Origin of the sequence: Lentzea californiensis, assembly GCF_024648825.1 — a bacterium.
In the GTDB taxonomy this organism is placed as follows: domain Bacteria; phylum Actinomycetota; class Actinomycetes; order Mycobacteriales; family Pseudonocardiaceae; genus Lentzea; species Lentzea californiensis.
Genome location: NZ_JANBBE010000005.1, coordinates 57,375 through 172,717, shown reverse-complemented (window position 1 = coordinate 172,717; position 115,343 = coordinate 57,375). Strand labels below are relative to the sequence as shown.

102 protein-coding genes and 1 pseudogene (2 of these 103 cut by a window edge) are annotated in these 115,343 nt (G+C 70.3%); 50 read left to right on the top strand and 53 right to left on the bottom strand.

The annotated features are described in order from the left end of the window. Together LX88_RS20300 and LX88_RS20295 are read left to right on the top strand one after the other, a co-directional pair. Positions 1–656 carry the 3' portion of a response regulator transcription factor gene (locus tag LX88_RS20300; RefSeq protein ID WP_258949356.1) on the top strand. It extends 37 nt beyond the left edge of the window, so 656 of the gene's 693 nt are visible here — the last part of the coding sequence; its start codon lies off the left edge, out of view; its stop codon occupies positions 654–656. Then, positions 653–1,759, top strand: a complete 1,107-nt coding sequence (locus LX88_RS20295; RefSeq protein ID WP_258949355.1) for a sensor histidine kinase — start codon at positions 653–655, stop codon at positions 1,757–1,759. The genes LX88_RS20300 and LX88_RS20295 overlap by 4 nt, the downstream gene beginning before the upstream one ends. Here LX88_RS20295 and LX88_RS20290 read toward each other — a convergent pair. Then, positions 1,734–2,321: a GrpB family protein gene (locus tag LX88_RS20290; RefSeq protein WP_258949354.1), complete on the bottom strand. Its 588-nt coding sequence runs from the start codon at positions 2,319–2,321 to the stop codon at positions 1,734–1,736. The genes LX88_RS20295 and LX88_RS20290 overlap by 26 nt on opposite strands. A gap of 168 nt (positions 2,322–2,489) precedes the next feature. On the opposite strand from LX88_RS20290, the gene LX88_RS20285 reads away from it, so the two are divergent. The 4 genes from LX88_RS20285 to LX88_RS20270 are packed head-to-tail and all read left to right on the top strand — an operon-like array spanning position 2,490 to position 4,320. Continuing rightward, complete coding sequence (locus LX88_RS20285; protein ID WP_258949353.1) at positions 2,490–3,536, top strand: M12 family metallopeptidase; 1,047 nt, start codon at positions 2,490–2,492, stop codon at positions 3,534–3,536. A gap of 11 nt (positions 3,537–3,547) precedes the next feature. Next, on the top strand, positions 3,548–3,733 hold the full coding sequence (locus LX88_RS20280; RefSeq protein ID WP_258949352.1) for a hypothetical protein: 186 nt from the start codon (positions 3,548–3,550) through the stop codon (positions 3,731–3,733). A 13-nt stretch (positions 3,734–3,746) separates the two neighbouring features. Beyond that, entirely contained in the window at positions 3,747–4,004 is a 258-nt protein-coding gene (locus tag LX88_RS20275; protein ID WP_258949351.1) for a hypothetical protein, read from the top strand. 4 nt (positions 4,005–4,008) lie between these two features. Beyond that, positions 4,009–4,320, top strand: a complete 312-nt coding sequence (locus LX88_RS20270; RefSeq protein ID WP_258949350.1) for a YbaY family lipoprotein — start codon at positions 4,009–4,011, stop codon at positions 4,318–4,320. 1 nt (position 4,321) lies between these two features. Here LX88_RS20270 and LX88_RS20265 read toward each other — a convergent pair whose 3' ends face one another. Next, positions 4,322–6,430: a discoidin domain-containing protein gene (locus tag LX88_RS20265; protein ID WP_258949349.1), complete on the bottom strand. Its 2,109-nt coding sequence runs from the start codon at positions 6,428–6,430 to the stop codon at positions 4,322–4,324. A 181-nt stretch (positions 6,431–6,611) separates the two neighbouring features. Here LX88_RS20265 and LX88_RS20260 point away from each other — a divergent pair, with 181 nt between their 5' ends. Both LX88_RS20260 and LX88_RS20255 read left to right on the top strand, forming a co-directional pair. Further along, positions 6,612–7,520 (top strand): DUF1996 domain-containing protein, encoded by a 909-nt coding sequence (locus tag LX88_RS20260; protein ID WP_258949348.1) that lies wholly within the window; start codon positions 6,612–6,614, stop codon positions 7,518–7,520. 32 nt (positions 7,521–7,552) lie between these two features. Next, positions 7,553–8,038, top strand: coding sequence for a DUF305 domain-containing protein (locus LX88_RS20255; protein ID WP_258949347.1), 486 nt, complete (start codon positions 7,553–7,555; stop codon positions 8,036–8,038). On the opposite strand, the gene LX88_RS20250 is transcribed toward LX88_RS20255, so the two are convergent. The 7 genes from LX88_RS20250 to LX88_RS20220 form a co-directional block, all read right to left on the bottom strand. After that, on the bottom strand, positions 8,029–10,227 hold the full coding sequence (locus LX88_RS20250) for a discoidin domain-containing protein (RefSeq protein WP_258949346.1): 2,199 nt from the start codon (positions 10,225–10,227) through the stop codon (positions 8,029–8,031). The genes LX88_RS20255 and LX88_RS20250 overlap by 10 nt on opposite strands. 95 nt (positions 10,228–10,322) lie before the next feature. Then, the gene (locus LX88_RS20245) at positions 10,323–11,336 is read right to left on the bottom strand and encodes a LacI family DNA-binding transcriptional regulator (RefSeq protein WP_258949345.1); all 1,014 of its coding nucleotides are present in this window, start codon (positions 11,334–11,336) and stop codon (positions 10,323–10,325) included. A 39-nt stretch (positions 11,337–11,375) separates the two neighbouring features. Further along, positions 11,376–14,468, bottom strand: coding sequence for a PA14 domain-containing protein (locus LX88_RS20240; protein WP_258949344.1), 3,093 nt, complete (start codon positions 14,466–14,468; stop codon positions 11,376–11,378). Between the two features lie 129 nt (positions 14,469–14,597). Further along, positions 14,598–15,251 carry an HAD-IA family hydrolase gene (locus LX88_RS20235; RefSeq protein ID WP_258949343.1) on the bottom strand — a complete coding sequence of 218 codons (654 nt, stop codon included), beginning with the start codon at positions 15,249–15,251 and terminating at the stop codon, positions 14,598–14,600. Next, positions 15,248–15,505: a DUF6510 family protein gene (locus LX88_RS20230; protein WP_258949342.1), complete on the bottom strand. Its 258-nt coding sequence runs from the start codon at positions 15,503–15,505 to the stop codon at positions 15,248–15,250. Before LX88_RS20230 ends, LX88_RS20235 begins: the two co-directional genes overlap by 4 nt. A gap of 13 nt (positions 15,506–15,518) precedes the next feature. Then, positions 15,519–16,259: a ferredoxin reductase gene (locus tag LX88_RS20225; protein ID WP_258949341.1), complete on the bottom strand. Its 741-nt coding sequence runs from the start codon at positions 16,257–16,259 to the stop codon at positions 15,519–15,521. Then, on the bottom strand, positions 16,229–16,828 hold the full coding sequence (locus LX88_RS20220; protein WP_258949340.1) for a sulfite oxidase-like oxidoreductase: 600 nt from the start codon (positions 16,826–16,828) through the stop codon (positions 16,229–16,231). Before LX88_RS20220 ends, LX88_RS20225 begins: the two co-directional genes overlap by 31 nt. A gap of 55 nt (positions 16,829–16,883) precedes the next feature. On the opposite strand from LX88_RS20220, the gene LX88_RS20215 reads away from it, so the two are divergent. After that, a complete protein-coding gene (locus tag LX88_RS20215) occupies positions 16,884–17,669 on the top strand; it encodes a crotonase/enoyl-CoA hydratase family protein (RefSeq protein WP_258949339.1) in 786 nt (261 codons plus the stop codon). Here LX88_RS20215 and LX88_RS20210 read toward each other — a convergent pair. The 3 genes from LX88_RS20210 to LX88_RS20200 are packed head-to-tail and all read right to left on the bottom strand — an operon-like array spanning position 17,647 to position 22,828. After that, positions 17,647–19,827, bottom strand: a complete 2,181-nt coding sequence (locus LX88_RS20210; RefSeq protein WP_258949338.1) for a penicillin acylase family protein — start codon at positions 19,825–19,827, stop codon at positions 17,647–17,649. The two genes, LX88_RS20215 and LX88_RS20210, sit on opposite strands and share 23 nt — an antisense overlap. Before the next feature lie 11 nt (positions 19,828–19,838). After that, positions 19,839–22,139, bottom strand: coding sequence for an FtsX-like permease family protein (locus LX88_RS20205; protein ID WP_258949337.1), 2,301 nt, complete (start codon positions 22,137–22,139; stop codon positions 19,839–19,841). Continuing rightward, complete coding sequence (locus LX88_RS20200) at positions 22,136–22,828, bottom strand: ABC transporter ATP-binding protein (RefSeq protein ID WP_258949336.1); 693 nt, start codon at positions 22,826–22,828, stop codon at positions 22,136–22,138. The genes LX88_RS20205 and LX88_RS20200 overlap by 4 nt, the downstream gene beginning before the upstream one ends. 137 nt (positions 22,829–22,965) lie before the next feature. Here LX88_RS20200 and LX88_RS20195 point away from each other — a divergent pair, with 137 nt between their 5' ends. Together LX88_RS20195 and LX88_RS20190 are read left to right on the top strand one after the other, a co-directional pair. Beyond that, complete coding sequence (locus LX88_RS20195) at positions 22,966–23,751, top strand: sensor histidine kinase (RefSeq protein ID WP_258949335.1); 786 nt, start codon at positions 22,966–22,968, stop codon at positions 23,749–23,751. Next, positions 23,748–24,404 carry a response regulator gene (locus tag LX88_RS20190; RefSeq protein WP_258949334.1) on the top strand — a complete coding sequence of 219 codons (657 nt, stop codon included), beginning with the start codon at positions 23,748–23,750 and terminating at the stop codon, positions 24,402–24,404. The genes LX88_RS20195 and LX88_RS20190 overlap by 4 nt, the downstream gene beginning before the upstream one ends. On the opposite strand, the gene LX88_RS20185 is transcribed toward LX88_RS20190, so the two are convergent. Then, complete coding sequence (locus LX88_RS20185; protein WP_258949333.1) at positions 24,388–27,087, bottom strand: ATP-binding protein; 2,700 nt, start codon at positions 27,085–27,087, stop codon at positions 24,388–24,390. The genes LX88_RS20190 and LX88_RS20185 overlap by 17 nt on opposite strands. Before the next feature lie 109 nt (positions 27,088–27,196). Between LX88_RS20185 and LX88_RS20180 the strand changes: the two genes are divergently transcribed. Continuing rightward, positions 27,197–27,517, top strand: coding sequence for a hypothetical protein (locus LX88_RS20180; protein ID WP_258949332.1), 321 nt, complete (start codon positions 27,197–27,199; stop codon positions 27,515–27,517). Beyond that, entirely contained in the window at positions 27,514–28,023 is a 510-nt protein-coding gene (locus tag LX88_RS20175) for a YceI family protein (protein ID WP_258949331.1), read from the top strand. The genes LX88_RS20180 and LX88_RS20175 overlap by 4 nt, the downstream gene beginning before the upstream one ends. On the opposite strand, the gene LX88_RS20170 is transcribed toward LX88_RS20175, so the two are convergent. The 5 genes from LX88_RS20170 to LX88_RS20150 all read right to left on the bottom strand — a co-directional run bounded on the left by LX88_RS20170 (position 28,011) and on the right by LX88_RS20150 (position 34,000). Further along, the gene (locus LX88_RS20170) at positions 28,011–28,712 is read right to left on the bottom strand and encodes a class I SAM-dependent methyltransferase (RefSeq protein WP_258949330.1); all 702 of its coding nucleotides are present in this window, start codon (positions 28,710–28,712) and stop codon (positions 28,011–28,013) included. The genes LX88_RS20175 and LX88_RS20170 overlap by 13 nt on opposite strands. A 50-nt stretch (positions 28,713–28,762) precedes the next feature. After that, positions 28,763–29,686 carry a prolipoprotein diacylglyceryl transferase gene (gene lgt, locus LX88_RS20165; protein WP_258949329.1) on the bottom strand — a complete coding sequence of 308 codons (924 nt, stop codon included), beginning with the start codon at positions 29,684–29,686 and terminating at the stop codon, positions 28,763–28,765. A gap of 61 nt (positions 29,687–29,747) precedes the next feature. Continuing rightward, entirely contained in the window at positions 29,748–31,529 is a 1,782-nt protein-coding gene (locus LX88_RS20160; RefSeq protein ID WP_258949328.1) for a CocE/NonD family hydrolase, read from the bottom strand. 120 nt (positions 31,530–31,649) lie between these two features. Then, complete coding sequence (locus tag LX88_RS20155) at positions 31,650–32,768, bottom strand: fatty acid desaturase family protein (protein ID WP_258949327.1); 1,119 nt, start codon at positions 32,766–32,768, stop codon at positions 31,650–31,652. Between the two features lie 164 nt (positions 32,769–32,932). Further along, complete coding sequence (locus tag LX88_RS20150; protein ID WP_258949326.1) at positions 32,933–34,000, bottom strand: ferredoxin reductase; 1,068 nt, start codon at positions 33,998–34,000, stop codon at positions 32,933–32,935. An 86-nt stretch (positions 34,001–34,086) separates the two neighbouring features. Between LX88_RS20150 and LX88_RS20145 the strand changes: the two genes are divergently transcribed. The 7 genes from LX88_RS20145 to LX88_RS20115 all read left to right on the top strand — a co-directional run bounded on the left by LX88_RS20145 (position 34,087) and on the right by LX88_RS20115 (position 40,308). After that, positions 34,087–35,229, top strand: coding sequence for a PucR-like N-terminal domain-containing protein (locus tag LX88_RS20145; protein WP_258949325.1), 1,143 nt, complete (start codon positions 34,087–34,089; stop codon positions 35,227–35,229). 106 nt (positions 35,230–35,335) lie between these two features. Continuing rightward, complete coding sequence (locus tag LX88_RS20140; protein WP_372511383.1) at positions 35,336–35,881, top strand: RNA polymerase sigma factor; 546 nt, start codon at positions 35,336–35,338, stop codon at positions 35,879–35,881. A 127-nt stretch (positions 35,882–36,008) separates the two neighbouring features. Then, positions 36,009–36,800 carry a cupin domain-containing protein gene (locus LX88_RS20135; RefSeq protein WP_258949324.1) on the top strand — a complete coding sequence of 264 codons (792 nt, stop codon included), beginning with the start codon at positions 36,009–36,011 and terminating at the stop codon, positions 36,798–36,800. Further along, positions 36,797–37,555 (top strand): ABC transporter ATP-binding protein, encoded by a 759-nt coding sequence (locus tag LX88_RS20130; protein ID WP_258949323.1) that lies wholly within the window; start codon positions 36,797–36,799, stop codon positions 37,553–37,555. Before LX88_RS20135 ends, LX88_RS20130 begins: the two co-directional genes overlap by 4 nt. 82 nt (positions 37,556–37,637) lie before the next feature. Further along, positions 37,638–38,399 (top strand): ABC transporter ATP-binding protein, encoded by a 762-nt coding sequence (locus tag LX88_RS20125; RefSeq protein WP_258949322.1) that lies wholly within the window; start codon positions 37,638–37,640, stop codon positions 38,397–38,399. Next, on the top strand, positions 38,396–39,748 hold the full coding sequence (locus tag LX88_RS20120; protein ID WP_258949321.1) for a hypothetical protein: 1,353 nt from the start codon (positions 38,396–38,398) through the stop codon (positions 39,746–39,748). Before LX88_RS20125 ends, LX88_RS20120 begins: the two co-directional genes overlap by 4 nt. Beyond that, positions 39,745–40,308, top strand: coding sequence for a hypothetical protein (locus tag LX88_RS20115; RefSeq protein WP_258949320.1), 564 nt, complete (start codon positions 39,745–39,747; stop codon positions 40,306–40,308). Before LX88_RS20120 ends, LX88_RS20115 begins: the two co-directional genes overlap by 4 nt. Here the strand turns inward: LX88_RS20115 and LX88_RS20110 are convergent. From LX88_RS20110 to LX88_RS20090, 5 genes are read right to left on the bottom strand one after another with little or no spacing between them, the layout of a single operon-like run. Further along, the gene (locus tag LX88_RS20110) at positions 40,305–41,519 is read right to left on the bottom strand and encodes a GDSL-type esterase/lipase family protein (RefSeq protein ID WP_258949319.1); all 1,215 of its coding nucleotides are present in this window, start codon (positions 41,517–41,519) and stop codon (positions 40,305–40,307) included. The genes LX88_RS20115 and LX88_RS20110 overlap by 4 nt on opposite strands. A 59-nt stretch (positions 41,520–41,578) precedes the next feature. Next, on the bottom strand, positions 41,579–42,235 hold the full coding sequence (locus tag LX88_RS20105) for a response regulator (protein ID WP_258949318.1): 657 nt from the start codon (positions 42,233–42,235) through the stop codon (positions 41,579–41,581). Next, a complete protein-coding gene (locus LX88_RS20100; RefSeq protein ID WP_258949317.1) occupies positions 42,232–43,356 on the bottom strand; it encodes a sensor histidine kinase in 1,125 nt (374 codons plus the stop codon). Before LX88_RS20100 ends, LX88_RS20105 begins: the two co-directional genes overlap by 4 nt. Then, entirely contained in the window at positions 43,353–44,180 is an 828-nt protein-coding gene (locus LX88_RS20095; RefSeq protein ID WP_258949316.1) for a CPBP family intramembrane glutamic endopeptidase, read from the bottom strand. Before LX88_RS20095 ends, LX88_RS20100 begins: the two co-directional genes overlap by 4 nt. Before the next feature lie 10 nt (positions 44,181–44,190). Then, entirely contained in the window at positions 44,191–45,237 is a 1,047-nt protein-coding gene (locus tag LX88_RS20090; protein WP_258949315.1) for a MerR family transcriptional regulator, read from the bottom strand. Positions 45,238–45,443: 206 nt separating this feature from the next. Here LX88_RS20090 and LX88_RS20085 point away from each other — a divergent pair, with 206 nt between their 5' ends. The 9 genes from LX88_RS20085 to LX88_RS20045 all read left to right on the top strand — a co-directional run bounded on the left by LX88_RS20085 (position 45,444) and on the right by LX88_RS20045 (position 56,353). Then, entirely contained in the window at positions 45,444–46,415 is a 972-nt protein-coding gene (locus tag LX88_RS20085; RefSeq protein WP_258949314.1) for a TerC/Alx family metal homeostasis membrane protein, read from the top strand. A 9-nt stretch (positions 46,416–46,424) separates the two neighbouring features. Next, positions 46,425–48,905, top strand: a complete 2,481-nt coding sequence (locus LX88_RS20080) for an excinuclease ABC subunit UvrA (protein ID WP_258949313.1) — start codon at positions 46,425–46,427, stop codon at positions 48,903–48,905. A 27-nt stretch (positions 48,906–48,932) separates the two neighbouring features. Continuing rightward, on the top strand, positions 48,933–49,739 hold the full coding sequence (locus LX88_RS20075; RefSeq protein WP_258949312.1) for an IclR family transcriptional regulator domain-containing protein: 807 nt from the start codon (positions 48,933–48,935) through the stop codon (positions 49,737–49,739). Between the two features lie 74 nt (positions 49,740–49,813). Beyond that, complete coding sequence (locus LX88_RS20070) at positions 49,814–51,232, top strand: amidohydrolase family protein (RefSeq protein ID WP_258949311.1); 1,419 nt, start codon at positions 49,814–49,816, stop codon at positions 51,230–51,232. Continuing rightward, a complete protein-coding gene (locus tag LX88_RS20065; protein WP_258949310.1) occupies positions 51,232–52,371 on the top strand; it encodes a CaiB/BaiF CoA transferase family protein in 1,140 nt (379 codons plus the stop codon). Before LX88_RS20070 ends, LX88_RS20065 begins: the two co-directional genes overlap by 1 nt. Further along, the gene (locus LX88_RS20060) at positions 52,358–53,125 is read left to right on the top strand and encodes a citryl-CoA lyase (protein ID WP_258949309.1); all 768 of its coding nucleotides are present in this window, start codon (positions 52,358–52,360) and stop codon (positions 53,123–53,125) included. The genes LX88_RS20065 and LX88_RS20060 overlap by 14 nt, the downstream gene beginning before the upstream one ends. A gap of 3 nt (positions 53,126–53,128) precedes the next feature. After that, positions 53,129–53,995: a dioxygenase family protein gene (locus tag LX88_RS20055; RefSeq protein ID WP_258949308.1), complete on the top strand. Its 867-nt coding sequence runs from the start codon at positions 53,129–53,131 to the stop codon at positions 53,993–53,995. Beyond that, the gene (locus LX88_RS20050) at positions 53,980–54,867 is read left to right on the top strand and encodes a zinc-binding dehydrogenase (protein WP_258949307.1); all 888 of its coding nucleotides are present in this window, start codon (positions 53,980–53,982) and stop codon (positions 54,865–54,867) included. The genes LX88_RS20055 and LX88_RS20050 overlap by 16 nt, the downstream gene beginning before the upstream one ends. Before the next feature lie 37 nt (positions 54,868–54,904). Then, a complete protein-coding gene (locus LX88_RS20045) occupies positions 54,905–56,353 on the top strand; it encodes an FAD-binding oxidoreductase (RefSeq protein WP_258949306.1) in 1,449 nt (482 codons plus the stop codon). Between the two features lie 52 nt (positions 56,354–56,405). On the opposite strand, the gene LX88_RS20040 is transcribed toward LX88_RS20045, so the two are convergent. The 3 genes from LX88_RS20040 to LX88_RS20030 form a co-directional block, all read right to left on the bottom strand. Further along, on the bottom strand, positions 56,406–57,308 hold the full coding sequence (locus LX88_RS20040) for a S1 family peptidase (RefSeq protein WP_258949305.1): 903 nt from the start codon (positions 57,306–57,308) through the stop codon (positions 56,406–56,408). Between the two features lie 595 nt (positions 57,309–57,903). Next, a complete protein-coding gene (locus LX88_RS20035; RefSeq protein WP_258949304.1) occupies positions 57,904–58,365 on the bottom strand; it encodes a GNAT family N-acetyltransferase in 462 nt (153 codons plus the stop codon). Between the two features lie 79 nt (positions 58,366–58,444). Continuing rightward, complete coding sequence (locus tag LX88_RS20030; RefSeq protein WP_258949303.1) at positions 58,445–60,724, bottom strand: proprotein convertase P-domain-containing protein; 2,280 nt, start codon at positions 60,722–60,724, stop codon at positions 58,445–58,447. Positions 60,725–60,920: 196 nt separating this feature from the next. Here LX88_RS20030 and LX88_RS20025 point away from each other — a divergent pair, with 196 nt between their 5' ends. After that, positions 60,921–61,805, top strand: a complete 885-nt coding sequence (locus LX88_RS20025) for a helix-turn-helix domain-containing protein (protein WP_258949302.1) — start codon at positions 60,921–60,923, stop codon at positions 61,803–61,805. A 33-nt stretch (positions 61,806–61,838) separates the two neighbouring features. Here LX88_RS20025 and LX88_RS20020 read toward each other — a convergent pair whose 3' ends face one another. Together LX88_RS20020 and LX88_RS20015 are read right to left on the bottom strand one after the other, a co-directional pair. Next, positions 61,839–63,887 (bottom strand): fibronectin type III domain-containing protein, encoded by a 2,049-nt coding sequence (locus LX88_RS20020; protein WP_258949301.1) that lies wholly within the window; start codon positions 63,885–63,887, stop codon positions 61,839–61,841. A gap of 83 nt (positions 63,888–63,970) precedes the next feature. After that, positions 63,971–65,257: an MFS transporter gene (locus tag LX88_RS20015; RefSeq protein ID WP_258949300.1), complete on the bottom strand. Its 1,287-nt coding sequence runs from the start codon at positions 65,255–65,257 to the stop codon at positions 63,971–63,973. A 155-nt stretch (positions 65,258–65,412) separates the two neighbouring features. Between LX88_RS20015 and LX88_RS20010 the strand changes: the two genes are divergently transcribed. Beyond that, positions 65,413–65,955 (top strand): class I SAM-dependent methyltransferase, encoded by a 543-nt coding sequence (locus tag LX88_RS20010; protein ID WP_258949671.1) that lies wholly within the window; start codon positions 65,413–65,415, stop codon positions 65,953–65,955. Here the strand turns inward: LX88_RS20010 and purU are convergent. From purU to LX88_RS19985, 5 genes are read right to left on the bottom strand one after another with little or no spacing between them, the layout of a single operon-like run. Beyond that, on the bottom strand, positions 65,952–66,794 hold the full coding sequence (gene purU, locus LX88_RS20005; RefSeq protein ID WP_258949299.1) for a formyltetrahydrofolate deformylase: 843 nt from the start codon (positions 66,792–66,794) through the stop codon (positions 65,952–65,954). The genes LX88_RS20010 and purU overlap by 4 nt on opposite strands. Then, the gene (locus LX88_RS20000) at positions 66,794–67,372 is read right to left on the bottom strand and encodes a sarcosine oxidase subunit gamma (protein ID WP_258949298.1); all 579 of its coding nucleotides are present in this window, start codon (positions 67,370–67,372) and stop codon (positions 66,794–66,796) included. Before LX88_RS20000 ends, purU begins: the two co-directional genes overlap by 1 nt. Next, on the bottom strand, positions 67,362–70,199 hold the full coding sequence (locus LX88_RS19995; protein WP_258949297.1) for a 2Fe-2S iron-sulfur cluster-binding protein: 2,838 nt from the start codon (positions 70,197–70,199) through the stop codon (positions 67,362–67,364). Before LX88_RS19995 ends, LX88_RS20000 begins: the two co-directional genes overlap by 11 nt. Beyond that, positions 70,196–70,477, bottom strand: coding sequence for a sarcosine oxidase subunit delta (locus LX88_RS19990; RefSeq protein ID WP_258949296.1), 282 nt, complete (start codon positions 70,475–70,477; stop codon positions 70,196–70,198). The genes LX88_RS19995 and LX88_RS19990 overlap by 4 nt, the downstream gene beginning before the upstream one ends. Before the next feature lie 9 nt (positions 70,478–70,486). After that, positions 70,487–71,725: a sarcosine oxidase subunit beta family protein gene (locus LX88_RS19985; RefSeq protein ID WP_258949670.1), complete on the bottom strand. Its 1,239-nt coding sequence runs from the start codon at positions 71,723–71,725 to the stop codon at positions 70,487–70,489. A 69-nt stretch (positions 71,726–71,794) separates the two neighbouring features. Between LX88_RS19985 and LX88_RS19980 the strand changes: the two genes are divergently transcribed. Beyond that, entirely contained in the window at positions 71,795–72,454 is a 660-nt protein-coding gene (locus LX88_RS19980) for a GntR family transcriptional regulator (protein WP_258949295.1), read from the top strand. On the opposite strand, the gene LX88_RS19975 is transcribed toward LX88_RS19980, so the two are convergent. The 5 genes and pseudogenes from LX88_RS19975 to LX88_RS19955 form a co-directional block, all read right to left on the bottom strand. Beyond that, positions 72,438–73,571 (bottom strand): aromatic ring-hydroxylating oxygenase subunit alpha, encoded by a 1,134-nt coding sequence (locus LX88_RS19975; protein ID WP_258949294.1) that lies wholly within the window; start codon positions 73,569–73,571, stop codon positions 72,438–72,440. The two genes, LX88_RS19980 and LX88_RS19975, sit on opposite strands and share 17 nt — an antisense overlap. 46 nt (positions 73,572–73,617) lie before the next feature. Beyond that, on the bottom strand, positions 73,618–76,065 hold the full coding sequence (locus LX88_RS19970; protein ID WP_258949293.1) for a GcvT family protein: 2,448 nt from the start codon (positions 76,063–76,065) through the stop codon (positions 73,618–73,620). Beyond that, on the bottom strand, positions 76,062–77,147 hold the full coding sequence (locus tag LX88_RS19965; protein ID WP_258949292.1) for an S-(hydroxymethyl)mycothiol dehydrogenase: 1,086 nt from the start codon (positions 77,145–77,147) through the stop codon (positions 76,062–76,064). The genes LX88_RS19970 and LX88_RS19965 overlap by 4 nt, the downstream gene beginning before the upstream one ends. 14 nt (positions 77,148–77,161) lie before the next feature. Next, a pseudogene (gene glyA, locus LX88_RS19960) lies at positions 77,162–77,806 on the bottom strand (serine hydroxymethyltransferase); the annotation flags it as partial. Between the two features lie 255 nt (positions 77,807–78,061). Beyond that, a complete protein-coding gene (locus LX88_RS19955) occupies positions 78,062–78,844 on the bottom strand; it encodes an IclR family transcriptional regulator (RefSeq protein WP_258949291.1) in 783 nt (260 codons plus the stop codon). Positions 78,845–79,023: 179 nt separating this feature from the next. Between LX88_RS19955 and LX88_RS19950 the strand changes: the two genes are divergently transcribed. Beyond that, positions 79,024–79,341, top strand: coding sequence for a bifunctional 3-phenylpropionate/cinnamic acid dioxygenase ferredoxin subunit (locus tag LX88_RS19950; RefSeq protein WP_258949290.1), 318 nt, complete (start codon positions 79,024–79,026; stop codon positions 79,339–79,341). A gap of 13 nt (positions 79,342–79,354) precedes the next feature. Here the strand turns inward: LX88_RS19950 and LX88_RS19945 are convergent, their stop codons facing one another. Next, positions 79,355–82,252: an ATP-binding protein gene (locus LX88_RS19945; protein ID WP_258949289.1), complete on the bottom strand. Its 2,898-nt coding sequence runs from the start codon at positions 82,250–82,252 to the stop codon at positions 79,355–79,357. A 133-nt stretch (positions 82,253–82,385) separates the two neighbouring features. Here LX88_RS19945 and LX88_RS19940 point away from each other — a divergent pair, with 133 nt between their 5' ends. Continuing rightward, positions 82,386–83,945, top strand: coding sequence for a S8 family peptidase (locus LX88_RS19940; RefSeq protein ID WP_258949288.1), 1,560 nt, complete (start codon positions 82,386–82,388; stop codon positions 83,943–83,945). A 21-nt stretch (positions 83,946–83,966) separates the two neighbouring features. Beyond that, positions 83,967–85,499: a S8 family serine peptidase gene (locus LX88_RS19935; RefSeq protein ID WP_258949287.1), complete on the top strand. Its 1,533-nt coding sequence runs from the start codon at positions 83,967–83,969 to the stop codon at positions 85,497–85,499. A gap of 70 nt (positions 85,500–85,569) precedes the next feature. Here the strand turns inward: LX88_RS19935 and LX88_RS19930 are convergent, their stop codons facing one another. Beyond that, positions 85,570–87,375: a trypsin-like serine protease gene (locus tag LX88_RS19930; protein ID WP_258949286.1), complete on the bottom strand. Its 1,806-nt coding sequence runs from the start codon at positions 87,373–87,375 to the stop codon at positions 85,570–85,572. A 144-nt stretch (positions 87,376–87,519) separates the two neighbouring features. Further along, a complete protein-coding gene (locus LX88_RS19925) occupies positions 87,520–89,085 on the bottom strand; it encodes a phospholipid carrier-dependent glycosyltransferase (RefSeq protein ID WP_258949285.1) in 1,566 nt (521 codons plus the stop codon). 176 nt (positions 89,086–89,261) lie between these two features. On the opposite strand from LX88_RS19925, the gene LX88_RS19920 reads away from it, so the two are divergent. Together LX88_RS19920 and dinB are read left to right on the top strand one after the other, a co-directional pair. Next, on the top strand, positions 89,262–90,227 hold the full coding sequence (locus LX88_RS19920; RefSeq protein ID WP_258949284.1) for a serine hydrolase domain-containing protein: 966 nt from the start codon (positions 89,262–89,264) through the stop codon (positions 90,225–90,227). 35 nt (positions 90,228–90,262) lie between these two features. Beyond that, positions 90,263–91,453 (top strand): DNA polymerase IV, encoded by a 1,191-nt coding sequence (dinB, locus tag LX88_RS19915; protein WP_258949283.1) that lies wholly within the window; start codon positions 90,263–90,265, stop codon positions 91,451–91,453. Positions 91,454–91,525: 72 nt separating this feature from the next. On the opposite strand, the gene LX88_RS19910 is transcribed toward dinB, so the two are convergent. Together LX88_RS19910 and LX88_RS19905 are read right to left on the bottom strand one after the other, a co-directional pair. Next, positions 91,526–91,729 (bottom strand): cold-shock protein, encoded by a 204-nt coding sequence (locus LX88_RS19910; RefSeq protein WP_258949282.1) that lies wholly within the window; start codon positions 91,727–91,729, stop codon positions 91,526–91,528. Next, positions 91,726–91,971 carry a hypothetical protein gene (locus tag LX88_RS19905; RefSeq protein ID WP_258949281.1) on the bottom strand — a complete coding sequence of 82 codons (246 nt, stop codon included), beginning with the start codon at positions 91,969–91,971 and terminating at the stop codon, positions 91,726–91,728. Before LX88_RS19905 ends, LX88_RS19910 begins: the two co-directional genes overlap by 4 nt. Positions 91,972–92,121: 150 nt before the next feature. On the opposite strand from LX88_RS19905, the gene LX88_RS19900 reads away from it, so the two are divergent. The 4 genes from LX88_RS19900 to LX88_RS19885 all read left to right on the top strand — a co-directional run bounded on the left by LX88_RS19900 (position 92,122) and on the right by LX88_RS19885 (position 95,747). Then, complete coding sequence (locus tag LX88_RS19900) at positions 92,122–92,352, top strand: hypothetical protein (protein WP_258949280.1); 231 nt, start codon at positions 92,122–92,124, stop codon at positions 92,350–92,352. 113 nt (positions 92,353–92,465) lie between these two features. Then, entirely contained in the window at positions 92,466–94,124 is a 1,659-nt protein-coding gene (locus LX88_RS19895) for a glycoside hydrolase family 99 protein (protein WP_258949279.1), read from the top strand. Between the two features lie 67 nt (positions 94,125–94,191). Next, positions 94,192–95,271 (top strand): NAD(P)H-dependent amine dehydrogenase family protein, encoded by a 1,080-nt coding sequence (locus tag LX88_RS19890; RefSeq protein ID WP_258949278.1) that lies wholly within the window; start codon positions 94,192–94,194, stop codon positions 95,269–95,271. Next, positions 95,268–95,747, top strand: coding sequence for a carboxymuconolactone decarboxylase family protein (locus LX88_RS19885; RefSeq protein WP_030479802.1), 480 nt, complete (start codon positions 95,268–95,270; stop codon positions 95,745–95,747). Before LX88_RS19890 ends, LX88_RS19885 begins: the two co-directional genes overlap by 4 nt. A 14-nt stretch (positions 95,748–95,761) precedes the next feature. Here the strand turns inward: LX88_RS19885 and LX88_RS19880 are convergent, their stop codons facing one another. After that, on the bottom strand, positions 95,762–97,276 hold the full coding sequence (locus LX88_RS19880) for a GMC oxidoreductase (protein ID WP_504928586.1): 1,515 nt from the start codon (positions 97,274–97,276) through the stop codon (positions 95,762–95,764). Positions 97,277–97,598: 322 nt separating this feature from the next. On the opposite strand from LX88_RS19880, the gene LX88_RS19875 reads away from it, so the two are divergent. The 3 genes from LX88_RS19875 (at position 97,599) to LX88_RS19865 (ending at position 103,388) form a co-directional block, all read left to right on the top strand. Beyond that, a complete protein-coding gene (locus LX88_RS19875) occupies positions 97,599–99,530 on the top strand; it encodes an FAD-dependent oxidoreductase (RefSeq protein ID WP_258949277.1) in 1,932 nt (643 codons plus the stop codon). Between the two features lie 128 nt (positions 99,531–99,658). Further along, positions 99,659–100,207, top strand: a complete 549-nt coding sequence (locus LX88_RS19870) for a DUF1062 domain-containing protein (RefSeq protein ID WP_258949276.1) — start codon at positions 99,659–99,661, stop codon at positions 100,205–100,207. Positions 100,208–100,403: 196 nt separating this feature from the next. Then, positions 100,404–103,388, top strand: a complete 2,985-nt coding sequence (locus tag LX88_RS19865) for a TIM-barrel domain-containing protein (protein ID WP_258949275.1) — start codon at positions 100,404–100,406, stop codon at positions 103,386–103,388. Here the strand turns inward: LX88_RS19865 and LX88_RS19860 are convergent. Then, complete coding sequence (locus LX88_RS19860) at positions 103,366–104,067, bottom strand: FadR/GntR family transcriptional regulator (protein WP_090073731.1); 702 nt, start codon at positions 104,065–104,067, stop codon at positions 103,366–103,368. The genes LX88_RS19865 and LX88_RS19860 overlap by 23 nt on opposite strands. A 146-nt stretch (positions 104,068–104,213) precedes the next feature. Here LX88_RS19860 and LX88_RS19855 point away from each other — a divergent pair, with 146 nt between their 5' ends. Genes LX88_RS19855 through LX88_RS19845 form a run of 3 tightly spaced genes read left to right on the top strand, consistent with a single transcriptional unit; the run spans position 104,214 to position 108,278 of the window. Continuing rightward, complete coding sequence (locus LX88_RS19855; RefSeq protein WP_258949274.1) at positions 104,214–105,536, top strand: SLC13 family permease; 1,323 nt, start codon at positions 104,214–104,216, stop codon at positions 105,534–105,536. A 5-nt stretch (positions 105,537–105,541) separates the two neighbouring features. Next, entirely contained in the window at positions 105,542–106,948 is a 1,407-nt protein-coding gene (locus tag LX88_RS19850) for an acyl-CoA synthetase (protein ID WP_258949273.1), read from the top strand. Beyond that, on the top strand, positions 106,932–108,278 hold the full coding sequence (locus tag LX88_RS19845; protein ID WP_258949272.1) for a carboxyl transferase domain-containing protein: 1,347 nt from the start codon (positions 106,932–106,934) through the stop codon (positions 108,276–108,278). Before LX88_RS19850 ends, LX88_RS19845 begins: the two co-directional genes overlap by 17 nt. Here the strand turns inward: LX88_RS19845 and LX88_RS19840 are convergent. From LX88_RS19840 to LX88_RS19815, 6 genes are read right to left on the bottom strand one after another with little or no spacing between them, the layout of a single operon-like run. Then, positions 108,260–108,424, bottom strand: a complete 165-nt coding sequence (locus tag LX88_RS19840) for a hypothetical protein (protein WP_258949271.1) — start codon at positions 108,422–108,424, stop codon at positions 108,260–108,262. The genes LX88_RS19845 and LX88_RS19840 overlap by 19 nt on opposite strands. Positions 108,425–108,433: 9 nt before the next feature. Beyond that, complete coding sequence (locus tag LX88_RS19835) at positions 108,434–108,742, bottom strand: hypothetical protein (RefSeq protein WP_258949270.1); 309 nt, start codon at positions 108,740–108,742, stop codon at positions 108,434–108,436. Next, complete coding sequence (locus tag LX88_RS19830; RefSeq protein WP_258949269.1) at positions 108,739–109,914, bottom strand: cation:proton antiporter; 1,176 nt, start codon at positions 109,912–109,914, stop codon at positions 108,739–108,741. Before LX88_RS19830 ends, LX88_RS19835 begins: the two co-directional genes overlap by 4 nt. A 4-nt stretch (positions 109,915–109,918) precedes the next feature. Next, entirely contained in the window at positions 109,919–110,392 is a 474-nt protein-coding gene (locus LX88_RS19825; RefSeq protein WP_258949268.1) for a cation:proton antiporter regulatory subunit, read from the bottom strand. 9 nt (positions 110,393–110,401) lie between these two features. Continuing rightward, positions 110,402–111,049: a response regulator gene (locus LX88_RS19820; RefSeq protein WP_258949267.1), complete on the bottom strand. Its 648-nt coding sequence runs from the start codon at positions 111,047–111,049 to the stop codon at positions 110,402–110,404. After that, positions 111,046–112,029, bottom strand: a complete 984-nt coding sequence (locus tag LX88_RS19815; RefSeq protein WP_258949266.1) for a HAMP domain-containing sensor histidine kinase — start codon at positions 112,027–112,029, stop codon at positions 111,046–111,048. Before LX88_RS19815 ends, LX88_RS19820 begins: the two co-directional genes overlap by 4 nt. A 285-nt stretch (positions 112,030–112,314) precedes the next feature. Between LX88_RS19815 and LX88_RS19810 the strand changes: the two genes are divergently transcribed. Then, positions 112,315–112,470, top strand: coding sequence for a hypothetical protein (locus tag LX88_RS19810; RefSeq protein ID WP_258949265.1), 156 nt, complete (start codon positions 112,315–112,317; stop codon positions 112,468–112,470). On the opposite strand, the gene LX88_RS19805 is transcribed toward LX88_RS19810, so the two are convergent. After that, positions 112,448–113,101 (bottom strand): winged helix-turn-helix transcriptional regulator, encoded by a 654-nt coding sequence (locus LX88_RS19805; protein ID WP_258949264.1) that lies wholly within the window; start codon positions 113,099–113,101, stop codon positions 112,448–112,450. The two genes, LX88_RS19810 and LX88_RS19805, sit on opposite strands and share 23 nt — an antisense overlap. A gap of 122 nt (positions 113,102–113,223) precedes the next feature. Between LX88_RS19805 and LX88_RS19800 the strand changes: the two genes are divergently transcribed. Beyond that, a complete protein-coding gene (locus tag LX88_RS19800) occupies positions 113,224–114,441 on the top strand; it encodes an MFS transporter (RefSeq protein ID WP_258949263.1) in 1,218 nt (405 codons plus the stop codon). Here LX88_RS19800 and LX88_RS19795 read toward each other — a convergent pair. Next, on the bottom strand, positions 114,428–115,015 hold the full coding sequence (locus tag LX88_RS19795) for a helix-turn-helix domain-containing protein (protein ID WP_258949262.1): 588 nt from the start codon (positions 115,013–115,015) through the stop codon (positions 114,428–114,430). The genes LX88_RS19800 and LX88_RS19795 overlap by 14 nt on opposite strands. Positions 115,016–115,081: 66 nt before the next feature. Between LX88_RS19795 and LX88_RS19790 the strand changes: the two genes are divergently transcribed. After that, on the top strand, positions 115,082–115,343 hold the start of the coding sequence (locus LX88_RS19790; protein WP_258949261.1) for an alpha/beta fold hydrolase. Its footprint extends 692 nt past the window's final position; only the first 262 of its 954 coding nucleotides appear in the window; the start codon lies at positions 115,082–115,084; its stop codon lies off the right edge, out of view.

The window sequence follows — 115,343 nt, the reverse complement described above, 5'->3', positions numbered from 1 at the left end:
CCGAGGCCGTCCGCGACGGGCTCCGGCTGGAGGCGATCGCCGCGGACATCGCCGGGGACGGCGACACGGCGCTGGAGCTGCTCAGCGTCAACTCCTACGACCTCGCGGTGCTCGACCGCGACGTGCCCGGACCGTCCGGGGACGAGATCGCGCGGTGGATCGTCGCGTCCGGCAGCGGCATGCCGATCCTCATGCTCACCGCCGCCGACCGGATCGACGACAAGGCGTCGGGGTTCGGGCTCGGTGCCGACGACTACCTGACCAAGCCGTTCGAGCTGCGGGAACTGGTGTTGCGCCTGCGGGCGCTCGCCCGCAGGCGGGCCTACGCACGGCCACCGGTCAGCGAGATCGGCGGTCTGCGGCTCGACCCGTTCCGGCGTGAGGTCTTCCGCGACGGGCAGTACGTCGCGCTGACCCGCAAGCAGTTCGCGGTGCTCGAGGTGCTGGTCGGCGCTCAGGGCGGCGTCGTCAGCGCCGAGGAGCTGCTGGAACGGGCCTGGGACGAGAACGCCGACCCGTTCACGAACGCCGTCCGCATCACGGTCTCGGCGCTGCGCAAGCGACTCGGCGAACCGTGGCTCATCGCGACCGTGCCGGGTGTCGGCTACCGCATCGACGCGGATGGCGAGTCCCTGTCCTGCAAGTCCGTTCGATGAGAGTCACGGACGAGACCTGCAGGACAGGGGCTCGGCCCCCGGGACTCAGCGCGCGCTGGAAGTTCACCCTGAGCTACGCGGGCATCGTCGTCGTGGCCGGCGCCGTCCTGATCGGGCTGGCCTGGTGGGACCTGCTGCGCTACGTCCCCGACAACGACCAGGGCCTGCTCTTCACCAGCCCCAACCGCTACCTGCTCTCCCGCATCTTCGGCCGCGCCGCCGCGATCGCCATGGTGTTCCTGGTGGCGTTCGGCCTGCTCGGCGGATGGATCCTGGCCGGCCGCATGCTCTCCCCGCTCGACAAGATCGCGGACGCCGCCAGGCTGGCCGCGAAGGGGTCGCTGTCGCACCGGATCCGGCTGCCCGGCAAAGCCGACGAGTTCCGCGAACTCTCCGACGTCTTCGACACCATGCTCGAGAAGCTCGAGTCGCACGTCGGCGAGCAGCGCAGGTTCGCCGCCAACGCCTCCCACGAACTGCGCACCCCGCTGGCGATCTCCCAGTCACTGCTCGACGTGGCCCGCGAGGATCCGTCTCTGGTCGACGCCGAACTCCTCGACCGCCTGCACACCGCGAGCCGCCGCGCGATCGACCTCACCGAGGCCCTGCTGCTGCTCAGCCGCGGCGAGCGGGGCGTGTTCACCCGTGCGTCCGTCGACCTGTCCCTGGTCGCCGAGGAAGCAGCCGAAACCCTGCTGCCCCTGGCGGAACGGCGCGGGATCGAGCTCGAGGTCACCGGTGAGCCCGCGACCACCACCGGTTCCGCGGAGCTGCTCCTGCGGATGGTGACGAACCTCGTCCAGAACGCCATCGTCCACAACCTCCCGACCGGCGGCAGCGTCACCGTCCACACCGAACCGCAGCACCGGGCGTGCGTCGTCCGGATCGAGAACACCGGCCGTCAGCTCCCCGCGGACCTGGTGCCGACGCTCACCGAACCGTTCCAGCGCGGCGGCGAGCGCGTCCGCGACGACGATCACGCCGGAGTCGGCCTGGGACTCGCCATCGTGCACAGCATCGTCCGCGCGCACGACGGCGCCCTCGACATCGTTCCGCGTCCCGAGGGCGGCCTGCGCGTCACGATCCGGCTGCCCAGTCCCTGACCTGGGGCTGGATGTCGTTGAAGAAAGCGGTCTTGGCGCGGGTGTAGTCGTCGTAGTCCGGCTCGCCCGCGTGTTCGTCGGCGAGCTCGCGCTTGATCTGCTCGTAGCGCCGGGCCTGGTCGGGGTGGCACCGCAGCCAGTCGCGGAGGTCCACCACCCACCGCGCGAACGGCGAGTCCGCGCGGCGGACGTGCAGGATGGCGCTCTCGGCCGGCGAGTGGAACAGGCGCTTCTCGTAGGCGGCGTCGTCGGCTCGGTCCCCAGGCCTTCTGGCATCCCGGTGCACGCCAGGGGAATCCGGCCTCGAACCGTGCGCCGGCACGAACGGCGTGGGCGCCAGGACCTCGGTCAGCCGGGCCAGCGACGGCGGGTCCGGCATGCGCACCTGCAGGTCGACGATCGGCTTCGCACCGAGCCCCGGCACCGCGGTCGACCCGATGTGCTCGTAGTCGAAGGCGTCCGCCCCGGGCAGTGCAGCGAACGCCGACCGCACCCCGCCGAGGAGGTGCTGTGCGCGAAGCGGCCAGGCGGCGTCGTACTCGACGATGACAGCGGAAGGCATACCGCCGACATTAGCCCGATCGATGAGGTCGCCTTCCGGCGCTTTCCCGTTACACCGCCACTTTGGACTCTCCATCAATTCGACGAATGCGGCGGAGCCGTTCGGCCCTAGGCGTTGCGGCCATTCGGGATCAGGCTTGTTCGTCTTCTGCCATGACGGGAGGGCACGATGACCGAGCCGAGTGGCACGGTGACCGGCAGCGGCCAGTTCCGCGTCGGCCCCGAACTCAGAACCGGTGTGATCGAAACGCGGAACCAGGGCGCGAAAGCCGTTCTGTACACCGTGGTCGACGGCGAGCCGATGGTCGAGGGCGACATCGTGCTCACCCTCGTACAGGAAGGCGAGGTCCGCGAGAAGGGCGTGGTCGTCCCAGGTCAGCAGTTCCGCTGGCCGGGTGGCCGGGTGCCGTTCGAGATCGACCCGAACCTGCCGAACCAGGCCCGCGTGCACAACGCGATCGCGCACTGGGAACGCAACACCCGCATTCGTCTGGTACCGCGAACCGCGACGGACACGAATTTCATTCGTTTCCAGCCCGGCGGTGGCTGCAGTTCTCCCGTGGGCATGCGCGGAAACCAGCAGAACATCACGCTCGCCCTCGGCTGCGAGACCGGCGCCACCATTCACGAAATCGGGCACAGCGCCGGCTTGTGGCACGAGCAGAGCCGCGAGGACCGCAACAACTTCGTGACGATCGATTTCACGAACATCCAGCAGCAGAGCGCCCACAACTTCAACCAGCACATCACCGACGGCGACGACGTCGGGCCGTACGACTACCACTCGATCATGCACTACCCGCGGCGGGCGTTCGCGATCGACACCGGCCGCGACACGATGACGCCGGTCCAGAACGCCGAGATCGGCCAGCGCGAGGGCCTCAGTCCCGGCGACTGCGCGGCGGTGCGGGCGATGTACAGCGGCCTCGAACCGGCGGCGGTGTTCCGGGGCGTGCAGTTCACCGGGTCCGTCCCGGCCGGCACGACCAAGCGGTGGTTCACCCACAGCTGGCCCGCCCACTGGTACGTCCTGTGGACGGTCGTGCCGACGGCGCCCGCGGTCGACGGCGCGGCGCAGGTCGAGTGGACCACCCAGGTCACCCGGCAGTCCGGTGGGCTGCTCAAGTACTTCCTCGCCATCACGAACCTGACCGGCGGCCAGGTCGACGTCGAGGCCCGCTACGACGTGCTCGGCTGGTCGCCGGGCGCACTGTGAGAGGAGCTGCCATGAGCGCCGACCTCGACGGCGGGGCCGCCCCCGCGTCGCTCGACGACCTGGTCCTCGCCGAGCCACTGGAAACCGCGGACAACGGTGGCGCGGCGCCGGATGCCGTGCAGGACACCGAGGACGCCGTGGCCGAAGAGGCCTCGCACGCGTCCGAGGACGCCGGTCCCGCCCCCGAAGCAGAGTGAAGGGAGAGTCCCGATGCGACTTGGTGTGCAGTTCCGGGGACAGGTGCCCGGCGGGTCGTCGCGGCGCTGGTTCACCCACAGCTGGCCGGAGGGCTGGCGGGTCGTGTGGATGGTGGTGCCGACGTGGCCGATGGTCGACGGCGCCGCGCAGGTCGAGTGGAAGGTGCAGGTCGACCGGCAGGCCGCCGGGCTGATCAAGTACTTCATCGAGATCCGCAACCTCACCGGTGGTCCCGTCGACATCGAGGCCCGTTTCGCCGTGCTCAACTGATCTGGTGCACGGCACCGTCGTGATCCCGGCGGGAACGCCCGCGTTCGGCCGGGCGGTGCTGCGGGTGCGGCTGCTCGACGTCTCCCTCGCCGACGCGCCGGCCGTCACGAAGGCCGAGCACGTCGGCGAGTTCCGCCGCGACGACACCGCCGAGCAGCGCCTGCCCTTCGACTTCGGCCTGGCTGATGGGCCGATGCTGAACGTCGCCGCTCACGTGGACGTGAGCGGCGACGGGCGGGTCCGTCACGGTGATCTGGTCAGCACCAGCGCCGTCGAACCGTCGGACGGCGTGGTCGTGCTCGTGGAGTTGTTGTAGCTCAACGCCGGTAGACGCCGAACTCGTAGAGCGGGTAGCCGAAGCCGGTTCCTCGTTGCGTGGCGTGCAGCCGGACGTACCGGGCGGTCGCCGTCACGTCGATCGAGTCCACGCCACCGTTCCCGGTCGTCGTGCCGTGCACCGGGCGCCAGCCGTTGCCGTCGTCGGACACCTGGATCTCGTACGCACGACCGAAAGCGCCCTCCCACACCAGCTGGACGTGCTGGAACGTCGTCACCGCGCCGAGGTCGACCCGGAGCCACTGCGGATCGGCCCAGTCGGTGGCCCAGCGCGAGGAACCGCCGCCGTCCACCACGTTCGACGGCGGGAACGGCGCTCCGTCACCGGCCTGCTGGTAGGACGAGGCGGTGGTCGCTCTGCCCTGGGCCACGTTCACGCCCGACGGCTGCGGCGCCACGACCCGGACCGAGCGGGTCTCGATGCCGATGTTGCCGCGCCCGTCCTCGGCCAGGACGTAGACCTTCCACACGCCGAGCCGGTCCGGGGCGGTGACGGTGAGCCGGTTCCCGCTGACCTGGACCGGTGTCGCGGCCAGAGCACCGCTGTTGTCGATGTACTTGCTGTTGAACGCGGCCGACCACGCGATGGCGTCACCGTTGGGATCAGCAGCGGCGACGTCGATGGTCAGCGGTGCGCCGGCCGCGACGGTCTGCGGAACGTTCATCGCGGAGATCACCGGCGGGGTGTTCGCGGGAGTGGCGCCGCCGAACGCGCGCTGGACCGCGTAGAAGGAGAGCCGCTTCTTGCCCGCGGGCGTGAGGTTGAACCAGACCGCGCCGAAGTCGTACTCCGTGCCGTAGTGGAAGAGCGTGCCGCCGAACGAGACTCCGGTGTGGCCGGTGATGCAGTTCCACGCCTGGGTGTAGCCGTCGCGCTTCTGCACGTCGGTCGGCTCGGCCGGAACGCCGTTGGCGTCGTCCGGCACCTCCCACTCCCCCGCCGGACCGGCCTCGGTCAGGATGTACGGCTTGGTGTAGCCGCCGGAGATCCAGTCCTGCCGCACCTGGCAGACGTTGCCGTAGGAGTTGACGGAGTACAGGTCGAGGTCGGGCGTGTAAGCCTTGAGGTACACCCACGCACCGGTCCACGCGTCGGTGTTCGTCACCGGGTGGCTGGTGTCGATGGCGTGGATCGCCCGCGCCGCCTCGTTCAGGTAACGGGCGTACGCGACGCGTTGGTTCTCCAGTTCGGTGCCGGAGTAGCAGTTCTGCAGGCCGAGGATGGACTCGTTGCCGACGTTCCACATCAGGACGCCGGAGTGGTCCTTGTAGGTGGTGACCCACTGGCGGATCTGCCCGAGCGTGTCGGCCTTGTACTGGGTGTCGGTCACGTAGTTCACGCAGCCGCCGGAACCGGGACCGCCACCGGGCTGCATCCAGAAGCCGTTGATCACGCGCAGGCCGTGGGACGCGGCCGCGTCGAGCAGCGGGCGGGTCGAGGCGTCCGTGCCCCAGGTGCGCAGGGTGTTGACGCCCATCGACTTCAGCTCGGGCATGTACCGCGCGGCGTCCGCGGCGGGCGGCCCCCAGGTCAGGCCCTTCACGACCCACGGCTGACCGTCGACCGTGAGCTGCCAGTCGCCCTGCGACCCGGTGACGTGCACGCCGCTTCCCGGTACGGCACCGCCCTGCGTGCCGAAGACCCGGAACTCCCACAGCGAGACGCCGTACCCGTTGGCGCGCTGGGTGGCGTGCACCCGGACGTACCGGCCGGTGCCGGTGACGTCGTAGCCCTGCCGGCCGCCGGTGGCACCGGTCACCGAACGGACCGGCTGCCACGCGCTGCCGTCGGCGGAGACCTGGATCTCGAACGCCGTCGCGTAGGCGCCCTCCCAGTCGAGCTCGACCCTGCTGAGCGTCGAGGGGGCACCGAGGTCGACGCGCAACCACTGCGGGGCACTCCACTCGCTGGACCAGCGGGTGCCCGCGTCGCCGTCGACCGCGGCCGAAGCCGGGGTGCCGCCGTTCTCGATCGACGAGGCGACGGCGGGTCTGCCCTGGGAGAGCAGGGTGGGAGCGGCCTGTGCCGGGACCACCGCGAAGCCGAGGAGCACGGCGACCACCGTGCAGATGGAGCGGACGCGAGCCATCGCGCCTCCTGCCACGAAGTAGGGATGCGTGAGGAGAGCGCTCTCACAGCCCTGCCGCCGAACGTTACGACCAGACGTCGGGAGTGTCAAAGAACCGGTCTTGACACCTCGTGCGGCCTGGCGGGACGCTGTTTGGGAGAGCGCTCTCCAAGCCGGTTCCCCACTCGGCAGGAGGACAAAGGTGTCCCGAAAACTCACCGCGTTGGCAATGACGGCCGCCCTGGTGGCGGCCGTGGTCGTGGTCGCGACCCAGTCGGCCCAGGCCGACGACCTGGTCACGCACCACGAGTTCCAGGCGAACTGCTCGGTCACGACCCACCTCCCGGACGACCCGATCGTCTTCCCAGGACTACCGGGCGCGTCGCACATGCACACGTTCCTCGGCAACGCCTCCACCAAGGCCGGCAGCACCAACGACTCGCTCAAGGCAGGTCAGACCAACTGCAAGACGCCGGACGACAAGTCGGCGTACTGGTTCCCGTCGATCTACAACGGCGATCAGATCGTCCCGCCGAACTTCCCGCAGGTCATCTACTACAAGTCCGGCATCCTGAGGTACCAGGACGTCGTGCCGTTCCCGCCGGGCATCCGGTTCGTGGTCGGCAGTCCCACGGCGACGCAGGAGCAGTTCCGCACCGCGCCCGGCGCGGTCGAGGGCTGGGAGTGCGGCGACAGCTCCCACAACTGGGACATCCCGGCGTACTGCCCGCCCGGCACGCAGCTCAACGTCCGCTACCAGGCCCCGAGTTGCTGGAACGGCCGCGACCTCGACTCGGCGGACCACAAGTCGCACATGACCTATCCGGACCGTGCGACGCTGGTCTGCCCGCCGGGCCACCCGGTCGCGGTGCCGATGATCGAATTCAAGATGGCGTTCCCGGTGTCCGGTGACATGTCCCGCGTGCGGCTCTCCAGCGGCCGCGGGTACACCTGGCACTACGATTTCATGAACGCCTGGGACGCGCCCACACAGGCCGCGCTGGTCCGCCACTGCGTCAACGGCGGCCTGCAGTGCGACCCGCGCGGGTTCGACCTGTACAAGCCGAATCGAGGCGCCGCACTGGGACCGGACTACCGGTTGCCGCGGTGAGGTTCCTCGCCTCATGCACCCCAGGGCGGCGCGTGCCCTGGGGTGTTTCCGCGTTGCTGCTGTTCGCGGGGTGCGCCGTGCCCGCTCCCCCGCCACCGCCGGTGTCCTCGTTCAACGCCACGGACACGGCCTGGGTCCAGCTGATGATCCCGATGAACGAACAACTGTTGCCCGCACTCGACGTCGCGCCACCCCCGCTCGCCGGTTTCGCCGCGGAGCTGAAGGTCTCGCACTCGGAAGAGCTGGTCCACTTGAGACAGTTGCGGGACCGGGCCGGGCTGCCGGACACCGACGTGCACGCCGGCCACCAGATGCCGGGCCTGATCTCCGAGGCCGACCTGCTGGCCATCAGAGCCGATCCGTCGGCGCTCACGAAGAAACTCCACGAGCACCTGGATCAGACGGCCGAACTCGCTCGCAGCGAACAGGAGAACGGAACGGACGCCGCGACCAAGGAGTTCGCGGCGTCCGTCGAGTCATCCCGCAGGGATCAGCTCAGCAGGCTCGGTCAGGGGTAGTTGACGACGTACCGGACCTGGTTCGCCAGGTCCGCCTGACCTCCCGTGCCGTTGATGAGGTTGGCGATCGTGCCCACGCCACCCAGTGACACCGCCACGAGGTGCGTGAACCGGACTCCCGGACGGTTCGGCGCCTCGAAGCCGTTGTCCGTCACGATGCTCGGATCGGCCTGGTTGAAGGCGTAGACACCGACACCGAACGCGTCGTGCGTGGTCACCGAGTCGGCCACCTTGTAGCCCGCCCAGCCCCGCTTGAACCCGTTCATCCACGCGGCCTGGTTCGGCGGGTCGTACGGCAGCTCGTTCTGGTACAGGTAGACGCGGCCGCCGTTGCCGTTCCAGATCAGGTTGTGCTGCTGGTAGTGCTCCACGAACAACCCGTACGCGATCACGTTGTCGCCGTTGACGACCACGCCGTTCTGGCCGGGGTTCGCGGTCCAGCTGACCCCCGCGCCGTGGTCGGCCCGCCACACCCAGGTGTGGTCGATGATCGTGTTGCGGCTGTTGACCCGCATGCTGACCGTCGCCTTGCCGGCCTGCGACCCGCCGACGCGCAGGTACACGTCGTGCAGCGAGGTCGGGTTGGCCGCGTGCGAGGTCGCGCTGGAGTCGCCGACCTCCAGCAGCACCGGGGAGTTCTGCACGCCGGCGTCGACCAGGAACCCCGCCAGCTTGACACCGTCCACATCGGACGTGGTCAGCGCGGCCTTGCCGGTGGTCGGCGTCAGCGTCGCGAGGCCGAGGCCCAGCACGACGGTGTTCGGGCGGGTCACCCGGATCGTGTCGTCGAGCTGGTGGATGCCCGGCGTGAGCAGCAGGTGCTTGCCCTGCGACAGCGCGGCGTTGATCGTGGCGGCCGTCGTGCCGGGCTTGACGATGAAGAAGTCCGCGAGCGACACCGACGTGCCGGGGTTGCCGTTCTCCCAGCTCGTGCCGCGCGAGTTCTGGCGCAGCGCGGGCAGGAAGACGCGGTACTCACCGGAGTTGTCGAAGTACAGGTACGGCTTCTCGCGCGTCACCGGAGAGTTGTCCACGGTCGTGTGCGACGGGTTCGGGAAGTTGTTGGGCGGTGCGCCCTGGGTACCGGCGAACACCATGTTCCACACCGAGCCCGACCAGCCACCGGCGAGGTTGCTGTTGCGGGTCAGGAACTGCTGCTGCGAACCGGAGACGGTCACGCCGTCGATCTTGCTGTCCACGATCAGGCCACCGCTGGCCCAGCCGTCGTAGCCGTTCCACAGGTGTGCCTGGCCGCGCAGGTGCATCCGCCGGTACGCGGTGGCCTGCGAGACCGCCCAGCGCTCGATCTGGTTGGGCGGCAACGTGACCGACAGGTTCTCGGCGCCGCGCCAGAAGTTCTGCGTGGCGTTGCCGAGGTTGTTCGGGTCATCGCCCTGCTGCAGCCAGTCCGCCTCGACGCGGATGTGGCCGTTGATGTTCACGTCGTCCGGCATCAGCCCGAGACCGACGATCTGAGTGTAGAACCGGAGGTTCACGTCGGCGTTGTAGCTGCCGGGCTTGAACAGCACGGCGTGCCGCTGCGGACCGAACTGGTTGGTCTTCATCTGCGTCGCGATGGAGTCGAGCCGCGACTGCATCTCCGACTGCGACGAGCCCGGGCCGTAGACGTACACGTTCGGGCCGAAGTCCGGGTTGCGCGGGTCCGTCGGCGTGACGCCGGGGGTGTCGGGCGTGGTGGTGAAGACTCCGAGCTCCCACAGGGAATAGCCGTAGCCCGTGCCGCGCTGGGTGCCCAGCACGCGCAGGTAGCGGCCGGACCCGGCGACGTCGACGGACTGGGTGCCGCCGGTGCCGGTCGTGGTCGAGTGGACGTTGCGCCACGAACCGGAGTCGGCGGCGTTGTCGGTCACCTGGACCTGGAAGGCCTTGCCGTACGCGCCTTCCCAGCTCAGAGAGACGCGGCAGACCTCCTGCGTGGAGCCGAGGTCGACCTGCAGCCACTGCGGGTCGGAGAACTGCGACGACCAGCGGGTGCCCGCGTTGCCGTCGACCGCGGCCGACGCGGGCGTGCCGCCGTTCTCGGTCGAAGATGCGGTGGCGGTGCGGTTGAGCGCGACGTTGGAGGTGCCGCACGCGGCGGCGCCTGCTTGGGAGGTGGCGCTGATCGTGGTCACGAGACACAGAGCGGCAGCGGCGAACGCGGCGGCCCTGGACAGGGTTGAGCCCATGGTCCTGCCTGACGGGGGAAAGGGCTGAAAGCCTTGGACAGGGGCGTGAGAGCGCTCTCCCAAGGGACGTTAACGCCGGGTGTCGAACAGGTCAATCAGGCAGAGGCCCGTACGACGAGTTCCGGTTCGAAGATGACGGATTTCGGCCGTTGTCCCGGTTTTTCCAGGTCCGCGAGCAGCAGGTCGGCCATCTGCGCGGCCATCCGCTCCACCGGCTGCCGGATCGTGGTGAGCTGTGGGCGGCAGGCCAGGGCCGGCGCACTGTCGTCGAACCCGACCACGGCGACGTCCTCCGGCACGCGCAGCCCGTGTTCCAGCAGCACGTCCACGGCCGCCTGCGCCATCAGGTCGTTCGCGGCGAACACGGCGTCGAGGTCGGGGCACTCGGTGAGGAGCCGGTGCATCGCGGCCGCGCCGCTTTCGGCGGTGAAGCCGCCCTCGACGGTCGGGACGTACGGGAAACCGTGGCGGGCCATGGCGTCGCGGAAGCCGGCGTGCCGGTCCTGGCTCGCCAGGACGTCCATCGGGCCGGAGATGGTGGCGATGTTGTACCGCCCCGCGGCGACCAGGTGGTCCGCGGCCAGCCGCCCGCCGGCGCGGTGGTCCATGTCGACGTACCCGATCGGCATCGGCCTGCCGGGCCGCGCGTAGAGCACCGAGGGGACCCCGGCTTCGAGCAGCCGGGAGGGCAGCGGGTCGGCGGGGTGGGTGGACACCAGCAGCGCGCCGTCGGCGCTGCCCTGTCTGAGGAACTCGACGACCTCGGTCCGGGCGTGGTCGGAGTCGGCGAGCATGAGCACCGGGTGCACGCCGTGGCCGCGCAGGAAGTCGACGACACCGGCCGTCACCCGGCCGAAGAACGGGTCGCTGAACACGTCCGATCCCCCGCCCGCGCCGGAGATCACCAGCGCGACCGTGCCAGTGCGGCGCGTGACGAGAGACCGGGCCACGCGGTTGGGCGTGTACCCGGTCTGCTCGATCGCGTTACGCACCGTCTCCTGGAGCTCAGGATCGACGTTGCGCGTCCCGTTGACGACCCGGGACACCGTCGCGCGGGACACGCCCGCGACTCTGGCGACGTCCTCCAACGTGGGTGCGACCCTGCTCATACACCGGTTGTACCACGTTCGGAGAGCGTTCTCCCAACATCAAGAGGTGACGACCACGTCCTTGATCGCACCTCGCCAGAAGTCCACGTTCTGGCCGTTGTACTTGGCGCGTCCCACCGCGAACGCGCCGGTGCTCTCGACGGCCGGTCCCGCCGGTGCCGTGGCGACCAGCGCACCGTCCACGTAGAGCCGGATCTCGCTTCCCTTGCGCTCACCCTTGATCTCGTACCAGCGGCCGATCTCCGGCGTGATCTCGTAGCGCGCCCGGTTGCCACCGGGCGTGCTGAACGCAAACGCGCCCTGGCCGTACTGCAGGTAGAAGGGGTTCTCCGCCTGACGGCCGTCCTGGCTCACCGCGGAGGCGTAGTTGCCGGGCAGTTCGTCCAGCCGCACCTTGGCGGACACGGTGTAGTCCTTGGTGGTGTCGACCACCGGGCCGTAGGTCTCCGCCGAGCCGTTGCGGAGTTCCAGCGCGCCGTCCTTCCAGGTGGCGCCGGCCGGGCTGAGCGTCAGCGGGTTGGCGCCCTTCGAGTCCTTCGCGGTCGTGCCCGCGGTCTCGTTCAGCTTCCACTCGCCGCTGCCCGCGTACGGGTACGGCTTGCCGGCGTTGGCCCCGGCCTCGATCACCCGCCGGTTGATCTCGCGGACGGGACCGGGGTCGACCTTGATGCGCTTGCGGTCGTAGGTCCACAGGCCGTTGAGCTCGCCTTCCAGGTCGGTGACCTGGGTGTAGACCGACGCGGACATCTCCTGGCGCGCCTGGCCCAGGTAGAACGTGCGGGTGTTGTCGACGTACTTCGCCGTCAGCGCCGCCTTGTTCGCCACACCGCTGTAGATCGCGATCGGCGCACCGGGCCACTGGTGTCCCGGCGTGCGCAGCGTGAACCCGCCGTGCTCGCCGTCCATCACGACGCGCTTGCCGTCCGGACGCGCCGGGTCGGTGTTGTTGTAGTCGTGGTGGTCGATGACGTCACCCTTGCCACTGTCGCCCTTGGAGGCGCAGCAGTTCACGCCGCTGTGCGCGCTGACGACCCGGCTCGGGTCGGCCGCCTTGACGTCGTCGGTGATCTGGCCGGTGACGGTGCGGTCCCACTCGCCCCAGCCCTCGTTGAACACGATCCACGCGTAGATCGACGGGTAGTTGTGCAACTGCTGCATCAACTCGCGGCTCTCGTTGAGGAAAGCCTGCTGTGCCACTGGGCTGTTGCCGTCCTCGACGGACACGAAGTCCTGCCACACCAGCAGTCCGAGCCGGTCCGCGTGGTAGTACCAGCGGGCGGGTTCGGCCTTGATGTGCTTGCGGACGGAGTTGAACCCGAGGTCCTTCTGCGCCTTCAGGTCGAACACGAGGGCCTCGTCACTCGGCGCGGTGTTCAGGCCGTCCGGGTAGAAGCCCTGGTCCAGCTGCATCAGCGAGAAGATCGGCTGGCCGTTGAGCGTCAGCTTCGGCGTGCCGCCGACGTTCGCGACCCCGGTGGAGCGCATGCCGAAGTAGCTCTTGACCTTGTCCTTGCCCAGCGTGACGTCGAGCTTGTAGAGGTACGGGTCGTCCGGCGTCCACAGGTGCGGGTTCGGCACCGGCAGCGTCAGCTTGGTGTTGGCCGGTCCGGTGACCGTGCCGACCTGCTTGCCCTTGGCGTCACGGGCGACCGCGGTGACGGTGGCGTTGCCGGCGGACTTGACGGTCACCGCCAGGGAACCGGTGGCGAGGTCCGGGGTCGTCTTGATCTCGTCGATGCCCTGGTCGGCCACCGGTTCCATCCACACGGTCTGCCAGATGCCCGACGACGGCGTGTAGAAGATGCCGCTGGGGTTGGGCGACTGCTTGCCCTTGGGCTGGTGCGGGCCGGTGGTGTCGGTGACCGCGACGACGATCTCCTGCTCACCGCGCTTGAGCGCGTCGGTGATGTCCGCGCTGAACGCCGTGTAGCCGCCGGTGTGCTCGGCGACGAGCTTGCCGTTCACCCAGACCTTCGCGTGGTAGTCGACCGCGCCGAAGTTGAGCTTCAGCCGCTGCCCGGAACCGATCCGCCAGTCGTGCGGGACGCTGACCGTGCGGCGGTAGAACATGTGGTCCTCGTGCCGCTCGAGCCCGGAGAGCTGCGACTCGATCGGGTACGGCACGACGACCTTCTCGCGCAGCTTCTTCCCGAACACCGGCTGCTCGCCGGCCTTGGCGCCCGCGAACTCCCATGGACCGTTGAGGTTGAGCCACTTGTCGCGTTCCAGCTGCGGCCTCGGGTACTCCGGCAACGGGTTGCGCGTGTCGACCTTCTCGCCCCACGGCGTCCTGAGCCGTTCGGTGGAGACGTTGCCGACCGTGCGCGCGGTCTTCGCGACCTTCTTGCCGTCGACCGCGAGCGCGCCGGCGCCGTCGTAGTAGACGCGGACCCGCTGGCCCTTCAGCACCCGCTCGGCCAGCCGGACGGTGAGTCGGTCGCGGCTCGTGGTGACGACCGAGACCGGCATCGGCGTCGCGTCGACCTCGACCACCAGGTGGTCCTTCAGGTCCGCCGTACCCGAGACGCGGCCGTCGAACTCCGCGGTGAGGGTCCGGCCGTCCTTCGAGACCCCGGCCGTGCGCGGCACGACCTGGAAGCCGGACGGCGGCGTGAACGCGGACTCCGGCACGATCTGCTTCGGCGTGGTCGCGCTCGACCAGCGCAGGAACATGTTGGCGCCGCCGACGTCCTGGAACATCTCCAGCTTGAAGTCGTACTGGCGCCCTGCGGTGAGTGTCACCGGGGCGCTGGTCTGCTCGCGGTCCCAGTCGGGCACCCAGTGGTCGATCACCGGCTTGCCGTCGATCAGCAGCCGGAAACCGTTGTCCCCGACGGCGTGGAACGTGTAGTCGCCGGTCTGCGGCACCGCGATCTGCCCGGTCCAGCGGGCCGTCGTGTGTTCGGTGCGGCCGTTGAGGAACCCGAAGACGCCGGTCAGGTCACCCTGGTTGATGTCGGCGTCCAGCACGGTGCCACCCAGGGTCGCGAAGTCCCGCGCGCCCGGTGCCGACATGCTGAAGTACTCGCCCTTCAGACCGTGCACGGGCTCGGCGGCACCCGCGGACGGCAGTCCGGGCGCTATGCCCAACGCCAGCAGCAGAGCGACGAGTACGGGGGCGGCTTTCTTCATCAGCGAAGATCCCCTTCGTTTTTACAACGTTGTAAGAGCGCTCCCACACATCAACGCACACGATTCAACAACCGGGCTACGGCCGAACGGAGGTATCGGGCATGTCAAACCGGACAGGTTTCCGGGACGTTACGAGGCGCGGAGGTCCTCGGTGACCTCGATGCCGTGCCCGGTCCACCGGACGGCCCGCAGGTCAGGCACGACGATCGGCGCGGGTGTGTGCAGAGCACCGGAGCCGACGCCGACCACGGTGGCGGCCTCGGCGGCGAGACCCGCGGCGACGCCGTTGCCGCTGTCCTCGAAGACGACGCACTCCCCGATCGGCAGCCCGAGCTTGCCCGCCGCCTTCAGGTAGCCCTCGGGGTCGGGCTTGCCGTGCGTCACGTCGTCGCCGTTGATGACCACGGACGGCAACGGGATCCCCACCGCGGCCAGCCGGACCGCGAGCAGTTCGGGCGGAGCGGACGTGACCACCGCCCAGTTCCCCGGCAGCGAGTCCACCAGCTCGCGGGCTCCGGGGATCGGCGCGGTCGAGCCGGCGTCGGCGACCTCGATCTCGTTGATCCGCCGCAACGCGCCGGCGTGCGCGGAGGCGGGCACGTGCATGCGGACGGTATCCGTGGCACGACGGCCGTGCAGGCCGCGCAGGACCTGTTCCGGGTCGACGCCGAACTCGTGCGCCCACTGCGTCCACGCGCGTTCGGCGGAGAGCGTCGAGTCGGTCAGCACGCCGTCCATGTCGAACAGCACCGCCTGGCAGGCCAGGTTCATCGCCTTCCTCACGGCAGCGGGATCTCCAGGCTCACCGTGCCGCGCAGGTCCAGCCACGCGCGGTCGCGTCCGCGGACCAGCCGCAGCACGACCTCGTCGCAGTGCGGGCACCGCGCGACGATGCCCGGCGCGTTCTGGTAGACGCGCAGGCTCGCCACCGGACCCTTGTACCCGCAGCCCGAGCACTGCCCGGTCGCGACGGTCAGGTCCACCGCGAAGATCTCGCGGAGGTCCCCCGCCAGCGCGTTCCCGTCCACATGGCTCATCGGTGCTCTCCTGTCAGCCGAAGCGTTCGGTGCGGACGCGGCGGGGGTCGTGGCCCAGCGCGACGAAGATGTCGGACACCGTCTCGACGAACCCGGTCGGTCCGCACACGAAGACGTTCGGGGTGAAGTCGGCGGGCCAGGCGTGGGTGTTGAGCGTCGCGAGACCCAGGCGTCCCGGTGGCTCGGGTGAGCCTTCCGGGGCTTGTCGGGTGTGCACGAGGTGGACGTCGAGGCCACTGTCCTCACGGGCGCGCCTCCGCAGCTCGTCGGCGTAGTAGACGTCCTCGGGCGTGCGCACCGAGTAGATCAGCCGGAACGGCACCCTGCTGCCCTCCGCGGCCCGCGTGCGGATCATCGCCATCAACGGTGCGATGCCCGACCCGCCCGCCACGAGCGTCACCGGTGCCTGGTCGGTCGCACGCCAGACGAACCAGCCGCCGACCGGGCCGCGCAGCTCGATCTGGTCGCCGGGCGAGAGCACGTCGCACAGGTACGGCGACACCTCTCCGTCCTCGACGCGCTGCACGCTCAGCTCGAACCGCTCCCCGTCCGGTGCGGAGGAGATCGAGTAGCTGCGCTGCACCGAGTAGCCGTCCTCGGCGGTCAGGCGCACGTCGACGTGCTGGCCCGGCAGGTGTCCCGGCCAGCCGGGCACGTCGAACACCAGGCCGCGCGCGCTCTTCGTGATGTCGGTGGCCCCGGCCAGTTCGGCCACCCGCCAGGTCAGTCGCCCTGGTACCGCTGCTCGCGCCATGGGTCTCCGTAGTCGTGGTAGCCCGCGCTTTCCCAGAAGCCGGGTTCGTCCTCGAGCAGCAACTGGATCCCGCGGACCCACTTCGCCGACTTCCAGAAGTACAGGTGCGGCACCAGCAAGCGCGCCGGCCCGCCGTGCTCGGGCGTGAGCTCGTCGCCGTCGTACCGGTACGCGACCCACGCCTGGCCGTCGACCAGGTCCTCCAGCGGCAGGTTCGTGGTGTAGCCGCCGTAGGACTGGACGAGCGCGTAGTCGGCGGCCGTCTCGACGTCCTCCAGCAGCACGTCCAGCGAGACGCCCTTCCAGCGGGTGCCGAGCTTGGACCACTTGGTCACGCAGTGGATGTCCGTGGTGATCTTCTCCGCGGGCAGCTCCATCAGCTGCTGCCACGACCAGTCGTAGCGCTGACCGGCCTCGGTGTTGATCGTGAACTGCCACCGGTCGGTCGTCACGCGCGGCGTCGGCCCCGCCGTGAGGACCGGGAAGTCCTCTGCCAGGTACTGGCCGGGCGGCAACTGCACGTCCGGTGACTGGCGTCGCCCGGTGAAACCGGGAGAGACGATTGGCATCGTGTCAGTAGACGCCAGCGGCGCGCCGAACGCCACTGCTGATCACGGAGGTCACATGGACGTCATGGTGGAGATCACCGGCACGACGACGTTGATCAGGATGAATCGCCCGGACCGGCGCAACGCGGTCGACGGGCCGATGGCCGCCGCGCTGCGGGACGCGTTCCTGGCGTTCGAGGCGGACCCGTCGCAACGGGTGGCGGTGCTCGCCGGCGAGGGCGGGACGTTCTGCGCCGGGGCGGACCTGACCTCTGTCGGAGATCCGGCCCGGCGCAACGAGCTCGACCCCTCGGGCGGTGGGGCCGGGCCGATGGGGCCGACCCGGTTGCGGCTGAGCAAGCCGCTGATCGCGGCCGTCAGCGGGTACGCGGTGGCGGGCGGGCTGGAGCTGGCGCTGGTGGCCGACCTGCGAGTGGTCGAGAGCGACGCCGTGTTCGGGGTGTTCTGCCGGCGGTGGGGCGTGCCGTTGATCGACGGCGGGACCGTGCGGTTGCCCCGGATCGTGGGACTGGGGCGGGCGTTGGACCTGATCCTGACCGGCCGGCCGGTGCACGCCGAGGAGGCACTGGCGATCGGGCTGGCGAACCGGGTGGTCGAGCCGGGGCAGGCGGTGGCGGCGGCGCTGGAGCTGGCCGGGCAGATCGCCGGGTTCCCGTTCGAGTGCGTGCTGGCCGACCGGGCGTCCACCTACGGCGGGCTGGACCTGCCGCTGGCGGACGCGTTGCGGGCGGAAGGTGCGGCGGGCGTGCCGATCGTGGCACGGGAAGGGGTCGCCGGCGCCGCCCGGTTCGCGGGCGGCGCCGGACGGCAAGGCGAGTTCAGCGGAGACGGCGAACGCTGAGATCCGGGTTGGCCGCGATCTCCCGTTCGGTGAACTCCCCCTTGACCCACTGCTTCTTCGCGTACAGCCGGGCCTGGTCGGTGTGGTGCGGCGAGGCCGGGTCCGCGGACTGGCCGTAGACCAGCATCGAGCTCATCCGCGGGCCGTTCCTCGTCAGCTCCACCGCCATCACGAAACTGGTGCCGTGCGGGATGCCGGGATCCATGTCCGGCCTGGGCGGGCCGGGCACCGAGATGACGTTGAAGCAGCCTTCCGGGCCGCGGCACCCGTGGATCGGGATGCCCTCGTACTGCTGCACGGCGTCGAGTGGCACGTCCACCGCGACTCCGGCGGCCGCGAACATCCGCACCGCCTCGGCGAAGGCCCGCTGGACCCCGGGGTCGTTCGCGTTGATGCCGCGCGGGGTGTGGACGGGGTCGGCCGGGTCGAACGGCACCTGCCACAGGCTGGTGCCGGGGCGACCGGTCAACGTCAGGAACGACCGCCAGAAGTACGCGCCGCGGCTCCATTCGCCGGTGTCACCGGTTCCCGGCCAGGCAGCGAGCGCCGCGCAGGCCGTGCGGACGTCCACGAGCTGACCGTCGTTCGCGGGCAGGGACGGGTTCGCCTGGCACATCGCCACGACGGCGGCCCTGCCCTGTTCGGCGGTGAGGTTGCGGTTGCCGACCATCGCGGATTCCAGAGTGGACAGCGTGAAGTCGTTGGTACCAATCATGTCCAGGCCCACGCGGGTGCGCGCGGAACGTTCGGTGCCCACGTCGCCGACGATCGACGGGTAGCCGGTCAGCGGTGCGGCCGGGTTGGCGAGCCACGCGCTGTCGTTCATGTTGCTCACGTGGTCGCGCCGGATCAGGTGCGGCAACCGGCCTGGGCCGAACCTGCCCGGTGTCACGGCGTCGGGGTCGGTGCCCCAGCCGCAGTCCGACCGGCTGCCGTCGAGGACCACCAGACCGATGGGTGTGTCGGCGTCGCACCGGGTTCGCTGCTCGTCGGTCACGTGCGGGACCACCTGGACGTCACCGAAGTAGGCGGTGCCGGTGGCGTCCGAGGCGAGCGTGTTGACCCACGGCAGGGCCTGGTGACGCACAAGAGCCTTGTGCAGGTCGGAAACGCTGCGGGCGCGGGCGATGGCGAGCCACTGGTCGACGACCTGCAGGTTGCCGTGGTTGGCGTCGCGCAGGACGAACGCGCTGGTGTCCGTCCACTGCAACGCGCGGTCGTCCTCGACCACCGGGCCGTCCGGGGTGCGGTAGAGGGTTCTCGTGGTGCCGCCGGCGGTGACCTGTTCGGCGATCATGCGGTGCGCCTTGCCGTCCACGACGTAGCTGGTCGGGTCGCCGGGGACGAGCGTGAGCTTCGAGAGCGTGATCGTCTGCGCCTCGGACGCCGTGTGGGTCCAGCCGAGCCTGTCGTTGTGGCCGATGTTGACGACCGGCACGCCGTACAGGCCGGCGCCGCTGACGTTGAGCTCACCGGGGATCGTGAGGTGGTGCTGGTAGAAGCGCCAGGTGTCGTCCCAGTCGAAGTGCGGGTTGCCGAGCACCATGCCGGTGCCCGGCACCGTCGCGTCCCTGCCGAGGGCGATGCCGTTGCTGCCGGGGCGTTCCGTCGCGACGCGGGCGGGCGCGGTGACCGCCGATCCCGGAGGCTGCGCCGACACGAGTTGCTCCTGGAACCCTTCGCTGCCGGTGAGCCCGGCCACCTGGTGGACGCGCCGCCAGACGTCGATCTCGGTGATCGGCCGCGCGTAGGCCGCGCAGGCGGTGGGCAGGCCGTTCTCGGTGAGGTAGCGGTTGAAGCCGGCCACGTACCCGCGCACCAGGTCCTTCGCCTGCTTCGACGGGCCGCGGGCGAGTTGCCGTTCGACCACCGAGGACTGGTTGAGCCGCTGGTAGTAGAGATCACTGGCCTCGTTCTCCTGCCCGAACCAGCGGGACCGCTCGGCCGCCAGCGTCACGACGATCTCGGCCATCACACAGGCGTTGTCCTGCGCGAACGCGTACCCGAGGCCTTGGCCCGCACCGCGGTAGTCGTCGGCGAGCACGTGCGGGATGCCGTAGGAGGTCCGTCTGATCAGCGTGCCCCCACCGGCGACCGCGGGTGGACTGGTGGCTAGAACTCCTGCCACCACAAGTGATAACGCGATGAACCTGCGCATTGGTGATCCCCCTATTCGTTGTGCAGGACGGTGGCGATCGAGAGGCGCGCCGCTCCCCTGGCCGGCACGACGGCTCCCAGCACGGCGATGACGACGCCGGTGAGGGCCAGCAGTGCGAGCAGCGGCGCGTGGTAGACGTTCATCAGGATGTCGACGGCGTCGGCCTGGCCCGCGTGCGCCATCAAAGGCACGACGACCTGGTGCACGGCGACGCCGACGGGCACCCCGACCAGTCCGCCGAGCACTCCCAGGGCGCCCATGGACGTCACGAGCAGCACGGTGACCTGGCGCGGGGTCATGCCGATCGACTTGAGCATGCCCAGGTCGCGGCGCCGTTCGCGGGCGTTGAGGACGACGGTGTTGAACACCCCGAGAGCGGCGACCGCGCCCAGCACCAGCGTCAGCACGACGGCCGCGCTGATGATGATCACGGCGGTCGACGACGTGCCGTCGCGCGGCGGCAGGACGCGCAGTCCCGGATCCGTGGCCTTCACGGCGGCGGTGTAGGCGTCGCGGTCGGTGCCGGTGGCCATCTGCACCAGGTACGAGGCGGCACGGGCGCCCGGTGCGAGGACGTCCACAGTGGACCAGCCGGCGAAGATCTCGTCGGCGTTGTTCGTCAGCACGACGCCGACGATCTTCACCTGCGTCCGGTTTCCCCGTGCCTGCACGGTGATCGTGTCGCCGACGGCGAGCCCGCGCTGGTTCAGGAACCTCGACGGCACCGCGACCTGTCCCGGTCCGTCCGGCCAGTGCCCGGTCAGCACCCGCGGACCGAGTGCGGAGACGTCACCGCGGTAGAACAGGATCGTGGCCCTCTGGGTGCCGCCCGCGACCTCCGCGTCGAGTTGTGTCTCGGCGAGAACCGCCGTCGTGCCGGGCAAAGAGCGCAGCATCGACTCGTCCTCGGCGTCGCCCAGTGTCGCGGCCGGCTCCTCCACGCCCTCCGGACGGAAGGCGGGTGCCCCCGGCGGTGGTCCGGCCATCAACTCGACGCGATCGGTGAAGTGCGGCCGGACGGCGTCGTTGTAGGCCGTCATCGACATCGTCACGCCGGCCGCGAGAGTCACCGTCATGACGCCGAGCACGACCGAGGCCAGCGTCAGCGCACTGCGGGCGGTGCGGGCGAACGGCATCCCGAGGCCGAGGCTGACCGACCGCGGCAACCCCGTACCGCCCAGCCAGCGCTGGACGCGCAGCGCCCGCCCGGTGTGCGCGGTCGTGCCCGCGCTGATCGCCCGCGCCGCCGGGAGCCCGCGTGCCCGCAGTGCCGGGACGAGCGCGGCCGACGCCACCAGCAACGGCATGCCCAGCGCGGCGCCGAGGTTCACCCACGGCGCGAAGCTCAGCTCGTCGACGCCGAAGCCCTCCACCGCGTCCTGCACGACCGGTTTGGTGAGGAAGTTGCCCGCGACCGTGCCGAGCACACAGCCCACGACCGCCGGTGCCGAGACCATCACCAGGTACACGGCCATGACCTGGTTCGGGGTGAAGCCGATCGCCTTGAGCATGCCGATGTGCCGCAGTCCCGCGACGACGGCGCCGCTCACGACGTTCGCGACGATCAGCACCGCGACGGCCAGCCCGAGGATCCCGAAGATCATCAGGAACGGGATGAACACGCCGAGCTCGGAAGTCGCCTTGTCCTTCACGGTGAGGTGCGAGAGCGTGCCGAGCAGCCCGTCGCGCGGCACGCCCGCCGTCGCCGCGGCCATCTCGGCGGCCGTGCCGGCGTGGGCGAACCGGTAAAGCACCTGAAAAGAGTCCGGCCGCAGCGCCTCGACCTGCTCGGGCGTGACCCAGGCGTCGGCGGATCCCGTGACCGAGTGGGCGAACCCGACGACGGTCAGCGCCGGGCGTCCTGGCAGCTCTACCCGGAACCCGAGGCCGATCCGGCCGTCGGCACCCGGTGTGCGGTTGAGGACGATCTCCCCGGAGCCGGTGGCCCACCTGCCCTGCGACACCGCCAGCCGGTCGACCTGTCCCCCGGGGTCGGCCCGTCCGACGACGGTGAGCGCGCCCAGGAAGACCTCGCCCTCCGAAGTGTCCACAGTGGCCTGCCGGAACGGTCCGGCGGTGGCCTGTGCGGCCGGGTTCGTGAAGCCGGTCGCCTCGTCCGCGTCGTACTGGGCGGCCAGGTGCGCGCCCTGCTGGGTGCCGAAGGCCCGGTCGAAGGGCGCGGCCGCCGCGTCCAGCAGGCCGAGTGCCATCACGAGCGTCGCACTGGCGGCGCAGACCACGACGGCGATCACGATCGTCTGCAGCTTCCTGCGCAGGACTGCCGCCCAGGCCGCCGACCACACCGCGGTCATGCCCGCTCCAGGCTGTTCTCGCGGGCGATGCGGCCGTCGGCGACCTCGATCAGCCTCGTCGCGCAACGGGTGGCGAGGCGTTCGTCGTGGGTGACGAGCAGCAGCGTCTGGCCGATCTGGTTGAGGTCGAGCAGCAGGTCCATGACCTGCTCGCCGGACCTGCTGTCGAGCGCGCCGGTCGGTTCGTCGGCGAGCAGCAGGGCCGGGCGGTTCATCAACGCCCGCGCCACCGCGACGCGCTGCCGTTCGCCGCCGCTGAGCTGTGCGGGGTAGATGTTCCTGCGGCTGGAGATACCGAGCTCACCGAACAGTTCCAGCGCGCGTTTGCGGGCCTGACCGGCCTTGGTGCCGGTGAGCTGGGCGGCGAGGGCGACGTTGTCGAGCGCCGAGAGGTCGTCCAGCAGGTTGAAGAACTGGAAGATCATGCCGACGCCCCTGCGGCGGAACAGAGCCAGGCCGGTCTCGTTCAGCTTCCCGAGGTCGGTGCCGTGCACCACCACCTGTCCCGCCGTCGGCCGGTCGAGGCCCGCGATCATGTTGAGCAGCGTGGACTTGCCGCTGCCGGACGGTCCCATCACCGCGACGGCCTCCCCGGCGCGGACGGTGAGCGACACCCCGTCCAGCGCTGTCGAGTCGCTGTACTCCTTGCGCACGTTCGTCAGCTCGACGACGGCGTCTGCGTTCTGCATGGCGGCCATCCTGCTCAGCCACGCGTTCGGGGGCGTCAGTCTGCGGAGGTAACTCGGCGGGACCGTCATCCTGTGGGTGTAGGGCCTGCATCCGGGGTTTGACGCGCGGGTGATCGCCGCTCTGGGACAGTGGAACGGTGTGGGAGCTGGTGGTGGCCGTCGTCGCCTGCCTGGCCGCCGCGTACTTCGCGGTGCGGCTGGCGGGGGCGCGGCGCGCGTACACCCGTGCGGTGGAGGAACGAGGCTGGTTGCTGGAGCGGGAACGGGAGTCCGCCGCCCGTGGCGCCGTCGACGCCGAACGTGCCCGGATCGCGCGGGAGCTGCACGACATCGTGAGCCACAACGTGAGCGTGATGGTCGTGCAGGCAGGAGCGGCGCGGCGGGTGCTCTCGACCGGTGCCGGCCAGGCGGCCGACGCGTTGCTGGCGGTGGAGAGCGCGGGCCGCGACACGATGACCGAGCTGCGGCACATGCTCGGCCTGCTCGCGCCGTCGGCCGACAGCGATGATCTGTTGGAGCCGCAACCAGGTCTGAGCCGGCTGAGCTCGCTCGTGGACCGGATGTGCTTCGCGGGCCTGCCGGTGGAGGTGCGCGTCTCCGGTGAGCCGCGGCCGTTGCCGTCCGGTGTCGACCTGACGGCGTACCGCATCGTGCAGGAGGCGCTGACGAACGCGTTGAAGCACGGCGACGGGCGGCAGGCGGAGGTGACGGTCCGGTACGCGGAGCACCACTTGCGCGTCGAGGTGCTGAACTCGGGGCCCAGCGCGTTGTCCGGCGACCGGGTGTCCTTCGAGGACGGACAGGGGCGCGGGTTGCTCGGGCTGCGCGAGCGGGTGGCGGCCCTGGGTGGCGACCTGGACGCGCGCAGGCGGCTCGGCGGCGGGTTCCGCGTCCGGGCCAAGATCCCGGTCGAGCGGCCGTGAGCGGGCCGCGGGTGGTGATCGCGGATGACCAGGCGTTCGTGCGCATCGGGTTCCGGATGATCCTGGGCTCCGGCGGCGTCGAGGTCGTCGGCGAGGCGGCGGACGGGGCCGAGGCGGTGACGGCGGTGCGCGACCTGCGGCCGGACGTCGTGCTGATGGACATCCGCATGCCGGGGATGGACGGGCTGGAGGCGTGCCGGCGGATCGTGCGGGAGCCGGGTGACTGCCGGGTGCTGATGCTGACGACGTTCGACCTCGACCGGTACGTGTACGAGGCGCTCGCGGCCGGTGCGAGCGGGTTCCTGCTCAAGGACGTCACGCCCGAGCACCTCGTCGCGGCCGTGCGGCTGATCGAGACCGGGGACGCCCTGCTCGCGCCGTCGATCACGCGCCGGCTGGTGGAACGGTTCGCCTCCGGTGTCTCCGTTCCGGCCGTGCACCGGGATCTGGCCGCGTTGACGCCACGGGAACGTGAGGTGCTCACGCTCGTCGGCAGCGGGCGGTCGAACTCGGAGATCGCCGGTCATCTCACCCTGAGCGAGGCGACGGTCAAGACGCACGTAGCCCGCATCTTCGCGAAGCTGGAGTTGCGCGACCGCGCGCAGGCCGTCGTCCTCGCCTACGAGACGGGCCTGGTCACGCCCGGCGCGTGAGCTCCCACGCGGCGATCTCGGTCCTGGTGCGCAACCCCAGCTTGGCCAGCACGCTGCGCACGTGGGTCTCGACGGTGCGTTCGCTCAGGTGCAGGCGGGTAGCGATCTGGCGGTTGGTCAGGGCCTGCGCGACCAGGTCCACGACCTCGGACTCGCGCGGTGACAACGGGTCCCGCGCTTGTTCCGCGGCACCGATCTGCCTGAGGAGCCGGTCGGCCTCGGCCAGGCGGATCGGCATGTCCAGCGCGCGGAACTCGGCCGCCGCCTCGGCCGCGAGCGTGCGGGCCGCGCTCAGGTCGGTCAGGGCCCTGGCGAGGCCGAGCCTGCTCAGCGCGGCGAACGGCCGGGCGCCGATGCGGGCGTTCATCTCCAGGGCCAGCCGGTAGTGCCCGGCCGCGACCTCCGTCCGGCCGCAGGTCATGGCGAGGTCGCCGAGCAACCGCGGTGTGGCGGCGGTGGAGAACACCGCGCCCGATCCGTCCGCGGCGAAGCACGGGTCCAATGTGGACAGGACCGAGTAGACGCTCGCCGCCGTCTCGGCGTCGTTCAGCATGCAGGCGACCACGCCGATCTGCCCGACCAGCGGAGCCCACGTCGGCCCGGCCTCCAGCGTCGCCGGCATCGACCGGAACTCCTCGAACGTCGCCCGGGCCTCGTCGGTCTGCCCGAGGATCGCGTGCAGGAACGGCACGTAGACGCGGGCCAGCGGGATGTCACCGACCAGCGCGATCACGTCGAACACCTCCCGCGCCGTCTCCTCGTCGATGCCGCCGACCAGCTGCGCCAGCTCGTTGCGGAACGCGTGGTACATGCCCGTAGCGGCAGAAACCCCCATCCGCTCGGCCACGGCACGAGCCGTCTCGTTGCACTCCCGCGCCTTCTGCAACTGCCCGACCAGCGCCGCCCGCGTGGCCCGCAACCGGTGCAGGTGCCACCAGGCCACTCCGTGCTGCCGCGATGTCGCGAACTGCTCGATCAGGTCCAGCTGCCGGTCCACCTCGGCCAGGTCGCCCGCCTGGATCGCCGCGTCGACCAGCCAGACGTGGCCCCACAGCTCGGCGTGCGGCTGCCGTGCGGTCCCGGCCAGCTCGACGGCCCGGTTCGCGAGCTCGACCCGTTCGTCCCTGAACTGCGGGGCGCACAGGGTGAGGTGCCGCGCGTGGATGCCGTCCAGTTCCGCGTCCGGATCACCGCTGCGCACGGCGAGTTCCAGCGCCGCCGCGGACAACTCGCGCGCCCGTTCCGCCGCACCGGTCGTGGTGGCCGCCATCGCCCGGCGGGCCAGCAGCCGGGCCCTGGTCGCGGTGGCCTCCTCCGCGACGTGCCGCAGCGCGGTCACGCAGAGCTGGTCCACCGCGGCCAGCAGCGAGCGGTCGCCCAGGCCGGTGATCACGAGGGCGGCCTCCGCCATCAGCTCGGGCGCGCCGGCCTCCTGGGCCAGGCGAGCGGCCGTGCGGCAGTGGGCGAGGCTGCTCTGGGTGTCTCCCGCGAGGAACTCGGCTCGGGCGAGGCCGAGGGTGAGTTCCGCCGTCTTCTCCTCGGCTGTTGCCAGTGCGAGCGCCGCGAACCCGGCTGCTTCATCGTAGGCGAGTTCCGCGGTGGCCGCTCTCGCCGCCTCCGTCGCCCACCTCGTGCACTCCGCGGCGGCGTCCGCTCCACCGGCCCGGTGCCAGTGAGTCGCGATCCGTCCCGGCGCACCACCGCTGGCGGCGAGCGCCAGCGCGCAACGCCGATGCAGCTCCGCCCGCACGGACGGCGCCAGGTCCTCGTACACGGCGTCCCGCACGAGAGCGTGCGTGAAGGCCAGCGACCCGTCGTCGGCCTGCAGGACCTTGGCGGCGACGGCGTCGTCGAGCGGTGCGGCGGGATCCTCCCCGGTGACGGCCGCGAGCAGCGCGGGGTCGATCCGCTCCCCCAGGACGCTGGCCACGCCGAGCACGTCACGGGCGCGCGGACACAGCCGGTCCAGCTTCGACAACACCAGCCGGTGCAGCTCCTGGTGTCCCGCGACCTCGCCGCTGTCGAGCAGCATGCGCACGTACAGCGGGTTGCCGCCGGTGCCGTCCACGAGCCGTGCCGCCACCGACTCCGGATCCGATTCGTCCGTGGCGGAGCGCACCCACCCGGCCACGTCGCCACGGGTCAGACCTCGGAGTTGCACCGCGCGGGTGAACGGGGCGCGCATCAGCTCGGACAACTCGGCTTCGCGGTAGGTCGCGACGACCAGGATCCGGGAGGCGGGCAGTTCGGTGGCCAGGTGGGCCAGCAGGCGCAACGACGTGCGGTCGGCCCAGTGCAGGTCCTCCAGCACGAGCAGCAGCCCGCCCGGCTCGGCCTCGGTGACCAGGGCGTCCGCCGCGTCGGCGAGCAGGGCGAAGCGGGCCGAGTCGTCCGTGCCGGAGTGCGCGTCGCAGAGCACGCGGTGCAGCGCGGGCAGCGAACGTGCCAGGCGGCGCCACGGCCACAACGGCGGCATGCCGGGGTCGTCGACGGCGTGGCCGCGTGCGACCGGGATGCCGTACGAGCCGGCCATAGCGGCGACGGCCGTGGCGAGCCGGGTCTTGCCGATGCCCGCCTCGCCGCCGACCAGCACGAGGCGGCCGGCGCCACCCGCCGCCGCGACGAGGCCCGCCCGCAGCGAGGCCAGTTCGCGGTCGCGGCCGAAGATCGGGGCGTCCTCCACGCCGGGAGTATCGCCGACCGGTGGTGGTTCGGTACCGGACTCCGTACTGGCACGGATCCGTGTCGCGCCGCACGAGCCGAGACTCGGTGCACCACCAAAGGAGGCGACCATGTACGCGCAGCTCACCTACTTCGACGGCCCCCGCGGTCCCGAACAGCTCGCCGCCGCGGACTTCGCGGCGAAGCAGCGGATCGCGCCGGCGGCCATGAAGGTGCCGGGCAACATCAGGACCTACGTGCTGCGCCGGGCCGACGGGTCGGAGGTCGTGCTGTCGATCGCCGAGTCCGAGCAGGCGCTGATCGACACCCAGAAGGCGATCATGGGCACGCGCCTGCTGCCCGGCGAGGACGCGGCGCTGCTGCCGGGCGCGGACCGCGTCGAGATCTACCCGGTGCTCGAGGTCTTCGAGTACGACGGCGCGCAGTCATGACCGCCACGCGAGCACTAGCCGCCGGCGTGTGGCAGGCGGACCTGAGCCGCAGCACCGCGTCGTTCCAGGTGGGCAACCTCGGCCGCAAGGCACACGGGACCGTGCCCGTCACCGCGGGCACCGTCGAGATCGGCACCGACGGCACGTTGCTCGCCGTGCACGGCACCCTGGACCTCGGCGCCATCGACACCGGTAAAGCCAAACGCGACAAGGACCTGCGCAAACCCGGCCTGCTGGACCTGGACCGGCACCCCGTGATGACGTTCATCGCGACGTCCGCGCGGACCGAGGGCACCGGCTGGCACGTCACCGGCACGCTGGCCGCCAGGGGCACCGAGACGGAGCTCGCCGGCACGGTCGAGCTGTCCTCCCTGGACGGACGTGAAGCGGTGCTGACCGCGACGGCCCGGCTGGATCGCAGGACGCTGGGCATACGCGCGCCCAGCTTCATGATCGGTAAGTGGGTGGACGTCACCGTCACCGCGGTGATCGCTCAGTCCGCCTGAAGGGCGAAGAACAGGAAGTTCGGGGCGTCCGCGTAGTGCGCGAACTCCCCGGGGAACAGGTCGCGGGCCTCCGGCAACGGCGGCGGCTCGCTGATCGAGGAGATCCGGAACCCGGCCGCGGCGAACGCGTCCGTCATCGCGTGCAGCGGCCGGTTCCAGAACGTCACCTCGACCGTCTGATCACCCACCGGCCACGTCCCCGCCTGCGAGTAGACCGCGAAGTAGTCGGGCCTGCGCCCCTGCATCCGTTCGATGACGTACTCGGCGGTGGGGTGGTTGACCGACGCGGTGAGCCGGCCGCCGGTTCGCAGCACCCGCCGGAACCCGGTGAGGGCCGGCCCCCAGTCCCGCAGGTAGTGCAACACCAGGGACGCGACGACGTCGTCGAACTCCCGTGCGCGAACGGCAGCGGGCCGCCGGCGTCCGCGACCCGCACGTCGGCGTCCGCACCGAGGCGCAACCCGCGCCCGCTCCACCATGCCCGCGCTCACGTCGATGCCGCTCACGACCGCACCCCGCTCGCGCAGCGCCGCGAACAGCGGGCCGGCACCGCAGCCCGCGTCGAGGATCCGCCGCCCCGTCACGTCCCCGGCCAGCGCCAGCGTCGCGGGCCGCTCGTAGTAGGCGTTCTGCAGACTCGTCTCGTTGTCCAGGTCGTACGCCTCGGCCACGGTGTCGTAGTCGCTCATGCGATCGATCTTGCCCGAGCTTCGTGGTCACCAACGCCGACCAGGTGAGGTCAGGACGATGACGATCGGTCCTCAACGGGCCGTCCGGGCGCCGCGTCTGCGGGCAGAGGCGCAGAACTCGGCGCCGGAGCTGACCTGAGGTCCTCCCGGCCCGGATGCCGCCGTGCCGACCACACCGTCAGCGCGGCGGCGCCCAGACCGAGGACCAACGAGGTCCAGATGTTCAGCCGCAGGCCGAGGATCGTGTTCGCCGCGTCGATGCGCAGCGCCTCGATCCACAGCCTGCCCAGCGTGTAGAGCACGACGTACAGCCCGAACGCGCGGCCGTGCCCGAGCTGGAACCGGCGGTCCGCCCAGATCACCACGGCCGCCGCGGCGAAGGTCCACAGCAGTTCGTACAGGAACGCCGGGTGGAACGTCCCGAGCACCACAGGCGCTCCGTCCGAACCGATCACCGCGCGGCCCGCGTCCTGGTCCCACTCGTGGATCGTGAGCGCCCACGGCAGGTCGGTCGGGCCGCCGTACACCTCGTTGTTGAACCAGTTGCCGAGACGGCCGATCCCCTGTGCCAGCAGGATTCCCGGTGCTGCCGCGTCCGCGAGCGGAGGCAACGCGACGCCGGCGCGTTTCGCGCCGATCCAGGCTCCGAGCGCGCCGAGTGCGATCGCGCCCCAGACGCCCATGCCGCCCTCCCAGATGTAGAGGGCGCGAACGGGACTGCCACCGGGGCCGAAGTACGGCTGCCAGGACGTGGCCACGTGGTAGAGCCGGGCGCCGACGATGCCGAACGGCACGCCCCAGGTGGCGATCTGGTTGATGACACCGGGCCTGCCGCCGCGCTGCACGTAGCGGCGTTCGGTCAGCCAGGCGGCGACGAGGATGCCGGCGATGATGCAGAACGCGTAAGCGCGGATCGGCATCGGACCGAGGTGCCAGACGCCCTGGATCGGACTGGGGATGGCGGCCAGGAGCATCGCGCCACCCTAACGACGCCGGGGCCTGCGCACTGTGAAGTCCGCAGGCCCCGGCTCGTCATCACTTGTTCAGCGCACCGCCGACGATCGGCAGCACCACCTTGCTGACACCCAGCGACACCTTCAGCGACACACCGCTCGCCGCCGAGTCCGAGGCGAGGTAGGCGTTGTGGTTCGTGACGAGCACGATCCCGATCCGGTGCCCGGCCGGGATCAACGCGTCACGAGCGTGCAGCTTCCAGGTGACGTCCGCGGTGGACCCGTTGGTGGGCAACGGGGTCGCGGTCTCGAGCGACAACCGGTTCTTGGCGTCGACGGCGCCCTTGGTCAGCATCGTCGCCGAGACCGCCTGGATCGACACGTCCGGCGGACGCGCGCAGCCGGTCTTGTCGCGCAGGTCGTTCTTGCCGCACACCTCCTGGGACAGCTGCAGCGGGCTGCGTTCGGACAGCACGGCCTGCGTGCTCGGGCCGTAGTCCACCAGCAACGCCGTGAGCGGCGTCGACGCCCGGTTCGACGCGATGCGGACGGTCAGGCTGACCTCACCGGACAAGCGTGCGTCCCTCGTGAGCGGTGCCGTCACGTAGGCCAGCCGTCGTGTGTTCGCAGTCTCCGGGCCGGCCATCATGGTCGCCTCGCTGATGTTCGCGTTCGCGACCAGCGTCTGCGTGCCACCCGAAACCGGTGCGGTGGTCAGCGAACCGGACATGCCGCCGGACGCCGGGCCGAAGTACAGCGTGGTGTCCTTCGTGTCCGGCCGCGGCCATGAGGCGGCCTGTTCCCAGCTGCCGTCGGGCTTCTGCACGTCGGCCATGGGCTCGTTCATGATCCCGTTGTCCGCGCCCTTGAGCCAGTGGTCCATCCACAGACCCATGACGCGCTGCCACTCGGTCTGGCGGAACGAGATCGGGTCGAGGTGCCCGCCCCGGTGCAGCCAGATCTTGCGCGGCACGTTCCGGTCCGCCAGTTCCTCCCACCAGCGGCCGAACTGCGACGGCTTGACGTTCCAGTCCGCTTGGCCGTGCACCGCGAACACCGACGCGGACACGTTCTGCGCGCCCACCCGGTAGTCGCGGGCCTTCCAGAACGACGTGTAGTCGTAGGACTCGTCGCCGTCCTCACGGGACAGCTTGTCGAACACCGGCTTGCACTTCGCCTTCTGCGCCGCGCTCACGACGTAGTCGGCGAGGAAGGCCGGGTAGTTGGACTCCCAGCCCTTGTAGCCGATCCCCTGGTCACGGGCGTACTCGTACCAGCTGGAGATCGCGGCGATCGGCACGATCGTCTTCACACCGGGGATGTTCGCCGCGGCCGCCGCGTTGGGCAGCGTGCCGTTGTAGGAGACGCCGAGCATGCCGACGTTGCCGGTGCTCCAGCTCGCGACCGCCTGGCGGCCGTCCGCGTAGAACGCCTTGGCGCGGCCGTTGAGCCAGTCGACGACCGCGCGGACGCTCGCGGTGTCCTCGGGACCGCCCGTGGTCGGGCAGCCGGTCGAGCGAGAGGTGCCTTGCATCTCCATCTCGACGACGGCGTACCCGCGCGGCACGAAGTACTCGTCGTACCAGCGGCCGAAGCCGCGCGGCACGTTCGTCGCCGTCGCGGCGGCCGCGCCCAGCCCGTAGTAGGGGCTGGCCTCCATCACGATCGGCACGCGTTCGGCCGTGTCCGGCCGCATGACGTCGGCGGCGATCCGGTCGAGCTTGCCGTCCGCGTCACTGTCGGTCGTGGACTCGACGTAGACGGTCTCGGTGATCGCCGCGGCGGCAGGAGCCGCGTTCGAGGCAGGCGTGTAGATCGTCGCGGCCATGAGCAGGGTGGCCGTGACGAGGTAGACCCTTCGCATGAGTTCCTCCGTCGGAGGGCCCGATGAAGCAGCAGGGGTGGAACTCGGGCCCTACGAAGGAATCTCACCGAATCCGGCGGTGTCGCCGGTACGGCCGAAAGATCTGAACCATTGCCCGTCTCAGGCGGCGACCAGTTCCTTGTCCTTGGCCGGCGTCTTGACCTTGGGCTTGCGGTTCGGCAGCGACAGGCGGAACACCTTGTGCCACGCCGAGAAGACCTGCTTGGGCAGCGGACCCGTCACGTAGTCCAGTTCGTACTTCTCGAACAGCGCCTTCACCTTGACCGCGACCTCGGCGTACCGGTTGCTCGGCAGGTCCGGGAACAGGTGGTGCTCGATCTGGTGCGACAGGTTGCCGGTCATGAAGTGCATGGCCTTGCTGCCGCTGATGTTCGCGGAGCCCATCATCTGGCGCAGGTACCACTGGCCGCGCGTCTCGCCCTTGATCGAGCGGCGCTCGAAGGTCTGCACGCCCTCGGGGAAGTGCCCGCACATGATCACCGAGTGCGACCAGATGTTGCGGACCAGGTTCGCGGTGAACGTCGCGGCGAGCGTGGTCAGGAACGACGGGCCCGACAGCAGCGGGTGGATCACGTAGTCCTTGAGCACCTGCTTGCGGATCTTGCGGCCCACGGCCGCGGCACGCGCGCGGAACTCGGGGCGGTTGCGGCGGCGCTTGTGCAGGTTCTTGCCGAGCTCCAGGTCGTACGCGGCGATGCCGTACTCGAAGAAGCACGCGTTGATGAAGTTCCACAGCGGCTGGCCCAGGTGCATCGGGTGCCACTTCTGGTCCTCGTCCACGCGCATGATGCCGTAGCCGAGGTCGTTGTCCTTGCCGATCACGTTGGTGTACGTGTGGTGCAGCTCGTTGTGCGAGTGCTTCCACTGCTCGGCCGGCGAGACGTGGTCCCACTCCCAGGTGGTGGAGTGGATCTTCGGGTCGCGCATCCAGTCCCACTGGCCGTGCAGGATGTTGTGCCCGATCTCCATGTTGTCCATGATCTTCGCCACGGACAGGCCGGCGGTGCCGATGATCCACGCCGGCGGGAAGAGCGAGAACAGCAGGATGCCGCGGCTGGTCAGCTCCAGCTTGCGCTGGATCGAGATGACCTTGCGGATGTAGGCCGCGTCCTTCTCACCGCGGCTCGCGATGACTTCTTCGCGAATCGCGTCGAGCTCGCGGCCGAGCTCCTCGATCTGTTCGTCGGTCAGGTGGGCGGTGGGATCGATGGCGGTCATGAGTCTCGCTTTCCGGGGAACCAGTGGCTGGGGGTGGGCCACTTCACGGGGGAGGAATGTCAGTGGTGGGCGCGGGCTGGTGGTGTGGCCCGGAAGGTCGCCGGGCGAATTCGCGGTCAGACGGCTGTCTGTGGATTACCCGGCCGACGTCCTGAGTCACACCACTAGCGTTCGAGTTCGCAGGGGCCCGCGGCGGCGGACACGCAGGTTTGGATGAGCACGTGGGCGGTGGGGCTGTCCTCGGCCTCGGTGATGTCGCCGGTGCGCAGGTCCCGCACGGCGCCGGACTTCAGCGGCGTCACGCAGCCGTAGCAGATGCCCATGCGGCAACCGGACGGCATCAGCACGCCCGCTTCCTCGCCGACGTTCAGCAACGGGGTGGCGCCGTCGGCCTCGACGGTCTTGCCGGTCTTGCCGAAAGTGACCTCGCCACCCTCGCCGGCGACGACGACCGTGGGCCGGAAGCGCTCGGTGTGGAGCTTTTCGGCGACGCCGTGCTCGGCCCAGTGCGCCTCGGCGGCGTCGAGCAGGCCGGCCGGCCCGCAGGCCCAGGTCTCGCGCTCGGCCCAGTCGGGCACGAGCTTCTCCAGCTCGGCGACGTCGAGCATGCCGTCGGTGTCCGTGTGCAGCTCGACCAGCTTGAGCGCCTCGTCGGCGACCAGGTCGTGCAGGTCGTTGCGGAAGATCACGTCTTCCTTGCGCGGCGCGGAGTGCACCATCACGACGTCGGCGAGCCGCGCGTCGCGCAGCATGCCCATCGCGGGCGTGATGCCGCTGCCGGCCGTCAGGTAGAGCACCTTGGCGGGCTTGGTGGCGGGCAGGACGAACTCGCCGGTGGCCTGGTCGAGCTGGATGACCGTGCCCGGCTTCGTCTTGCGGACCAGGTGGTTGCTCACCTTGCCGTCGGGGATGGCCTTCACGGTGATCGTGATGCGGCCGTCCGCGCGGTTCGTCGGCGACGTCACCGAGTACGCGCGCCACATGCGCACGCCGTCGACGTCGACGCCGATCCGGATGTACTGACCGGCGACGTGACCGCGCCAGCCCTTGCCGGGCTTGATCACGATCGTCGCGGCATCGTCTGTCTCGCGGTGCACGGCCTCGATGCGGCCGCGCAGGTCGGCACCGGCGCGGAGAGGGCTCACCAGGTCGAGGTAGTCGGACGGCAGCAGCGGCGTCGTGACCAGCTCAAGCAGTTTCCACGCCCTGCTGCGGAGGGCGACACTCGTCATGACTCCAGCTTGATGCGCCCCAGGGCGTAAAGTCCTGTCCGCAGGACGTGAATTTGCCCGGCTGGATTGTTCGCAGGGAACAAATCGTGACTCACGCAATGAGGAAAGCCACCGAACTGGCCCTCGATGAGAAGACCGTGACCGCGTTGCGCGCGGTCTTGAGGCCGACGGCCGACGAAGTGGTCCGCGCCATCATCACCGAGGTGCCGAGCTACGCCAACGCACTTTCCGGGCGCATGGGCGGCACCATCCGCCGTGCCGTTCGCACGGCGCTCGGACTGTACTTGGACCTGGCAAGCGGCACAGGCGGGGGCGGCGACGCCAGCGACGCGGCCTACGAACTCGGCCGAGGCGAGGTGCGCGACGGCCGTTCGATGGACGCGCTGCTCAGCGCGTACCGAGTCGGCGCCCGCGTGGCCTGGCGAGGCCTGGCCGCAGGCGCCGTACCAGCGGGTCTGCCCGCCGCGGAGGTGGCGAAGTTCGCCGAACTGACCTTCGCCTACATCGACGAGCTGTCCGCCGCCAGCGCCGCGGGCCACGCCGACGAACTGGCCGCACGAGGCCTCGCCCACGAACGCCACCTCGAACAACTGGCCCGGGACCTGCTGGCCGGCGCGAGCGCCGAGGTCCTGCTGACCTCCGCCGGACGCGCCGCCTGGCAACCGCCGACCACGCTGACCGTGGTCCTGCTCCCCGCGTTCCAGACCCGCCCCGCCTACCGCTCGCTCGACCCCGGCACCCTCGTCCTGGACGACCTGCCGGACACGACCGGCGTGCTGTTCGTACCCGACGCAGACCGCGCCCACCTGCTACGACAGCTCAACCACCGCAGCGCCGTCGTAGGACCAGCGCGCCCATGGATGCGTGCCTCCGCCTCGTACGAACGAGCCGTACGCGCGCGCTCCCTCTCCCCCGGCATCCGCGACACCGAGGAACACCTCGCCTCCCTCGTGCTGAGCGCGGACCCCGACGCCTACGCCGACCTGCGCGCCCGCGCCCTGGCGCCCTTGCTGGCGTTGCCGGCCACCACGGCCCGGCGCCTCGAGGAGACGCTGCGCGCCTGGTTGCTGCACCACGGCCGGCGCGAGGAGGTGGCCGCCGCCCTGTTCGTGCACCCGCAGACCGTCCGGTACCGGATGGGGCAGCTCCGGGACCTCTTTCCGGACCTCGGGTCTCCGCAGCGGGTTTTGGAGCTGACGCTGGCGGTGGGCCTGCCTTCGGTGGATTAGTTTTGGTCAACACTGAAGCTATCGAGCAAGCCGATAGAAGTGGCGCACGCCACAGCGAGACGAGAACCTGAGCCACGATCTCGACGTCTTGCGGAGTGTGAGAGCCATCCGGGGTGAGGCAGGCCTCGACGAGGAGCAGCTCGTGCGCCGGGTCGCACGAGGTGACCGCCGCGCGTTCGAGGAGCTGTACCGCCGCACCTCGCCGTGGCTGACCGTGCGGCTGCGCAGGCGTTGTTCGGACGAGCAGATCGTCGCCGAGGTGCTGCAGGAGACCTACCTGGCCGTGTGGCGGGCCGCGGACGCGTTCGCGGGCGCGGCCGCAGGCGGTACCGCTGTGGGCTGGCTGTGGACCATTGCCGCTCGCAGGCTGATCGACGCGTTCCGCCGCCGCGCCCACCACGCCACACCACCCGCCGCGGCTGCTCCTGTCCCCGCCGCCGCTGCCGACGAGGAGGTGCTCGACGGGGTGGTCGGGGACGAGGTGGGGGACGCGCTGCGCCGCCTGGCGCCCGAGTTGCGGCAGGTGTTGCAGGCGATGGTGCTCGACGGGCTGTCGGTGCGGGAGACGTCGGTGCTGCTCGGGGTGCCGGAGGGCACCGTCAAGACCCGTGCCCGACGGGCCCGGATCGCGATGAGGGAGGCCCTGACATGACGACGCACCGCGCCACACCGGCCAACGGCACCACCACTCGCCAACCCCGTACGCGCAACGGCAGCGCGGCCATCCACCGACCCAGCCCGCCCGAGCACCCGCACCACGCGACGCAGGAGGCGCGACCATGACCGCTCACCACCCCAGCGACCACCTCCTGCGCCGCTACTCCAGCGGCGACGACGACATCCCGGCCGACGAGCTGTGGGCCGTCGAGTCGCACCTCGAGACCTGCGCCCCGTGCCGCGCACGGCTGGCACCCGAGCCGATCGCCGAGGCGGTCTGGGCCGGTCTCTCGCCGCTCCTCGACCGCACCCCGCAAATGCCGCGTGCGCGGGCCTGGCGGCGGCTGCACGGGTGGGTCTCGCCCGCGGCGGGGCCGTGGCTCGCGATGATCCTGCTGGTCATCGCCGCCGCCGTGGCGCTCGACCGGACCGGGTTCGCGGTGGGTGACCGGGTGTCGCTGGTCCTGCTGGTCGCGCCTGTCCTGCCGGTCCTCGGTGTCGCCGCGTCCTGGGGGCGGTCGCTGGACCCCGCGTGGGAGTTGACGGCCGCCACGCCTCGTGCGGGACTGCCCCTGGTCTTTCGCCGGACCGCGGCGGTGCTGGCCGTGGTGGTGCCGGGGCTGGTGGTGGCGAGCCTGCTGACCGGCACCGGGTTCGCGCGGTGGTTGTTGCCGTGTCTGGCGTTCACGGTGGGCACGCTCGCGTTGGGGACGTTGATCGGGGTCACGCGTGCTGCGGTCGTGTTGCTCGTGGCGTGGGCGGTGGCGATCGTGGCGCCGACGATCGCGTTCAGCCGTACGGCCGTCGCGCTTGGTCCGGACGCGGCGCCCGGCTGGATCGCACTGCTGGGCGCCAGCCTGGTGGTGCTCGTCGCGCGGAGGATGGCGTTCACGCGTCTGGAGGCGAACCGATGACCGCGCCCACCACTTACGCCTGGGAGATCGAGACCCGCGACCTGCGGGCCAGGGCCGGGCGGCGGATGGCCGTCGACGGCGTCACGCTCACCATGGGGCGTGGCGTGCACGGGTTGCTCGGGCCCAACGGAGCCGGCAAGACGACGCTGATCCGCACGCTCGCGACCGTGCTGAAACCTCACTCGGGCGAGCTGTCGCTCCTGGGCGGCGAGGACTTGCGCCACCTCCGGCGCCAGATCGGATACCTGCCGCAGGAGTTCGGGCACTACCGGCGGTTCACCGTGCGGGAGTTCGTGGCGTACGTGGCGTGGCTCAAGGAGATGCGTGACGTCCCGGCTGCCGTGCAGCGCGCCATCGAGCGAGTCGGGCTGGCCGATCGGGCCGACGACAGGATGAAGACGTTGTCCGGCGGCATGATCCGTCGGGTGGGCATCGCGCAGGCGATCGTGAACGACCCCGAGATCCTCCTGCTCGACGAACCGACCGCAGGCCTCGACCCCGCCCAGCGCCTCCGGTTCCGCGAGCTGCTCACCGAACTCGGCACCGACGCGTGCGTGGTCGTCTCGACACACCTGGTGGAGGACGTCGCTGCCGCGTGCACGGACGTAGTGCTGCTCTCCCAGGGAAAACTCGTCTTCCAGGGCACCCCGGACCAACTCGCGGCCCGGGGCACGGAGCGGCACGCGGGCGACAGTCCGCTCGAACGCGGTTACAGCGCCCTGCTCGGCATCCCCGACCGGCCCGGCTCCTGGTGACCGGCGTCACAGCATTCCGAGAACCTCGCGAGTCCCGGCGCCGTCTAGCCCGTCAAGAGCGCGAACACTTGAGGGAGAACGGATGCAGGCGATCCAAGCCGACAACCTGGTGGTGCGCGTGGGCGGGCGCAAAGGCCGCGACGCGGTGAACGGGCTCAGCCTCGGGCTCGGCCGCGGCGTGCACGGGCTGCTCGGCCCGAACGGGGCGGGCAAGACCACGCTGATCCGCACGCTGGCGACGGTGCAGTCCCCCACCTCGGGGACGTTGTCGTTGCTCGGCACACCGGCCGGCGGCAGGCTGAAGCCCGTCCGGCGCAGGCTCGGCTACCTGCCGCAGCACTTCGGCTACTACAAGCGCTTCAAGGTGCGGGAGTTCGTCGAGTACCTGGCGTGGCTGAAGGAGATGCCACCGGCGCTCATCCCGAAGGCCGTGCGGGAGGCACTCGAACGGGTCGGACTGTCCGACCGGGCCGAGGACCGCATGAAGTCGTTGTCCGGCGGCATGGTCCGGCGCGTCGGCATCGCGCAGGCGATCGTCAACGAACCCGAGCTCCTGCTGCTGGACGAACCCACGGTCGGCCTGGACCCAGCGCAACGGCTGCGGTTTCGCGAACTCGTCGTCGAACTGGGCCGGGAGGCCTGCGTGCTGATCTCGACCCACCTGGTCGAGGACGTCGCCGCGGCGTGCACGGACGTGGTGCTCGTCAACGAGGGATCCCTCGTCTTCCAAGGGAGTCCGGCCGATCTCGCCACCGCCGGCACGGCGTCGCACGTCGGTGACAGCCCGATCGAACGCGGCTACTCGGCACTGATCAGCGCGAAGTCCGCAGGGGGTGCCTGGTGACCGGACTGCGCATCGAACTGCGGCGCTCGACCGCGCTCTGGGCCGGGCTGCTCGTGCTGGTGTCCGGCACGGGAATGCTGCTGCTGATCACGTCCGCGGGCGCGAGGTGGACGGCCAACTCGACGTCGGCGGTGCTCGAACTCCGTCTGCCCCTGGCCTACGTGTGGGCGCTCGTGGTCGGATTGGCCGTCCTGCAAGGCATGCGGGACAGCCGCGCGAAGGTGACCGAGCTGTTCACCGCCACCTCCCGGCCCGGCTGGGTCAGGCTCGGCACGCTCGCCTCGGCGGTGGCGGGCGTCGTCGCGGTGGCGGGCGCGTTGCTGTGCGCGGGACTGGTGGCCACGGTCGCGTTCGGCGGAGGGTTCGTCTCCATCGGGTTCGTCCCGCTCATGGTGACCGTGGTGCTCGCCCTCGCGTCGAGTGTCCTCTTGGGACTCGCGGTGGGCAGGCTCCTGCCGCACCCGCTGACCGTGCCGGTGGCACTGGTGGCCACGTTCATGGTCGCGACCAGCGCGGGCCGGGCGCTCGAAGTCCAGTCGCCCGGCGACGAGATCTCCCGGCTGGCACTGCTCACGCCCGTCCTCGACCCGCCGGACTCGGACCTCGTCACGACGTCGACGTCAGTGGATCTGGGTCAGCTCGTGTGGTTCACCGGCCTGGGCGTGACGGCCTTCCTCCTCCTCGTCGCACGAACCCACCTCGGCCGCCTGGCCTCACTCGTGCCGGCCGGTCTGGCGGTCGTACTCGCCCTGTCGATCATGCCGGTCAAGTACTCAGAGGTGCTGGTGGCGGACTCGATCGCGGGGAAGCTGGTCTGCGACGGCAAGGTGTGCCTGAGCCAGGTGCACGCCGCCAGTCTGCCCGTCGTCGCCCCGGTCGGCCGTGACGTCCTGGCCCAGCTCTCGGTGCTGCCCGACGCGCCTTCCGAGGTCCGGGAGGACACGTCGGCGATGGCTCACCTGACCGCGCCCCAACGCGATCACCGCATCGTCTACGTGCAGTCGCAGGGCTTTCCCAGGCCGCTGAGCATGACCGGTGACCAGCTGCGGCTGGAACTGCTGGCCGGTGCGGGCGTCGCCGGTTGTGCCGGCCCGAACACCTTCGACACCAGCGGGGGCGTCGTCCGCTACGTGACCGCCGGGTACTTCAACGGGGAACTGGCCGAGCTGGCCTCCGAACCCCTCATGTGGAACAACACCCGGCTGCGGACCGAGATCGACGAGACATGGCGGCAGTTCCGCGGCCAGTCCGCGCAGGAGCAGCTCAACCGGGTCGTGCGGGCGCGGCAGATGTTGCTGGCGTGCGAGGACTCCGAACGTGTGCTGGACGTGCTGAAGGCAAGCCGATGAGGCCGCTCGTGTTGTACGCGCAGTCGCGTGGAGTCCCTGCGGCACTGGTGGTCCTGCCCGTCGTGGTGCTGGTCGCGTGGTCGGCACTGCACTCACCGTGGACGCCGCTCAGCGCGTCGCTGACGACGCTGGCCGCCGTGCTGGTGACGACGGCCGGCCTCGCGGGCCAGGACCCGGAACTGGACAGGTCGACCGCCGTGCCGTGGCCGTTGTGGCGCCTCGGGCACCTCCTGCTCGCCGCCGTGGTGGCCGCGATCTCGGTGCTGGTGGTGCAGGAACTCGGCTACGAACCGTTCGCCGCCGCCTTCGTCGTCCGCGACACCGCGGGCATGGTCGGCCTGGCCGGTCTCGCGGCGACGGTGGCCGGAGCCCGGCTCGCCGCCACCGCCCCGGTGCTGTGGTGGGCGGTGGCGGCGATCATGCCGCCCGCCGAGTCGACGCTCGGCCGCGTCGTCACGTGGCCGCTCGGCGCCCCGGACGACGTGGTGACCCGGTGGACGGCGGGAGTGCTGTTCGCAGGCGGGATCGCCGCGTACAGCGCACGCGGCGGCCACCGTTAGCCGATGGTCTCCAGCGCGATGTAGTCGGCGATCGCCCGCTGTGCCTTGATGTTCACGTGCACGCCGTCACCGACGTCGTACTGGGCGTTGACGCTGTTCGGCTTGATCGGGTCCTCCAACACCTGGTCGAAGTCCTGCACCGAGGCGCAGGTGTCCGAGCAGTCGCCGCCGCGCTTGACGAAGTCGTTGACGGCGTGGCGGTCCACGTTGTTCTGGTCGCTGTAGCCGGGCCGGGGCGTGATCGGCGTGACGTGCACGGCGATCCCGGCCTCGCGCAGCCGCTGGAACACCGCGCGGTAGCTGGTGACGATGTCGGTGGCGGTGCACCCGTTCGCGAGGTCGTTCGTGCCGTAGTAGTAGATGACATCGGTGACGCCATGCAGCGCCAGCACGTCCCTTTCCAGCCGTGCCAACGCATCCAGGCCGGCGAACGGCGCCGGGGTGTTCGGGCAGACGGAACTGGTGGTGCCGCTGATGCCGGCGTTGGCGACGGCGAGCTGAGGTCCGGACGAGGCGGCGATGCGGCGGGCCAGCACGTCGGCCCACCGCTTGTTGGTACCGAGTTCGGTGCAGCCGGGACCGCACACAGTGCTGCCCACGCCGTCGACGACCGAGCTGCCGAACGGCACGACGGTCCCCTTCAGCCGCGGGTTGAACACATCGACCGCGCTGACCAGGTAGGTCGACTGGACCGTCTGCGTGTACGCGGCGCCCAGGCCGGTGGTGTGGTCGCCCGAACCGGGTGGGGTCAGGTAGTTGTCGCGGAACGCGGAGTCGTGCCGGCCGGGCACGACCTCGCCCGCGACGTGCATGCTGACCGCGAGATCGGTGTCCGGCCTGGTGTTCAGGGACGTGCGGTCGCTCCACACCTCACCGCCCGCGGGGATCGTCACCGTGCGGCGGCCTCCGAACGTCACGTCGCGCGTGCCCTCCACGGCCGCGCCTCCCGCGCTCAGCGCGACAGTGGTCCGGTCGACCGTCAGCGGCTGCCTGCCGAACGTGTTCTGCACCCGGATCCGGACCGCGCTGCCGCCCTGGCTGAGGTGCGTGATCATCCGCATCGACTGGTCGTGCAGCGTGACGGGGGCGAGGTTCTGCTGCGACTGCGCCCACGAGGTGAACCAGACGGGCCGGTCCGCCACCGCCGACGGTGTCAGCAGCGCGCCCACGGCCAGGACGGTCGACACGATCGCGAGGTTCCGAGTTCTCATCCCCCGGTCCTATCGCTTCGTGACGACCAAGTCACGTCTTGTAATCACCTGGTAAGACGCTACGTCACCAAGCCTCGGCGATAGGCGTAGACGACGGCCTGCACCCGGTCGCGCAGGTCGAGTTTGGTGAGGATGCGCGACACGTACGTCTTCACCGTCTCCTGGCTGATGACCAGGGCCGCGGCGATCTCGCTGTTGGACAGGCCCTCGGCGATCAGCCGGAGGACTTCGAGCTCCCGCGGCGCCAGCTGGGTCTGCGGGACCTCCCCGGCCGGCCGGATGCGTGCCGCGTACCTGCCGACGAGCTGCCGGGTCACCTCCGGCGCGAGCAGGGCGGCACCGCTCGCCACGGTCCGGATGCCCTGCAGCAGCTGGGCCGGTGGCGCGTCCTTGAGCAAGAATCCGCTCGCACCGGCTCGCAGCGCCTCGTAGACGTACTCGTCGAGGTTGAACGTCGTGACCACGAGGACCTTGACCGGGTCGGGGACGCCGGCGCCCGCCAGCAGCCGGGTCGCGCCGATGCCGTCGAGTACGGGCATCCGCACGTCCATCACGACGACGTCCGGGTGCAGCCTGCCGGCCAGGTCGACCGCCGCGCGCCCGTCCCCGCACTCCCCCACGACCTCGAGGTCCGGCTGGGCGTCGATGATCGTGGCGAACCCGGTGCGGATGAGCGCCTGGTCGTCGCACACCAGCACGCGAACCGGCGCGGTCACGCCGGATTTCCCGCCGGGATGCGCGCCCTGACCACGAAACCGCCGTCGCGTTGGCCCGCCGAGAACTCGCCGCCCAGCACGTCCACGCGTTCGCGCAGCCCGGCCAAGCCGCGGCCGCTGCCTCCGACCGCCGTGGACGACCTCGCGCCCTCGGTACCCACCTCCACGGTGATTTCCCTTTCGCCGTAATGCACGTGCACGTTCGTCGGGTTGCCGTGCGCGTACTTCAACGCGTTCGTCAGCGCCTCCTGCACGACCCGGTACGCGACGGCCTCGGCGCTGCCCGCGTCCCGCGTCGCCTCGCCTTCCTCCGCGAACTCCACGGGCTGCCCCGCCAGCCGGGTCTGCTCGACGAGCGTGCGCAGGTCGCCGAGCGTTTCCGTGCTGTGGTCGGGGTTCAGCAGGTCGAGCAGGTGCCGCAGGTCGGTCAGCGACCGCCGGCCGGTGTCGGTGATCGCCTGCAACGTCTGGTCCAGCCGGTCGGGGGCCGCGGTGAGGTACCGCGCGGCCTCCGCCTGCACCACCATCGCCGTCACGTGGTGGGTCACCACGTCGTGGAGCTCGCGGGCGATCAACGTCCGTTCCGCGACACGGGTCGCCGCGGCGACGTGCCGGCGGCGTTCCTCCTCGGCACTGCGCGAGAGCCGCAGCCACGCGCCGATCGCCCACAGGGCGGCCACCGCCAGGTAGAACGTGACGAACCCGGCCACACCTTCCGTGGCCCCGTTCAGGTCCAGCGCGACGGCCAGCCCGGCGTACCCGGCGGAGAGCGCGATCACGGTGCCGCGCCGGTGGTGCGACAGGTGCAGCCCGGCGCTGATCAACGCGATCGACAGGGCCGTGCCGGCGACGGTGTGGTAGCCGCGCAGCTGGTCGACGGCGAACGCGACCGACACCACCGCGAGGCAGACGAGAGGCCACTTCCGGCGGACGACCAGCGGCAGGCACTCCAGCGTGATCACCGCGATCGCGAGGGCGTCGAAAGGCCGGTTCGGCAGTCCACCGAGCTGCGTTCCCTTGTCGTGCAACGCGGGCACCAGCGATGCCAGCGCGAGCAGCAACGCCAGTGGCGCGTCCTGGACGCGAACGTCCCAGGCGCGCCACCGCTGAAGGCTGATCACGCGGCGAGAGTAGCGGCCGGCGCGGTACGGCCACGGCGCGGCATGATGTTGCCGCGGCGCTTGGCCAGCCACAGGAACGCCGCCGTGACGACCAGGCCGGCCAGCACCGAGTACACGCTCGCCTCCGGCCCGAACGCCCCGCCGGTGACGAGCGCGGAACCGGACGTGACGCCGTCCAGCAGCCCCTGCGGCGCGTCCTGACCGGACACGCTGGTGCTGAAGATGCCGCCCTGCGCGAAGTTCCACGCGAAGTGCACGCCGATCGGCACCCACAGGTTGCGCGTGGCCACGTACGCGGCGCCGAGCATGAGGCCCGCCTCGATCGCGATGGCGAGCGAGCTCCACACCGTGGCGTTCGGGTTGAAGATGTGGGCGAAGCCGAACACCAGTCCACTCAGGACCAGGGCGAGCCAGGTGCCGAGGTGTTCCTCGACGATGCGGAACACGATGCCGCGGTACATCAGCTCCTCGGTCACCGCGACGGCGACCATGAAACCGAAGATCGCGATCATGCCGGGCACCGAGCCCCAGCCGCGCACCTCGTAGGCGCCGAGGAAGGTGATGTTCAGGATCACCGCCCCGAACATGGCGAGTCCGACGAGGACACCGCGGCCGAGAGCGCCGGCGGCGATCTTCAGCGAGACCTCGGCGGGCTCGCGGCGTTCGGTCTTGCGCACCACCCAGGCGTACGTGGCCAGCGCCAGCGCCGCCGCGACGACACCGGCGACGAGCGTGAGCGGGGCGTTCCATCCCAACGCCTGCACGCCGGTGGCACCCACGAACGACACGACCGCCACCAGGAGGAACTGCTTCAGAAATCGCATGGCCGGAACGTTAGGGATTTCGTGCGTCCGGAACGTCCCCGTGCGGTGGACATTCGTGTGTAGCTCCTGTGGGGGACACGGAGGCTTTGAGTGCCGCGGACAGCCAGGCGAACGGCATGAACTCCGCGGCCTGCTGCGCGGTCCCGTCGATGATCGCCACCAGCGACTGGTACCTGGTGTACGGATCGGTGGACGTGGCGGCCTCCTCGATCGACTCCAGGTGCATCCGCTCGATGTCCAGCACGTCGGCGGACAGCTTCTCGCGGTACTCAGGACTGTCCGGGGTCTCGCTGAGCTCGCCCAGGTAGGCCGCGTAGAGATCCGCGATCTCGCGTCCCAGCGGCGAGTCCGCCGGCTCACCGGCCCGCTGCGCCTCCTGCGCCCGCACGAAGATCGAGCCTCCCCGTTCGAACGCGCCCACCATCTCCGCCGACGTCATCATCGCGGCCGCGGGCCCGGAGAAGGTCTCCCGCAACGCCTTCTTCACCTCACGGCGGAAGTTCGCGTCCTGCAGGAGGTTCGCCAGCTCGATCCACGCCTCCAGCTGCTCGGTGGACGGCTCGTCCGGCAGGACCAGACGGCCGTTGCGCATGAGGTCGAGGAACTCCGGGCTGACCTCGAGGCCCTCGCTGATCTCGTTCCAGAAGTCGTCGAACAGCCGGTCCCGCTCGTCGTCGGACATCCCGGCGAGCTTGTGCATGAGGACCACCTGGTCGGCCTCGGTGTGCTGCCGGGCGATCGTCCGCAGCACGGCCTTCCTCGACCGGATGCGGCGGGCCTGGTCGTCCAGCCGGGACAGGTGCGCGGTCGCCAGGTCGGACAGCGTCACCCGTCCCTCCAGCAGGCGCCGGATGTCGTCCAGGCCCGCGTCCAGGTCGCGCAACGTGCTGACGAACTCCAGCCGGGCGATCGCGTGGACGTCGTAGAGCCGGTGCCCCGCCGCGGTGACCTGGGCGGGGGCCACGATCCCCTCGTCGGAGTAGAACCGGATCGCGCTGACGCTCAGCCCCGTCCGGCGGGCCACCTCTCCGATCGCGTACAGCCTGATGTCGTTCATGAGGCCACTATCGGCCCTCAAGCGGCTTGAGATGCAACCCACATGAGTGACTTACTTGAGCATTACCAACCCTTTACCTATGCTGACCCGCGAGGGGAGTACTTCCCAAGCGCCTGCCCGGTCAGTACGGACACCCCGAGGTGTCCCCGGGAGGCCACCCGCACCGGGTGAAGGAGACCTCGAACGATCGTGTTCGAGGAGGCTTTGTGCCTGTGCACTCCGTGGCGTCGCCCGGTCTGTGGTTCGTGAGCATCGCGGCGTTGCTGGTCCTGCTGGTGGTCGACTTCCTGGTGACCCGCCGCCCGCACGAGGTGTCCGTCAAGGAGGCCGCGGGCTGGTCCGTCTTCTACCTGGCGCTGCCGCTGGTGTTCGGGCTCTGGCTGTGGTTCGAGTTCGGCAGCGGTCAGTCGCTGGAGTTCGTCACCGGGTTCGTGGTGGAGAAGTCCCTCTCGGTGGACAACCTGTTCGTCTTCATGCTGCTGCTCGCCGCGTTCAGCGTGCCGGCGGAGATCCAGCAACGCGTGCTGCTCTACGGCATCGTCGGCGCGTTGGTGCTGCGCGGCATCTTCATCGCGGCCGGCGCGGCCATGCTCTCGGCAGGCACCTGGGCGTTCCTCGTGTTCGGGCTCGTGCTGCTCGTCTCGGCGGTCAAGATCCTGCAGACGGCGCTCGCCGGTCACCCCGAGGCCAAGGACACCTCGAAGATGCGGTCGGTCCGGCTGCTGCGCAGGCTGATGCCGGTCACCGACGACTACCGCGGCACGAGGATGATCGTCCGCGAGAACGGCCGCAGGGCGCTCACCCCGCTCGCGATCGTGGTGGTGGCGATCTTCGCGACCGACGTCGTGTTCGCGATCGACTCGGTGCCGGCGGTGTACGGCATCACCGAGGACCCGTACCTGGTGTTCACCACCAACGCGTTCGCGCTGCTCGGCCTGCGCGCGCTGTACTTCGTGCTGCAGTCGTTGCTCGCCAAGCTCGTGCACCTCAACCACGGTCTCGCGGTCATCCTGGCGTTCATCGGTGTGAAGCTGGTGCTGCACTGGGCGCACGGCGTGTGGCCGGCCGTGCCGACGATCCCGACCCCGGTCTCACTGGCCGTCATCGTGGTGACGCTGGGCGTCGTCACCGTGACGAGCCTGCGTTCCCGTCGTGAGGAAACGGTCGCCGGCCCGTAAGTTCGGTGGATGCAGGAACAGCCTTGGGCCATCGAGGTGCGCGGCGCGCGGGTGCACAACCTCCAGGACGTCGACGTCACGGTGCCGCTGCGCCAACTCGTCGCCATCGCGGGCGTGTCCGGATCGGGCAAGTCGTCGCTCGCGATGGGCGTGCTCTACGCGGAAGGCTCACGGCGCTACGTCGAGGCGCTGTCGACGTACACCCGCCGCCGGATGTCCCAGGCACCGCGCGCGGCCGTCGACAGCGTCCGGCACGTTCCGGCCGCGCTCGCCCTGCGGCAACGGCCGGGCGTGCCGGGGGTGCGCAGCACGTTCGGCACCTCCACCGAGCTGCTCAACGTGCTGCGCCTGCTGTTCTCCCGGCTCGCCTCGCACCGCTGCCCGAACGGCCACCGGCAGGAACCCACGATCGCCGTGGCGCAGGAGCTCGACCTGACCTGCCCGGTCTGCGGCGTCAGGTTCACCCCGCCGGGTGCGGAGTCGCTGGCGTTCAACTCCGACGGCGCTTGCCCGCACTGCACCGGGACCGGCGTGGTGCGGGAGATCGACGAGGACCGGCTGGTCCCGGACCCCTCGCTCACGATCGCCGGCGGGGCGGTCGCGCCGTGGTCGCTGTTCGGGCTCGCCGTCATGCCCGAGGTCGTCGGGGAGTTCGGCGTGCGCACCGACGTGCCGTACGCCGACCTCACCGACGAGGAACGCGAGATCGTCCTGCACGGTCCCGCGGAGAAACGGCAGATCCGCGTGCCGTCCAAGGCCGGCCGGGTGTTCGACCTGAACTTCACCTACCGCAACGCGCGGCTGGCCGTCCAGGAGGCGATGGACAACGCCACCACCGAACGCGGACTGAACCGCGTCAACAGGTTCATCACCACCCAGACCTGCCCCACCTGCCACGGCACCCGGCTCAGCCCGCAGGCGCTCGCCCCGCAGGTGGGCGGGATCGACCTCGCCGATGCCACCGCGAAGACGCTGGACGACCTGGTCGCCTGGGTTCCGCTCGTCCTGGAGTCCCTGCCGCCGGACATGCTCGCGATGGCCCAGAGCATCACCGGCCAGCTGCTGGGGACCGCGCGGCGGCTGGTCGAGCTCGGCCTCGGGTACCTGAGCCTCGACCGGGCGTCCTCGACGTTGTCCACCGGCGAGCGGCAGCGCGTGCAGCTCGCGCGGGCGGTGCGCAACGAGACGACCGGCGTGCTCTACGTGCTCGACGAGCCGTCCATCGGCCTGCACCCGTCCAACGTGGACGGACTGCTCGGCGTGGTGCGGGACCTGTTGCGGGACGGCAACTCCGTGGTGCTCGTCGACCACGACGTCCAGGTGCTGCGCGAGGCCGACTGGCTGATCGAGATCGGTCCCGGTTCCGGAGCGGAGGGCGGTCGCGTTCTCGCCACCGGTGACGTCACCGCGCTCGCGGAGGACCCGGACTCGTTGCTGGGCGGCTTCCTCGTCGGCCGCGAACCGGTCGTCGTGCGGTCGCGGGCCGGTGACGACGAGATGTTCGAGCACGGCCGCATCCACCTCGCGACCCGTCCGTTGCACACGGTCCACGCGTTGAACCTGGACCTTCCGCAGGGGCGCCTCACCGCGGTCACCGGCGTGTCCGGTTCGGGGAAGACCACGCTGGTCCTGGAAAGCCTCGTGCCCGCGCTGGAGGCCAAGAACGCCGGCACCAGGCTGCCGGCCTGGGTCGAGGAGGTCGACGCCGGGGCGATCACGCGGGTGAACGTGGTCGACGCGACCCCGATCGGTGTCAACGTCCGCTCCACCGTGGCCACCTACAGCGGTGTCCTGGACGACCTCCGGCGCGCCTACGCGGCCGGTGCGGAAGGCCTGACCGCGAGCGACTTCTCCTACAACACCGGGTCGCTGCGGTGCCCGCGCTGCGAGGGCACCGGGGAGATCTCGCTCGACGTGCAGTTCCTGCCGGACGTCGACATCGCCTGCCCGGACTGCGGCGGCACCCGCTACTCCCCCGCCGCGAGCGAGTTCCGCCGCACCGAGGGCGGGATCACCCTGCCCGGTCTGCTCGCGCTGACCGTGCGGCAGGCCGTCGAGCACGTGCGGGACATGCGCCGGGTCCGCGCCCGCCTGCAGGCGTTGATCGACCTGGGCCTGGGTTACCTCACCCTGGGCGAGGCCACCACCGCGTTGTCCGGCGGAGAGGCACAGCGCCTGAAGCTCGCCTCCGAACTGGACCGCGACCAGGCGAACGCGCTGTTCGTGCTGGACGAGCCCAGCGTCGGCCTGCACCCGCTCGACGTTCGCACGCTGTTGTCGGTGATCGGGCGCCTCACGGACAGAGGCGCGACCGTCGTCGTCATCGAGCACGACCTCGACCTGATCGCGAACGCCGACCACGTGGTGGACATGGGCCCCGGTGGCGGAGCGGCGGGCGGCACGATCGTCGCCGCGGGAAGTCCGCGGCGAGTCATGTCGGAACCGGGCAGCCTCACGGGCCGGTACCTCGGCAAACACCTCACCGCCTAACGGACAAGTGTCCGATATTGTGAGCATATGCCTGCTCGCCCTGACACCGGCCCCGACTTCATCGAGGCGCTCGCCCGCGGCCTGGACGTGATCCGCGCGTTCCGGCCGTTGCGCCCGGTGATGACGCTCAGCGAGGTCGCCTCGGCCACCGGGCTCGCGCGGCCGACCACGCGCCGCATCCTGCTGACGCTCGCCGAGCTCGGGTACGTGCGGCAGAGCGAGGCCGGCTTCGCGCTCACGCCGCGGGTGCTCGACCTGGGCGTCGCGTACGTGCGGTCGATGGGCCTGTGGGACGTGGCCCGCCCGCACATGGAACGGCTCTGCGCCCGCACCAACGAGTCCGTGTCGATCGCGCAGCTCGACGGGCCGGACATCATCTACGTCGCGCGGGTCGCCGTGCCGAAGATCGTCACGCTGTCCGTGCAGATCGGCACGCGGTTCCCGGCATTGCCGACCTCACTGGGAAAGGTGCAGCTCGCCGCGCTGGCGCCGGACGAGCTGGAGGCCGTGCTGGCGCAGCCGACCCGGTCCGGGCTGACGTCGCGCTGGCAGCCGGGCACGGCCGAGCGCGACGCCGAGCTGCGGGACGTCCGGGCGCGCGGCTGGGCGCTGACCGACGAGCAGCTCGCGCTGGGCATCCGGTCGGTCGCGGCGCCGTTGCGCGACGGGAGCGGCAGGGTCGTGGCCGGGATCAACGTCAACTGCCACGCGTCCGAGACGTCGGTCGAGCACATGGTCGAGCACCACCTGCCGCTCCTGCTGCAGGTCGCGGGCGAGATCAGCGCCGACTTCGCCCGCCTCGGCACGGTGCCGCACGAGGTCGTCGCGTCCTGAGGGGTTGACCAGCGGCCGTCAAAGGTTGACGATTCAACGGACACCTGTCCGCCAGACGGTCAAGGGAGTTCCCGATGAGTTCCGTCGTCCTGAGAAACGGCACTGTCCTGACCATGGACGGCCGCCAGCCGCTCGTCGACCACGACGTCCTCGTCGCCGGCGACCGCATCGCCGCGATCGGGCCGAGGCTGGAGGTGCCGGAGGGGACCGTCGAGGTCGACGCCACGAACGGCATCGTCATGCCGGGCATGATCGACACGCACCGGCACATGTGGCAGACCGCGATGCGCGGCTACGGCGCGGACTGGACGCTCACGCAGTACTTCGTCTGGTACTACCTGGAGTGGGGCAAGGTCTTCCGGCCGCAGGACGTTCACGCGGGCAACCTCCTGGGCGCGGCCGAGGCGCTCGACGCCGGGGTCACCACGACCGTCGACTGGTCGCACGGCCTGCAGACCACCGAGCACGCGGACGCCGCCGTCGACGCGCTGCGGGCGGTGCCCGGCCGGTTCGTGCTGGCCTACGGCAACATCCAGGACAGCCCCGCCGCCTGGACCGCCACCCCGGAGTTCCGGGACTTCGTCTCCCGCCGCATCACCGGCGACGACATGCTGGGCTTCCAGCTCGCGTTCGACGTCACGGGCGACCCGTCGTTCCCCGAGAAGGCGGCCTTCGAGGTCGCCCGGGAGCTCGGCGTCCCCGTCACCACGCACGCCGGTGTGTGGGGCGCGACCAACGACGACGGCATCAGGCTGATGTACGACAACGGGTTCATGACGCCGCAGTCGATCTACGTGCACGCGGCGACGTTGTCCGCCGACTCCTACCACCGCATCGCGGCGACCGGCGGCTCGATCTCCGTGTCGACCGAGAGCGAGCAGAGCGCGGGCCAGGGTTACCCGCCCACCTGGGCGATCCGCGAGCACGGCATCCCGGTGTCGCTGTCGATGGACACGTCGGTGTGGTGGAGCGGCGACCTGTTCTCCGCGATGCGCGCGACGCTCGGTGCCGACAGGGCCCGCGAACACATGGCCGCGCACGGCACCAACGACACCGTCACGCACTCGTCGCTGCGAGCCGAGCAGGTCGTGCAGTGGGCGACGACGGGTGGCGCACGGGCGTTGGGACGCGACGCGGACCTCGGCAGCCTCGAAGTCGGCAAAAAGGCCGACATCGTGTTGCTGCGCAACGAGAACTCCCCCGCCATGTTCCCGATCCTCAACCCGTACGGGCACGTGGCGTTCCAGGCGCAACGGTCCGATGTGGACACCGTGCTCGTCGACGGGCGGATCGTGAAGCGCGACCACAAGCTCGTCGGCGTCGACCTCGACTCCATCCGCACCCAAGTGTCGGACACCGTCGACCACCTGCGGGCGCAACTCGGCGAGGAGGCGTGGGCGAAGGGCATGAACCCGGACATCCCTGAGTCCAAGGTGCTGGACAACCCCTACACCTACACCGAGTACCGCGGCGACACGAGGACGTCCGTCTGATGGGCGGTCCACTCGAAGGCCTGCTCATCGCCGACTTCTCGCGCGTCCTGGCGGGTCCGTACGCGACCATGCTGCTGGCCGACATGGGCGCCTCGGTCGTCAAGGTCGAGGGTCCCACCGGCGACGAGACCCGCACGTGGACGCCGCCCGTCCGCGACGACGTCTCCACCTACTACCTGGGCGTCAACCGGGGCAAGCGGTCGATCGCCCTCGACCTGCGCTCGGAGGACGACGCCGCGCTGGGACGGGAACTCGCCCGGCGCGCGGACGTGGTGATCGAGAACTTCAAGCCCGGCGGCCTGGCCAAGTACGGGCTCGACCACGCCTCGGTCAGCGCCTCGAACCCGAGGGTCGTCTACGCGTCGATCACGGGTTTCGGTTCCGGGGAGGGCAGGCACGTCCCCGGCTACGACCTGATGGTGCAGGCGATCTCCGGGCTGATGAGCCTGACCGGCGATCCCAACGGGCCGCCGTACCGCGCGGGCATCTCGGTGTTCGACGTGATGGCGGGCAACCACGCGGTCATCGGCATCCTCGCCGCGCTGCGCCACCGCGACTCGACGGGGCAGGGCCAGCTCGTCGAGGTGAACCTGCTGTCGTCGGCGCTGACGGGGCTGGTGAACCACAGCTCGGCGTTCGTGGCGGGGGACGTCGTGCCGTTCCGCATGGGCAACGCGCACCCCAGCGTGTTCCCCTACGAGCCGCTGCCGACCGCGGACAACGACCTGATCGTCGCGGCGGCCAACGACGGCCAGTTCCGGCGGCTGTGCGAGGTCCTGGAGTTGCCCGAGGTGCCGGACGACCCGCGGTTCGCCCGCAACGCCGACCGCACGCGCAACCGCGAGGACCTGCGGCCGGTCCTGGTGGAACGGCTGCGGGCCCGTGGCGCCGTCGAGTGGTTCGACCTGCTCGTGGCCGCCGGGGTGCCGTGCGGGCCGATCAACACGATCGACGGCGGGTTCGCGATGGCCGAACGGTTCGGGCTCGACCCCGTCGTGGTCGTCGGAGACGTGCCGACGACCCGGCACCCGATCCGCTTCTCGGAGACACCGGCGGTCTACCGGCTGCCGCCGCCCGAACTGGACGAGCACGGCGAGGAGCTGCGCACGTGGTTGAAGGAGGACCGTGACGGTCTATGAAACGGCGCTCGGCTCGTCCACGCCCGACACGATCACGTTGCTGGGGCAGGACCTCGCCCGTGACGTGATGGGCACCGTCGGGTTCGGTGAGCTGGCGTTCTGGCTCGCCACCCAGCGCAGGCCGAGCCCCGGCGAGACGCGGCTGTTCGAGGCGGTGCTGGCCGCCCTCGCCGACCACGGGTTCACGCCGACCGCCATCGTCAGCCGCCTGACCTTCCTGTCCGCCCCCGACTCCGTGCAGGGCGCGCTGGCGGCGGGCCTGCTCGGTGGTGGTTCGCGGTTCCTCGGCGTCACCGAGGACGCCGGCCGGTTCCTCAACTCCGTGGTCAGCGCTCACGCGCCCCGGGAGGACTGGGACGCCCTCGCGCTGGAAACCGTCCGGGCGCAGGGGAAGGCCCGCATTCCCGGGCTCGGGCACCACGTGCACAAGAACGGCGACCCCCGCACGCCACGCCTGTTCGAGATCGCCGAGGAGGAAGGCCTGATCGGGCCGCACCTCTCGCTGTTCGCCGCGATCGGGCGCGTTCACCCGCAGGTGCTCGGCAAGACGTTGCCGCTCAACGGTGCCGGCACGTGCGGCGCGGTGCTCGCCGACCTCGGGCTGCCGCTGGAGCTGTTGCGGGGCTTCGCGTTGCTCGCCCGCACCGCCGGTCTGATCGGGCAGCTCGCCGAGGAGCTGCGCAACCCGGTCGCCAACCAGATCTTCCTGTCCGTCGACACGAATACCAGGTCCGTCGCGCCTGTCGAGGAGTGAGCAATGCAGCTCGTCACCGAGGACAACATCACCGCGCTCGCGGAGCAGCGCTGGGCCACCGCGAAGGACCCGAGAACCGCGCAGCTCATGACCGCGCTCATCCGGCACCTGCACGGGTTCGCCCGCGAGGTGCGGCTCACCGAGGCCGAGTGGATGACCGCGGTCCAGTGGCTCACCGCGACCGGGCAGATCAGCGACTCCAAGCGCGAGGAGTTCATCCTCGCGTCGGACGTGCTCGGCCTGAGCATGCTGGTCGTGCAGATGAACCACCGGTTCGACGCGGGCGCGACACCGGCGACCGTGCTCGGGCCGTTCCACATCGACGGCTCCCCCGAGCTCGGGTTCGGCGGTGACATGTCCGACGACGTCGACGGAACTCCGCTCTACCTCACCGGAACCGTGCGTTCGCTGGACGGTTCGCCGGTGTCCGGGGCCGTGCTGGACGTCTGGCAGGCCGACGCCGAGGGCGCGTACGAGGCGCAGCTCGAAGTGGACGAGGCACGGCTGCGCGCGAAGTACCGGGCCGAGGCGGACGGCACCTACTGCGTCCGCACGATCACGCCGAAGGGGTACGCGATCCCGATGGACGGGCCGGTCGGCGCGTTGATCGGGCAGACCGAGATCAGCCACTTCCGGCCGGCGCACGTGCACTTCCTGCTCACCGCCGAGGGGTACGAGCCGCTGATCACGCACCTGTTCGAGGAGGGCGCCGAGTACCTCGACAGCGACGTCGTGTTCGGCACCAAGCAGGAGCTCGTGGTCAGGTTCGAGCCGCGCGAGCCCGGTCCGACACCGGACGGCGGCACGTCCGCGGTGCCGTGGGTGCTCGCCGAGTTCGACTTCGTGTTGCAACCGTGCGCGCCGCGGTAGTCGTTCGTCCCGGTCAGCCTCCGTCGCTCGCCGACCGGGACGAGCCCTTCGGCGAGGTCGTCGTGGACGTCCTCGCCGCACCCATCACGCCGTTGGACCGCTTGTGCGCCAGCGGCACGTCCTACTTCGGCGTGCCCGCGACGCCCTACGTGCCCGGCGTGCAGGGGATCGGGACCGTCGGCGGGCGGACGGTGTGGTTTCCCACCAGTGCCGGGATGGCACCCGGCGACGGGAGCATGGCCGCGAAGGCGGTGGCGCGGGAGGAAGACCTGGTGTTCCTGCCGGACGTCGACCCGGTCGTGATGGCCGCACTCGGGTTGTCCGCCGTCGCCGCGCACATGGCGTTGAGCGGTCTGGCACCGGGCGAGACCGTGGTCGTGCTCGGCTGCGGTGCGGTCGGTCAGGCCGCGATCCAGCTCGCCCGGCTCGCCGGTGCCGGACGCGTGGTGGCCGCGGCGCGTTCGGCGGAAGCCCGTGCACGCGCGGTGCGGGCGGGAGCGGACGTCGTGGTGGCGCTGGAGGACGTGGCCGGCGCCGCCCAAGGCGCCGACCTGCTGATCGACCCGCTGTTCGGAGCACCCGCCGCAGCGGCCGCCGGGGCGTTGCGACCGGGCGGCCGGTGGGTGAACCTCGGCGGGTCAGCCGGCGAGACGAGCCCGATCACGTCGTCCACGTTGCGCAGCAGGTCGTTGCGCCTGACCGGCTACACCAACAACGAACTGACCGGGCGGCAACGGGCCGACGCCATCGCCGTGATCGCCCGGCACGCGGCCGACGGTGCGCTCACCGTCGACCACGAGGTGGTGCCGCTGGCCGATGTCACCGGCGCGTGGGACCGCACCGCTCACGGCCGGGTCGTGCTGGCCGTGTGAAGTCGCCGGGCTGATCATGGCGTGCCACCATGATCAGGTGGATCGACGCAGGTTTCTGAAGGCCGCGGGCCTCGCCGGTGCCGGTGCCGCACTCGCGGCCTGCACCTCCTCCCCCACCGCGCCCACTTCCCCCACTTCGCCCGTTCCGCCACCGTCCAGTTCGTCCGTTCCGAGTGGACCGCCCGACTGGACCGCCCTGCGCTCCCGGCTGTCCGGCAGAGTCGTGCTGGCGGGCGACGACGGGTTCGCCTACCAGGGCTTCAACCCCGTGTGGGACGCCCGGAAACCCGCCGCCGTCGCCAAGGTCACCTCGGCGGCGGACGTGCAGGCCTGCGTCGAGGCTGTTCGCGGGCGTGCGCCCATCGCCGCCCGCAGCGGAGGTCACAGCTACGCCGGCTACTCGTCGCCGCTCGGCGGCCTGCAGGTCGACCTGCGCGGCATGGCCGGCATCGAGGTGCTGCCCGGTGACCAGGTGCGGATCGGGTCCGGCGCCGCTCTCGGTGAGGTGTCGAGGACGCTGGCGGCGTCCGGCCGGTGCCTGCCGACCGGTACGTGCCCGTCCGTCGGGATCGCGGGCCTGACACTCGGTGGCGGCATCGGTGTTCTCTCCCGCAAGTACGGGCTGACGTGCGATCACCTGGTGTCCGCGACGGTGGTCACGGCCTCCGGAGACCTGGTCACGACGTCGGCGCAGCAGGAGCCCGACCTGTTCTGGGCGCTGCGCGGCGGAGGCGGCGGCAACTTCGGGATCGTCACCGAGTTCGTGTTCTCCACGGTGCCCGCGCCGGACGTCACCGTGTTCTCGCTGTCGTACCCGGCCGGTGCCGCGGCGGACGCGCTCGGCGGGTGGCAGACGTGGACCGCGAAGGCACCGAACGAACTCTGGTCCAACGTCGTGGTGCGCGGCGGGACCCAGCCGACCTGCCGGATCGGCGGGTGCTTCGTCGGCTCCGCCGGTCAGCTCGCCTCGCTGGTGAACCAGCTCCCGGCGCCGGCGCAGCGGTTCGTCCAGGCCCAGACCTACGCGCAGGCCACGCAGTACTTCGCGGGTGGCCCCATCACCCGCGAGTCGGCCGTGGCGTCGTCCCGCATCGTGCGGGAGCCGATCAGCGACCCCGCGAAGGCCGTGGACCTGCTGGCGGGCCAGTCGGAGGAGACGTACCTGATGTTCGACGGGCTCCGCGGGGCGGTGGCCGACGTCGCGCCGGACGCGACCGCGTTCCCGCACCGCACGGCTCTCGCGAACGTGCAGATCTACCTCAAGACGCCGCCCGAGGCCGCCGAACAGGCGCGCGGCACCCTCGCGACGATCCGCGACGGGCTCGGCGCGCTGGTCGGCGACGCCGGGTACGTCAACTACATCGACCCGCAGATGCCGCGGTGGGCGCAGGCGTACTACGGCGGCAACCTCGCCCGGCTGCAGGACGTCGCCGCCAAGTACGACCCTGATCACGTGTTCGCCTTCGCGCAGGCGGTGTCCCGGTGACACCGGTCCAGTGACGTCGTGACCGCTGGCGCACAACGAGAGTGACGCCGGATCAGGGGATGCGCGCGCCCACCGCGGCGAGCGCACGGGTGACGGGCTGGAAGAACGTCACTCCGCCGCTGCGGCAGTCGCCGCTTCCGCCCGAGGTCAGGCCGATCGCGGTGCCGTTGACGGTGAAGAGCGGTCCGCCGCTGTCGCCGCCCTCCGCGCACACGGTCGTCTGGATGAGACCGGTGACACGGCCCTCCGGGTAGTTCACGGTGGCGTTGAGGCCGGTGACACGGCCGGCGCGCAGTCCTGTCGTGCTGCCCATCCGCTGGACCTGCGTGCCGACCCGCGCCTCGGCGGCGCGCTGGATCCGCACCTTGCGGCCGTTGCCGGTGTCGACCTCGCTGGGCGCGTCGGTGTTGCGGTTGTTGTAGGTGAGCAGGGCGAAGTCGCCGTTGCCGGGGAACGTCGAGCGCGCGACGGTGGCTGCGGCGCGGCCACCCGGTGTGAGAGAGAACTGCCTGCCCGCGGCCGTGCAGTGGCCTGCGGTGAGGATGCCGGGGCGGCCGTCGTCCGTGACGACGTTGAAGCCGAGCGAACAGCGGCTGCCGCCGGCGAAGATCCCGTCGCCGCCCTCGGCGAACAGCTTGAACGTGCCCGCGGTGCGTTGCAGCCTCACCCCGGCGCCCATGCTCTTCACCGTGGACACCAGGTTGTCCCACTTGGCGCCGGTCACGGTGCTGTCGGCGGTGACGAGAACCTCGTTCGTCGACGTGTTCACAGCCCACGCGGTGCCCGGCGCGGAAGCCTTCTCCCGCAACGTCTCGGTGGCCTGCGCGGGAGCCGTGCGCAGCTCCGGTGCCGCCTGGCTCGCGGTGAACGTCGAGGCGGTGATCGCCACGGCGACGAGTCCGATGGCGCCCGCGATCACCTTGACCCGGCGGTTGTCGTCGTGGTGCTTGCCCATGTGGCGCCCTCTCGTTACCGGATTGAGATCCGCTCCTGTCCGGGTGTACGTACGGCGAGGCGCTCCGGTTTAGGTGAATCGCCGGAATCGGAATGATCGACGACGTGCCCGCGGATGTCCTCTTAGGACACTTAGGCGAAGATGCGTGCATGGACTCGCTGTTGCTCGCCACCGCGTTCACCCCTGCGAATGTCTGGTTTCGGCCCCTTTGAGGTGACCCAGGCCGATGTACGGTCTGCTTCGTGAAGGTTGTTGTGCAGGTGAAGCTGCTGTTGGACGCCGTGCAGGTGTCCGCGTTGGCGGCGACTCTGCGCAGCTGTAACGAGTCTGCGGACTGGGTGTCGCGGGTCGCGTTCGGGCACAGGGTGTTCCGTGAGTACGCGTTGCGCAAGCACGCCTATGCGGAGTTGAAGGCTCGTGGTCTGGGTGCGCAGTCAGCCCAGCACGTGATCAAGAAAGTCGCGGACGCCTACGCCGCGCTGCACGCGGCCATCCGGGCCGGGAACCTGGGCAGGCCTGGTTCGAAGCGCCGGGTGAAGAGTGGCGCACGGAGAACGCGACTCGGCTTGAAGGGCCGACCGTCACGCCCGAACCTTCAGGACCAAGGAGTTGACAGGCTCTTGGCGAAGTGGAACGCGGGGATGACGAAGCCCGACGCCAGGTAGAGGCGGTGCGCGTCGTGCCTCGGCGTCCCGGAGTCGAGGTGCACGCCCGCGCAGCCCAGGCGGCGGGCCTCCTCGTCGACCCATCGCAGCAGGGCGCCCGCGTGGCCCTGTCCGCGGGCGGACGGGAGCGTGCTCAGGTCGTCGATGTAGAGGTGCGGTCCCGCGTAGAGGTTGGTCATGTGCCGGAATCCGGCCAACGAGACGAGACGGTCCGTCTCGTCATAGGCGACGACGAGCCGGTAGCCCTCTCGCCGCTGGGCGCGGACGAGCTCGGCGAACTCGCCGGCGTCGGTGAGGTGCGGGCGGAGTTCGCGCATCACGTCGAACGCCAGGGCGGTGTCCCCGCCGTCCAGTTCGGCGATGGTGCGGGTGATGGTGTCGCGTGTAGTCACGGTGATGATGTTCGCCGAACAAGTGGCCTCTCAGAATACCCAGTGCAGGCATAAACCAAGAGGCCACTTGCCGCAGACCCTACGGGGTCAGGTTGACGCCCCACGTGTCGATCCGGCCGACGTCGGACGGCCCGAGGTCCTGGACGCGGAGCTTCCACGTGCCGTTGGCGGTCTCGCCCGACACGTTGGCCGTGAAGGTGCGGTCGATGTTGTCCGCGGAACCGCCGGAGCGGTTGTGCAGCGTGTACGACGTGCCGTCCGGTGCGATCAGGGCCACCGTCAGGTCACCCACGTACGGGTGGACGATCCGCACCGTCACCACGGAACTGGCGGACGGCGTGGAGGAACACCCGGAGATCACGACGTCGCTGTCGACCGCGGCGCCCGCGTCCGGGATGGCGACGTCGTTGGGGTTGGTGCCGGTGCAACTGCCGCCACCGCCGCCCGTGACGGTCAGCGAGTAGGTGGCCGTGCGGCTGGCCGAACCGGCCGCCGTGATCGTCACCGGGTAGGTGCCCGCCGCGACGGACGCCGTGGTGCTGACGGTGAGCGTCGCGTTCGATCCGGTTTGGACGGACGCGGGGCTGAACGAAGCCGTTGCACCGGAGGGAAGTCCGGACGCGGACAGCTGCACGGTCTGCGGGTCGCCGCTGACGGTCGCGGTGCCGACCGTGGCCGAGACCGACGAGCCCGCCGCCACCGAACCGGACGCCGGTGACACCGACACGGAGAAGTCCGCGCCCGGCGTTCCGGTACCGACAGCCGACTTCCACACGGTGTAGGCGATGCCGTCGACCGCGCGGTTGAGGTGCGTGTCGCTGATGTTCGCGGTGGTGTCGCAGGACGCGTGGTAGCAGGGGTCGAACGCACCGCCCGAGGTGCCGCCCCACTTCGTCGCCTGCGCCGCGGTCTTGCGGGCGCTCGCGCCCATGGCGTAACCGGACGCCGGGATGCCCGCGTTGGTGAAGGACGCGTCGTCGGAACGGTTGCGGCCCTCGGTGTTCTCCTCCGGCTGCAGGCCCAGGGAGTCCCAGTACGCCTTCATGTGCGTGGACTGCGCCGAGGTGATGTTGTTGATGAAGTAGCCGCCGTTGACCGACGCCACCATGTCGAAGTTGTGGTAGGTCTTGATCTTCGTGCGTTCGGTGGACGGGAGCTGCGAGACGTAGAAGCGCGAGCCGTTGAGGCCCTGCTCCTCGTCGGTCCACCAGCCGAAGCGGACCTTGTTCAGCATCGACGGGTTGCGCTGGGCGAGCACGAGCGCGGTCTCCAGCAGCGCGGACGAGCCCGAGGCGTTGTCGTTGATGCCGGCGCCCGCGGACACGCCGTCGAGGTGGGCGCCGAACATGTAGACGTTGTTCGCGTTGCCACCGGGCCACTCCGCGATCACGTTCGGACCGGCGCCGGTGGTGCAGCCCGAGGTGCAGGGCTGCTCGGTGACGGTGTAGCCCGCCGCGGTGAGCTTGTCCTTCACGTACGTCACCGACGCGCGGTAGCCGGCCGAGGTCGAACGCCGGTTGCCGCCGTTCTGCGAGGCGATCGTGCCGAACGCGGTCAGGTGCGCCTTGACCGCGTTGATGTCGATGTCCGGGATCTGCGGGCCGGTGCCGCCGGTGACCGTCAGCGTGTAGGTCGCGGTCTTGGTCGTACCGCCCGCGGCCCGCACGGTGATCGGGTAGGTGCCCGAGGAGATCGACGCCGTGGTGCTGATCGACAGCGTGGAGTTCGTGCCCGTCGTGACGGACGAGGGGCTGAACGACGCGGTGGCGCCGGAGGGCAGGCCGGTCGCCGTCAGCGCGACGGTCTGCGCCTGGCCCGCGGTGGTCTGGGTCTGGACGGTCGTCGAGGCCGCGGAGCCCGCCGCCACCGAACCGGAGGTGGGCGAGACGGCGACGGAGAAGTCGTTCGCCGGGGTCGAGCCGCCGAGGTTGAGCGACCAGGTGTCGATCCGGCCGACGTCGTTGTTCGCGTTGTCGTTGACCCGGAGCTTCCACGAGCCGTTCGAGGTCTCGCCCGACAGGTCGACGGTGTAGGTCTGGTCGATGTTGTCCGCGGAACCGCCGGAGCGGTTGTGCAGGACGTAGGCGGAGCCGTCCGGGGCGACCAGGCTGACCTGGAGGTCACCGACGTAGGTGTGCACGATCTTCACCGGCACCGTGGCGGTGGCCGACGGGGCCGAGGCGCACTCGCTGATGGCGATCGGCGACTCGACGGTCGTGTTGTCGCTGATCGTCACGTCGCTGTCGTTGGTGCCGGAGCACCCGGCCAGCGCGGCGGGTGCGGCCGATGCAGGGACGGCCAGCGCTGCCACGGTCATCGACACCAGTGCTGTGGCGAGCAGAGATCTTCTTCTTCGCACAGTCGGGCTCCTTCGCAGGGATGCAGGGTCACGCGACCGTAGCCGCCGCGGTCGCGACCGACATCCGGCCTTTCGGATGGTTGTCGTCACGATTGAGCTGCGGCGATCCACCGATGTCCGATTTCACTTTTAAGTCACGGCTTCCGTTGCGCCATCAGAGGGATAGCGTCGAGAACCCGGCAGGAAGGAGACATCGATGTCGCTCTCCCCAGACACGCCTCCCGGCTTCGCGGACACCCTGCGCGAGGCCGTCGCGGCGCGCGGCCTGTCACTGGAACGGATCCGCGACCACCTCGCCCGCCGCGGGGTGTCGGTCAGCCTCGCGACGCTGAGCTATTGGCAGACGGGTCGCAGCCGTCCAGAACGCCGTGCGTCGCTCACGGCCGTCGGTCATCTCGAAGAAGTGCTGGCGCTCGAACCCGGTGCGTTGTCGGAACTCCTCGGGCCCGCCCAGCGCGGAGGCCGGCGTCAGAGCACCATCAGCGCGTTCTGGCCGGTGCCGGCGGTGATAGACGACGTTGTCGGCGGGGTCGACACGCGCTGGGACTCGCGGCTGACCCGGATCAGCCAGCACGACCGCGTGACGGTCGGGCCGGAGCGCGGCGAACGGTCCTACGTGTCGCGGCAGGTGCTGCGGGCGGAGGAGGACGGGCCGGACCGGTGGGTCGTGATCCTGCACCTCGACGAGCACGACCGGCCGTTGCCGTCGATCACGCCTTTGCACAACTGCCGGCTCGGACGCGTAGTGACCCGGCCTTCCGAGGGACTTCTCGTGGCGGAGCTGATGTTCCGGGCGCCGTTGCGCCGGGGGCAGACCGTGATCACCGAGCACGAGCTGGTCAACCAGGCGCCGTACCCGCCGGCCACCAACTACTCCCGCAAGTTCCGCCGGCCCGTGCACGAGTACGTCCTCGAGGTCACCTTCGACGCCCTGGCCCTGCCCCGCACCTGCCGCCGGGTGGTCCGGGACGCGGACGGCGGGCGGCAGTCGTTCGGGGTGCGGCTGGACGAGGGCGGCTCGGTGCTGGGTGTCGCCCTGAAGTTCGGGCCCGGTTGTTACGGGTTCGAGTGGACCTGGTGAGCGGGGAACCGCCCACCAGGTCCACTCTCCTCCTCAGACCGTGAGCGACCAACTGCTCAGGACACCCGTGTCACCGGGACCGTTGTCCCCGATGCGCAGCGTCCAGGTGCCGCTCGCGGTCTCCCCTGCACCAGGGACCACGGTGAACGTCTTACCTGCCGGGAACGGGTGGCAGTTGTAGCCGCCACCGGGCGTGCGCATCAGCGCGTACGCGCGGCCGCTCGGGGCGACGAGCGTGACGTTCAGGTCTTCCAGGCACGTGTGGGTGGCGTCCACCTTGACTGTGATGGGGTTCTGGGCGGAGCCGGTGGCGGTGGATCGCACCGCGCTGATCGCCACCTGGAAGTCACGGATCGGGTAGTCCGTGTCGTTGGTGAAGGTGCGGGTGTTGCCCGAAGACGTGCGCGCGTTGACCGCCGCGGACAGCTTCGACTGGTTTCCTGCCGCGTCCACCGCACGGACGGAGAACGTGTACGCGGTGTCGGCGTTCAGTCCGGTCACGGTCGCGGTGGTGCCCGTGACCGTCGTGGCGACCGTGCTGCCGTTGAGCACCTCGTAGCCCGTCACGCCGACGTTGTCGGTCGAGGCGTTCCACGCCAGTGAGACGCTCGACGCCGTGACGCCGGTCGACCTGAGGTTGTCCGGCGCGGCCGGCGGTTCCTCGTCCGCGGTACCCGGCTTCGTGCGGGCGGTGACGGCCGCGCTGGCCGCCGATGCGTTGCCGGCGGCGTCCTTGGCCTTGATGGTGAACGTGTAGTCGTTGTCCGCCTTGAGACCGCTCACGGTCGCCGTGGTGCCGGTGACGGTGGTGGTGAGCGTGCTGCCGTTGTAGACGTCGTAGCCCGTCACACCGACGTTGTCCGTCGAGGCGTCCCACGCCAGCGAGACGCTCGACGCGGTGGTGCCGGTCGAGCGCGCGTTGCCGGGGACGCTGGGCGCGGCGGTGTCGTTCGAGCCCCCGGTGACGAGGGTCAGGTTCCACTTGCGCAGGGCCTCGTTGACCGGCTGGAAGATCGACAGGTCGGCGTCGTTGGCCGGGTTCTGCACGCACTGCGACGGGCCGCCGTCGTGCAGGCCGACCGCCTTGTCGCCGAGGAGCCACGCGCCGCCGGAGTCGCCGCCCTTGGAGCACGCGGTAGTCCAGGTGAGCCCTTCGATCACCAGGCCGCCGCCGTAGTCCACGGCCTTGTTGGTGTACTTGACCTCGCCGCACTGCCACTTCGAGGTGTTGCCGGAGTGGCAGACGCGGTCGCCGACCATCGCCTCGGCCGAGCCGGTCACCGTGATCGCGGGCTGGCCCCACGTGTTGACCGCCGCGGACAGGTTCCAGCCGGCCTCGGTCACCGCGACCACACCCATGTCGCCCTCGCGGGCGTTCACGCTGCGGGAGCCACCGACGTTCGAGGTGCCGAGCCGGTTCTGCTGACCCGACTGCCCGTACGCGGCCTGGTCGGCGTCGTTGGTGCAGTGCCCGGCGGTGAGGAAGTGCTTGCCTCCGTTGGCGTCCGTGGCGGCGAACCCGACCGAGCAGTAGGTCTCCGACCCCGGCCACCACGGGCTGCCGGCCTGCACGGTGCCGGCCTGCTGCCGTTGCTGGGACTTGGTCTCCGAGACGTGGACACCATCGCCGAGTGCGCGCACCTTCTCCAGGAAGCGTTCCGTGGCTTCGGTTTTGCGCGTGGTGTTGACCGTGACGTCGATCTGGTTGTCGCGCACGTCGACACCCCAGCTGTAGACGCCGGGCACGCCGTCGCCGATCAGCTCCTTGACCTCGCCGAGCAACTTCTCCAGATCGGCGGCACTGTGGCGCACCACCACGGCGTTGATGCCCTCGGCACGCGCTTGCCGTGCGGCTTGCTCGTCCGGGACGGCGACGGTGAGCTTGCCCGCCGCCGAGTCGAACCAATGGCCCGCGAGACGGCCGCGCAGGTCCTGCGACAGGCCCTTGAACCGTTGGTGCGCCTCGTCCTGCTGCTGGGCGCCGACGTCGGGCTGAACGGCGGCCACCGCACCCGGAACGACCGTGAACGCACCGAGCGCCAGGACCGATCCGCACGCGGCAGCGATGATTTTGCTGCGCATTCGCATGAGTGGAACTCCTTCAAAGGCAGGGTGTGGAAACGGTATTCCGGCCCGCCTCGAAGGCGCATTGTTTAACTGTTCAGTCAGCGCGGCCAGCGCGCGTGTTCGTCGTTGATGCGGAACTCATGAGCGTGTTTCCACACAACGCCTTCGGCATCACGATGTTCGTGTTCGACGACTTCCGGATCGTGCGTGGGCCAGAACTTCACGGCGATCATCGCGGCCACCGCGGTCACCGCGCCGAGAACCAGGAAGGCGGTCGCCGTGCTCGCGGACGTCGCCACCCAGCCCGCGAGCGGATAGCAGAGCAGCCAGCACGCGTGGGACAGCGCGAAGTCCGCGGCGAACAACGCCGGGCGGTCCGCGGGATCGGCGGAACGGCGCAGGAGACGTGCTCCTGGCGTGAGTGCCAGCGAGCACCCGGCGCCGATCAACGCCCACAACACCAGCAACGTCTGCCAGTGCCCGGCGAACAGCGTCCCCGCGAACAGCACCACGACCAGCACGACCGCCGCGCGCAACACCACGACGCGATCGGCGAACCGGTCGAGCAGCCTGGGCAGCGTGAGTGCCGCGACGAGCGACCCAAGGCCGTTCGCGGCCAGTGCGACGGCGACGTCGGACGCATCGCGCCCGAGGCCGTCCCTCACGTGCGCCACGGTGTTCACGAACACCATCGAGCCCGCGGCCGCCGCCGCCAGGTGCACGGCGAGAAGCCCGCGCAACCGCGGGGTGGCGAGGTAGATGCGGATGCCACGGGTGGTGGCGTCGTACCAGTCACCCTTGCGCGGCAACGGTTTCGGGCGCGGCAGCACCACGGACAGCACGAGCAGGGCCGACGCCGCGAACCCGAGGGCGGTGCCGAGGAACAGCTCGTGGAAGCTCACCAGCGTCAGAGCCGCGGCGGCGAGCGCCGGGCTGAGGAGGCTCTCCAGGTCGTAGGCCGTGCGCGACAACGTGATCGCGCGGGTGTAGTCCCGTTCGTCGGGCAGGACGTCCGGGATGGTCGCCTGGAACAACGGCGTGAACGCGGCGGATCCGGCCTGCAGCAGGAAGATCAGCACGTAGACCTGCCACACGTCGCCGACCCACGGCAACACCGCCGCGACCCCGGCGCGGACGAGGTCCAGCGCTACCAGCACGGCCCGGCGGGGCAGCGCGCCGAGCAACGCCGTGGCGACCGGCGCCACCGTCACGTAGGCGATCATCTTGATCGCCAGCGCGGTGCCGAGCACGGCGCCGGCATCGGATCCGGCCAGGTCGTAGGCCAGCAGACCGAGCGCGACGGTCGCCAGTCCCGTTCCGGTCAGCGCCACCACCTGGGCGCCGAACAGATTCCGGTAGACCGGATCGCGCAGAACGGAAATCACGGCCGAACTATAAGCACGAGAACAGGTTTGCGTCGACGGTGCAACAGCCGAACACTGGCAACAGCAATAGACTCACATTAATTCGTTGTAGGGTTTTCACCGTGCCCACCCCGTACGACGCCGTCGCCTCCCTGTACGCCGAACTGTTCAGCGACATGCTCGACACCAGGCCTCTCGAACGCGCGATGCTGGCCGCGTTCGCCGAACTCACCGAAGGCCCGGTGGCGGACCTCGGCTGCGGCCCCGGCCACCTGACCGCGCACCTGCACTCGCTGGGGCTGGACGTCTTCGGCCTCGACCTCTCCCCCGCCATGATCGCCCTCGCCCGCGAAGCGCATCCGGAACTGAGGTTCGAGCAGGGGTCGATGACCGCGCTGGACCTGGAAGACGGCGCCCTCGCCGGCATTCTGGCGTTCTACTCGCTCATCCACATGGCGCCGGAAGAGCTGCCGGCCGTGTTCGCCGAGTTCTTCCGCGTGCTGGCACCGGGAGGCCATCTGCTGCTGGGGTTCTACGCGGGTGACGATCCCGAGCCGCAAAAGTTCGACCACAAGGTGACGCTCGCCTACCGCTGGTCGCCCTCCAGCCTCGCGGATCTGCTGGGGAAGGCCGGTTTCGCCGAGGTGGGGCAGCTGGTGCGGGAACCGGTCGAGGGCGAAAGGTTCCTGCAGGCCCAGCTGCTGGTGCGCAAGCCCTAACGGAAGACGACGGTGCCGTTGCCGTTGAGCAGGACGCGGTGTTCGCAGTGCCAGCGGACCGCCCGAGACAGGGCGAGGGCCTCGGCGTCGCGGCCCGCGGCGGTCAGCGCGCGCGGGTCGTAGGAGTGGTCGACGCGCAGAACCTCCTGCTCGATGATCGGGCCCTCGTCGAGGGTCGGGGTGACGTAGTGGGCCGTCGCGCCCACGTACTTCACGCCGCGGTCGTAGGCCTGGTGGTAGGGCTTGGCGCCCTTGAAGCCCGGCAGGAACGAGTGGTGAATGTTGATCACGCGGCCCGCGAGCTTCGAGCACAGGTCGTTCGACAGCACCTGCATGTACCGGGCCAGCACCACCAGGTCGGCCTGGTACTCCTCGACGAGCTCGACCAGCCGCTGTTCGGCGGCGTGCTTGGTGTCGGCGGTGTTCGGCACGTGCACGAAGTCGAGGCCCGCCGCCTCTGTCATCGGCCGCAGGTCCTCGTGGTTGGACACGACGGCGGCGATCTCCCCGCCGAGGCTGCCCGCGCGCCAGCGGAAGAGCAGGTCGTTCAGGCAGTGGCCGGCCTTCGAGACCATCACGAGTACGCGCGGCGGCCGGTCGTCCCACAGGTCGAACTCCATCGCGAACTGGCTCGCCACCTTCGCGAACTCCGTCGCGAGGTCGTCGGCGCCGGAGGAGTCGCAGGAGAACGCGGTGCGCAGGAACAGCTTTCCGTGCACGTCGTCGTCGAACTGCTGGTGCTGGACGATGTCGCAGCCGTGGTCGACCAGGAACGACGTCACGGCGTGCACGATGCCCGCCCGCTCCGGGCAGTGCAGCGTCAGGGTGAACTGGGGCATCACGCCACCGCCAGGTACTCGGCGCACGCGTCGCTGAGCCACGCCGCGAAGTACTCGGCGAACGACGAGCGCACCAGGATCGTGTACCGGTCCTCGCCGGTCACCTGCAGGACGATTCCGGTCCTGGCGAGGAGTGTTTGCACGCAAGTGCCGACGGGAGCCGAAGCCGGGTGCAGGTCCACGGAACATCCGTGAGCCAGCACTTGCCGGGCGAGCGGCCCTTGAAGAACCAGGGTCGTGCGTTGAGCCGAAGTGTCCACAACGGACCCTCCGACAGTCCCGAGCGCGCCACGCGACACCTCCTCGATCGTGACCTGCAGGCCGGGCGAGGCCGTGACGAGGAACTCGCCCGGTCCGAGCCAGAGCACCTCGACGTCCCCGAATCGTCCGGTGCCCGAGGCGAAAGTGCAAGCGGCGGAAGGAAACGGGACTCCGAGCGCCGAGCCCATGGCCGCGATGGCGTCCGGGTCGGACACGCGGACGGTGAGCTGCGAGCGGAACGGCACCTCGGCGACGTCCAGCACCGTGGCGAGCGCCGCCAGCCGGTCGTGCCAGGCGGCGAGCGGACTAACCGTCACGACGGGCTCCTTCCTTGTCGTACAGCACGGATTCGGTGACGGTGACCGGCACCAGCGAGTCCTCGACGGGCACGTACAGCGTCTCGCCGATGCGTTCGTGGCCGGAGCGCAGCAGCGCCAGCGCGAACGTGCGGCCGAGTGCCGCGCTGGGGTAGCTGGACGTGACGTGGCCGAGCATCCGGACCGGCGGTTCGGGCAGCCGGTCGGTCTCCACGATCTGCGACCCCTCCGGCAGCAACACGGCCGGATCGACGGGCAGGAGTCCCACGAGCTGCTTGCGGTCCGAGCGGTTGTTCTCGGCGCGGGCGAACGAGCGCTTGCCGATGAAGTCGGGCTTCTTCTTCGACACGGCCCACGACATGCCCAGGTCCTGCGGCGTGACCGTCGCGTCGGTCTCCTGCCCGATGATCGGGTAGCCCTTCTCGGCGCGGAGCACGTGCATGGTCTCGGTGCCGTACGGCGTGATCCCGTACTGCTCCCCCGCCGCCATCAACGCCTCCCACACGGCGATGCCGTGCCACGCGGTCACGTTGATCTCGTAGGCCAGCTCGCCGGAGAAGCTGATCCGGCACACCCGCGCCGGCACGCCGGCGACCTCCGTGTCGCGCCAGGTCATGAACTCGAACGCCTCGTTGGAGACGTCCAGCGAAGGGGCCACCGCGGCCAGCACGTCCCGGGATCGCGGGCCCACCAGCGGGATCGTGGCCCAGTGCTCGGTGACCGAGGTGCAGTGCACATCGAGGTGCGGCCACTCCGTCTGCAGCCACTCCTCCATCCAGTCGAGGATCTTGGCGGCGTTGCCGGTGGTCGTGGTGACGAGGTACCGCTCCTCGCCGATGCGGATCACGGTGCCGTCGTCGATCACCATTCCGTCGACGCCGCACATCACGCCGTAGCGGATCCTGCCGACCTTCAGCGTGCCCATCATGTTCGTGTAGAGCATGTCCAGGAACTTGCCGGCGTCCCGGCCCTGCACATCGATCTTGCCGAGCGTCGAGCCGTCCATCATGCCGACGCTCTCGCGCGTGGCCTTGCATTCGCGCAGCACGGCCGTGTGCAGGTCTTCGCCTTCCTGCGGGTAGTACCAGGGCCGCTTCCACTGACCGACGTCCTCGAACAACGCCCCGTGCGCCACGTGCCACGGGTGGATCGACGTGACGCGCACCGGGTCGTGCAGCTCGCCGCGGTCCCGTCCGGCCAGCGCGGCGAACGACACCGAGGTGAACGGCGGGCGGAACGTCGTGGGCCGCTGCTCGGCCAGCTCGACGCCCAGTTCCTCGGCGACGATGCCCGCGGCGATCATGCCGGACGTCTTGCCCTGGTCGTGCGCGGTGCCGATGGTCGTGTAGCGCTTGACGTGCTCCAGCGAGCGCAGGCCCGCGCCGGTCGCCCGCAGCACGTCCGCCACGGTCGAGTCCCGTTGCAGGTCGACGAAGCTCGCGTCGTCGTCGCCCGGCACCCGCCACAGCACCAGGCCGGAACGGGCCGTGCAGCGCGAGTCCGACACCGGCAGCGGCACCTGGCCGCCCGGCGTGAACCCGGCGGCGGCCGCGGCCTGCGCACCGGCGTCCCGGCCCTGCCGCGCACACGCGCCGAGGTCCAGTTCGCCGGTCGCGGAGCCGGCGACCCGCACGGTGGGAAGTTCCTCGCCTGGCACGAACGCACCGAGTTCGGCGTCGTAGCGCAGCTTGCCGCGCGCCTGGCTGAACAGGCTCACCACCGGGTTCCAGCCGCCCGACACCAGGACGGTGTCGCACGCGACGGTGACGTCCGGTGAGGTGCCGGCCAGCGGAGCGATTCGCACCCCGCTCACCCGGCCATCACCCTGGGTCCCGACGACCACGTGTCCGGCTCGGACCTCGATGCCCCGGGCCGCGCACTCCGTCGCCAGCCGCGCAGGGGTCTCCGGACGGGCGTCCGCGATCAGCGCGATGTCCACACCGGACTCGGCCAGGTCGATCGCCGCGCAGTACGCGCTGTCGTTGGTGGTGAACACGACCGCCCGCGAACCGGGCAGCACGCCGTAGCGGTGCAGGAACGTGCGGGCCGACGAGGCGAGCATGATCCCCGGCCTGTCGTTGTCGGTGAAGGCCACGGGACGTTCGTGGGCGCCGGTGGCGAGCACGGTCTGCTTGGTCCTGATCCGCCAGACCCGTTGCCGGGCAACAGAGGCAGGTGCCGCGAACCCCAGGTGGTCGGTGCGCTTCTGCAGCGCCAGCACGAACCCGTCCTGGTACATGCCGAACGCCGTGGTGCGCTCCAGCACCAGCACACCCGGCGTGCTCCTCAGCTCCGCGACGACGTCCGCGACCCACTCCGCGGACGGCCGGTCGTCCAGGTACTCGTCCACGCCCAGCAGCGCGCCACCGGCCTGGTTCTGCTCGTCGACCAGCACGACGCGGGCACCGCTGCGGGCCGCGGTCAGTGCCGCCATCAGGCCGGCGGGCCCGGCGCCGACCACCAGCACGTCGCAGTGCTCGTGTTTCGCGTCGTACCGGGCCGGGTCCGGTTCGGCCGACAGCCGTCCCTGCCCCGCCAGCCCCCGCGCCACCAGACCGTCGTAGAGCTCGACCGTCGTGGCCGGCAGCATCGGCTCGGAGAACGGCGCCTCGACCTGCACCAGCGACGTCGGGTCCTCCGACCCCGCCGCGACGATGCCGCGCGGCCGGCCGAGCTTCACGCTGCTGCCGATCTCGTGCACACCATGAGCGAGCAACGCCGACGCGAGCGTGTCGCCGGGGTGCCCGGTGTACGGGCGGCCGTTGAAGGTGAAGTGCAGCAGGGTGTTCCGGTCGATCGAGCCACCGGTCGGGGTGCGGAGCGTCATGCGGTCACCTCGGGCATGGGCTCGCCCACGCGGTAGACGGCCAGCAGGTCGTGGGTGCGGGTGTCGCGGACGGCGTTGAACCACCGGCGGCACCCGGCGTTGTGGCTCCAGCGCTCGGCGAACGGGCCGCTCGGGTTCTCCCGGAAGAACACGTACCGCGCCCATTCCTCGTCGGTCAGCGCCGACGGGTCCCCGGGGTACGCGACGTGGGCCTGGCCGCCGTAGTGGAACTCCGCTTCCTCGCGCGGCCCGCACCACGGACACGGGATGAGTTGCATGTCGGCTCCTCAGTGCGCCACGGCGGCGGCGCCGTGCTCGTCGACGAGAGCGCCCGTGGTGAAGCGCTCGAGGGTGAACGGCTCGTTGAACGGGTGCGGCTTGTCGTGGGCGATGGTGTGCGCGAAGCAGTCACCGACACCCGGTGTGGCCTTGAAGCCGCCGGTCCCCCAGCCGCAGTTCAGGTACAGGCCGCCGACGGGCGTGAGGCCGACGATCGGCGAGGCGTCCGGGCTGACGTCGACGATGCCCGCCCAGGTCCGCAGCAGGTGGGCCCGCGCGAAGACCGGGAACAGCTCCAGCGCCGCCGACATCTGCTGCTCGATGATGTGGAACGAACCCCGTTGCCCGTAACCGTTGTAGCTGTCGATGCCCGCCCCCATCACCAGTTCTCCCTTGTGCGCCTGGGAGACGTAGACGTGCACGGCGTTCGACATCACGACGGTCGGGTGGACGGGTTCCAGCAGCTCGGAGACCAAGGCCTGCAACGGGTGTGAGGCGAGCGGGAGGCTCAGTCCGACCATCTTCGCGAGCACCGAGCTGTGGCCGGCCGCGCACAGCGCGACCTTGCCGGCGGCGATGCGGCCGCGTGACGTCTCGACCGCGGTGATCCTGCCTTGGGACGTCTCGAGGCCGGTGACCTCGCAGCTCTGGATCAGGTCGACGCCCATCGCGTGCGCGGCGCGTGCGTAACCCCAGGCCACGTAGTCGTGCTTCGCGATGCCCGCGCGCGGCTGGTAGGTCGCCCCCAGCACCGGGTAGCGGACGTCCGGCGAGGTGTTGACGATCGGGCAGATCTCCTTGACCCCGTCGGGATCCACCCACTCCGCGTCGATGCCGTTGAGCCGGTTGGCGTTGACCCGCCGGACGCTGTCGCGCACGTCCTGCAGGCTGTGCGCCAGGTTCAGCACACCGCGCTGGTCGAACAGGATCGGGTAACCGAGGTCCTCCTCCAGGCCCTCCCACAGCTTCAGCGAGTGCTCGTAGATGCCGGAGCTCTCGTCCCACAGGTAGTTCGACCGGATGATCGTGGTGTTGCGGGCCATGTTGCCGCCCGCGAGCCAGCCCTTCTCCAGCACCGCGACGTTCGTGATGTCGTGCACCTTCGCGAGGTAGTACGCGGTCGCCAGGCCGTGGCCTCCACCGCCGACGACCACGACGTCGTAGGAGGACTTCGGTTCCGGGTCGTCCCAGAGGAAGTCCGGGTGCTCCGGCAGGTGCGCTCCGGGCGGCTGAGCCGAGCTGGTCATGCGCGACGCCTCCAGCTGAGTCATCTGGTCGACTACTGGTATATCAGTCCGTGCGTTACGGTAGGTCACATGAACGCACGGGTCAACGACGAGCCCGCCTCCGTCTCACTCACCGAGCAGGCCTACTCGGTCCTGCGGGATCGCCTGGTGATGCTGGAGATCAAGCCGGGTGAGCCCATCAACGAGGACAGGCTCCGCACCGAGCTCGGCGTCGGCCGCACCCCGATCCGCGAGGCCCTCAAACGGCTGGAGCAGGAACGGCTCGTCGTCGCCTTCCCGCGCCGCGGCACGTTCGCCACCGACGTCAACATCTCCGACCTCTCACACATCTCCGAGGTGCGCAGGACCCTGGAACCCCTGGCCGCGGCAGCCGCGGCCGACCGCGCCACGGCACAGGACAGGGCCGCGCTCACCGACCTGCGCTCGCGCCTCGACACGGCGGCGCCGACGGGCGACAACACGGAGCTCCTGCGCACCGACGTCGGCGTGCACCGCGCGATCTACGGGTGCGTGCACAACCCGTTCCTCGAGGACACCCTGATCTCCTACGACAACCTGGCCACCCGGATCTGGTGCGTCTTCCTGCCGCGGCTGTCCGGGATGGCCGGTCACGTCGATGAGCACGTGCCCCTCCTCACCGCGATCGTCGAGGGCGACGCGAAGAAGGCGAGCGAACTCGCCTCCCAGCACGTCATCGGTTTCGAACAGGCGATCAGGGCGTTGATCTGACGGCCAGCTTCTCCTGCACCCAGCGGTGGAACTCCCCGATGTGGTGCTCGGAGGGGACCAGCACACCCCCGTTCGCGTAGGCCCGCGACGACATCGCGGGCTGACACCGTTCGCAGGCCTCGAAGTCCTGCTCGTTGACCCGGTGGAAGAGCTCGACGGACCGCGACACGTCCTTGCCGGTCGCGACGACGTCCTTGGCGTAGAGCCAGTCGCACTCGACGACCGTGCGGTCGGCGGCCATCGGGAACATCCGGTGGATGATCACGTGGTCCGGCACGAGGTTGATGAACACCTGCGGCCGCACGGTGATCGCGTAGTACCGGCGTTCCTGGTCGGAGGCCACGCCGGAGAGGTTCTCGAAGCCCTCGCTCCCGTCGATCGTGAAGCCCTTGATCTCCTCGCCGAACACCGCCCCGTGCCCGACGTAGTACTGCGCGGCGTACCCGTCCGCGAACTCCGGCAGGACCTCGGTGAGCTCGGGGTGGATGGTCGCGCAGTGGTAGCACTCCATGAAGTTCTCGATGATGAGCTTCCAGTTGGCCTTCACGTCGTAGGTGATCCGGCGGCCCAGCTCCAGTTCGCTGACCTGGTAGTTGCCGATCGCGTCGAGGTTGCCCAGGCGTTCCCGCACGTCCTGCTGCACGGTCTCCTCGAACGACGCGGGCTCGTCGGCCAGCGAGATCCACGCGTAGCCGAGCCACTCCCGCAGGTGCACGGTCTTGAGCCCGTACTCGACGCGGTCGACGTCCGGCATCGACGTGAGGTTCGGCGCGGCGACCAGCTTGCCGTCCAGGCCGTAGGTCCAGGCGTGGTACGGGCACTGGAAGTTGCGCTTGACCGTGCCGTTCTCCTCGGTGCACAACTTGGCGCCGCGGTGTCGGCAGATGTTGAGGAACGCGCGCAGCGAGCCGTCGCGGGAGCGGGTCACGAGCACGCTCTCGCGTCCGATCTGGACGGTGCGGAAGTTGCCGGGGTCCGGGAGATCGGCGCTGCGGACCGCGCAGACCCACATCCGCTCGAAGATGTTCTGCTGCTCCAGCGCGAAGATCGCCGGGTCGGTGTAGGTGTTGCCGGGCAACGTGGGGATCAGGCTGGACGGGAGTTCGGTCGCGGTCATGGTGGCTCCATGAAGGGAAGTCGGTACAGGAGAGATCGCGTCAGCGTCAGGACCGGATCCGCGTCATCTTGGGGTCGAAGAGCGGTTCGGACGACACGACGGCCTGGACGCGGTCACCGAAGTACTCGATCTCCACCGCAGTGCCTTCGACCGCCACTTCGGTGGGAAGCCAGGCGTAGGCGATGTTCTTGCCGATCGAGTACCCGCGAGCCGCACTGGTGACGTACCCGACCGCCACCCCACCCGCGAACACCGGTTCCGAGCCCATCACGACCTGGTAGTCGTCGTCGATGACCAGGCACGTGAGCTTGCGGGCCGCGGTCTCCTCCGACCTGCCCTCCAACGCCTTGCGGCCGTGGAAGTAGCCCTTGTTCATCCGGACCGCGAAGCCCAGCCCCGCCTCGAACGGGTCGTGCTCGGTGGTGACGTCGGTGCCCCACGAGCGGTAGCCCTTCTCCAGCCGCATGCTGGTGAACGCGCTGCGGCCGGCGGCGATGACGCCGTGCCGCTGCCCGGCCTCCCAGAGCGTGTCCCACAGCCTGCGCCCCATGTCGGCAGTCGTGTAGAGCTCCCAGCCGAGTTCGCCGACGTACGACAGGCGCATCGCGGTGACCGGCACCTCGCCGACGAACGCTTCCTGGGCCTTGAAGTAGCCCATCGCCTCGTGGGAGAAGTCGGTGCGGGTCAACGGCTGCAACAGGTCGCGGGCCAGAGGTCCCCACAGGCCGATGCAGCACGTACCGGGCGTGATGTCGGTGATGTGCACACCGCCGTTGGGTGGCATGCGCCGGCGCAGCCAGTCGAGGTCGAGCGGGCCGTTGGCACCGACCTGAAACCGGTTCTCGCCGAGCCGGGCGACGGTCAGGTCGCTGCGCACTCCCCCGTCCTCGTTGAGCAGCAACGTGTAGACCACCGCGCCCGGCTTGCGGTCGAGCTGGTTGGTGGTCATGGTCTGCAGGAACGTCAGCGCCTCCGGACCGCTGACCTCCAGCCGCTTCAGCGCGGTCATGTCGAACATCGCGACCCGCTTGCGCGCGACGAGGGCCTCGGCGCCGGCGATCGGGGACCAGAACCGGGACGCCCACTCGTTGCGTTCGGGGATCTCCGCGACCTCGGGCAGCGAGGCGTTGGCCTCGTACCAGTGCGGCCGCTCCCAGCCCGACGCTTCGAGGAACACCGCGCCGAGTTCCCGCTGCCGTTCGTAGAACGAGCTGGTGCGCAAGGGCCGGGGCTTCTCGGCTGGCTGCAGCGGGTGCAGGACGTCGTAGACCTCGACGAACGCCCGGCAGCTGCGTTCGTGCACGTAGCCGGGCGAGCGCTGGACGTCCTCGAACCGGTTGAGGTCGCAGCCGTGCAGGTCGATGCCCGGCTGCCCGTCCACCAGCCACTCGGCCATCGCCTTCGCGACGCCGGCCGAGTGCGTGATCCACACGGCTTCGGTCACCCAGAACCCGTTCAGGCCGGGGTGTTCGCCGAGCAGCGGGTTGCCGTCGGGGGTGAAGGAGAACAGGCCGTTGACGCCTTCCTCGACCTTCGAGTCGGCCAGCACCGGCAGCAGGTCGACGGCGGCGTCCCAGGAGGTCTCGAAGTCCTCCGGGGTGAACGCGATCTCGGACGGCATGGTCGGTGCCACGTCGAAGTCGAGGATGTCGTCCGCCGAGATCGGCATCGGGCGGTGCCCGTACGCGCCGATGCCCACGCGGTCGACGTGCTCGCGGAAGTACAGGTCCGCGTCCTGGTGGCGCAGCAACGGCTTCGACATCTCGGACAGCTCGGTGTTGACGCCCTTCAACGCCGGCAACGGGGCCGTCTTCGCGTACTGGTGGGCCATCGGGACGAGCGGGATGTCGAGGTCGACCATCCTGCCGATGCGCGGGCCCCACATGCCGACGCAGGACACGACGACGTCGGCCGGGAAGGTGTCGTGCTCGGTGACGACGGCTTTCACCCGGCGGCCGGTGCGTTCGATGCCGGTGACCTTGTGATGTGCCAGGAACTTCGCGCCGCGCTCCATCGCCCTGCGTGCCTGCGCCTCGGCCGCGCGCAACGGCTTCGCGATGCCGTCGCCGGGGATGTGGAACCCGCCGAGGATCTTGGCCGGGTCGAGCAACGGGTGCAGCCGCGCGCACTCCTCCGGGTCGCGCAGGAAGCTTTCGACACCCCACGACGTCGCCCAGCCGTGGCGGCGTTTGATGTCCGTCCAGCGTTCCGGGGTGGTGGCGACCTCCAGTCCGCCGAGCTGCTGGAAGCACCACTGGTCGTCCAGCGTCAGCGCCGTGTACTTCTCGACGGTGTACTTGGCGAACGACGTCATGGTCCTGCAACCGGTCGTCTGGAAGACCAGGCCCGGCGCATGGGAGCTCGAACCGCCGGTCGCGAACAGCGGTCCCTGTTCGAGCACGGTGACGTCGGTCCACCCCCGCGCGGTCAGTTCGTCGGCCAGCGCGCATCCGACGATGCCCGCGCCGATCAGCACGACTCTCGGCCGGCTCACAGGACCACCACCGAACGAAGCACGCGGCCGTGGTGCATGTCCTCGAACGCCTTCTCGACGTCGCCGAGCCCGATGGTCTCCGAGACGAACGCGCCCAGGTCGAGCCGGCCCTGCAGGTACAGGTCGATCAGCATCGGGAAGTCACGTGAAGGCAGGCAGTCGCCGTACCAGGACGACTTCACCGCGCCGCCGCGCGAGAACACGTCGATCAACGGCAGTTCGAGCTCCATGTCCGGGGTCGGCACGCCCACGAGCACGGCGAGTCCGGCGTGGTCACGGGCGTAGAACGCCTGCCGGAACGTCTCGGGGCGGCCGACCGCGTCGATCACGACGTCGGCGCCGTTGCCCTCGGTGAGTGCGCGGATCGCCTCCACGACGTCCTGCTCGCGGGCGTTGATCGTGTGCGTGGCACCGAACCTCTCCGCCCACCGCAGTTTCGTGTCCTCGAGGTCGACGGCGATGATCGTGCGCGCCCCCGCCAGCCGGGCGCCCGCGATGGCCGCGTCACCGACACCGCCGCAGCCGAGCACGGCCACGCTGTCGCCGCGGGTGACGCCGCCGGTGTTGATCGCGGCCCCGATGCCCGCCATCACGCCGCAGCCGAGCAGGCCCGCGACCTCCGCCGGTGCCTTCGGGTTCACCTTCGTGCACTGTCCTGAGTGGACGAGCGTCTTCTCCGCGAACGCGCCGATGCCCAGCGCGGGCGACAGCGGCGTGCCGTCCTGCAGCGTCATGGGCTGCGCCGCGTTGTGGGTGTTGAAGCAGTACTGAGGCCGGCCGCGCAGGCAGGAGCGGCACGAACCGCACACCGCGCGCCAGTTCAGGATCACGAAGTCACCGGGTTCGAGGTCGGTCACGCCGTCGCCGACGGCCTCGACGACGCCCGCGGCCTCGTGCCCGAGCAGGAACGGGAACTCGTCGTTGATCCCGCCCTCCCGGTAGTGCAGGTCGGTGTGGCAGACCCCGCAGGCCTGCACCTTCACCAGCGCCTCGCCCGGACCGGGGTCCGGCACGAGGATCGTCTCCACCGTGACCTTGGCCCCGCGCCCCGCCGCGACGACACCGTTCACCGCTTGTGCCACTTCGTTCGCTCCTGTCAGAGGTGGGGGTAGAGGGGGTGCTTCGCGGCCAGGTGTGCGACGCGAGCGGACAGGTCGTCCTCGTCGGAGGACGGCTGCAGAGCGGCCGCGATGATGTCCGCGACCTCGGTGAAGTCGTCGGCGCCGAAGCCCTGGGCGCCGAGCGCGGGAGTGCCGATCCGCAGGCCGGAGGTGATCATCGGCGGGCGCGGGTCGAACGGGACGGCGTTGCGGTTGACGGTGATCCCGATGCGGTGCAACCGGTCCTCGGCCTGCTTGCCGTCCAGTGCGGACTCGACGAGGTCCACGAGCACGAGGTGCACGTCGGTGCCGCCGGAGAGCACCTTCACGCCGGCTTGGGCGCAGTCGGGCCGCGTGAGGCGTTCGGCCAGGATGCTCGCGCCTTCGAGGACGCGCTGCTGCCGTTCGCGGAACTCGCTGCCCGCCGCGAGCTTGAACGCGACGGCCTTGGCCGCGATGACGTGTTGCAGCGGCCCTCCCTGCTGGCCGGGGAACACCGCGGAGTCGATCTTCTTGGCCAGCTCCTGCCGGCAGAGGACCACACCACCGCGCGGACCACCGAGCGTCTTGTGCGTCGTGGTGGTGACGATGTCGGCGAACGGCACGGGGTTCGGCCGCTGGCGGTGCAGCTCGGCGCGGATCCCGGTGGCGACCTCCGGGTCGGGCTCGTCGAGGTCCTGGTCCAGAACCGTGGTGGTGGGAACGGAGAGCGACAACGGGCCAACCCTTCCGAGGACGTTCCGCAATACGCAACGAGGTTCGCATTATGCAACTACAGCCGCATCACGGTGCGACCCGCACGAGCCGTTGTCAAGCCCTTGTCGCACGGACGGAGGCACCCGAAAAGACGAAGAGCCCCCAGGCGCGGCCGGGGGCTCTTCGTTCCTGAACGTCTTTCACAGCACGGGATGCCCCATGCGGACGGAGAGGTCACGGGACGCGACCCGCAGCTCCTCGACGATCTCGGGCATGCGCTTCTGCGAGAGCCGGTAGGCGGGCCCGGCGGCACTGATCGCCGCCACGACGTCGCCACGTGAGCCGAACACGGGCACGGCGACCGCGTGCAGCCCGGCCTCCAGCTCCTCCATGCAGGTGGCGAACCCGTCCTCGGCGGTGCGGCGCAGCACGCAGCGCAGCTTCACGGGATCGGTGATCGTGCCAGGGGCACAGGACTCCAGGTCGCCGGAGAGCAGGCGTTCCTGCTCGGCCGGCGGCGCGGCGGCGAGCAGGACCTTGCCGCTCGACGTGGCGTGCAACGGCGTGCGCTGGCCGATCCAGTTCTGCGCCGCCACCGCCGAACTCCCCCGCGCCTGGCTCACGTTGAGGGCCACGTCGCTGTCGAGGATCGCGATGTTGACGGTCTCCCCGAGCCGGTCGGCCAGCGCGGAGCAGACCGGGCCTCCCACCCGGACGTAGTCGAGCTGGCCGCTCACCGCGCCGGCGAAGCGGAGCATGCCGATGCCGATCCGGAACGGGCCGCGTTCGCCTTCCTGCTCCACGAGCTCACGGGCCTGGAGCGTGTAGACGAGTCTGGACGCGGAGGACTTGTGCACGCCGAGCTCGGCGGCGATCTCGGTGATCCCCGCTTCTCCGTTGCGGGCCAGCAACTCCAGCACCGCCACCGCCCGGTCGACCGATTGCACCAGCGCCGGGTCGCGCCCCTCCCCGTTGTTGCTCATCACGCAACAGTATCCGATTGACGCAACGCTGTGTGGCGAATGAACAGCAGGGCGTTGCCCCGAGAGAGCGACCTGGATGCCTGCGTGACTTTGGACCCTTGACGCGTCACGAACGCCTCCGTCATCCTCCTGTTGCGTATCGCACACCCAGTTCCGCAATACGCAACGGAGGGTTTCTGATGATCACCGCATGCGCCGTCGACGACCTGCCACCGGGCGAGTCCGTGCGGATCGACGGCAAGCCGGCGATCGCGGTCTTCAACGCGGACGGCGAGTTCTACGCGATCGACGACACCTGCAGCCACCAGGACGCGTCGCTGTCCGAAGGCTGGCTGGAGGGATGTTTCGTGGAATGCCCGCTGCACGCCGCCCTCTTCGACCTCCGCACCGGCATGCCGACGTGCCTGCCCGCCAAGAAGGCCGTGCGCACGTATCCGGTCGTGGTGCGGGACGGCGTGGTCTACGTGGACACGGGTGGCCGCGAAGCCGTGGCGTGACAACCGCCGCCACTCAGGCCAGGTCCTCCGCCTGCAGCTCGGCCCGCGACGACACCCCGAGCTTGCGCAGCACCCGTGCCGCGTGCTGCTCGACGGTGCGCGGCGACAGGAACAGCACGTCGGCGATCTTGCGGTTGGTGTGGCCGGCGACCAGCAACCGGGCGACCTCCTGCTCGCGCGGCGACAGCTCGTCGCCGTAGCCGCGCCGGCCGCGCCGCGACGGTTTGCCGCCGCCGATGCTGCGCAGCTGGTGCCGGCAACGGGCCGCGTCGCGGGTGGCGCCCAGTCCGTCGAACGTGTCCACCAGGGCCGAGAGGATCTCGGCCGCCTTCTCGTGGTCGGACGACAGCAGGCAGGCGGCTTCGCGTTCGGCCACCAGCGCGGCCGGGTAGGGCGCGGGCAGTGCCGAGTACCGGTCCACCGCCTCGCGGAAGAGCGAGATCGCGGTGTCGAACCGGCCGCGTGCTTCGGCGAGCAGGCCGCGGCACCAGGCGAGGGCGGCGAACGCCATCGGGGCGTCCCTGCCCTCGATTCCCCCCGCGATCTGCTCGATGAGCGTCTCCGCGTCGGTCTCCCGCCCGGCCGCGAGGAACGTGGCCACGGCGACCGGGCCGAGTTCGGTCGCCCACACCCACACGCCCTTCGTGCGCACGATCGCGAGGCCGCGGTCGACGTCCACGCAGGCGCGGGTGATCTCGTCCTGGGCCAGCATCGTCCGTGCGAGCGCCGCGCAGCCCGCGACGGCGACCGGTGTGATCGACTCCTCCGGGGCGAACGCGCCGGTCTCGGTGAGGTAGCTGGTCGCCTCCGCCCACTCGCCCCGTGCCATCGCCAGCGAGCCGAGGACCAGGCACAGCTCGCTGGCCAGCGGGAACAGGTCGCGGTACTCGTCGAGCAGGCTCGACGCCCGGTCGGCGAGGCCGTCCCAGTTGCCGGTCATCCAGTCGAGGCGGGTCCTCGTCGCGTGCGCGGTGCTCGCGGTGAACGGGGCACCGCACTCGGCGGCGAACCGCAGGCCGTCGCGCAGCAGGTCGGCGCACCGGCTGAAATGACCGGTCGTGGTCATGGCGTCCGCGAGGTTGCAGTGGGCGCGGGCGAGCTGGCGCAGTTCGCCGGAGGTGGACGCGGGCCGGAAGTCCCATTCGGCCAGTACCGAGGGGTCGCCCGTGTGCATCTTGGAACCGACCTCGTTGGCGTACAACGCCATCTTCTGCTCGAGGTCGGTCTCGGCGGCGCGGGCGCGGCTGACGCTGTCGAGCCAGGGCTGGACCTCGCTCATCGGGGTCATGCCCAGGTAGGACAGCCCCAGCACGGCTTCTCCCCGTGCGGCCAGTTCCGGGAGCTCGGTCAGGTCGGCGACGGCCCGTTCGAGCTCGGAACGGGCCTCCTCGATGCCGCCGGCCTGGCGGATCAGCAGCACGCCCCGGTAGTGCCGGACCTGCCCGCGCGCGGCGGTCGACAGCCGCCGGTCCGACAGCAGGCGTTCGAGCGCCTCGGTCGGGTCCAGCTGGTCGAGGCCCTGGTGGGCGACCTGACCCAGCTTGATCGCGAGCCGGTCGACGTCGGCCACGGGCACGGCCGGGTCGAGCAGCAGCCGTTGCAGCAGGGCCGTGGCGGTACCCGCGTCGCCGTTCTCCACCGCCCTGTCCGCGGCGGCCTCGCCGTAGCGCAGCCACTCGGACGTGCGCCCGGCGCGTTCGCTGTGCTCGGCGAGCTGCACGAGCGGACGCGGTTCGACCCGGTCGAGCACCTCGACCGCACGGCGGTGCAGCTCCTGGCGGTCCGGTCCGCTCAACGTGTCGTAGACGGCCTGCTGGGCCAGCGCGTGCCGGAAGCCGTACCGCCGTGCGTCGACCTCGTGCAGGACGTGGCCCGTCAGCGCGTGCGTCAAGGCAGCACGGCTCTCGCTGATCTCGGCCACGTCGCCGAGCAGTTCGGCGGACGCGGGCGCGCCCAGCACCGCCGCGGCCTCGACCAGCCGGGTCGCGGCGGCGGGCAGCGCGGCCAGGCGTTCGGCGATGGCGTCGCGCAGCAGGACCGGAACGTCCACGTTGTCGAGCAGCCTGCGGGCCGTGGCGCCGTCCGCGTGCACGGCACCGGCGGGATTTCGCAACGCCCGCAACGTCTCCTCGACCACGAACGGGATGCCCGCCGTGCGTTCGTGCAGCTTGGCCGCGAACTCCGCCGACACCGTCTCGCCGTCGAGGATCGCGGACGTCAGCGCCCGCACCTCGGCCACGTCGAGCGGTTCGAGCTCGAGCAACGCGCTGGTGATGCCGGTCGGTGGCCGGTACGCCGAACCCAGGGGCACGCCACCCGGCACGTCCTCGCGCCGGTAGGTGACCACGATGGACAGGTTGGCCGGCGGATCGCCCATCAGGAACCGCAGCAGCTGCCGGGAACCGTCGTCGGCCCAGTGCAGGTCCTCGACGATCAGGAGCACCGGCCCGAGCACGCCGAGCAGTTCGCGGAGAGCGCGGAACAGCCGATGGCGGTCGGCGCGCGGATCACCGGTCGAGGGCAGCGGCGCGGGCAGGTACCCGGCGAGTTCCGGCAACAGTGAACCGAGCACACCCGACACCGGGCTCAGCCGCGAGTGGTTGCGCGCCAGGCGATCCGTGCAGTCGCGCAGCGCCTCCAGCACCGCGCCGTACGGGAACGGCTCCCCCACCGGCTGGCAGTGGCCCATGAGGACGGAGAGCGGCCCGAGATCGGTGTCCAGCAACTCCCGCACCAGGCGCGACTTCCCGACGCCCGCCTCGCCCTCGATCATGACCACCGCGGGCTGGTTCGGCACGGCCGCCCGTAGCGCGCCGAGCTGGTCACCCCGGCCCACCAGCACCGGCGAGCTGGTGCGCATCAGTCCGCCGGGGTCGCAGCGCCGCGCCCTGGACTTCGGTGTCCGGCTCATCCGCACCGATGTTAGGCGAAAGACGGGTATCCCTACGTAGAGATATCCGGATTGTTCGCCGTTCGGCCTCGATCGATGGTGATCGGCACGTGCCGCCCATCCCTGCAGTGGCGGCCAGAACGGAGAACCCGAGATGCGACTCGATCGCACGACACGCGTGCTCGCGGCCGCCGGCATCGGCCTGGCCGTCGCGGCGGCGGTGAGCAGCCCTGTTTCCGCTCAGACGGGCTCGATCCAGAAGACCGACAAGCCGGTCGCGGGCAGCTACATCGTCGTGTTCAAGGACGGTGCCAGCGACGTCCCGACCACCAACGCCAAGGCGCTCGACCTCGCCCGCAAGCACGGCGGCAAGGCCAGCTTCACCTACGTCGCGTCGGTGCGCGGCTTCGCCGTCAAGCTGGACGAGGCGGCGGCGCGGCGGCTCGCGACCGACCCGTCGGTGGCCTACGTGCAGCAGGACGGCTGGGCGAGCATCTCCGACACCCAGACCAACCCGACGTGGGGGCTGGACCGGATCGACCAGGCCAACCTGCCCGTCGACGCGAAGTACACCTACCCGAACACCGCGCCGAACGTGACCGCGTACGTCCTGGACACCGGGATCTACAAGGCGCACACCGAGTTCGAGGGCCGGGCCAAGGACGGCTACGACTTCATCGACAACGACCCGGACGCCTCGGACTGCCAGGGCCACGGCACGCACGTCGCCGGCACGGTCGGGTCGAAGACGTACGGCGTGGCGAAGAAGGTCAGCCTGGTCGCGGTCCGCGTGCTCGACTGCTCCGGCAACGGCCAGTACTCGCAGATCATCAAGGGCATCGACTGGGTCGCGCAGAACGCGAAGAAGCCCGCCGTGGCGAACATGAGCCTCGGCGGCGGCGCGGACTCCACTGTGGACAGCGCGGTGAAGCGCGCGATCGCGGCGGGCGTGACGTTCGGCCTGGCCGCGGGCAACAACAACGGCAACGCCTGCAACACCTCTCCCGCCCGTGTGCCGGAGGGCATCACGGTGGCCGCCAGCGACTCGGCCGACAAGCGGTCGATCTACACCGGCGGGCAGGCCTCGAACTGGGGCTCCTGCGTCGACCTCTTCGGGCCCGGCTCGAACATCACGTCGACCAAGAACGGCGGCGGCACGACGTCCATGGGCGGCACCTCGATGGCCACCCCGCACGTCGTCGGTGCCGCCGCGCTGTACGTGTCCGCGAACCCGTCCGCAACCCCTGCCCAGGTTCGCGACGCACTGGTGAACAACGCCACGACCGGCAAGATCACCGACCTCCAGGGCTCGCCGAACAAGCTGCTCAACATCAGCTTCATCAACGGCGACCCCGACCCGGAGCCGTGTGCCGCGGCCACCAACGGTGACGACGTGTCCATTCCGGACACCGGCACCGCTGTCACGTCGTCGGTGAACGTCACCGGCTGCACCGGCAAGGCCTCGGCCACCACCCAGGTCAAGGTCGACATCAACCACCCCTACACCGCTGACCTGGCCATCGACCTGGTCGGTCCGTCCGGCGCCACCTACAGCCTCAAGAAGGCCAAGGGCGCCACCTCGTCCGCCGGTGTGCACGAGACCTTCACGGTCGACGCCTCCGCGGAGAACCGCGACGGCACGTGGAAGTTGCAGGTGACCGACGTCTGGACCTACGACGCCGGGAACATCGACACCTGGACCCTGACGTTCTGACGACGCCCGGAAGGACTTCCCATGCACCGCACCACCTGCGGGCTCGCTGTTCTGTTCGTCGCCTCCGCCCTGCTGGCAACTCCGGCGCAGGCGGCTGAGGCCGACTTCGTCAAGGCCCGCAACCCCGTGGCCGGCGGCAGCTTCATCGTGTCGCTCAAGCCCGGTGCCGCCGTTCAGGCGTCGTCGAGCGCTCTCACCCAGAGGTACGGCGGCACCCTCGACGCCGTGTTCTCCCACGCCATGCGCGGATTCCAGGTCAAGAACCTGACCGAGGCCGCGGCGCGGAAGCTGGCGGCCGACCCCGCCGTCAAGGCCGTCTACCAGGACGGCACCGCGAAGGCGCTGGACGTGCAGACCAACCCGACGTGGGGCCTGGACCGCGTGGACCAGGCGAACCTGCCGCTGGACAAGAAGTTCACCTACCCCAGCGGTGGCGCGTCCAACGTGACGGTCTACATCACCGACACGGGCGTGAAGACGTCGATCGCCGACTTCGAGGGGCGCGCGTCCGTGGGCGCGGACTTCATCGAGGACGGCCAGAACGGTCAGGACTGCTCCGGCCACGGCACCCACGTGGCCGGGACGGTCGGTTCCAAGACCTACGGCGTGGCGAAGAAGGCCAAGCTGGTCTCCGTCCGCATGCTCGGCACGAGTTGCGGGAGCAGCGGCCCCGACTCGGCCGGTGTCAAGGCCATCGAGTGGATCACGGCGAACGCGCAGAAACCCGCCGTGGTCAACGCCTCCTGGACCTTCGACACCGCCGACATCGGCAACGACGCCATCGCCGGCATGGTCGCCTCGGGCGTGCAGATGGCCGTCGCGTCGGGCAACAGCTCGGCGAACGCCTGCTCCACCGGTCCCGCCAAGATCGCGTCACTGATCACCGTGAACGCGACCTCGTCCAACGACGCACGCGCCTCGTTCTCGAACTACGGCTCGTGCACGGACATCTTCGCCCCCGGTGACGGCATCACCTCGCTGGGGCTGAACGGCGGCGCCACCAACATGTCCGGCACGTCCATGGCCACCCCGCACGTCGCGGGTGTCGCGGCCCTGTACCTGTCGGCCAACCCGTCCGCGAGCCCACAGGCCCTGCGCGACGCGCTGGTGAACGGTGCCACTGATGGCAAGGTCACCAACCCCGGTACCGGTTCGCCGAACAAGCTGCTGTACAGCGGGTTCATCGGTGGCGGTCCCGACCCGGTGTGCGGCCCCGGCACGAACGGCGACGACGTGTCCATTCCGGACACCGGTACCGCCGTCTCGTCGTCGGTGACGATCTCGGGCTGCACCGGCAACTCCACGGCCTCGGCAACCGTCAAGGTCGACGTGAACCACACCTACACCGGCGATCTGGCCATCGACCTGGTCAGCCCGTCCGGCAAGTCCTACGTGCTCAAGAAGGCGGGCGGTTCTTCGTCGTCGGCGGGGGTCCACGAGACCTACACCGTCGACCTGTCCTCCGAGGCGCGCAACGGCACCTGGAAGCTGCAGGTGAAGGACGTCTACACCTACGACGTCGGCAACATCGACACCTGGACCCTGACGGTCTGATCGTCGCGCAACAACAAGAAGAGCCCCGGAGCAGTGCTCCGGGGCTCTTCCCTGTTCCCCTGGCGGGGTTCTAGCGGGTGACGGTCAGCGTGAACGTCGTCGTGCCGGTCTTCCCGTCGGCCGAGGTGGCCTTGATGGTGATCGGGTAGGTGCCGGCCGGGGTGGAGAAGTTGGTGAAGATCCAGACGTTGCTGCTGCCGTTCTGGCCGATCGTGGCCGGGTTGAACGACAACTGCGCGCCGGTGGGCACACCGGACGCGGTCAGCGTCAGGTTTCCGGTGCCACCGCCGGCCTTCACCACGGTCTGGCCGAGCAGCCCCTGCTTGACGGTGGCGGACGACGGCGACGCGGTCACCGTGACCTCACCGGTCGGCGGTTCGCTGCCCTCGACCGTGAGCGACACCGTCGTGGTGGCGGTCTTCCCGCCGGCGTCCGTGCCCGTCACCGTGATGCTGGACGTGCCGGCGACAGCGGTGCTGGAGACGTCCAGCGTCAGCTTGGACGAGCTGCCCGCACCCACCGAAGCCGGCTGGAACGTGGCCTTCACGCCGCTCGGGACACCCGACGCCGACAGGTTGATCGTCTGGCCGTCGCCGTTCGACGAGATGGTGGTGGAGACGTACTTGCCCTTGGCCGCCTTCACACTGCTCGGCGAGGCTCCCAGCGTGAAGTCGCCCGGCTGCGGGTCGCCGCCACCGGTGACGGTCAGCGAGTACTTGCCGGACGCCGTCTTGCCGCTCGGCGTCGTGCCGCCGACGGTGACCTCGTAGGTGCCGTTCGGGGCCGTGGTGCTCGCCTCGAACGTGACCTTCGCCGAGTTGCCGGTGGTCACCGACGTCGGTTGGAAGACCGCCTTCACGCCGCTGGGCAGACCGGAGGCGGACAGCGTGGCGTTCTCCGCGCCACCCGAACCGGCCGTGGTGGTGATGCCCGCGGACACCGTCTTGCCTGCCGCCACCGAACCGCTGCCCGGCGCGACCGTCAGCCCGAAGTCACCGACCGGGGGCTGCTCGCCGACCTCCGTCTTGACCCAGTCGCCCATCTCGTTGTCGAGGCGGCCGTAGATCGAGTACCACTTGAAGTCCGACCGGCTCCACGACGCGACGCCGTAGATCTTGCCGTCGAAGATCAGCGGGCCGCCGCTGTCACCGGGCAGGATCGTGATCCGGCCGTCGGAGTACCCGGCGCAGATCATGGTCGCCGACTTGAAGCCCGCGCCGACGCCCTGGCAGGCGCTGTCGCCGTTGACGACCGGCAGGCTCGCCTTGTCGAGCGTGACGTCCGCCGAGGTGTCGTTGAAGTCCTTCTTGCCGTAGCCGAAACCGAGACCGGGCTTGCCCGGCGCGGCGCCACCGGCGTCCGCCGAGGTGGCGAACTTCGGGTAGGCGGCACCGCCCTTCAACGCGATGTCGCGGTCCACGGTCACGACGGCGACGTCGTACCCCTGGTCGAAGTTGACGTACTTCGGGTGCTTCTTGTAACTGACGACGTTCACGGCGAAACCGGCGCCGGAGCCGCCGTTGAAGTCCTTGAGGTCGTCGAGCCCGTAGACGAACCTCTTCTCCCCCTGGGCGTCCGCGCAGTGCGCCGCGATCAGGATCTTGCGCGGCGCCACGACCGTGCCGGAGCAGGTCTGGCCCTCCGGCCGGGTGCCACCGGCGCGGATGCCCGCGATGATGCCGGGGAACTCGCTCACGGTGGCGTTCTGCCCGCCGACGAACATGGGCGAGGCGTCACCGAGGTTGGCGGGGACGGTGTCCCCCAGGTAGTTCGCCGCAGGGGCGTTCGGCGGTGCGGCGTTCGCGATGCTGACCGGCGTCAGCACCGTGGCCGCGACCAGGGCCAGCAGGCCCCAGGACCGTGGTGTTCTCGTCACGTTGGTTCCTCTCCGGATCTCGGAACGGACCACCTCAGGGCAGGGACGGCGGCCGTTCGCTGCGATCACTGTCGGAGCCGCGCACGTGCGGAACAATCAGGGTTCGCATCCGTAGGGGTACGGAACTTTCTCCCAGGGCCTGCCCTATGGGCGGCGGAAGATCGTGATGGAGTGGCCCACGACGTCGATCGGCGTGCTCGTGTCGATCAGTGCCCGCAGCACGTCGTCGGCCTTGGCGATGGCCGTGTTGGACACGACGAGGAGCCCCTGCACCTGGTCCGGCGGCACCTCACGCGGGTCGGCGGCACTGATGCCGTAGTGCTCGGGCACACCGGAGCCCTTGTAGACGAGCCACTTCCGCTCGCCGGAGTACCGCTTCAGCCGGTCGGCCAGCCTGCCCAGGTCCTGGCCCCAGTCGACGTTCGAGTCGTGCAGGTGCAGGTGGGTCTTGGACGGGCCGCCGAAGATCTCGTTGGAGTACGGCAGGTAGCAGGGGAACGTCCACAGTGAACTGGCGGCGACCGCCACGACCGCGAGTGCGGCGTAACGGCGGTGCGCGACCATCGCGGCGGCGACCGCGAGGAACATGGGCACGAAGATCGCGTACCGGACGCCGAGGTCGCGGTTGCCGGTCATCGCGAAGAGCAGCAGTACGGCGGCGGGGGCGAGGACGTACGCGGCCGCCGGGCGTTTGACCATCGCGACGGCTCCGGCCGCCCAGAGGAGCAGGGCTCCCAGCGGTGTCTTCACCAGCAGCGCGACCGGCAGGTAGTACCAGTGCGAGCCCTCGTAGTGCGTGCCGAACAGGTAGCCGCCCCAGACGCGGTTCTCGAACCCCAGCTGGACGCGCATGCCGTCGAGGTAGGGCTCGGGGAACGGCAGCAGGCCGACCGGCGCACCGGGCAGGCTGGGCGGGGTCTCCCAGCACAGCAACGGGTCCACGGCCAGGTACGACGCCCACACCACCGCGACGGCGACCAGCACCATGACGAGCACGGCTTTGGCGCGTGCGTGCCAGAAGGCCAGGAACAGCAGTACCGGGACCGCGGCCAGGGTGTTCATCTTGGTCGCCAGGGCCGCGCCGAGGGCCAGCCCGGCGAGCGGCAGGTAGAGCCCGGGGTCGGTGCGCGCACGCCACAGCAGCCAGGCCGAGGTGAGCAGGAACCCGGCCGCCGGAACGTCCAGCGTGGCCAGCGATCCGTGGGCGACGAGGTCGGGCGAGAACGTGTACAGCGCGAGCGCGACGAGGCCGCCGGACGCGTTGGTGACGTCGCGGGCGAACAGGAGGACGACCACCCCGAACAGCAGCGTCAGCACGATCATCGGCAGCCGGGCCGCCAGCAGCAGTGCGCCGGGGTCGTTGCCCGACTCGTAGAGCACGTGCCTGCCCAGTTCGGTCTGGTCGCCCTGGAAGCCGGGGTCGAGGCGGACGTCGGCGAACGCGAGTCCGGTAGCCATGATCAGCTTGCCCAGCGGCGGGTGCTCGGGGTTGTACCGGAGGCTCTGCTGTTGTGACTGGAAGACCGTCGCGCCGATGTAGACGGGTTCGTCGACGGTCGGCGTCTGCGCGACCGCGGTGGTGACCATCGCGATCGCCATCTGGGCCAGCAGCACGGCCGCGGCCAGCACGAACAGCCAGCGTCGTGGTGCTCTCACCGGCACCGGTGGCGGCAGCGCCTCGACGGGGCGCTGGATCGTGGCGAGCGACAAGACCGTTTGGTCCTCTCACGGGGTTGGACGAACCCGACACTTCCCGAAACGGGATGCCCGCCGGATCGGTTGCTCCACACATCCGCTGCAGAGGGTTGCGCAGTCCCACTGCTGCCACTGGTGCTGCAGCGGAAATTCGTTTCAGAGAGACGGTTACACAGGGCTAGCCTGCGCGAATGCCGTTGGGAGACTTGGACAAGATCGCTGAGGACACCGGTTTCTCCGGCGTGGTCCAGGTCGACCGCGCCGGGGAGATCGAGTTCGCGAAGGCCTACGGGCTCGCCAACCGGGCGTACGGCGTGCCCAACACCGTGGACACCAGGTTCGGCATCGCCAGCGGCGGCAAGGGCTTCACCGCGCTGACCGTGCTCTCGCTGGTCCACGAGGGCAAGCTGGCGCTCGGCACCACCGCCCGCTCACTGCTCGGCGACGACCTGCCGTTGATCGCCGGCGACGTGACGGTCGAGCACCTGCTCACGCACACGTCCGGCATCGGCGACTACCTCGACGAGGAGACCGACTGGGAGGCCGACGACTACGTGATCGGCGCCGTGCACGAGCTGACCACGACCGAGGCCTTCCTGCCGTTGCTCGACGGGATTCCGACCAAGTTCAAGGCGGGCGAGCGGTTCGGCTACTGCAACGGCGGCTACGTCGTGCTGGCACTGCTGGCCGAGCGGGCCGGCGGCGAGGGCTACCACGACCTCGTCCGCTCCAGGGTGCTCCGCCCGGCGGACATGACCAGGACCGACTTCCTGCGCTCCGACGAACTGCCCGCCGACGCGGCTGTCGGTTACCTGGACGGCCGCGACCGCTCGAACGTCTTCCACCTGCCGGTGCTGGCGACCGGTGACGGCGGCATCCACACGACCGCGGGCGACATGTCGAAGTTCTGGCGAGCGTTGTTCGCGAGCGGGGACGCCGAGCTGGTCACGAGGCCGCGCCACGACGTGCCCGAGGAGTCGCTGCGCTACGGCCTCGGCTTCTGGCTGCACCAGACCAGCGACACCGTGATCCTCGCCGGGTACGACGCCGGTGAGTCGTTCAAGTCCACCCACGACCCGCACACCGGCACCACCATCACCGTCCTGTCGAACACCTCGCCCGGCGCCTGGCCGATCGCGCGGGCGCTCATGTCCTGACGGGACTGTTCTGAACGGGTGACGGATGCGAACATGTGTTCGTGAGCACCCCGATCCTGCACGCCGACCTCGACGCGTTCTACGCGTCGGTCGAGCAACGGGACGATCCGAGTCTGCGCGGCCGTCCGGTGATCGTGGGCGGCGGAGTGGTACTGGCCGCGAGTTACGAGGCCAAGGCGTTCGGCGTGCGCACGGCGATGGGCGGCGAGAGGGCACGACGGCTGTGCCCGCACGCGATCGTCGTGCCGCCGCGGATGTCGGCCTACTCCGCCGCGAGCAAGGCGGTGTTCGAGGTGTTCCGCGGCACGACGCCGCTGGTCGAGGGCCTGTCGATCGACGAGGCGTTCCTCGACGTCGGCGGCCTGCACCGGATCGCCGGTCCGCCGGAGGTGATCGCCGCACGACTGCGGGCGGACGTGCTCGCGCAGGTCGGTCTGCCGATCACGGTCGGGGTGGCGCGGACGAAGTTCCTGGCCAAGGTCGCGAGCGGGGTCGCGAAGCCGGACGGGCTGCTGGTGGTACCGGCCGACCGCGAACTGGAGTTCCTGCACCCGTTGCCCGTCGAACGGCTGTGGGGCGTCGGCGAGGTGACGGCGGCCAAGCTGCACGCCCTGGGCCTGCGCACGGTCGGCGAGGTCGCCGGGCTCGGTGAGGCGGCGCTGGTCTCGATGATCGGCCGGGCGGCGGGGCGGCACCTGCACGCGCTCGCGCACAACCACGACCCACGCCCGGTCCAAACCGGACGGCGGCGCCGCTCGATCGGCTCACAACGCGCGCTGGGCCGCCGGGAACGCACCTGTGAAGACCTCGACGCCGTCCTCGCCTCGCTGCTCGACGGCATCTCACGGCGGCTGCGGACGACCGAACGCGCCTGCCGGACAGTGGTGCTGCGCCTGCGGTTCGCGGACTTCACCCGCGCGACGCGGTCGCACACGTTGAGGCACCCGACGACGGAGACGGAGGTGCTGCTGGCGGCGGCGCGGGAACTGCTCGGCACCGCGACGCCGATGATCGAGAGCCGGGGCATCACGTTGCTGGGCGTCTCGCTGACCAACCTCCAGAACGAGGCGCCGATGCAGCTGGCGCTGCCGTTCGAGGAGCGCAAGCCGGCGGCACTGGACGCCGCGCTGGACCACGTGCGCGACCGCTTCGGGTCGAGGTCGGTCACGCGGGCGACGCTACTCGGCCGCGATCCCGGCATCTCCGTGCCGCTGTTGCCGGACTGACCACGTGGTCCGCACACAAAACTGTGGAGCGAGCGGCCAGGAACCGATCACTCCACAGTGGACCTACCAGGTCTAGACGAGGCGCACGGCGCGAGCCTGCGGCCCCTTCTGCCCCTCACCGATCTCGAACTCCACGGCCTGGTCGTCGGCGATGCCGTGGTGGCCGTAGTCCTGCACCTCGGACTGGTGCACGAACAGGTCAGGCCCGCCGCCCTCGGGAGCGATGAAGCCGAAGCCCTTGCTGCCGTTGAACCACTTGACAGTTCCTCGAGTCACCCGCGTGCCCCTTGTGCGTGAAGTGCGGTGGAGGCCGGCAGGTTCGCCAGGCCGAGCATGGACAGCAGTTCACGGCAGTCGACGGCGTCGTGCGAACGTCCCGCCACGATCTTGGCGGCCAGACGCTGGTGGTTGATCCCGGTGATCTCGGCGTCCAGTCGCGCTTGCGCGAAGTCCTGAGCCGCGTGACGCGGCTTGCCGAATCCAAGAGAAGAAGGCGAAGTCTGGCGTTCCGGCTGCAAGCCGGTGCTCCTGTCTCCGGCCGCAGAACGCCGGACCGGACGGGGGTCGGGAACCGCATCGGCTGGGTGCCGCTCGCTGGTACCCCGACTCACCCACAGTAGCCCACTGAGCAGGGGCGAGCACCAGACCGCGCCGCGTATCGTCGTTCCATGCCCGAAGACGAAGGTGGACCGGCGCTCGCGCCCACGCTGTCCGAATGGCTCAAAGCACGCGAGGAGACCGCCCGCCACCTGGCTGCGGGTGCCGCGCGAACGGTCGACGAGGCGTGGGTGCAGCGGCTCGCCGACCTGCTCGCGACCGAGCGGTCGTGGCAGGAGCAGTACACCGAACTGGTGGCTCTGGGCAGCACGGACGGCCGCTTCCCCCACTCGAACCGCTGAATCGCGTCCGAACCCGCCCTGTCTCACGGCCGAAGTTCCGGTTCGTCAAATTCTTGCGTGATCCTGTTGACACCTTGCACTCTGGAGTCGAATCGCCGACAAAGGAGTTCGCGATGTCCCTGTCACGCCGAACACTGCTCAGCACCGCGCTCGCCGCTCCCGCCCTGGGGCTCCTGCCCGCCCCGGCGCACGCGGCAAGCCCACCCGGCGACGTCGTCGGCAAGATCACCGTCGGGTACCAGGGCTGGTTCGCCTGCCGCGGGGACAACTCCCCCATCGACGGCTGGTGGCACTGGAACGACGACTGGAGCCGGCCGCCCGCACCGCCCACCAGTTCCATCGTCGCGTGGCCGGACGTCCGCGACTACGCGCGCACGTACCCGACCGCGTTCGCCGGCCTCGGCGACGGCCGGCCCGCCACGCTCTTCTCCCACTACGACCGGCAGACCGTCGACGTGCACTTCCAGTGGATGCGCGACAACAACATCGACACGGCCGCCCTGCAACGGTTCGACCCGACCGGCGGCGAGGGCCCGATCCGCGACGCCGTGACCGCGCACGTCCGGCCGGCCGCTGAGGCCACCGGGCGGAAGTTCTACATCATGTACGACGTCACGAACTGGACGAACATGCAGTCGGAGATCAAGGCCGACTGGCTGGGCAAGATGTCCGCCTGCACGGCCTCCGCCGCCTACGCCCGGCAGAACGGCAAACCCGTCGTGTGCATCTGGGGCTTCGGGTTCAACGACCCCGGCCGGCCTTTCGGGCCGGAGGCCTGCCAGGACGTCGTCGACTGGTTCAAGGCGCGCGGCTGCTACGTGATCGGCGGCGTCCCGACCCACTGGCGGCTGGAGGTCGAGGACTCGCGGAAGGGCTTCGGCGGCGTCTACCGGTCGTTCGACATGATCTCGCCGTGGATGGTCGGCCGGATCGGCACCCCGGCGGACACCGATCGCTTCCACGTCAACGTGAACGTGCCGGACCAGGCCGAGTGCGACGCGCGCGGGATCGACTACCAGCCCTGCGTGCTGCCGGGTGACGTAGGTTCGCGGCAACGGTTGCACGGCGACTTCATGTGGCGGCAGTTCTACAACATGGTCCGCCTTGGCGCACAAGCCATCTACATCTCGATGTTCGACGAGTTCAACGAGGGCAACCAGATCTGCAAGACCGCCGAGACACTGGCCGACGTGCCGGTCGGGTCCGGCTACCTCGCACTGGACGAGGACGGCACCCGGTGCTCCGCCGACTACTACATGAGGCTGACCGGCGACGGCGGCAGGATGCTCAAGGGTGAGATCGCCCTCACCGCCGTCAGGCCCACCCAGCCGTGGATCGGCGGTCCGCCCACCCCGGACACCGACCTGGCCGCCGGGCGCCCGACCACCCAGAGCTCGCAGACCCAGCACTACGGCAGCGGGTTCGCCGTCGACAGCGATCCGCACTCCTACTGGGAGAGCGCGAACAACGCCTTCCCGCAGTGGATCCAGGTCGACCTCGGTGCGGCGCACGCCGTGCGCGGGGCCGTGCTCGCGCTCCCACCGAACCCCGCCTGGGGCCGGCGCACCCAGACCGTGACGATCGAGGGCAGGGCGAACGGCCAGACCTTCAGCCCGCTCGCCGGGCCGGCCGGGTACGTCTTCGACCCCGACACAGGCAACTCGGTCACGGCCACGCTGCCCGGCACCCAGGTCCGGTACGTCCGGCTCACGTTCACCGGGAACACGGCCTGGCCTGCGGGGCAGCTGTCGAGTGTGAAGCTCCACACCTGATCGAGCCGCCGCTTCTCGCCGGATGGGCGCTGTACAACTAGAACGTGTTCTAGGTAATCTGCACCACATGATCGCCACAGTGGTGTGGGGCACCGGCAACGTCGGCCGTGCCGCCATTCGCGCCGTCGATGCCCATCCGGCGCTGAAGCTGACGGCCGTGGTCGTCCACAACCCCGAGAAGGCCGGCCGCGACGCCGGCGATCTCGCCGGGATCGAGCAGGAGCTCGGAGTCACGGCCACGAACGACATCGACGCCGTGCTCGCCACGAGTCCGCGTGCCGTGGTGTACGCCGCGTCCGGTGACGTCCGGCCGGACGACGCGCTGGCCGACATCACCAAGGCGATCCGCGCGGGCGCGGTGGTCGTCACCCCGTCGCTGTACGCGCTGTACGACCCGCGCAGCGCGCCGCCCGAACTTCGAGAACCGGTTCTAGCCGCGATCAAGGAGGGCGGCGGGTCGCTGTTCGTCTCCGGCGTCGATCCCGGCTGGGGCAACGACATCCTGCCGCTGCTGGTCAGCGGGCTCGGCCACACCATCGACGCCGTGCGCTGCCAGGAGATCTTCGACTACTCCACCTACGACCAGCCCGACGCGGTGCGGTGGCTGATCGGATTCGGGCAGCCGCTCGACTACCAGGCGCCGATGCTGATGCCGACGGTGCCGACCATGGTGTGGGGCGGGCAGATCCGGTTGATGGCCAGGGCGTTCGGGGTCGAGCTCGACGAGATCCGCGAGACCGTCGACCGGCGCGCGCTGGACGAGACGGTGACGACGCGGACCATGGGCGAGTTCGAGAAGGGCACGCAGGGCGCGATCCGGTTCGAGGTGCAGGGCATCGTGGAGGGCGAACCGCTCATCGTCATCGAGCACGTGACGCGCATCCACAACTCGTGCGCGACGGACTGGCCGATGCCCCCGTCCGGCGACGGCACGCACAAGGTGATCATCGAGGGCCGGCCGCGCATCGAGGTCTCGGTCGAGTCCGCCGACGAGGGCGAGAACCGTTCCGCGGGGGGCAACGCGACCGCCGTCGGCCGCATCGTGAACGCCATCGACTGGCTCGCCGAGGCCGAACCGGGACTCTACGACGCGCTCGACGTCCCGCTGCGGCCCGCGGCCGGCAAGCTCGGAAGGAGCAGGTCGTGAACATCGACATCCCCGAGGGCAAGGACCCCATCGGATACGTGTGGGGCGAGCTCGTGCCGGGCATCGGCATGGCCGCCGCGAACCTCTCGCTGGCCGTGTACCAGCACACCACGCTGGGGCTGCGCGAGTTCGAGGCGGCGCGGCTGCGGATCGCGCAGATCAACGGCTGCATGTTCTGCCTCGAATGGCGGACCGAACGCGACGGCGAGAAGGTCGAGGACGACTTCATCGACGCGGTGACCCAGTGGCGCACCACCGACGCCTTCGACGACCGGGCGAGGCTGGCCGCGGAGTACGCCGAGCGGTACGCACTGGATCACCACGGTCTCGACGACGAGTTCTGGTCTCGCATGACCGCGCACTACAGCCAGGTGGAGATCGTCGAACTCACGATGAGCGTCGGGGCCTGGCTCGTCTTCGGCAGGTTGAACCGGGTGTTCGGCCTCGACGCCATCTGCGTGCTACCGAAGTTCTGAGGTCCATCCCGGACTCAGAGGTCGGTGGCGATGATCTTCTCGATGTTCCTCTCGGCGAGCGCCGTGATCGTGACGAACGGGTTCACCACGGTGGTGCCGGGAATCAGCGACCCGTCCATCACGTAAAGGCCCGGATAGCCGTGCAGGCGCCCGTAGTTGTCGGTCGCCTTGTTCAGGACCGCGCCGCCCAGCGGGTGGTACGTCAGGTGGTCGCCCCAGATCTTGTAGACGCCGAAGAGGTCGGTCCGGTAGATCGTCCCCTCCTTTGAGTTGATCTTGTCGAAGATGGTCTTCGCCGCGGTGATCGAGACGCTCTTCCACGCCGTCTGCCAGTTCAGGTCGACCTTGCCCGCGGCGGCGTTCCAGGTGAACTGGGCGCGGTTCGGGGTCTTCGTGATCGACAGGTAGAACGACGCGTAGGTCTCGATGCCGGTCGGCAGCGGTGCCACCTCGGCGAAGGCACCGCCCGCGGCCCAGTTGTCGATGCCCAGGGTCGGGATGGACGACTGCAGCTTGCCGGTCGGGTCCCACATGTGGTTCGCGCGGCCGCACATGACGTTGCCGTTGTCGCCCCAGCCCTTGCCGACCTCGCCGTTCAGGTTCGGCAGCGCGCCCGTGGCCTTGAGCTTGACCAGGAGCTTGCTCGTGCCGACGCTGCCCGCCGCGAAGAACACCTTCGCCGCGGTCACCTCCTTGACCGCGATGGGGTCGCCGTTGGTGTTGAGCTGCTCGATGGTGACCTTGTAGCCGCCCGTCGCGGGCACGACGTTCACGACCCGGTGCAGCGGCGAGATGGTGACGCGCCCGGTCGCCCTGACCTTGCTGAGGTAGGTCTTCTGCAAGGACTTCTTGCCGTAGTTGTTGCCGTAGAGGATCTCTCCGACCAGCGCCGACTTCGGCGCCGTTCCCGCCGCCTCCTGCTCCATGTAGTTCCAGTCGTACACGGTGGGCACGAAGACGTACGGGAAGTTCGACCGTTGGGCGTGCTTCCGGCCGACCCGCGCGTACTGGTAGGCCTCGGTCGTGTCGAACCAGGCCGGCCGGATCATGTTGACCCCGAGCTCAGCGTTGGCGCGGGGGTAGTAGGTGCCGTACATCTCGTCGGGGTTCACCGTCGGCAACACGTCGCCGAAGTGCTCGCGTTTCGGCGTCACGGCCATGCCGCCGTTGACGAGCGAGCCGCCGCCGACGCCGCGTCCCTGGTAGACGGTGATGCCGGCGAAGTCCTCGGCGTCGAGGATGCCGGTGTAGCGCGGGATCGCCTTGTCGATCGGGAAGCCCAGGAAGTTGCTGAGCGGCTGCTTCGTCTTGGTGCGCAGCCAGAACGACCGCTGGTCCGGCGTGGTGGTGTTGGCGAAGATCTTCCCGTCCGCGCCGGGGGTGTCCCACGCCATGCCCATCTCGACCATGTGGACGTCGACGCCGGCCTGGGCGAGACGCAGTGCCGCCACGCTGCCGCCGTACCCGGTGCCGATTACCAGGGCGGGGACCACCGCCGCGTCCGCGATCGAAGCCGCCGCCTGTGCCACCGGCGTGACGCCACCGAGCGCGACAGCTCCCAGAATAGAACCTGTTCCAGTAATGAACGAACGTCGCGAAGGACCCTTGAAACCGTTGTCACACGTCATTGTGTGGGTCATGTGATCTTCCTCACTGTGGGCGCATGAGAACAAGTTATACCGGCGGTTGTAGATCAAGTCACTACCTGGTAGTCCCGGTTCGCCCGGCTGCGCGGCGCAGGTGAGGGTCTTGGTGGCGAGAACCGGGGACGGCGCGGACAACCCGTACGGCCCAGTACGACCACACGATCCGGGAATGTCGCGACACGCATGGCCGCCCGACAATCGAGCGATGCCCTCGGTATCTGGTGGTGGTGAGGACGCGAGACCGAGCGTCCTGGTGGTGGGTGCGGGGATCGCCGGCCTGGCGGCGGCACGCGCGCTGCGCGAGCTGGGCCATCCCGTGACGGTGCTGGAGGCCCGCGACCGGGTCGGCGGCCGGATCTGGACCGACGAGCACGGGGTCGACCTGGGCGCGCACTGGATCCACGGCACGGACGGCAACCCGATCACCGAACTGGTGGAGGACCTGGGAATCCCGTACAGCTACGTGGGCGGGGACAGCGCCTACACCGGCGGGTTCGACAGCCTCGACCTGTTCGGCGCGGACCGGCGGGCGGTGAACCACCGCTACAAGAGCCGCACCCTCGAACTGGCCGACGAGGTCCTGCACGAGCTGGAACGCCGCGCCGCCGTGGCGCGCAAGGAAGACCATCCGGACGTTCCGCTCGGCGAGGCCATGCGCCAGGTCCTGGCCGAACGCGGTCTGTCCCCGGAGGACGAACAGGCCGTGCGGTACCACCTGAACGTGATCCTGCGCGAGGACGCGGCGGAAGACCCGGACAAGCTCTCGTTGAAGCACTGGGAAGACGGCTACCTCGTCTACGGCTATGGCGACAGCACGTTGCACCAGGGCTATCAGTCCGTTGTGGACGCTCTGGCCGACGGACTGGACATCCGGCTGGGCCACGTGGTCACGCGCGTCGAGGACGGCCGCGTCAGCACGGACCAGGGCCCGTTCGAGGCCGACAAGGTGCTCGTCACGGTGCCGCTGGGGGTGTTGAAGGCCGCCGCGGTCGAGTTCGTGCCGCCGCTGCCCGAGGCCAAGCGGTCGGCGATCGCCCGGCTCGGGTTCGGCACGCTCAACAAGATCGCGCTGCACTACGACGAACCGTTCTGGCCGCGCGACCAGTACGTGTTCGGCTACCTCTGCCGCGACACGGACCGCTATCCCACCGTCGTCATCAGCATGTGGAAGTCGCACGGCAAACCGGTTCTGGTGATGCTGCTCGGCGCGTCACTCGGCCGTGCGATGGAGACGTGGTCCTCAGAAGAGGTCTCGGCGTACGCGACGGAGGTCGTCCAGGACCTCTTCGGTGCGGACGCGCCCGCTCCCTCCGGCATCTCGCGCACGACGTGGTCCTCCGACCCGTACGCGCTGGGGTCGTACACCTGCATCGGCGTCGACTCGTCCTCGAAGGACATCGCGACACTCGCGGAACCGGTCGGCGACAGGCTGTTCTTCGCCGGCGAGGGCACGAACCCGTACCACTGGGGCTGCGTGCACAGCGCCTACGAGTCAGGCCGCCGCGAGGCCGCGCGCATCAGCGGCAACTCTCACCTCTACACCTCGCCCAGCGCGGGCAAGTCCCGCGCCCAGTCACGCAACACCGACCGGATGCTGCGGTTCGTGCGGATGCGGATGAACCACATCACCGAGCGCGAACTGACCGAGCGGGTGGCGTGCCTGCGGTGCAGCGTCGACCCCCACGGGGTGCGGTTGTTCGGCGCGCTCGCCGACTCCGAACTGGAGACGCTCGCCTCCATGTTCGACGAGATCCCCTACACGGCGGGCGACACGCTGTTCCACGAGGACGACGCGGCGCACGGCGTGTTCCTGGTCGCGTCCGGTCAGGTCGAGATCGACTTCGGCGGGATCTACGAACGGTCGGTGCTCGGCCGGGGCGCGCTGCTCGGCCACTACGACATGTTCTTCAACGCCCGCACCACCTCGGCGACGGCGCTGACCGACGACGTCGTGGCGTTCTACCTCGACCACTACCGCTATCAGAGTTTCCTCTGCGCGTTCCCAGAAGTGATGATGCTGATGCTCTCGGACCTCGTGACGCGGTGGGAGCAGTTGGAAAGCGCCCTCGGTTCCGCGACCCTGCCGAAATTGAGTGGAACGGTGCGACCTCAGGCCGCTACGTTCCTGCCGGACTGATCCCCAGGGGCAAGGACGTGCCGTTGTACACCGTGTGAATTCTCCCAAGCACTTGGTTCTCGTTGCGCGACGCTCTTTGAGCGCCGTGCTCCCTTTGCTGCGGATTTTTCACCGAACGGTGTACTCCTGTGCTCATCACCTGGGCCGTCGTGCCCACCTGCCTTCCTCAAGTCCGCCGTCGTTGCCACGTGTGCGCCGCCGACCGCTTCCGGGCGAGCGGCAAGTTCCGCGTCAACGCCAACCACAAGGTCCTCGACGCCTGGCTCCTCGTGCTCTGCACGGGCTGCGGGGACACGGCCAAGCTCACGATCTTCGAGCGGACCCACGTCCGCGCGGTCCGGCCCGCACTGCTGGACCGGCTGCACGCCAACGACCCGTCACTGGTCGCGGAACTGCTGCAGGACACCGTTCTGCAGCGCCGCAACCACGTCTCCCTCGACTGGGAGGGCGCGTGGCGGCTCGACACCGGCGGGTCCGATCACCTCGACCAGGAGGTGGCCGACGTGTCGGTGCGGTTCACAGCACGGATCCCGGTCCGGCCGGTGCGGCTGATCGCGGACGCGTGCGGTCTGACGCGCGGTGAGGTCGAACGGCTGATCACCGATGGGAAGGCCGTGTCGGCGATCCGGCTGACCGGCAAGGTCTCCGGCGACTTCACCTTCACGCTCAAGCGCTGAACGAGCGTTTCAACGCGGCCAGTACGGCGGCCATGCCCGGTGGATCGGGCGGGTCGCCGTACGTCGCGGCACGCATGTGACGTATCGCGTCGTGCGCTGAATGGGCTCTTGATCGCTCCACATCGTCAGGCCAAGGTGAGGAAGGTTCAGGTCCCTGAACACCTCGGAAGCCGACGGCGTCAGACGAGGAGCACGAATGCGGAAACGCACGACGATCGTCCCTCTGCTAGCCCTCCTGAGCCTGGTCCTCCCCGCACCCGCGACCGCCCAGCCCAACGGCACGGTGGTCTCCGGGCAGGCCAGGTTCCAGATCCTCTCCCCCACCCTGGTCCGTTCCGAATTCGCCGGGGACCGCCGCTTCGAAGACCAGGGCACTTACAACGTTGTAAACCGCACTTTCCCCCGCACGGCCTACACCTCGCGCGTGCAGGACGGCTGGCTGACCATCACCACGTCGGCCATGACGCTGCGGTACCGCGTGGGGTCCGGACCGTTCCGCGCGGACAACTTCGAGCTGAAGACGGCCGGCACGACCGCGTCCCCGTGGCGGCGGGTGGTCTGTGCGACCGGGCAGCTCTGCGAGGCCGAGGACCAGCAACGGGAAGGCCTGCTGGTCGCGGCCGACCACGCCGGGCACTCCGGTGCCGGGTTCGTGGCCGGGTTCTCCTACCTCAACAACGGGATCACGGCGACGGTGCGTGCTGCCAGCGCGGGCAGGCACCGGCTGGTCGTGAAGTACGCGAACGGGCGCGGTGGTGACGGCAAGCACGAGAGCCGCACGCTCGGGCTGTCCGTCGACGGGCAGGCTCCTCGTCAGGTCACGCTGCCCGCGACCGCCGACTGGGGTGCCTGGCAGCAGGTGTCCACGGACGTCGACCTGTCCGCGGGCGAACACCGTGTCTCCCTGACGCGCGGTGCCGCCGACTCGGGCAACGTCAACGTTGACAGCCTCGCCCTGCTCAGCGGTGACCAGGCCTATCCCGGCGTGCGAGCGGTGGACGACTGCCGGTTCGGCACCAGCTGCGAGGCCGAGAACGGCGTGCTGAGCGGTTCGGCCAAGGTCGCGGTCGAGCACGCCGGGTTCGCGGGCACCGGGTTCGTCGCCGAACTCGTCGGGGGCACGCGGCTGAGCCAGCGCGTGACCAGCGTTCCGGCGGCGGGCACGTACCCCGTGGTGCTGCGCTACGCCAACGGTGTCGGTGGCGACGGCAAGCACGAGCCTCGGACCGTGCTGCTCAACGGTCAGGCGGTCACGCTGCCCGTCACGGCGAACTGGGGCACGTGGTCCACCGCGACGGCGCAGGTGTCGTTGCCCGCGGGCACTTCCGACCTCACCGTCACGTGCCCGGACACGGGGTGCCACGTCAACCTCGACACCGTCGGGATCAACAGCTCCGTCCAGCACCTGCCGCTCGGCGGCTACCGGCGTTCGCTCGACGGCTACACCGGCAACAGCGGTGATCCTCAGCTGACGCCCGGTCTGATGTACCGCGACGGCTGGTACCTGCTGGACGACACGACTTCCGCTCTGCGCAACGGAACTCCGCGCGCGGACCGGGGCGCGCAGCCGTACCAGGACGGCTACGTGTTCGGCTACGGCCAGAACCACAAGACGGCGCTCGGTGATCTCACCGCGCTGACCGGCGGGCCGAAGTTGTTGCCGCGCTGGGCTTACGGCGTCTGGTACTCGGAGTACATCGACCGGACGGCCGCCGACTACCGCGACCGGATCCTGCCGGCGTTCCGGCAGCACGGCGTACCGCTGGACGTGCTCGTGGTCGACACCGACTTCAAGGGGCACAACCTGTGGAACGGCTGGCGCATGGACCAGGCGAAGTTCCCGGACCCGCAGGGCTTCCTCGACTGGGCGCACGGTGAAGGCCTGCACAGCACGCTCAACATCCACCCCAGCATCCAGGGCGACGACCCGGACTTCGCCCAGGCGCAGGCCACCGCGAAGGGCAAGCTGGCCAAGGGTTCCTGCACGAACTGCTACGTGTTCGACTGGGGCGACCCCGACCAGCTGCGCGCGTACCTGGAGCTGCACCGGAAGATGCCGACCGACTTCTGGTGGCTCGACTGGTGTTGCGACGGCTCGGGTTCGTCGCTGCGCGGCGTCACGCCCGACTCGTGGATCAACGAGCAGTACGCGAAGATCGGCTCGTTCGCGTTCTCGCGCGGCTTCGGATCGTTGCAGGCCGGTGGGTACAGCGGCTCCGGGCCGTTGCCGACCGGTCCGTGGGCGGAGAAGCGCTCGACCCTGCACTTCACCGGCGACACGTCGTCGACGTGGGGCACGCTGAAGGCGACCATCGGCTACACCTCGGCCGAGGGCGTGTCGACGGGGATGTCCAACATCAGCCACGACATCGGCGGCCACAACGACACCACCGGGCTGCGCGGCTCGGAGACCTACCTCGACAACGGCCAGGTCCGCTACACCACCAAGATGCCGGACGACATGTACGCCCGGTGGGTGCAGCTGGGCGCGTTCCAGCCCATCACGCGGCTGCACAGCAACCACGGCGACCGCCTGCCGTGGCAGTACGGGGCGGTCGCTCAGGCGTCGGCGACGAAGTTCCTGAACCTGCGCGAAAGGCTCGTGCCGTACATCTACTCGCTGGCGGAGCAGGCGAACCGGACCGGCGTGCCGATCCAGCGGCCGGCGTGGCTCGAGTACCCGGGCAGTCCGGAGGCCTACTCCACCGTGGACAGCCAGTTCCTGCTCGGGCCGGACGTGCTGGTCGCGCCGATCACGACGCCCGGCGACTCCGGTTCGACGCGCGTCTGGTTCCCGCCGGGGCAGTGGACCGACTACTTCACCGGACAGGTCTACCAGGGCAACACCTGGGCGACCGTCAGCGCGGGCCTGGACACCATGCCGGTGTTCATGCGCGCGGGCGGCATGCTGGTGGAACGGTCGGAGAACGTGTCCAACGACGTGCAGAACCCGGCCGGCCCGCTGACCGTGCACGTGACGGCCGGCGCCAAGGGCGAGTTCACGCTGTACGAGGACGGCGGGCGCACCCGGATCGTCCAGCACGGCGACACGGTCGTCCTGCTGTCCGGCAAGGTGTCCAAGCGGGACTGGAAGTTCGTCGTGCACAAGGCGGACGGGTCCAGCCACGTCGTGCAGGCGCGCAACTCGCCGGCGGTGGTCAGTCTTCGGGCACCCAGGTGAGCAGCCTGACCTTCGCGACGGTGCGGACGTGCTTGCGCATCGCCGCGGCGGCCTTCTTCGCGTCCCCCGCGGCGATGGCCTCGTAGATCGCCGTGTGCTGCGCCAGTGACCGGGACGGGCGCCCCGGCTGGCGCAGCGACTCGGTGCGGCTCTCGGTGATCTGCTCGGCGATGGTCTTCATGAACTCGGCGAGCAGCGAGCTGTGGGCGGCGGCGGTGACGGCGGCGTGGAAGCGGCGATCCCCTTCCACCCCGTTGTCACCGCCGTCGATCTCGTCGCGCATGAAGTCCAGCGCCTCGCGGATCGTCTCCAGCTCGGCGTCGGTGCGGCGTTCGGCGGCCAGTTCGGCGAGCTTGGTCTCCAGCGCTTCGCGGGCCTCCAGCACCTCGGGGAGGCGTTTGCGGCGTTCGACGAGCTGCTCGACCGGTTCGACGTCGAGGGTGTCGCGCACCAGGTACGTGCCTCCGCCGTGCCTTGCCTCGACCAGGCCCTGGACCTCGAGCACCACGATCGCCTGCTTGACCGACGCGCGGCTGACCCCGAGGCTCGCGGCGAGGTCGCGTTCGGCGGGCAACCTGTCCCCCGCGCTCAGCCCGGCCTCGGTCACGTGCGCGCGCAGGCGTTCGAGCACCTGCTCGTACAGGCGGGACTTCACCATCGGCCTCAGTGCCTCGGACATCGTCCCAGGATAACCGGTCAAGTGGCTCAGCCACTAGGCCACCTCTTGACAGCGGCTGGACCGTGGGCGGAAAGTGGCTGAACCACTTGGCCACTGAGCCGGCTCAGGCCAACCCACCCGGACAGTCCCAACGACGGGAGCCCTGCATGTCCGCCGAACTGATCTCGATACTCGTGCTGGTCGTGGTGTTCGTCCTAGCCACGACCAGGTCGATCAACATGGGTGCGCTCGCCTTCGCCGCGGCCTTCGGGGTCGGCACGCTGGTGGCGGACATGAAGACCGACGACATCTTCAAGGGCTTCCCCGGCTCCTTGTTCGTCGTGCTCGTCGGGGTGACGTTCCTGTTCGCCATCGCCCGCGCCAACGGCACCACGGACTGGCTGGTGCACATGGCGATCCGGCTGGTCGGCGGACGGATCGCGCTGATGCCGTGGGTGATGTTCGCGATCACCGGCGTGCTGACGGCGATCGGCGCGGTGAGCCCCGCCGCGGTCGCCATCGTGGCGCCGATCGCGATGGGCTTCGCGGCCAAGTACCGGATCAGCCCGCTGCTGATGGGCGTCATGGTCGTGCACGGCGCGCAGGCCGGCGGGTTCTCCCCCATCAGCATCTACGGCACGATCGTCAACGGCATCGTGGCCAAGGAAGGCCTGCCGGGCAACGAGGTCGTGCTGTTCCTGGCCAGCCTCGTGGTGAACCTGCTGATCGCCGCCGTGGTGTTCGTGGTGCTGGGCGGCATGAAGCTCGCCAGGCAACCGCTGGAAGCACCCGCGCTGGCCCGCACCGGTGGTGGTGGCGACGACGCTCTCGGCGGTGGAGTCGGTGACGACGACACCCGCGACGTGACCGACGTGGCGGAAGAGCGCGTCGCCCTGACCGCGCCCCGCATCGCGACCCTCCTCGGCCTGGCGGCCCTCGTGATCGCCGCGCTGGTGTTCGACCTCGACGTCGGCCTCGCCGCGATCACGGTGGCCGTGCTGCTCAGCGTGGTGTGGCCGGACACCTCCAAGGAGGCGATCACCCAGATCACCTGGCCGACGGTGCTGCTGATCTGCGGCATCCTCACCTACGTCGCCGTGCTGCAGACGATGGGCACGATCAAGTGGGCGGGCGACTCGGTCGCCGGTGTCGGCGCTCCCCTGCTCGCCGCCCTGCTGATCTGCTACATCGGCGCGATCGTGTCGGCGTTCGCCTCGTCCGTCGGCATCATGGGCGCGCTGATCCCACTGGCCGTGCCGTTCCTGCTGCAGGGCGAGGTCAGCGCGATCGGCCTGATCGCGGCCCTGGCGGTGTCGGCGACCGTGGTCGACGTGAGCCCGTTCTCCACCAACGGCGCCCTGGTGCTGGCCGGCGCGCAGGACGTCGACCGTGACAAGTTCTTCAAGCAACTGATGGTCTACGGCGGGATCATGGTCGCGGCGGCGCCGCCGCTGGTCTGGCTCGCCCTCGTCGTCCCGGGAATCTGGTGACCCTGATGTTCGCCTTGCAGTCCGACCGCGTCGCCCTCCGCTTCGGCGACCGCACCCTCACCCACACCGAGCTCGCCGCGTGCGCCGGAACACTGGCGCGGCAGCTGTCCGGCCTGCCTCGGGTGGCGATCTGGGCGACCCCGACGATCGAGACGTGTGTCGCGGTGGTCGCGGCCCTGCTCGCCGGGGTGCCCGCCGTGCCGCTCAACCCGAAGGTCGGCGAACGCGAGCTCGCGCACATCGTGGCGGACAGCGCGCCCGTGCAGGTGCTCGCGGCTCCCGGCACACCGCTTCCCGCCGGACTGGATTCGGTGCCGCGCCGCGACGTCACGCTCGACGGCGGTGCCTTCGAGCCGTTCGCCGATCCCGGTGGCGAGGCCCCGGCGTTGATCGTCTACACCTCGGGCACCACCGGTGCACCCAAGGGCGTCGTGCTGCCGCGCCGCGCGATCGTGTCCACTTTGGACGCGGTCGCGGATGCGTGGGAGTGGACCCCGGAGGACGTGCTGGTGCACGCGTTGCCGTTGTTCCACGTGCACGGCCTGATCCTCGGCGTGCTGGGCCCGTTGCGGCGGGGCGGCACGGTGCACCACCTCGGCAAGTTCTCCACCGACGCGGTCGTCCGGGCCCTGGACGACGACGGCACGATGATGTTCGGCGTTCCCACGATGTACCACCGCATCGCGGAGGAGGTGGGAGGCGACGTGAAGCTCGCCAACGCGTTGAGCGGGGCGCGGCTGCTGGTGTCGGGCTCGGCGGCGTTGCCGGTGCGCGACCACGAGCGGATCACCGCCGCGACCGGCCAGCGCGTGGTCGAGCGGTACGGGATGACCGAGACGCTGATGAACACCAGCGTCCGCGCGGACGGCGACCGCAGGCCGGGCGTGGTCGGCGTGCCGCTGCCCGGTGTCGAGGTGCGGCTGGTCGACGAAGCCGGGCTGGCGCTGGACGACGTCGGCGCGATCGGCGAGATCCAGGTGCGGGGACCGAACCTGTTCACCGAGTACCTCAACCGGCCCGACGCCACCACCGAGGCGTTCGCGGACGGATGGTTCCGCACCGGCGACGTGGGCACGCGCGACGAGGACGGCTACTTCCGCATCGTCGGGCGCAAGGCGACGGACATCATCAAGAGCGGCGGCTACAAGATCGGCGCGGGCGAGATCGAGAACGCCCTGCTGGAGCACCCCGGCGTGAAGGAGGTGGCGGTGACCGGCGAGCCCGACGACGACCTGGGCGAGCGGATCGTCGCCTGGGTCGTGCCCGCCGGGGCCGAGCCGTCCCCGGACGAGCTCGCCGGGCACGTGGCGCGGCTGCTCACCCCGCACAAGCGGCCTCGGGTGGTGCGGTTCGTGGAGTCGTTGCCGCGCAACGACATGGGCAAGGTGATGAAGCGTGCCCTGCGGGCGTGAGTCCGCCCGTGAGCTGATCGGCCGGCTGGCGTCGGCGTTCGAGGAGCTGCCGGACGAGCTGGGTCCCCTCGCCGGTGACGGACCGCTCGGCTGGCCGGGGTACGGCGACCAGCTCGCGCGGGCGGCCGCCTCGACCGGCGAACGCGAGTCCGTCGTCTGCGGGGTCGCGGAGATCGGCGGCGTCACGACCGCGGTGGTGGCGTTCGAGTTCGGGTTCCTCGGCGGCTCGCTGGGAACCCACACCGGCGCCCGCGTCGAGCAGGCCTTCACGCACGCCCGCGAACGCCGCCTGCCGGTGGTGTCGCTGGTCGCGACCGGCGGTAGCCGCATGCAGGAGGGCACGCTCGCGTTGATGCAGCTGCCCCGGATCGCCCGGCAGCTCACGCTGACCCGCGAGGCCGGGCTGCCGCACGTCGCCGTGCTGCGCGATCCCACGACCGGGGGCGGCTGGGCCACGCTCGGCGCGGGTGCGGACGTCGTGCTGGGACTGCGCGGCGCGCAGGTCGGGTTCGCCGGCTCACGGGTGCGGCCGCCGGGGTACTCGGTGACGCAGCAGTTCGCGGCCGGTCTGGTCGACCAGCTCGTGCCTCCCGAGGAGCTGCGCGAGCGGCTGGAGCGCTGGCTGCGGCTGCTCACCACGGCCACCGGCGGCCCCGCCCCCGTGCCGGCGGCGCTGGGCCAGGCGACGTTGCCGAAGACCGGCTGGGACGCGGTGGTGCGCGCCCGCACGCTGGGCCGGCCGCGCGCCAAGGAGTACCTCGCGGCCTACTTCGACTGGCACGAGCCGGTCAACGGCGACCGCTGCGGCGGCGTCGACCCCGGTGTGCTGTGCGGGTTCGGGCACCGCGACGGGCGGACCGTCGCCTACGCGGCGCAGTGCGGCACGGCGACCCGGCCCGCCGGGTTCCGCACGGCGGCCCGTCTCGTCCGGCTGGCGGACCGGCTGGGGATCCCGGTGCTGACGCTCGTGGACACACCGGGCGCGGCCAACGACGCGGCCGCAGAGAAGGCGGGAGTGGGCGCCGCGATCGCCGACATGTTCACCGCGGTCGCGGCCGCGCACGTGCCGGTGACGACGCTGGTGATCGGCGAGGGCGGCTCCGGTGGCGCGCTGGCGTTCGCCGCACCGGACCGGATGTGGGTGACGCCGGACGGCTACTTCGCGGTCATCTCACCGGAGCTGGCGAACGCGATCCTCAAACGGGACCCCGCGCGGGCGCGGCAGACGGCGGAGGAGTTGCGGTTGCGGCCGCAGGACCTGGTCGAGCTGGGCGTGGCGCGGGGAATCGCCCAGCTCGGCCAGTCCGCTGATCAGGCCACGGCCATGTAGAGGAACGCCAGAAGCGAACTCGGGACGCAGATGGTCACGAGACCGACCACGCCGTAGAACGGCTCCTTCTTCTTCAGCATCGCGCCCAGCGCGCCGACACCGACGAGCACGGACGCGACGAACAACACCAGAACGACGTACGACATGTGAAGTCCTCAGGTCAGGGGGTGGGTGGAGCCGGGAGCGGCCGCGTGCGGCGGTGCCCGGCTCGACCGGTGACCTGCAGTCGTTGCTTCTACGTTCTGAGCGGCGGCCACCACGACGGCTGCACGGGCCCGTGGCGGGCACGGGCCCGTCGTGGAGCCGGGCAGCGCCCAACAGGCGTCCGGGGACGCCGTCGTCTGCACGTGGACGGCCGAGACCGGCGCGTTGAGCCCCGATCCCGGCCGGTCCGCGGCCGTGTCGCGGGTGCTCGTGCCGACGAACGCCAGCAGCAGGACCAGCAGGAGTGCCGGCCACCTCACTGAGCGGCTGCCCGCCTGCGGAGGAAGAACTCGCCGACCGGCTCCACGAAACGCGCCGCGATCGGGCCGATGATCGCCATCAGCAACACGTACGCGGTGGCGAGCGCGGCCAGTTGCTCGTTCACGTGACCGGAGGCGACCGCGAGCCCGGCGATGACGATGGAGAACTCCCCTCTCGCCACCAGCGCGGCACCCGTGCGGGCGCGGCCCATCAGCCCGATGCCCTGGCGGCGCGCGGCCCACCAGCCCGTCGCCACCTTCGTCACGGTGGTGATCACGGCCAGCAGCACCGCCATGCCGAGCACGGGCGGGATCGAGCGCGGGTCGGTGTTCAGGCCGAACACCACGAAGAACATCGCGGCGAACAGGTCCCGCAGCGGCTCCAGCAGGCGCGTGGCGTTCTCGGCGGTGGAGCCGGAGATCGCGATGCCCAGCAGGAACGCGCCGACCGCGGCGGACACCTGCAGTTCCGAGGCGATGCCGGCGACCAGCAGCGCCGAGCCGAGCAGCTTGAGCAGGAACACCTCGTGGTCGGGACTGTCCACGACGGCCGAGATGACGCGGCCGTACTTCAGCGCCACCACCAGGACGATGGTGATCGCGAGCAGCGAGATGCCGACCGACGTGAGCCCTCCGACGAAGCTGACGCCCGCGAGCACGGCCGTGAGCACCGGCAGGTAGACGGCCATCGCCAGGTCCTCGAACACCAGCACCGAGAGGATCACCGGCGTCTCGCGGTTGCCCAGGCGGCCGAGGTCGCCGAGGACCTTCGCGATGATGCCGGACGACGAGATGTAGGTGACGCCCGCCATCGCCAGCGCGCCGACCGTGCCCCAGCCGAGCATCAGCGCGACGATCGCGCCGGGGGCCGCGTTGAGCACGATGTCGAGGACGCCGGCCATCCACGACTTCTTCAAGCCGGTGGTCAGTTCGGAAGCCGAGTACTCGAGGCCCAGCAGCAGGAGCAGCAGTACTACGCCTATCTCGCTGGCGAGGTGGGTGAAGTTCTCGATGCCGTGCAACGGGATCAGTCCGCCGGACCCGAACGCGAGACCGCCGACGAGGTAGAGCGGGATCGGCGAGATGCCGAATCTCCAGGCGAGGCGGCCGAGCAGACCCAGTCCGAAGAAGACCGCACCCAGCTGGATCAGCGCGATCGTGGTGTCGTGCACAGTCTCAGCCGCCCGTCAGGATGTCCGCGGCGGCGTCGAGACCGTCCGCGGTGCCGACGACGACCGCGAGATCGCCGTTCTCGAACAGGAAGCCGGGGCCGGGCGACGGGTGCGCGTTGCCCGCACGCACGACCGCGACGATGGAGGCGCCGGTGCGGGTGCGCAACGCCGTGTCGCCGAGGGTGCGGCTGGAGAACGCCGTGACCGGCAGCTGGCGGGTCGTGATCCCGGTGATGTCGGCGTGCTGCCTGGCGAGCTTCGAGACGAGCTGCGGCGCCCCGAGCAGCCCGGCGAGCGTGCCCGCCTCCTCCGGCGCGAGCGGGATCGACGCGGCGGTCGTGTCGGGATCATCCTGTTTGGACATGATGAGTTCGAACTTGCCGTCGCGGTAAGAGATCACGCCGATCCGGCGGCCGGAACGGAGGGAGAAGTCCTGCCTGACCCCTATGCCGGGCAGGGGCGTCACTTCGACGTTCACTCGAGTGTCCTAGGGTTCGACGAGCCCGGCGCGGATCGCGTACCGGGTGAGTTCGAGGCGGTCCTTGAGCCCGAGTTTCTGCAGCAGGTTGGCCCGGTGCCGCTCGACGGTCTTGACGCTGATCACGAGCATGTCGGCGATCTCCTTGGAGGAGTGGCCCTCCGCGACCAGCTTGAGGATCTCCTCCTCGCGATCGGTGATCGCCTTGGCCGGGAAGCCGCCGCCCTCCTTGGCTCGATCCAGGTAGTTGCGGATCAGCGAGTTCACCGCGCCGGGGTAGAGGAACGGCTCGCCGCGCATGGCCGAGCGGCAGGCCTCCACCAGGTCGCGGTCGGCGACGGACTTCAGCACGTACCCGGAGGCGCCCGCCTTGAGCGCCTCGAAGAAGTACTGCTCGTTGTCGTACATCGTGAGGATGAGGATCCGCAGGTCAGGCAGGAGGCGCGAGAGCTCCCGCGCCGCCTGCAGCCCGGTCAGCCGCGGCATGGCGATGTCGAGGATCGCCAGGTCCGGCTTGTCCTTCCGCGCCAAGCTGATCGCCTCCGCGCCGTCGCCGGCCTCGCCGACGACCTCCAGGTCGGGTTCGTTGTCCAGGATCATCCGGACGCCGCGGCGGACGAGCGCGTGGTCGTCCGCGAGCAAGATGCGCACTGTCATCCGCCCTCCCCCTTCGCTTTGACGGTCAGCCTGACCTCGGTGCCGCTCAGCGTCGGCCCGACGGTCAGGTCGGCGCCGACCAGCAGCGCGCGTTCCCGCATGCCGCGGATGCCCGCACCCTCCTGGCTGTCGCCGATCCCCCGGCCGTTGTCGCGCAGTCGTAGCTCCACTTCGGACGGACGAGCCGTCAGCGTCAGTTCGATCTCGTCGGCCTTCGCGTGCCGGACGGCGTTGGTGAGACCCTCCTGCGCGACGCGGTAGACGACCAGTTCGGTCTCGGCGTCGAGCGCGGGCAGGTTCTTGTCGAACGACCGCTTGATCGTGAGACCGGCCGGGTCGCCGATCTCACGCGCGAGCGCCTTGAGCGCGCTGACCAGCCCCAGCTCTTCCAGCACACCGGGCCGCAGCCTCCGCGCGATGCGGCGGATCTCGTCGAGCGTGCTGCGCGTCGTCTCCTGCACCTGGAGGAGCTCCTCGCGCGTCTCCGGCGGCGACTGGTCCGCCACCCGCTTCAGGCTCAGCAACACCGCCGTCAGCGACTGCCCCACCTCGTCGTGCAGCTCCTGCGCGACCCGCCGGCGTTCGGACTCCTGCGCGGAGAGGGCGATCGCCGAGCTGTACCCGCGCTCGGTCTCCAGGCGGTCGATCATGCTGTTGAACGTGGTGATCAGCTCCGCGATCTCCCCGTGCCCCGTCGCCTGCAACCGGGGTCCTGGCTTGAGCAGGTCGATCGTGGTCATCGCTCGCGTGAGCCGCCCGAGCGGCGCCAGCCCCACCCGGATCAGCACGGCGTTCGCGATCAGCATCACCACCAGCCCGGCCGCCAGCACCACCACCTCGCGCAACGGCGCCGGCGTCGACACCGTCGCGGGCCCGAACACGAGCACCATGGCCGCGATCACCAGAACCAGGGCGTTGAGCAGGAAGATCCGCCCGAACAACGACACGCGCGCCGCCTCTCCGCGATCACTTCCCACCACGCCTGCGAGGCTGACTGGCGGGAGCGCCACCTGTCCATCCGTGGCAACACCCATGTTCGCCGGGGGCGGGCAGGTGTGCCGGTCGGCGGGCTGCGGGTGAGGGCCGGGTGGGGACGGTCACGCCCGGCGGAGTGATGCCGATCGCTCTTCCCGGTGCCGGCACCCACGCCCGGAGCTGATCCCTCGTCCGGGCCGCCGCGGGTTGAGTGCCAGGACGGATCGCGAACACCGGTGGGCATGACGGATCGTGGAGTCAGACGCCCTCAACCGCTCTGGAGGCGCCCGATGATCCCCACCACCCGCCGCACGCGGACCTGGCCCTTCCACCTCGCGGCTCTCGCCCTGGTAGCGGCAGGCCTGCTCGTGCCGCACGCACTGCTCGTCGCCGCCGGACTGCTCCTGGCGGGCTCGGTGGCGCTCAGGCCCCGCGCGGAACGGTGAACACGCGCAGGAACGTGTCGAGCAGCTTGCGGCGGCCCTTCAGCTCGACCAGGCCGTCCCGCATCGCGCTGATGATCGCCCGGTAGGACGCCAGTTCGCCGTCGGCGAGCGCGACCGTGATGGTCAGGTCGGGCTCGACCGGGGCGGGACCGAGACCGGTGGTGAGCGCGCCGTCCGCCACCACCGCGTGCACCACCACGTCGCGGACGTGGATCTCCCAGGCCGCGGTCGTGCCGGCCGCCTGCGAGGACTGGAACTGCGCGCGGAGGTTCAGCACCGCGCCTTCGGGCGTGACCACGTCGCCCGGCTGCGGGTCGCCGAGCTGGGTCGCGCCCCAGCGGGCCAGCGACAGCAGCGCCGGCTCCAGCGACTGGCCCACCGGGGTCAGCGCGTAGACGACACCTCGCGCGGGCGCCGGAGCCACCTGGCGCTCCACGATGCCCGCCTGCTCCAGTTCCTTGAGCCGGGTGGCCAGCACGTTCGTCGGGATCCCCGCCAGGCCGGTCTGCAGCTCGGTGTACCGACGCGGCCGCACGAGGAGGTTGCGGACGATCAGCAACGCCCACCGCTCGCCCACCAGCTCCAGGGCTCGGGCGAGGCCGCAGTACTGACCGAAGTCGCGTCGCTTCACGGAGCCCACGTTAGCAAGCTTGCAACAATCTATCTAACTTCGTGACTCAAAGTTCACTTGCAAAAACGAAGCGCGTTCCTCTACCGTCGTCGCACCACCCCCTCGAACTCGAAGGAAGTGCGATGACCGCACTGCTCGATCGCACCGGCACGGGTGCGCGGCGGCCGTTCCTGTCACGCGGCGCCGGCTTCGCGGGCATCTCGGCCGCGATGGTCGCGATCCTCGTGGCAGCCGGCGCGCCGACCCCGTTGCTGCCGATCTACCAGCACCAGTGGGGGTTCGCGCCGTGGGTGCTGACCCTCGCGTTCGGCATCTACGCCTTCTCGCTGCTGGTCTCGATCCTGGTGATCGGGTCGCTGTCGGACTACGTGGGACGGCGGCCGTTGATGATCGCGGCGCTGGCCATCGACCTCGTCGCGATGGTGATGTTCCTGTTCGCGCCGAGCATCGGCTGGGTCATCGCCGCACGGGTCGTGCAGGGTGTTGCGACCGGTGCCGCGTCCAGCGCGCTGAGTGCCGCCGTCGTCGAGTTGGCGCCCGAGCGGTTCAAGAAGCTCGGCGCCCAGATGACGAGCATGGCGCCGCTCGGCGGACTGGCGATCGGCGCGCTCTTCGCGGGTCTGCTGGCGGAGTTCGCCTCCGACGCGACGTTCGAGGTGTGGCTGGTGCTCGCGGTGGTCATGGCGGCCGGGACGGTCTTCGCGGTCTTCACGCCGGAGACCGCGACGCGCAAGCCGGGCGCCGTGGCCTCGCTCAACCCCCGCATCTCGCTGCCCGTCCAGGTGCGCAGGCTCTACTGGACGTCGGTTCCCGGCATCGTCGGCGGCTTCATGACGATGACGGCGTTCATGGGACTCGTGCCCGCGCTGCTGGTCGCGGTGTTCGCCGTGCAGAGCCCGATCGTCGGTTCGCTGCTGGCCTTCGTCGCGCTCGGAGCGTCCACTGTGGCCTCCGCGTTCTCGAGCGGGGTCAAGGCACCGAGCTTGCGGCTCGGCGGCACGATCGCGATGGTCGCCGGAGCCGTGCTGTTCGTCGGCAGCATCGGCGCCACCTCGCTGCCCCTGCTCTGGGCCGCCGCGATCGTGGGCGGCGGCGGCATCGGCGCCTCGTTCGCCGGCACCACCCGCGGGCTCGTGCCCGAGGTCGCACCGCACGAACGCGCCGGGCTGTTCACCGCGATCTTCTTCGTCGGCTACCTCGCGATGGGCAGCTCGGCGATCATCGCGGGGCTGTTCGTCGGTGTCGTCGGCGCGGCGACCATGGCCATCGGCTACGGGATCGTCGTCGCGATCGTGACGCTGGTCAGCGTGGTCGCGATGGTGCGGGTCAACCGGGGCTGACCCGGTCGGCGTGGACGTGCGTGCGCACCCCCTGGGGGTCGAACAGGATCAGCAGTTCGACCGCACCGCCGTCCGCGCTGCCCAGCCAGTGCGGCTTCGAGGTGTCGAACTCGGCGGCCTCACCGGGCGGCAACGTCAGGTCGAGATCGTCGAGCACGAGCCGCAACCGTCCATTCAGGACGTAGAGCCACTCGAACCCGTCGTGCGTCTGCAGAGTGGGTCCCAGGGGCTCGGGCACGGCCGGGATGAGCATCTTGAACGACTGCACGCCGCCCGGCCGCCGCGACAACGGCACGAACGTCATGCCGTACTTGTGGATCGGCTTGAGGTGGATGCGCGGGTCGCCGGTGCGCGGGGCACCGACGAGGTCGTCCAGCGGCACGTCGTAGACGCGCGACAGCGGCAGCAGTAGTTCCAGGGTCGCCCGGCGCTGCCCGCTCTCCAGCCGGGACAGGGTGCTCTCGGAGATCCCCGTGGTCGTCGCGAGGTCGGCGAGCGTGATGCCGCGGTGCCGCCGCAACGTCCGCAGCCGCGCGCCCACCCCGTCGAGAACGTCTTCGGTTTCGCGATTCACCGGCCGAGCTTGCCACAGTGGCAAGTTTTCGTGCCAGCTACAGCAACCTCGCTCCAAGCTGACCGCATGAAACGCCTAGTACTCGCCCTGCTGCTCCTGATCACGGCCTGTGCCACACCCCAGGAGACCCCGGCGCACGCCGCCGTCACCCAGAACGACCCGGCCTTCCAAAAGACCTTCCGGCACGAGTTCGCCGACGTGGACGGCGTGCGGATGCACTACGTGACGGGCGGCAGCGGCACCCCGGTCGTGCTGATCCACGGCTGGCCGCAGACCTGGTACGGCTGGTGGCCGATCATGCCCGCGCTCGCCGAACACCACACCGTCT

Coding starts and splice junctions, on each gene's coding strand:
- LX88_RS20220 (WP_258949340.1), bottom strand. CDS start 16,828: ATGCCAATCGTCTCTCCCGGTTTCACCGGGCGACGCCAGTCACCGGAC.
- LX88_RS20040 (WP_258949305.1), bottom strand. CDS start 57,308: ATGGGCAAGCACCACGACGACAACCGCCGGGTCAAGGTGATCGCGGGC.
- LX88_RS20025 (WP_258949302.1), top strand. CDS start 60,921: ATGTCGCTCTCCCCAGACACGCCTCCCGGCTTCGCGGACACCCTGCGC.
- LX88_RS19895 (WP_258949279.1), top strand. CDS start 92,466: ATGTCCCTGTCACGCCGAACACTGCTCAGCACCGCGCTCGCCGCTCCC.
- LX88_RS19990 (WP_258949296.1), bottom strand. CDS start 70,477: ATGCAACTCATCCCGTGTCCGTGGTGCGGGCCGCGCGAGGAAGCGGAG.
- LX88_RS19865 (WP_258949275.1), top strand. CDS start 100,404: ATGCGGAAACGCACGACGATCGTCCCTCTGCTAGCCCTCCTGAGCCTG.
- LX88_RS20065 (WP_258949310.1), top strand. CDS start 51,232: ATGGGCGGTCCACTCGAAGGCCTGCTCATCGCCGACTTCTCGCGCGTC.
- LX88_RS19950 (WP_258949290.1), top strand. CDS start 79,024: ATGATCACCGCATGCGCCGTCGACGACCTGCCACCGGGCGAGTCCGTG.
- LX88_RS19810 (WP_258949265.1), top strand. CDS start 112,315: ATGATCCCCACCACCCGCCGCACGCGGACCTGGCCCTTCCACCTCGCG.
- LX88_RS19995 (WP_258949297.1), bottom strand. CDS start 70,199: ATGACGCTCCGCACCCCGACCGGTGGCTCGATCGACCGGAACACCCTG.
- LX88_RS20125 (WP_258949322.1), top strand. CDS start 37,638: ATGCAGGCGATCCAAGCCGACAACCTGGTGGTGCGCGTGGGCGGGCGC.
- LX88_RS20230 (WP_258949342.1), bottom strand. CDS start 15,505: ATGAGCCATGTGGACGGGAACGCGCTGGCGGGGGACCTCCGCGAGATC.
- LX88_RS20265 (WP_258949349.1), bottom strand. CDS start 6,430: ATGGCTCGCGTCCGCTCCATCTGCACGGTGGTCGCCGTGCTCCTCGGC.
- LX88_RS20090 (WP_258949315.1), bottom strand. CDS start 45,237: ATGAACGACATCAGGCTGTACGCGATCGGAGAGGTGGCCCGCCGGACG.
- LX88_RS20215 (WP_258949339.1), top strand. CDS start 16,884: ATGGACGTCATGGTGGAGATCACCGGCACGACGACGTTGATCAGGATG.
- LX88_RS20175 (WP_258949331.1), top strand. CDS start 27,514: ATGACCGCCACGCGAGCACTAGCCGCCGGCGTGTGGCAGGCGGACCTG.
- LX88_RS19975 (WP_258949294.1), bottom strand. CDS start 73,571: ATGACCGCGACCGAACTCCCGTCCAGCCTGATCCCCACGTTGCCCGGC.
- LX88_RS20070 (WP_258949311.1), top strand. CDS start 49,814: ATGAGTTCCGTCGTCCTGAGAAACGGCACTGTCCTGACCATGGACGGC.
- LX88_RS20110 (WP_258949319.1), bottom strand. CDS start 41,519: ATGAGAACTCGGAACCTCGCGATCGTGTCGACCGTCCTGGCCGTGGGC.
- LX88_RS20295 (WP_258949355.1), top strand. CDS start 653: ATGAGAGTCACGGACGAGACCTGCAGGACAGGGGCTCGGCCCCCGGGA.
- LX88_RS19935 (WP_258949287.1), top strand. CDS start 83,967: ATGCACCGCACCACCTGCGGGCTCGCTGTTCTGTTCGTCGCCTCCGCC.
- LX88_RS20150 (WP_258949326.1), bottom strand. CDS start 34,000: ATGACGAGTGTCGCCCTCCGCAGCAGGGCGTGGAAACTGCTTGAGCTG.
- LX88_RS19875 (WP_258949277.1), top strand. CDS start 97,599: ATGCCCTCGGTATCTGGTGGTGGTGAGGACGCGAGACCGAGCGTCCTG.
- LX88_RS19800 (WP_258949263.1), top strand. CDS start 113,224: ATGACCGCACTGCTCGATCGCACCGGCACGGGTGCGCGGCGGCCGTTC.
- LX88_RS20250 (WP_258949346.1), bottom strand. CDS start 10,227: ATGGGCTCAACCCTGTCCAGGGCCGCCGCGTTCGCCGCTGCCGCTCTG.
- LX88_RS19890 (WP_258949278.1), top strand. CDS start 94,192: ATGATCGCCACAGTGGTGTGGGGCACCGGCAACGTCGGCCGTGCCGCC.
- LX88_RS20010 (WP_258949671.1), top strand. CDS start 65,413: ATGCTCGACACCAGGCCTCTCGAACGCGCGATGCTGGCCGCGTTCGCC.
- lgt (WP_258949329.1), bottom strand. CDS start 29,686: ATGCTCCTGGCCGCCATCCCCAGTCCGATCCAGGGCGTCTGGCACCTC.
- LX88_RS19980 (WP_258949295.1), top strand. CDS start 71,795: ATGAACGCACGGGTCAACGACGAGCCCGCCTCCGTCTCACTCACCGAG.
- LX88_RS20115 (WP_258949320.1), top strand. CDS start 39,745: ATGAGGCCGCTCGTGTTGTACGCGCAGTCGCGTGGAGTCCCTGCGGCA.
- LX88_RS20245 (WP_258949345.1), bottom strand. CDS start 11,336: ATGAGCAGGGTCGCACCCACGTTGGAGGACGTCGCCAGAGTCGCGGGC.
- LX88_RS20160 (WP_258949328.1), bottom strand. CDS start 31,529: ATGCGAAGGGTCTACCTCGTCACGGCCACCCTGCTCATGGCCGCGACG.
- LX88_RS20285 (WP_258949353.1), top strand. CDS start 2,490: ATGACCGAGCCGAGTGGCACGGTGACCGGCAGCGGCCAGTTCCGCGTC.
- LX88_RS19820 (WP_258949267.1), bottom strand. CDS start 111,049: ATGACAGTGCGCATCTTGCTCGCGGACGACCACGCGCTCGTCCGCCGC.
- LX88_RS20180 (WP_258949332.1), top strand. CDS start 27,197: ATGTACGCGCAGCTCACCTACTTCGACGGCCCCCGCGGTCCCGAACAG.
- LX88_RS20130 (WP_258949323.1), top strand. CDS start 36,797: ATGACCGCGCCCACCACTTACGCCTGGGAGATCGAGACCCGCGACCTG.
- LX88_RS20095 (WP_258949316.1), bottom strand. CDS start 44,180: ATGCGATTTCTGAAGCAGTTCCTCCTGGTGGCGGTCGTGTCGTTCGTG.
- purU (WP_258949299.1), bottom strand. CDS start 66,794: ATGCCCCAGTTCACCCTGACGCTGCACTGCCCGGAGCGGGCGGGCATC.
- LX88_RS19940 (WP_258949288.1), top strand. CDS start 82,386: ATGCGACTCGATCGCACGACACGCGTGCTCGCGGCCGCCGGCATCGGC.
- LX88_RS20055 (WP_258949308.1), top strand. CDS start 53,129: ATGCAGCTCGTCACCGAGGACAACATCACCGCGCTCGCGGAGCAGCGC.
- LX88_RS20200 (WP_258949336.1), bottom strand. CDS start 22,828: ATGCAGAACGCAGACGCCGTCGTCGAGCTGACGAACGTGCGCAAGGAG.
- LX88_RS20020 (WP_258949301.1), bottom strand. CDS start 63,887: ATGCGCAGCAAAATCATCGCTGCCGCGTGCGGATCGGTCCTGGCGCTC.
- LX88_RS19955 (WP_258949291.1), bottom strand. CDS start 78,844: ATGAGCAACAACGGGGAGGGGCGCGACCCGGCGCTGGTGCAATCGGTC.
- LX88_RS20080 (WP_258949313.1), top strand. CDS start 46,425: ATGCAGGAACAGCCTTGGGCCATCGAGGTGCGCGGCGCGCGGGTGCAC.
- LX88_RS20275 (WP_258949351.1), top strand. CDS start 3,747: ATGCGACTTGGTGTGCAGTTCCGGGGACAGGTGCCCGGCGGGTCGTCG.
- LX88_RS19900 (WP_258949280.1), top strand. CDS start 92,122: ATGCCCGAAGACGAAGGTGGACCGGCGCTCGCGCCCACGCTGTCCGAA.
- LX88_RS20225 (WP_258949341.1), bottom strand. CDS start 16,259: ATGGCGCGAGCAGCGGTACCAGGGCGACTGACCTGGCGGGTGGCCGAA.
- LX88_RS19920 (WP_258949284.1), top strand. CDS start 89,262: ATGCCGTTGGGAGACTTGGACAAGATCGCTGAGGACACCGGTTTCTCC.
- LX88_RS20135 (WP_258949324.1), top strand. CDS start 36,009: ATGACCGCTCACCACCCCAGCGACCACCTCCTGCGCCGCTACTCCAGC.
- LX88_RS20155 (WP_258949327.1), bottom strand. CDS start 32,768: ATGACCGCCATCGATCCCACCGCCCACCTGACCGACGAACAGATCGAG.
- LX88_RS20280 (WP_258949352.1), top strand. CDS start 3,548: ATGAGCGCCGACCTCGACGGCGGGGCCGCCCCCGCGTCGCTCGACGAC.
- LX88_RS19855 (WP_258949274.1), top strand. CDS start 104,214: ATGTCCGCCGAACTGATCTCGATACTCGTGCTGGTCGTGGTGTTCGTC.
- LX88_RS20170 (WP_258949330.1), bottom strand. CDS start 28,712: ATGAGCGACTACGACACCGTGGCCGAGGCGTACGACCTGGACAACGAG.
- LX88_RS20290 (WP_258949354.1), bottom strand. CDS start 2,321: ATGCCTTCCGCTGTCATCGTCGAGTACGACGCCGCCTGGCCGCTTCGC.
- LX88_RS20240 (WP_258949344.1), bottom strand. CDS start 14,468: ATGAAGAAAGCCGCCCCCGTACTCGTCGCTCTGCTGCTGGCGTTGGGC.
- LX88_RS19945 (WP_258949289.1), bottom strand. CDS start 82,252: ATGAGCCGGACACCGAAGTCCAGGGCGCGGCGCTGCGACCCCGGCGGA.
- LX88_RS19850 (WP_258949273.1), top strand. CDS start 105,542: ATGTTCGCCTTGCAGTCCGACCGCGTCGCCCTCCGCTTCGGCGACCGC.
- LX88_RS19840 (WP_258949271.1), bottom strand. CDS start 108,424: ATGTCGTACGTCGTTCTGGTGTTGTTCGTCGCGTCCGTGCTCGTCGGT.
- LX88_RS19985 (WP_258949670.1), bottom strand. CDS start 71,725: ATGACCAGCTCGGCTCAGCCGCCCGGAGCGCACCTGCCGGAGCACCCG.
- LX88_RS20210 (WP_258949338.1), bottom strand. CDS start 19,827: ATGCGCAGGTTCATCGCGTTATCACTTGTGGTGGCAGGAGTTCTAGCC.
- LX88_RS19860 (WP_090073731.1), bottom strand. CDS start 104,067: ATGTCCGAGGCACTGAGGCCGATGGTGAAGTCCCGCCTGTACGAGCAG.
- LX88_RS20075 (WP_258949312.1), top strand. CDS start 48,933: ATGCCTGCTCGCCCTGACACCGGCCCCGACTTCATCGAGGCGCTCGCC.
- LX88_RS20205 (WP_258949337.1), bottom strand. CDS start 22,139: ATGACCGCGGTGTGGTCGGCGGCCTGGGCGGCAGTCCTGCGCAGGAAG.